Raw genomic sequence first — 114081 nt, 5'->3', positions numbered from 1 at the left:
CACCAAGCTCAACCACTCCCACGCGGTCACCGGCGCCGAGGCGCTGATCCTCCCCACGATGGGCCGGACCGAAATCGACCGGCAGGAAACCGGCCCGCAGTTCGTCTCGGTGGAGGACACGGTCTGCGCAGTGCACGCCTCCCACGGCACCGTGGAACCGGTGGCCCAGGGCCTGCTGTCCGAGGTGGCTATCATCTGCCGTCTGGCCGCCGCCGTGGTGCAGGACCGCAGCTCCGCGGACTGGGCAGGGTTCGAGAAAAACTACGACCTCATCCGCGACCACATCTCCCGTGTGGTCAACGGCTGCGAGGACTACAACCGCAAGATCCGGCAGGACGGCGGCTTCATCCTGCCCAACGGCCCGCGCGATTCCCGGACCTTCAACACCCCCACCGGCAAGGCCATGCTCACGGTCAACGAGCTCGAACACGTGGACCGGCCCGAGGGCACGCTGATCCTGCAGAGCATGCGCTCGCACGACCAGTTCAACACCACCATCTACGGCAACAACGACCGCTACCGGGGCATCAAGAAGGGCCGCGAAGTGGTGTTCGTGAACCCGGTGGACCTTGCCGAGCTGGGCTTCGGGGACGGCCAGCGGGTGGACATCCACGGTGTGTACACGGACAACGTGGAGCGGGTACTCCGGAACTACCGGATTGTCTCCTACCCCTCCGCCAGGGGCTGCGCAGCCGCCTACTACCCGGAGGCCAACGTCCCTGGTGCCGCTGGACAGCGTGGCAGAGGGCAGCCAGACGCCGGCATCAAAGGCCGTCATCGTGCGCCTTGAGCCCGTGGCGGTGCTGGAAGAGGAACCCACCGCCGGGGGCTGACGTGCCGGGCGCAACAGGCCCCGGCCCGCACTGCCGGCCCTGACCCGCACAAGCGGTGCGTGCCAACACCTGTTGTGCGGGCCGGTCCCGGTTCTGCGGCTACTGGGCTGTGTCGGCCCAGCCCTTGCTGGCCGGGCCGCCGTCGTGACCGTCCTCGCACAGCTGGAACGCCACCCTTGCGGCCTTATCAACGGCCGCTGCCGCTGCCTCCTTGTTGCCCGCGCTGCCGGTGCCGGCATGCAGCCCGGCGGCGTAACCCACCATGAATGTGGTGACCGGCGCGGCGGCATGGATCACCGAATCAGCGGATTTCCGGGCCAGGTCCAGGAGCAGCTCCTGGTCAACCTTGAGATCGAGGATCTGCAGTGCCTGTGCCAGCCGGTGGCTCCACTGGTCCAGGACCTGAGCCTCGTCGTCGTTGACTGCCATGGTTCTCCTTGCGTCAGTTATCGATGGTGGACATGTTGGGGTAGCGGGCGCCCGCCGTGGATCCAGCCGGTGCCAGCCGGTCCAGCAGGTCGAGGTCCTCCCGGCTGAGCTCGACGTCGACGGCGCCCAGGTTCTCGCGCAGCCGCTCGCGTTTCTTCGTTCCGGGAATCGGCACGATGTGTTCACCCTGCGCGAGCAGCCAGGCGAGGGCCAGCTGCCCGGGTGTGCACTGTTTGCCCGCGGCGAGTTCCCGGACGCGGTCCACCAGCTCAAGGTTCTTGGTGAAGTTTTCGCCCTGGAACCGCGGGGAGTGCCTGCGGAAATCGTCCGCTGCGAAATCCTCCTCGCTGCGGATCTGCCCCGTGAGGAAGCCGCGGCCCAGCGGGCTGTAGGGAACGAAGCCGATCCCCAGCTCCTCGAGGACGGGGAACACCTTGGTTTCCGGCTCGCGTTCCCACAGGGAGTACTCGGTTTGCAGGGCCGTGATCGGGTGCACGGCGTGGGCCCTGCGGATGGTGTCGGCGGAGGCTTCGGACAGGCCCAGGTGGCGTACCTTGCCGGCCTGCACCAGCTCCGCCATGGCACCCACGGTCTCCTCGATGGGGACCGTCTTGTCCACCCGGTGCTGGTAGTAGAGGTCGATGTGGTCCACGCCCAGCCGCTCCAGGCTGGCATCGCAGGCACGCCGCACGTAGTCCGGGTGGCCGTTGATGCCAACCCAGGAACCGTCCTCGCGGCGTTCGTTGCCGAACTTGGTGGCAATCACCACGGCATCACGCCGGCCGGCGATGGCCCGGCCCACCAGGCGTTCGTTGGTGAAGGGGCCGTACATGTCCGCGGTGTCCAGCAGCGTGCCGCCGGCGTCCAGGAATTCGTGGATGGTAGCAACGGACTCCTGCTCGTCACCTTCCCCATAAAACTCGCTCATGCCCATGCAGCCCAAGCCCAGGGCAGAGACGCTCAATGATCCGATGGTACGGGTCTTCATTCGGTTCTCCTCAGCGGTAGAACGTGCTCCGCACCCACCATGACGGGGGTGCAAAAGCCCTTGGGTGCAGCGTACGCCCCACAGGCAAGTCCCCTGAAGTGTGCTGTCCCAAACATGGGGTCCGCACCCCTAGACCAGTCCAGCGGGCCTGCCTAGACTGGGCGGACCCCCACCCAGGAACCCGCAGCGACCGGCACTTCCGGCAGGCAAAGAACGTCCGGCACGAACGTTTCGGCACGGCCAATACCATCCGGGAGCGCACGATTTCGGTCCGCCGGGTCCCGCCTGCGGGGCGCATCACCTATCCAACCATCAGCCGCCGTACCCGGCAGGCCTGACAACAGGAGAACAGATGACAGGGAACAAAGCCGTTGCCTACAAGGAACCCGGCAAGGTCGAGGTAATCGATGTTGACTATCCCACCTTTGAACTGAAAGACGGCCCGGGCGTCAACCCGGCCAACGTTGGCCGCGCGGTCAACCACGGGGTGATCCTCAAGACCGTGGCCACCAACATCTGCGGCTCGGACCAGCACATGGTGCGCGGCCGCACCACAGCACCGCCGGACCTGGTGCTGGGCCACGAAATCACCGGTGAAGTAGTGGAGGTGGGCCGCGACGTCGAGTTCATCAAGGTAGGCGATATCTGCTCAGTGCCGTTCAACATCGCCTGCGGGCGGTGCCGGAACTGCAAGGAGCGGAAGACCGGCATTTGCCTGAATGTGAACCCGGACCGCCCCGGCAGTGCCTACGGCTACGTGGACATGGGCGGCTGGGTGGGCGGCCAGGCGAACTACGTCCTGGTGCCCTACGCGGACTGGAACCTGCTCAAGTTCCCGGATCGGGACCAGGCCCTGGAGAAGATGCTGGACCTGACCATGCTTTCGGACATCTTTCCCACAGGATTCCACGGGGCCGTGACCGCCGGGGTGGGCGTGGGCTCCACGGTGTACGTGGCGGGCGCAGGGCCTGTTGGCCTCGCAGCGGCAACCAGCGCGCACCTGCTGGGCGCCGCCGTCGTGATTGTGGGCGACATGAACGCTGACCGCCTGGCCCAGGCCAGGAGCTTCGGCTGCGAGACGGTGGACCTGAGCAAGGGCGGCCCGGCCGAGCAGATCGAACAGATCCTGGGTGTCCCGGAGGTGGACTGCGGCGTGGACGCTGTGGGCTTCGAGGCGCGCGGGCACGGCAGCAACGCCTCGGAAGCGCCGGCCACCGTGCTGAATTCGCTGATGGAGATCACCGCTGCCGGCGGCGCCCTGGGCATCCCGGGGCTCTATGTCACCGGAGACCCGGGCGGCATCGACGAGGCCGCCAAGAAGGGCGCACTGAGCCTGAGCCTTGGTACCGGCTGGGCCAAGTCGCTGAGCTTCACCACCGGGCAGTGTCCGGTCATGAAGTACAACCGGCAGCTGATGATGGCCATCCTGCACGACAGGGTGAGCATCGCCAAGAACGTCAACGCCAAGGCCATCCCGCTGGAAGAGGCGCCTAAGGGCTACGCGGAGTTCGACGCCGGCGCGGCCACCAAGTACGTCCTGAACCCGAACGGCTACCTCAGCTAGGAAGGAGTTTCCCGAACGGCGGGAGGCCGGCTCACGGGCCGGCCTCCCGCCGCGTGCGGAAATAAGGCCTGGCTTTTGCGGGTTACGCTTCACAGGTCTTGAACTGCAATGAAGGAGATTTCCCTTGAGCGACATCACCGTCCGCCACAACCCCGAGCGCGAACGCTTCGAAATCCTCGTGGCCGGCCACGTCATCGGCAAGGCCGTGTACAAGGAGTACGACGGCGGGGCCTCGCCGCAGCGGATTTTCTACCACACCGTGATCAACGAGGAATACGGTGGCCAGGGCCTTGCCGGCAGGCTCGCCACGGTGGCGCTGGATGAGACGGCCGACGCAGGGATCGGCATCGTTCCGGTGTGCCCGTTCATCAAGAAGTTCATCGGCAAGCACCCGGAATACGTCGGCAGCGCCGTTGCTGTTAGTCCGGCCCACCTGGAATTCCTGGACAGCGCCCTGTCCGCCCGGACCCGGGGCTGACGGTCCGCCCCCCTGTTTTCGACGCAGAACGCCGTCCTCGACGCGCTGGTTCGTTGACGCACCCCGTATCTGCGGTGCGCCTGCGAACATTCGCCTCGGGGACGGTTTTGCGTCTCGGGAGTGCTGCGAATCGCACGGGCCCCCTCCGTTGAAGCAGACTGTTACCGTGAGCAACAACCCCCGGACCGCCCTGGCCGTGGCAGGCCTAAGCCTGGGCACGGCATTGAACCCGCTGAACTCCTCGATGATCGCCGTGGCGCTGGTGGTGCTGCGGGCCGACTTCGGATTGGACGTCGCCGCCGTCACCTGGGTGGTCACATCCTTCTACCTCGCCTCGGCCGCGGGTCAACCGGTTATGGGCAGGCTGGCCGACCGGTTCGGCCCGCGCCGGATGTTCATGCTGGGCATGGCCCTGGTGGCCGTCACCTGTGCGGTGGCGCCGCTGGCACCCAACTTCGCGCTGCTGTGCGTGGCCCGGGCCGTGATGGCGCTCGGTACCGCCACCGCCTATCCGAGCGCCGTGGTGATGGTGGGGGCCATCGCGCAGCGGGCGAAGGTGGAGTCGGCCCGCCCGCTGGGCCGGCTGCAGATGGCGAACACGTCCGCCGCGGCCGTGGGTCCCGTCATCGGCGGCCTGCTGGTGAGCCTGGTGGGCTGGGAGGCGCTGTTCCTGATCAACGTGCCGCTGGCGTTGGCTGCACTGCTGATCGTGAAACAGGCGGCCCCGCCGGACGAGGCCCGGGAACGTGGCAGCCTGGCCGAACTGCTCCGCGACTCGGACATCCCGGGCATCCTGGCGTTCGTCGGTGCGCTGCTGCTGGTGATGATGGCTGCCCTGAACGTGGCCCCCGGCTACCGCTGGTGGATGCTGGCGGCCGGCACCGGCATTGCTGCCCTGTTCGCGTGGCGGGAACTGCGGTTTGCCCGGCCGTTCCTGGACCTGCGGCTGCTGGGCCGCAACAGGCCGCTGGTCCTGGTCTACCTGGCCTTCGCCGTGTTCAGCAGCGTCTATTACTTCGTCTTCTTTGGTCTGCCCCAGCTGCTGCAGGAATCCGGCGGGTACGATCCCGGCGTGGTGGGCCTGCTGATGCTCCCGCTGGCCGCCATGTCAGTGGTGGCAACCCCGTGGGCCGTGAAGGCCATGGGTCGGTTTGGCGTCCGGCGGGTGCTGCTGGCCGGCGTCCTGCTCCTGACCGTGGCGGCTGCCCTGATGTGGCTGCTGACCGGAACCCTGGCCATCCCGCTGGTGGTGGTGATGACCGCTCTGATGGGCATTCCATACGGCACCGTCAGCATCGCCACCAACCAGGGCATGTTCGTTTCCACCCGGCCGCAGGACCGTGGCGTGGCCGCCGGCATCTACCAGACCTGCAGGTACGTGGGCGCGATTACCGCCACGGTGATGATCGGCGTCTTCGCCTCAGGAGGGGTGCACCAGGACAGCTGGGCCCGGATGGTGGTGGCCATGCTGGTGCTGTGTGCCGCCACCTTCGGCGTGAGCCTGTTCTGGCGGCAGCGGAGCGCATAGCCTGTCCTGATGGGACACATGATGACCATCGGGAACGCCGAAACCTCCGTCCGGGCCTACGTCAGCGAACCGGCCGCCGGCCGATTCCAGGAAAAGCCGAAGGGTGGGCTGCTGCTGATCTCCGAGATCTGGGGCATGGTGGACCACATCAAGGACGTGGCGGACAGGTTCGCCGCGGAGGGCTACCTGGTGCTGGCCCCTGACCTGCTGACGGACATCGGCATGACGCCGGACGTGGCCGCGGAAGTCCTCACCGGCCTCGCCGATCCGGATCCGGAGCAACGCAGCAAGGTCCAGCCGAGGCTCCGCGAGATCACCTCCCCGCTGCACTCGCCAGAGTTCGCGGACAAGGCGGTGGCTGCCCTCCGGGCCTGCTTCGACCACCTCGAGGGGGTGCCGGCACTGGCCGGACGGGTGGCGGTGGCGGGCTTCTGTTTCGGCGGAACCTACAGCTTCACTCTCGCCACCAAGGAGCCGCGCCTGCGTGCCGCCGTGCCCTTCTACGGCACGTGTGACTTCAGCGAGGAGGAACTCGGCCGGATCAATTGCCCCGTCCTGGCCTTCTACGGCGAGGAAGACAAGGCACTGGTGGACAAGCTGCCGCTGGTCAAGGCCAGGATGTTCGGTGCCGGGGTGGACTTCGAAGCGGTGGTGTACCCGGGCACAGGCCATGCTTTCTTCAACGACAGCACCCCTATCCGGTACGACGCCGATGCCGCCACCGACTCCTGGAAGCGCACCCTGGCGTTCCTGGAGCAGAGCCTTAACCAGTAGGGGTTCCCCGGCCGTTTGAGCTGCGCCGTTTCAGTTGCGGCGCCCTTAGTCGCGGCGGAGCCACACCGCGTTGTCCGGCTGCAGCCAGCCGGCCTCCGCCAGCGGAAAGGCGCTGAAGAGTACGACGCCGGCGGGCAGCTTCACCGGGCTGCTCCCCATGGCGACGGCCACAAGGAAGCCGGGGCTGCGTTCGCAGAACAGGAGGTTCCCGTCCTGCACGTGCCAGGTGCCGCCGTCGTCCGCCGTGAAGGTGCCGTCCTCCCATAGCTGGCGGCGCACAGCGATCGCCCGCGTGGCCAGCGCGAGCATCGAGTCCGGGTCCCGCTGCTGCAGCTCGATGGCGTGGCGTCCCCAGTCCTCCGGAACGGGAAGCCAGGGGCCGGCGGGACGCTGCGGATCCCGGGACGGCAGCGAAAAGCCGTGGGCCCGCGCCGGGTCCGTGGTCCAGGGGAGGGGGACTCGCGTGCCGTCCCGGGTGATGCCGCCGCGCGCCCACATCGGGTCAACGCGGGCTTCAGCGGGGACGTCCACCTCGGGGAGCCCGAGTTCCTGGCCCTGGTACAGGTAGGCCGAACCCGGCAGGCCGAGCAGCGCCACCAGCGCCGCGCGTGCCCGGCGTCCGCCAGCCTCAGCGCCGCCGAAGCGGGTGGCGGAACGGACGATGTCGTGGTTTTCAAGGGCCCAGGTGGGGGCCGCACCGTGCAGCTTCCGGGCGTCCTCCAGTTCGTTGCCCGCGGCCGCCCACGCCGCCGGGTCCCAGCCCAGCTTCACGAACGCGAAAGCGAAGGCCTGGTGCATTTCGTCGCTGCGCGTGTACCGGGCTGCGCGGGCAGGCTCAAGGTTCACCTCGCCCACCAGCAGGCGGTGCGGCTGGTACTTTTCCGCCAACCGCCGCCACCGCCGGTACACCTCGTGCACGTCCTCCTGGTCCGAGACCAGCGGGTTGGCGCGCAGCCCGTCCACGACTGCATGCGCGGAGGGGGCGTCCGGCAGGCCATCGGCTTTGAAGAGTCCGTGCGCGACGTCGATCCGGAGGCCGTCCACGCCCTTGTCGAACCAGAAACGCAGGACGTTTTCGAAGTAGTCGCCCACCGCCGGGTTCCGCCAGTTCCAGTCCGGCTGGCCGGCCGAGAACAGGTGCAGGTACCACTCGGTGTCGGTTCCGGAGCCCGGGTTGGCCCGGGTCCATGCCCGGCCGCCGAAGACGCTCTGCCAGTTGTTGGGCGGCAGGTCGCTGGGCGAATCCGGGGACGAGCTGCGGCCCTCGACGAAGTGGAACATCTCCCGCTCCTGGCTTCCCGGCCCGGCGGCGAGGGCCTGCTGGAACAGCGGGTGCTCGGAGGAGCAGTGGTTGGGGACCACGTCGAGCAGCACTCTCAGGCCCAGGGCGTGGGCCTGATCGAGCAGTGCATCGAAGTCCGCCATCGTGCCGAACAGCGGGTCCACGCCGCAGTAGTCGCTGACGTCGTAGCCCTGGTCCACCTGCGGGGACGGCTGGAAGGGGGTCAGCCAGATCCCGTCCACGCCCAGCGCGGCAATGTAGGGCAGCTTGCCGAGCAGCCCGGGGAGGTCACCGACGCCGTCGCCGTTCCCGTCCGCGAAGGAGCGCGGGTACACCTGGTAGATGACGGCGGACTGCCACCACTGCGCTGACGGGCTTTCGGGGTGGGCAAGGCTCACAGCCGGGCCGCCTTCCATGATCGGATGTTGGGGGACGAGGGGAGGTGCCGCTACAGCCAGGCCGTGACGAACCCGCCCCGCGACTGGTCGCCGGGCTGCGCGGACGACGACGGCTCCGCACCGGCGTCGCGCGCGGTGCCTGATGCGGGCCGGGCCGAGGTGCTTTCGGCCAGCGAGATGACCCGGCCGTACGCCGTGCACAGGTCCTGCACCGAGTGCTGGGCGCAGCGCCAGCCGGCGGCTTCCAGGACGGACACCGGGTCCGGGGGATCCGCGCGGGCCAGTAGCTCGCTCATGGGCAGGCCTGTCCTAAGGCTGAACTCCTGCAGCTGGGCATCGAGGTCGTCGGTTTTCGGCAGCGGCACGGCGCGCTCGATAACGGCCCGTGAACCCGGGGCCGAAAGCGCTGCCACCTCGCCCAGGACAGCCTGTTGCCCCGCGGCGTCGAGGTACGGCAGGAGGCCTTCCAGGACCCAAGTGGTGGACCGTCCGGGGTCGAATCCGGCGGACACGAGGTGGCGGCGCCACGGCTGCGAAAGGTCGGCGTCGAGGATGGTGCGGTCCGCTCCCGGTGTGGCGGCGAGCCCGGCAAGGACGCTGTCCTTGAAGTCCAGGACGTTGGCGCTGTCGATCTCGAAAATCCGGGCATCCGCCGGCCACTCCAGGCGGAATGCCCTGGTGTCGAGTCCGGCTCCCAGGATCACTGTCTGCGCCGTGGCGCCGTCCAGGAGGAAGTCGTCGATGAACCGCGTCCGCATGCCGATGTAGATGGATGCCAGCAGCAGCGGCTGCCGCAGGGGAGTGGCATCGGCGGGGCGGGCGGGCCACTGTACTGGCATGTCCACATGCGATCGGGCCGCCAGTACCAGGTCCGCCGCAAACGGATCCCACACCAGCCGGTCAGGCCGGGACGACTCAACGGCCCTGCCTGCCGCCACAGCGAGGGGCCGTCAACGGGAGGCCGCGGTCCTGGAATCCCGAGCCCTCTGCATCCGCCACGGTGTGCCCTTTCGTCGGTGGTGGCACCATCGTTGCACGCAGGCACCGCGGCGGATGTGCCGGGGCGCCCCTGTCATCTCACAGCGGAAAACCCCGACCCGTACGAGCCGGCGAACGGGCACCCACGCCGCGCGCCGCCGTCGTACGCACGAGCCGCTGGTTACGTGTACATGAGCGAGCCCGGCGTGGTGAGCTTCTCGCCGGTCTCCAGCCAGGTCTTCAGGCCGGAGAGGATCATCGGCCAGCCGCCGTAGAGCTGGTCGTTGGCGCCTTCGCGGAGGTCGCTGTGCGTGACGGTGAGGTGGCAGGAATCGCCCACCGGCTCGATCTCCCAGGTGACCTTGGAGGTCCCCTCGGCCTTGACGTCGTCGCCCCACAGCGCGCGCATGGTCTGCACCAGCCGGCGGGGCGGATCCACCTCCAGGTTTTCGCCTTCGCCCAGGATCTGGCCGGCCTTGGGATTGCCCATCTCGAAGCGGCCGCCGGGGGTCCAGTCAGACTCCAGGGTGTTGCCGAACTGGTACTTGCTGCGGATGTCGCTGTCGGTAATGGCTTCCCAGAGCTTCTCCGGGGTGGTCTTGATGTAAATCTCAAAGATCTTTTCCATGGGACTTTCCAATCTGGATTTGAGGTCGCTGAGGGCAGCGGCCCATGGTTCTGCGTACTTGCTGACCCATCGGTCGTGGACCAGGCGGATCGGAACGGGGTTCAGGAAATGCAGCTTTTCCCGCCCGCGACGACGGGTGGCCACCAGGCCTGCGTCCTCAAGGATGCGGAGGTGCTTGGCGATCCCGAACCGGGTCATGCTGAACCTCGCCTCAAGCGCACTGAGGCTCTGGCCGTCCTCGCGGAACAGCTCATCGAGCAGGTCCCTGCGGGTGGGGTCGGAGAGTGCTTTGAACACGTCGTCCATACACACAATGATAGGTGACCATATAGTCACCTATCAAGGGATTTATGAGATCCACGTCGAACCGGGCGCAGCCTCAGCACGCGTCAGGGGCCCAGCGGCAGGAAGAGCAGCGCCAGCACCGCCGGGACCGTGGCGGCCAGGGTGCCGGGGACGCTGTCCCAGCGTTGCGGGTAGTGGCCCTGCAGGTCGGCCAGCAGCATCGCGGGTGCAGTGAGTGCCATGTTGAGGCAGCAGTACACCACCAGGGTGTAGCCCACCACGGGTTCGCCGATGTTCACGGCCACCAGCCCGGCTGCCACGCCCAGGGCGATTACCAGGTTCCTGTACCCGGTGGGGATGGCCCACATCATCACGGCGGCCACGTTCTCCGGCGGTGTGCTCAGGAACTTCTGCGCCCATCTGCTCCGCCGTAGCAGGAAGCTCTCCACCGGAAAGACTCCCACGTAGATGACCACCGCCAGCACCGCGAAAACCTGGGACATGATGTTCATGCCGGAAGGGTAGGCCCGCCCGGAAGCCGCAGGCCATCCCCGGAACAGGGGATACCCTGCTGCACCGGCGGGCCCGATACTGGACGTATGTGGGAGGAGCGCGCAGAGCGTGCCAGGCGGGACATTGCCACCCTGGCCACGGACGGACTGGACCTGGCCGCCCTCTACACCGCCGCCCTGGTGCTGGTGCGCAAAGCGGTGCCGTTCGACCAAGCCTGCTGGGCCGGCGTCGACCCCGAAACGATGGTGATGAACGCGGTCACCAACTGGCGGCCGTGGCCAGTCACCGATGAGTACGCAGCCAGGTTCGCCCAGTCCGAATACCAGGGGACCGAACCGAACACCTTCGCGCAGCTCATGCTCCGGCCGCACCCCGTGGCACGGATCTCGGATGCACCGCGCAGCGAGGTGGCAGCCAGCATCCGGATCAACGAGCTGCTCCGTCCGCTGGGGCTGGTCCATGAACTGCGCGGGGCGTTCCGCGTGGACCAGTCGTGCTGGGGTGTGGGCAGCCTGTTCCGGGAAGGTGCCGGGGATTTCAGCGACAGGGAGGTGGAGTTCCTTGCGGCGGTGACGGCTGCGCTGGCGGCCGCCACCCGCATTGCTGCCCGCTCGCAGCACCGTCTGTGGCACCAGCCTGACGGGCCGGTGATCGTCCTGGCCGGCGAACGCGGTGAGCTGCGCGCCGCCACCCCGGCCGCGGCAGCCTGGCTTCAGGCATTGGAGGAAGCCGCCCCGGGCCAGTTCAGCATGGTGCTGTATGCGCTGGTGGCGCAGGCGAGGGCCGCACCGGGCGGGACGGCCAGGACCAGGATGCGCGACGTCGATTCCGGTTGGGTGATCCTGCAGGCCAGCCGGCTCATCACGGGCGACGATCCCCAACAGATGGTGGTCACCGTGGAACCGGCCACCACCCGCCAGCTGCTGGCCCTGCTCCTGTCCGCGTACGGGCTCACCCCGCGGGAACAGGAAGTCTGCCTGGAACTCATGGCGGGCAGCGCCGACGCCGACATTGCCAGGCATCTGTTCATCTCACCGCACACGGGTCCACGACCACCTGAAGTCCATCTTCGACAAAGTGGGTGTGAACAGCCGCGGGGAACTTGTCGCCAGGTTGACGGCCACTGGGTAGCCTTGGCCCATGCAGAAGATATCGGTGGAAGCCCTGGCCCGCCAGCAGCTCGAAGCGGCACTCGCATCTTCCAACGGCCGCGCCGCGGACACCGTCTACGGCGGGCACGAAAAGACCCTTCGCCAGTCCGTGATGGCGCTGAAGGCCGGAACGCGGCTCAGCGAACACCAGAACCCCGGCGACACCACGGTGTTCGTGATCCGCGGCTGCGTCCGGCTGGTGGCCGGAGGGGATTCCTGGCAGGGCAAGGCGGGGGACCTGCTGATCGTCCCGCCGGGCCTGCACAGCCTGGAGGCGGAGGAGGACTCGGCGTTCCTGTTCACGGTGGCCAAGTACCGCGGCTGAGGGGTTAGGCAGGATCCTCCACCTTGTCGGGCGCTGGCTCCACGGTAGTGTTCCGGGAGTCGCCGGCCGGGGACGGGTGGATCTGGCGGACCGGGCGCGGCTCCAGCCAGGTGCGTTCCCGGGGTCCCGGCGGATAGGCGTGCTTCTTGCCCGCGATGGTGATCACCAGTGCGGCCAGCACAGGCAGCGCGGCAGCCACGGGCACCAGCATGGGGCCGCCAGCCACCAGCGCGCCGGAACCGTACAGGGCGCCAACGGTGATGCCCAGCTGAATGGTCAGCACAGTGAGGCCATTGGCCGCTTCGCTGTACTCGCCGCCGGCGCGGAGGATGGCGGACTGGTTGTAGATGCCGATGGCCCCCAGGCCGGCTCCCCAGACGGTCATCAGGACCAGGGCCAACGGAAGGTTGCCCACCGCCAGAGGCAGCAGTGCCATCGAGACGGCGATCGCCGCCGTCGTGATCATCAGTGATCGCCGCGGCCGCGAGTCCACGGTGAGTCCCGCAACCCAGATACCCAGCAGGCCTGAGGCGCCGAGAACGGTGAGCGCCAGGCTGGTGGCGTACTCCGGCAGGGCGGCTTCACGGATGAACGGGGCAATGTAGGTGAACAGCGCGAAGTGGGCCAGGACCAGCAGCGGCCAGGCCGTGGCCACCGCCTTGACGCCGGGTTCGGCGATGGCGCGCCGGATGGACGGCCGGGCGGTATCGGAAATCCGCTGCACCCGCGGCAGCATGAAGAACGCCAGGGCGGTCAGGAGCAGGCCGAATCCTGCAAGGACCAGGAACGCCGCCCGCCAGCCGAGCAGTCCGCCCAGGGCCGTACCCACCGGCGCGCCAATGGCCAGGCCCAGGCTGTTGCCGCTGAAGACGATGGCCAGCGCCTTGCCCACCTGGTTCGCCGGAACCACCCGGGTCACGAACGGCGCCATGGTGGTCCACAGCAGCCCGTGCGCCAGCCCGCCCACCATCCGGGCGATCATCGCTGTGGTGAAATCCGGGGAAAGCCCCACCCAGGCGTTGCTGGCCGCGAACGTCAGGACCAGCCCCACCAGCAGGGTGTGCCGGGGAATCCGCGCCAGCAGCCGGGCGACCGGAACCACGGTCACCACGATGACGGCGGCATAGGCTGCGGCGAGGTACCCGGCAACGGGTTCGGTCACGTTCAGGCCGGCGCTGATCTGCGGCAGCAGGCCCGAGGGGAGGAGTTCTGTGGTGATGGCGGTGAAGGCAATGGTTGCCAGGACCAGGAGGGCGGCGTAGGGAAAACGGGCAGGGGCGGGCGCGGAAGTCGCGGAGGACATGGGGGAGCGGATCCATTCAAGGGGGAGGGTTGGAACGCGGCTCGCTGGCCGGACAATTCCTGCCTTAAATTTACAGGATCCGGGGTCCTGAAATCGACATGGTGACGGCTGCGGCGGGGCGTCCGAAGGGTGGTCACGGCAGCTGCCCAAGGGTGGCCAGACAGTACGTTGGTAGGACTGCAGGTCAGCGGCGCGACGTGGACCGCAGACCGTGATTCGAGGGAAGGCAACATGAGCATTTGTGGAACGGTTCGCCAGGCTCTGCGCGTAGAACTGGCGGACGTGGCATGAGCTCCCGGTTGCGGGTGAGCCTGCCCAGCCGGGAACTGATGGAGGCACTTGAACAGGCCAACGGCGTCGAGATTGTCCTTTGGGACCTCACCGGCCCCGCTCCCGAAGGCCGGCTGGACCTGCTGGTGCCGCCCTACATGGGCAGCGCCGGTGCGCTGGCAGCGCTGGAGGGCGCGGACGTGGGCCTGGTGCAGAGCCAGTCCATCGGGTACGACGGCGTCGCGGACGTGCTGCCCGCCGGCGTCGCCTTCGCCAATGCCGCGGGAGTCCACGAGACGTCGACGGCGGAGCTCGCCTTGGGGATGATGATCGCCGCGCAGCGCGGGATCCCGGAGTTCGCCCGCCACCAGGCCACGGGCTACTGGGACCGGGGCCAGCGTCCCAGCCTGGCCGACCGGCGGGTGCTGCTGGTGGGCTACGGCGGCGTAGGCAAAGCCATCGAGGCACGGCTGCTGCCGTTCGAAACCGCGGTGACACGCCTGGCCAGCCGTGCCCGCCGGGATGCCGCGGGAACCATCCACGGCATCGATGCCCTGTTCGGCCAGCTGCCGCTCCACGACATTGTTGTGGTGAGCGTGCCGCTGAGTGAGGACACCCGCCAGCTGGTGGACGCGAAGTTCCTGGCTGCGATGCCGGATGGTGCCCTGCTGGTGAATGTGGCCCGCGGACAGGTTGCGGATACCGAAGCGCTCCTGGCCGAGACTGCCTCAGGCAGGCTCCGCGCCGCGCTGGATGTCACGGACCCGGAACCGCTGCCGGCAGGTCATCCGCTGTGGACCACCCCCGGCGTGCTCATCACCCCGCACGTGGGCGGTGCAAGCTCGGCGATGTTCCCTCGAATGGTCAAGCTGGTGCGCCAGCAGATCGGCCTCCTCCTCGAGGGCAAGGACCCGGTCAACGTGGTGCTGGGTGGACCGGCCAGCGGCTAGGTGGCGGTGATGCCACTGCGGCTACCCGCAGTGGCATCGTGGCGGCCTGTTCAGGGCTGCTTCCGGACTCCTATGCTGGGTCCATGTCTACGTATGAGGTCCGCCGCAGCTCGGTCATCCCTGCCGCCCCGGAAGATATCTTCCCCCTGGTCAACAGCTTTCGTGAGTGGGGAGCGTGGTCCCCGTGGGAGAAAGTGGACCCCGGCATGAGCCGCCGCTTCTACGGCCCGGCATCGGGTACGGGAGCGGGGTATGAGTGGAGCGGCAACCGGAAGGCCGGCAGCGGCACCATGGAGATCGTCGAGTCGGTGCCCTCCAGCACCATCGGCATCCGCCTCCAGTTCACCAAGCCGTTCAAGGCCCTGAACCCCACCACCTTCACGTTCACGCCCGTCCCCGGCGGCACCGAGGTCACGTGGAAGATGACCGGCGAAAACAAGGGCGCCGCGAAGATCTTCGCCCTCTTCATCAACATGGACAAGATGGTGGGCTCGGACTTTGAACGCGGCCTCACCTCGCTGGCGTCGGCAGTGGCGGCAAAAAAGAACAGCTGAGGCACCCGTGGGAAGCGTTGTCGACGCGCTCGCGGAACTGCCCGAGCCCGGCCGGAGCTGCCTTCAGCACATCGTGGCGGTGGCCCGTTCCGTGGCGCCGGAGGCCACCGAGGGCGTGAGCTACGGCATGCCCGCGCTCAAGCTCGACGGCAAACCGCTGGTGGGGGTGGTGGCCGCCGCCAGGCATCTGTCCATCTTCCCGTTTTCGGCGGCGGTGGTGGAGGCTGTGGCCGGCCGCCTGGACGGTTACTCGCTGTCCAAGGGCACCATCCGCTTCACCGCCGAGCAGCCACTTCCGGACAAGGTAGTTGAAGAGATCGTCCGACGCCGGATGGCTGAGATCCGTCCCTGAACCCGCTCAACTGGTCCTCAGTTGTTCATCCGGCCCTGAACCCGCTCAACTGGTCCTCAGTTGTTCATCCGGCCCTGAGCCGCGTAACCGGTGCCGGGCGGGACCGGTCATGCCGGTGAGGGCCGGTGCATCCCCTGAAAGCCCTTACCGTGGCGCTGCCGGGCGCCTACGCTGGCCCCATGGCTGATACTTTTGCGTCCCTCGTGGACACGTTCAAGAATGTGGGAGTCGCCAAGGCCTACGGCACGCCGGTGAGTGTGGGAGGCCAGGAGATCGTGCCGGTGGCGCTGGTTTCCTTCGGTTTCGGCGGCGGCAGCGAGCCCGGCGATGGCGCGTCCGGCGGTGGCGGCGGAGGAATGGTGATGCCGGTGGGCGTCTACACCACCGTCGATGGCCGGACGGTCTTCCGGCCCAACACCCTCGCCCTGCTCGCATGCCTGGTGCCGCTGGTCGCCGTGGCAGGGACCGCGCTGCGACGCGCCATTGCCGCTGCACGGAAGTAGTGCCGCAGCCCGCCGTCGTACCCTTCCGCGGCCCGCCTGGCCGCGTGCCGGCGCCGCGCGTTCCATGGCATCCGCGCACGGAATATTCCCCTATATCGCTCCGGCCAAAGCAGTTCCATAATGGCCTCATAGGCTTCGGGGACCCTCCCCGCCAATGCGACCTGTGATGGCCGGGGCGCAGGAGAGTCCCAGGTGGCAGCCCCGGTGTCGGCGCAGCGGGCGGTCACGCGGCCCGCCAGATCTCCGGCAAGGAGCTCGCGGACCGTTACAGGGGGAGAGCACCGCCATCGCAAGATTGCACCAAGGAGATTTGTCATGCTCAAGGATTCGCAGGTCATGGCAGTACTGCCCGCCAAGGACATCGACCGGGCAAAGGAGTTCTACCGCGACAAGCTGGGACTCGAGCCCAGCCAGACCATCGAAGGGGATAACCTCATCTACCAGTGCGGCAACGGCACAGCGTTCCTGCTCTACCAGACTGACAATGCCGGCACGGCGAAGAATACCCAGATGGGATGGGGAGTGGCGGACGTCGAAAAGGAAGTGGAGGAACTGCGCGGCCGCGGCGTGGTCTTCGAGGACTACGACATGCCCGGGCTCAAGACCGAGAACGGCATCGCCACCATGGAAGGTATGGGCCAGGGGGCCTGGTTCCTCGACAGCGAGGGCAACATCCTCAACATCTCGTCAATGCCGATGTAGCCACCGGTTCGCCGCACAGCAACCGACGACGCCGGCCGCCGCCTCCCGCGGCATCCCCACCCGGGGTGCCGGGCGGGCGGAAGGCCGGCGCCGCCGTCGTGCGACTTCTTCCGGCCGATCTTTTCCTGCGGGTCAGCCGTTGAGGATCTGTTCGCGCAGGATGTCCGCGTGGCCGCAGTGCTGCGCGATCTCCCGGATCATGTGCAGGTACACCCAGCGAAGGGGCAACGGGCCGCGGCGGTTGCCCCGGACCTCGTCGTCGAGGTCAAGCCCGGATGCCGCCTGCCGGGATGCCTCGCACGCCTGGCGGTAGGCATTCCGGATGCTGGCGATGGTGTCCTGCCCGCCGAGGATGAAGGATTCGTCCGGGGTGGCCGGAATGCCGATCTCGGCCCGGGACCGCCCCGTGATGGCTTCGTCGAACCAGACCTTTTCGACGAATGCTGCGTGTTTGACCAGCCCCAGCAGGGTGGTCCTGGACCGCACCAGGGACCGGCGGGCCTGCTCCTCCGTCAGGCCATTCAGGCAGGCTTCCAACATGGCGCGGTGCTGGTCCAGGAACGCCTCGAACTGCGCACGGGCGGGCTGGTTGATGACGTCGTCGGGCGTCAGGGAGGAGACTGCAGGCATGGCTGCAGTATGCCACGCCCCATGCGGGCCCGGTACGTTCGGAAAGGAAAGCCGATGGCTGGGAAACCGGGGGACGGTGCCGGCGGTGGAGATCTCCGTGGACATCGTGCGCAAGGCGTGACCGGGTGGTCAGACTGCGGCTTCGCGCTTGCCGCTGAAAGCGATGCGGACCGCCCGGCGGAGGCTGAGCTTGCTCCGGCGGCTGACCACAATCACGGCGGCCAGCCCGGTCAGCAGGACCACCAGGCCGCCCACCGCCACGGACCAGCGGGCGCCGAATTCGCTGCCCACCCAGCCGATCAGCGGCGAGCCCACGGCCGTGCCGCCCTGCAGGATGGCCAGGTAGAGGGCCAGCACCCGGCCGCGGAACTGCGGCTCCACGGAGAGCTGGATGCTGGTGTTGCAGCTGTTCAGGAACGTGATCGACGCCAGGCCCACCGGAATCAGCACGGCAGTGTAGAGCCAGAACGACGGCGCCACGCTGGCTACCAGCGTGAAGATCCCCAGGCCCAGGGCGCCGCCCAGCAGGAACCGCAGCCGCGGCCGCGCGCGCCGGGCGGCCAGCAGTGCGCCGGCCAGGGTGCCTACGGCCATGATGGAGCCCAACAGGCCGAACTCGCCCGGCCCCGCGTGGAATTCGGTGGTGGCCATGAGGGCGTTCGTGATGGGGAAATTCATGCCGAAAGCCCCGAGGATCCCCACCAGGACCATGATCAGGACGAGGTCCGGCCGCCGCTTCACGTACCGCATGCCCTCAGTAACCTGGTGTTTGCCGCGCTCTGCCCGCACGGTGGGCACAAGCTCAGAGGTGCGGATGAAGAACAGGGACCAGATCACCGCCGCGTAGCTGGCGGCGTTGAGCAGGAACACCGGCCCGGTGCCCACCCAGGCGATCAGGACGCCGGCGACGGCCGGACCCGTGAGGCGGGCGGTGTTGAAGGATGCCGAGTTCAGGGCCACTGCATTGGAGATGTTGTCCTGGCCCACCAGTTCCGAGACAAAGGACTGCCGCGCCGGGGCATCGATGGCGCTGGCAATGCCCAGGCACAAGGCGGCGAGGTAGGCATGCCACAGCTGGGCCGTGCCGGTGACTACCAGCAAACCGATGGCCAGGCCGGTGATGCCCATGGCCAGCTGGGTCCACAGCAGGATGACGCGTTTGCGGTAGCGGTCTGCCAGGACTCCGCCGTAGGGGCCAAGCAGCAGCATTGGCAGGAACTGCAGGCCGGTGGTGATGCCGACGGCAGCGCCGTCGTGGTTGGTCAGGACTGTGAGCACCAGCCAGTCCTGGGCGATGCGCTGCATCCAGGTGCCCACGTTGGAGACCAGGGCACCGCCGGCCCAGATCCGGTAGTTGCGGTTTTCGAGGGCGCGGAACATCTGGCTCACTTGCCGCTCATTTCCTGCATGATGCGTGCGGCGCGGCTGAGGATGTCACGGTCTTCCGCGCTCAGGCCTGCCACGCGCTGTGCCAGCCAGGCGGTGCGCTGTTCCCTTGCCTCCGCGAGGACGGCCCTGCCGGCCTCGGTGATGTCGATCCGGACCTGCCGGCCGTCGTCGGGATGCTGGTTCCTGGTGACGAAGCCCTGGTCGGCGAGGGCGTTGACGATGCGGGTCATGGACGGGGCCTGCACATGCTCGCGGTCGGCGAGTTCGCGGAGGGTCCGGGCGCCGTCACCGTTCAGGACGGCGAGGACGGTGTACTGGCCGGGGGTGATGACCTCGCCGGTGGCCTCGACGCGGAGCCGGCGCGAGGTGCGCATCACGGCCGTGCGGAGGTCGATGGCGAGGGTGTCCGGGGTGATCTGCGGAGTTTCTTTGGTCTTGGTCTCGGTGGGGGCCATATGGGCGGGTGCGCCTCCTGGAACAATCGGCTCATCATTTGCTTAGCACTGCTAATTAGTTCTGCTAACTATCATCCTCCTTCTTGTTGCTGGCGGCAACCTTTTTTGGTGTGGTTCCGCTAACGTCCAGCCCGCGGCGCGGTCCTTGGCACAATGGACGGCGTGACTGGGCGCAGAACTGATAAGAACCGCAACTCCGGGCTGACCTGGAAGGGGAAGCTGAACCTGGCGGTGACTGTGCTGGTTCTCCTGCTGGGACCGGTCATGATCGGCCTGGGCAGCTTCATGATCGGCGCTGACGAGGACCTGGCGCGGAGCGGCGTCCAGGCAACAGGCACCATCGTGCATTTCGACGACGTCACCAAGGCCTCGGAGCGCAGGATGAAAGTGGAGTTCACATCCGGCGACGGCGCCAGCCACGCGACGTGGGCCACCGTGGACCACGACCAGTACCCGATCGTGGGTGACGCCACCCCTGTCATTTACGCGGAGCACGATCCGGGCAGGGCCATCGTTCCGGGCTACGAGAGCGACGGCGTCTGGGTCCGTGGCGTGGGCATGGTCCTGACCTTCATCTTCGCAAGCCTGGGACTCGTCGTCGTCCTGCTGATGCTGGGCGCCTACCTCAAGGGGCGCTCGCAGAGGGGCAAGGATGCCCTGTCTTCTGAGTAGAGGTGGTTGGCCCGGTCCGCAGCCGGGTCTGGCAGGACTTGCAGGACCGGCGTAGGCTCTGCTCCACCATGACCGAGCAGCAGCCATATGAATCAGTCCGCCGCTATCCGCACTTCGAGCTGCGCCGCTACCCGGACTACGTCGTCGCGGAGGTGGCGGTGGCGGCGGACTTTGACCGTGCAGGGAACGTGGCCTTCCGCCGGCTCTTCAACTACATCAGCGGGAACAACAAGGGCGGTGCCAAGCTGGCCATGACGGCGCCCGTTGTCCAGGAAGCCGGGCAGTCCCAAAAACTCGCGATGACCGCGCCGGTCATCCAGGCCGGCCCGCTCACCGGAGGCGGTGGATCTGCGGAATTCGTTGTGGCTTTCGTCCTGCCGGCCGGGCTGACGGCTGACACGGCTCCGGTCCCCACCGACCCCACCGTGAAGATTCGTGCGGTGCCGGGCTCCCTGGCCGCGGTACTGCGGTTTTCCGGCCGCGGCTCCGAGGCAAACTTCGAGCGCCGTAACAACGGGCTCCAGGCCGCGCTCAGCCTCGCTGGACTCACGCCCCTGGGGGCACCCCGCTTCGCCCGCTTCGATCCGCCTTTCAAGCCGTGGTTCCTGCGGCGTAACGAAGTGGTTCAGGGCGTGCGCGAGGCCTAGGAGCGCGCGTCCGGCACTGACTAGGCTGGGGCCATGGATTACGTGCTTCGCCAGGCCGCCCCGGATGACGCCGAGAACGTCGTGCTGATGCATACGGCCGCGCACGAGGAAAGCTACGGGCACCTGCTGTCGCCCGGCTTCTTCGCGGAGCGGCGACGGTCCGTCCCCGAACGCGTGGCCCGCCGTCGGCCGTATCTTGACGTTCCGCACCCGCGGATCCTTGCCGAGGACGCCAACGGGGAGATTGTCGGCTTGGCCGATGCCGGGCCCCCGCGCCATGAGGACGCCCCGTTTCCCCTGGAGCTCTACTCCATATTCGTCCTGGCCAGGGCGCAGGGGACAGGGCTGGGAACAGCGCTGCTGGCCGCCGCCCTCGGCGACGCTCCGGCATATCTGTGGGTGCTTGAGGACAACAAGAAGGCACAGGCTTTCTACCGCCGCCAGGGTTTTGCGTTCGACGGCGGACGCGGCCACCTGCCGCCCGAGTGGGAGGGCGTGCCGGAGCTGCGGATGGTCCGGGACCGGCCGGGGAACGCTTAACCGGCGGGGCCAGTCACCAGCAGGTCTCCCACCTCGCAGTCCAGCGCACTGCAGACTGCGGCGAGGGTGGAAAACCTGATGGCCTTGGCGCGGCCGTTCTTCAGGACCGAGAGGTTCACCAGGCTGACGCCCACCCGCTTGCTGAGCTCGGTGAGCGTCATGCCGCGCTGCTCCAATAGTTCATCAAGCCTGCAGTGGATGCCGGTGGTTTCCTCCGCGGGCATCAGACCAGGCCCTCGGTGTCTTTCTGCAGCCGGCCGCCGAACTGGAAGACGCCGGCGATGAGGACCAGCGCGATGCCGGCCACGATTGGCAGGAGGCTGATGTTGCCTTCGAAGATGACGCTGCCGGGGGTGCGGTCCGCGTTCAGCCCGATGGCATCCGCGAGCCGGGTCCGGGCCAGTTGGTCCAGCACCTGGCCCGCCGTGCCGGCCAGTGCCAGGGCCGCCCCGCAGGCGCCGATGATCCACGCCGACCCCCGGGTGAACAGCGTGTCGCCCCGCAGCCGGAACGCCAGCAGGAACAGCAGGGCCAGCACGGCAAGGACGCCAACCTGGGTCAGTGCGGCTGCCCACGCCAACTGCCCGGCTTCGGCGCCGGGAAGGGTGGGGATGGTGGCGTCGACGGCGGAAAAGCGGGCCTCGGTGCCGAGTTCCAGGCCGGCCACTTTTCGGGTTGGATCAACGGGCAGCGTCAGCGTGACGGGCCCGGAAAAGATGTCCACGATGCCCATGACGGACATGACGCTTGATCCGGCGGCGATCACGGCCGCGCCGACCATGAGCACCAGGGCATCCGTCCTGGACACCACCTGGCGCTTCCTGTTCTCCGACGGACGTCCGGTGTGCTTGGCCAGCTTCATTCTTCCCCCAAGAGTTATCGAATATCGTTAATAACGATATTCGATAACTTAGTGGGATGCTCAGCCCTCGGTCAAACCTCCGCGGCCGTGGGTGCCTATGCTGTGTGCGCGTCCCTGACGGCGGGCGGAGTCGCACCCTGGAGCACCCAGCGGTTGCCGTCCGGATCGGCAAAGTGGGCAAACAGCACGCCGCCCATGTCCTGGACCTCGCTGATGTCTGCGCCCCGGCCCACCAGTTCGGCGCGAAGGGCGGGGAGGTCCGGCGCCACCAGTTGCAGTCCTTCCAGGCTGCCGGGCTCCATGGCGGTCATCCCCGTGCCGATGACTACTGACGTGGGTGAGCCCGGGGGAGTCAGCTGCACCACCCGCATCCCCGGGAAGTGCTCCACATCGTGGTCCAGCACGAAGCCCAGCTTTTCGGTGTAAAACTCTTTGGCCCGGTCGACGTCGGACACGGGAACCTGGACAACTTCAAGGCGCATTTCCATGCGCGCCACTCTACCTTCGCGACAGTGCTTTTGCGGGGGAATTTCATGAAGGCTACGCCCGGAAATTTGCAAATGTTAAGGCTGCCCATTCAGGTGCGACGGACTTTCCTCAAGATCGAATCAAGGCTGGCGCAATATTGCCCGAGCATTGGCTGGCAAGCCGGAATTCGTTCCGCCCCCGGAATAGGCTCAGCGACGACGAGTTTGTCGGGCTTAGCAGCAGGCCCGGCAGGTGCGGGGCCGCAATTTATTTGGGCCCTCACAAATGGGGGAAAATGTCCGAGTATCCGACCCTTCTGGGGTCATTTCCGTCTGCGCCGGCACCGAAGCCGCCGCAGAAACCGCGCGCATCAACATTCATCGTTGGCGCCATTACCGCATTGTTTATGCTGCTTGGCGCTTTGAGCGGCGGCGTGGGCGGTGCGCTGATTTTCCTGGCCATTTCCGTGGCGCTCACGGGCCTTTACGTACTGGTCACCGGTCGGCGCTCCTGGGCCTGGCTGCCTGCACGACGCAGGGCCGGCGCCGTCGCGCTCGGCACAGCATTCGCCCTCCTGGTGGCCGGCGGTCTCGCCCTGCCGCGTTCCACCCCGGCGGACCTTGAGGCGGCCGCCGCGGCGGGCACGGCGAAGGAAACGCCCCCGACGGCGGCCGCCGCACCTTCGGCGGCAGCGTCGCCGTCGTCCGTTCCCACTCCGTCGGCTACGGCGCAGGCCAGCGGCGAACCCCTCGACCCGGACACCGCTTACACCCTGGCATCCGGCGTCACGGCTGCGGCGCCGAATGCCCAGCCGGCCTACGCCACCAAGGCCCTGGACCTACTGGCCACGCTCCCCATCAAGGGCCGGGCGCCAAAAACGGGATACGACCGCGCGCTGTTCGGGCAGGCATGGGCGGATGTGGACCGCAACGGCTGCGATACCCGGAACGACATCCTCAAGCGCGACCTGACCGGCGTCGCGTACGTCAACGCCGTCCCGTGCAAGGTGAAGTCCGGGACACTGGCCGATCCCTACACGGGCTCGAACATCAACTTTGTCCGCGGCTCCACTACCAGCACTGCCGTGCAGATCGACCACGTGGTGGCGCTCAGCGATGCCTGGCAGAAAGGTGCCCAGCAGTTGAGCACCGAACAGCGCACGGCGTTCGCCAACGATCCACTGAACCTGCAGGCGACGGACGGTCCCACGAATATCAGGAAGGGCGACGGCGACGCCGCCACCTGGCTCCCGCCGAACAAGGGTTTCCGGTGCGAATACGTTGCCCGCCAGATTTCGGTGAAGGCTACCTACTCGCTGTGGGTGACCCAGGCCGAGCATGACGCAATGGCCCGGATCCTGGCGGACTGCACCGGGCAGCTGGCACCTACCGACCAGAAGGCACCTGTTGTGGCCGAACCTGCGCCGGCTGCGCCCGCACCTGCTGCCGTGCAGCCTGCGCCCGTCGCACCCGCTCCTGCTGCACCTGCCGCTCCCGTAGCCCCGGCCCCGGTAGCCCCGGCTCCCGTCGCGCCCGCTCCCGTCGCGCCCGCTCCAGTTGCACCCGCGCCCGTTGCACCTGCCCCGGCTGCTGCCTACTACCCGAACTGTGCTGCCGCGCGGGCCGCCGGAGCTGCGCCGCTGTACGCCGGGCAGGCCGGATACCGCTCAGCCCTGGACCGTGACTCTGATGGCATCGCCTGCGAATAGTCCCTTTTCGCTTCCCGGTTTTTGACTTTCATCCGCATCACCAACACATCGCATTCCTAGGGGGGAATCATGAACAACCTGTACGCTGCTGCCCGCCCGAACGCGGGGCAGCTGAAGAAATCGCTGGCCATGGCCGTGCTGGCAGGGCTCCTGCTGACAGGCTGCGGCGGCAAGCAGGCGGCAGTGGAGCCGGCCTCGGCTGCCACTCCTGCCGCGAGCGCAACGGCCGAAGCCGCCGTGGCCGTTCCGGGCGTGGTGGGGATGACCCTGGACAAGGCAAAGAAGCAGCTCGAGGACCTCGGTTTCAAGGTCGAGGCCGTGGACAGCGTTGACGGCAAGAAGATCCTGGTGGATAAGAACTGGCAGGTCCTGACCCAGGACCCTGCCGGCGGCGCCACAGCGGCAAAGGGTTCCACGGTCCGTCTCGGGGTGAAGTCCCTCGAGAAGATTGCGGAGGAAAAGGCTGCGACCGAGAAGGCAGCCGCAGATAAAGCTGCTGCCGAAGCTGCCGCGGCCGCGAAGGCTGCTGCTGACAAAGCCGCCGCCGAGCAGGCAGCCCAGGCAGCTGCTGCGCAGGCCGCAGCTGATCAGGCCGCGCGTGACAAGGCGGCCGCCGACCAGGCCGCCCGGGATGCGGCAGCGCAGCAGGCGCAGAAAGCACCGGCGCCTGTCGCACCAGCGCCCGCTGCCCCCGCACCGGCAGCCGCCTACTACGCCAACTGCACAGCAGCGCGTGCCGCAGGAGCAGCGCCGGTGTACGCAGGTACGCCGGGCTACGGAAAGCATCTCGACCGTGACGGCGACGGCATCGGCTGCGACAAGTAGCCCTATATAGCAGCCGCCGTGGCTGGTTGCACGGCCCACATGCGGGCGGTGCAACCGGCAACGTGCGGCGCACCGCCCCGCCAGTCACATTCGGTTCCGTGCCGCGAACCGGTGGCGGACGCTGCCGGGCGCGCTAGTCTAGCTTCACCGCGCGGCATCGCGTGACCTGGGAGCAGCGGGCAGGGTTGTAATGAGCTGACCGACCCGCCCGCGAGCCGAGGAAGCTGATGCACCAGGACCAGGACACCGCCCGCCCCGAAACGCTGCAATGGTAGCGCCCGTGGCCCCGCCGCAGCCGAGGCGGAAGAAAGTTCGCCACCCCCGCCTCTCAGTGGGGGAGCGGGTCCACTTTGCCGAAGGGACCACCACCGGCACGGGTACCGTGGACGCCGTCACCTCCGACTACGCGATCGTCTGGGTGTGGACGGACGAGGGGCAGGGGCGCCGGATGTTCCTGCAGGGCTACGGCAGCATCGTTTCCCCCGAGCCGAAAGACACGGACGCGTACGACGACGGCGCCTGAGCAGGTGCCCCGCGGCACCGGCGCCTCAGCGCTCCGGTGTGTCCTCCTCCGGAAAGAAGCGCTGGACTCCGGCCGCTGCGTCTTGCAACGCCCCGCCGTCGAGCATCACGGATGTTTCCGCCACGTCGAACTGGGTCCACTGCGCCACCAGCCGGAGGTCGCCCACCGGGGGCAGCGGCCACAGCCACAGCGTGCCTGAACCGGAGAGTTCGTCGTCACCACCGCTGCCTCCGCCGCCGTGGAGGGCGAGGACAGGAGGGTTCGGTTCCACGGCGGGTTCCATGAACCCCGGAACCGGCTGGTGAGCCGTGCTCGCCTTCGAACCGTCCGGGAATTCCACTCCGAACATGAGGTTGTTCTGTTGGGTCCCGCCGTGGCGGTGGCCCATTCCGGGCTGGAAGAAGGCGTGGTGCAGGTCGGACCAGGCGTTCGCGTCCTGGTCGCCGCGGCGGAAGAGCCAGCCAATGGTGAACAGGCATCCGGTGGAATACACGTCAGCGCTTTTGAGGGTCAGCGCCACGGTTGGCGTCAAGTGCAGGAACCGGCCCAGGTTCACCGCCACCGGCAATTCGTGGGCCGGTGCGCCCGCCCAGGGAGGCGGAATGTAGCGCGTTGCCCTGGGCTGGGGCGACTGTGGTGGAACGGGAAAGTCCTGAAAGAAAGTCACTGTGCTCCTGGGGTTCCGCTGGCTGCGACTGACCAGCGGAACAGCGGCACGCCACTGTGGATCCCCCAATCCGTCCTGATCCGGTCAGTCTAGCTCCGCGAACCCTCCTTGATGTGCGGCGCGTCACGCGGAATGATGGCGCGCATGGCTACCTTCACCGGATCCGATGACCTGCGCGGTGCCGAATTTTCCGACGTCAGCCTCAGAGGGGCGCGGTTCGTCCGGAGCAGCCTGTCCGGCGTCGTGATGCGCGGCGTGGAGATTGACGGCGCGGACATCGATTCGCCCTGGCTGCTGGAAGATGACGGGTCCCTGTACGTGAACGGCGTGAACGTGGCTCCGCTGATCGATGCCGAGCTCAACCGGCGCTTCCCCGGCCGGGAGCTCCGGCACGCCGCGGATCCTGCCGGCCTCCTTGACGCCTGGGACCGGCTGCAGGAGGCATGGGCTGCCACCATGCAGCGGGTGGCCCGGATGCCACCCGGTACCGAGGACATATCGGTCGACGGCGAGTGGACCTTCGCGCAGACGCTGCGGCATCTGGTGATGGCCACGGATAAATGGCTGCGCGGGGCGGTCCTGGGCATCGACAAGCCGTACCACCCGGCCGGCGAACCGAACGCCGAGTACGGGACGGACGGACTGGACCTGTCCGTCTTCCAGAAAACCATGCCCTCCTACGACGAGGTGCTCGAGGTCCGGGCCGGTCGGGTGGCCATGGTGCGGGACTTCATCGCCGGTACCACCGCCGAGCAGCTTCAGGCGACCCACCCGGCCCCGGACGAACCGCGCTTCACCGTCACCACGCTCGACTGCCTGCACGTCATCCTGCACGAGGAGTGGGAACACCACAGGTTCGCGGTCCGCGACCTGGACACGATCGAAGCGAAGGCACTGCACGCAGTTGAACAACACGGTTGACCCGGGTTACGCATGGTGCTCTCCCTTGGCTGCGGGCTGGCGCCGGGAGACGAGCACCGGACCCTTGGCATGGTGGAGGATGGCATGGGCAGTGGAACCGATGCTGCCCTTGATGACTCCGTGCCCTTTGGTTCCGACGACGGTCAGGCGGGCTCCCTCGGCAGCGTGCAGGACGGCGCGGGGTACCGACGTGTCGGTGAGCAGGTGCTTTTCCACAGTGAGTCCCGGGGCAAGTTCCCGGGCCCTCGCGACGGCGGCGTCGAGGAGTGCATCCGCCGCGGCGCCGGGATCCACGGGGTCGCGGACCAGCCGGTAGCCTGCGGGCACCGTCCGGACGTGGGTGACGAGGAGCCGGGTTCCCGCTGCAGTGGCTGCAGTGCAGGCATCCTCGAGTGCCGCCTGCGAACCCGAGTCGTCAACGGCCACCAGCACGGGGCCGTCAGGGTCGCCACCTTGCCGGATCACGGCAACGGGACACGACGCCGTAGCTGCCAGTTCCAGGCTCACGGAACCGACCAGCAGCCCCATGAACCCTCCCAGCCCGCGGCTTCCCACCACCAGGAGTTCCTGGTCCGCCGCGATTTTGGGAAGATGCACGGCAGGGCTGCCGGACACCAGGCTGGTACGGACGTCGACGCCGGGGGAGGCCTGCTTCGCGTGCCCAACACCCTCTTCGAGCGTGACTTCCGCAGCCCGCTGCAAACCGCTGTCCGCAATGCCGGGGACCGGGCCAAGGTTCTTCGTCAGCAAGGGCCACAGCGTGCAGTGCACCAGATGCAGCTGGACGTTGCGCAGTGTCGCCTGTTGCGCCGCCCACCGCACCGCCCGTGCGGCCGGTTCCGAACCGTCATAGCCCACCACGATGGCTTTGGATTCCACAATGCCCCCATTCCCAGGTGCCGGCCGCCACGTCGTCGTGGAGCCGGGGTCGTTTGCCTTATGCCGATCCTAGGGCAGGCCAGGCTGGGGCACAGTGCCAATGTCCCCTAAAGCGGACCGCACCTCCGGAGACAGGATCTACAGGGACCGGACCAGCTCCCGTCCTGCGGTCAGGCCAGTGAAGAGGCAGCCGCCCAGGAACGTCCCCTCCAGTGCGTTGTAGCCGTGGGCGCCTCCGCCGCCGAACCCGGCCGCTTCCCCTGCGGCGTAGAGGCCCGGGACAGGGGAGCCGTCCTGCCCGAGAGCCTGGCCGGCGAGGTTGGTCTGGATTCCGCCGAGGCTCTTGCGGGTCACCACGTGCAGGCGCACCGCGATGAGCGGCCCCGCGGCAGGATCGAGGATCCGGTGCGGCTTGACGGTGCGGAAGAGCCGGTCGCCCAGGAAGCGGCGGCTGTTGCGGATGCCCGCCACCTGCGCGTCCTTGGAGTAGGGGTTCCGCACTTCGGCGTCGCGTTCTTCGATCTGCCGCCGAAGGTGCCCGTGGTCCAGCAACGCCTCGGCAGTGAGCCCGTTCATGCCACGGACCAGGTCCGCCAGGTTGTCAGCGACCACGAAATCGGCGCCGTGGTCCTTGAAGGCCTCGATGGGACCCGGTGCACCCTTGCCCAGGCGGCTGCGGAGCAGGAGCCTGACGTCACGGCCGGTGAGGTCAGGGTTCTGTTCCGACCCGGAGAGGGCGAACTCCTTCTCGATGATCCGCTGGTTGAGGATGAACCAGGAATGGCTGTGCTGCTGGAGGTCCGGGGTGGTCCGCAACAAACGGAGGGTCCCAAGCGTGTCGTACCCGGGGAGCCCGGGCGCGGGCAGTCGGCGGCCCAAAGCATCGAACCAGAGCGACGACGGCCCTGGCAGGATCCGGATGGCGTGGTCCGGCCAGATGGGGTTCCAGTTCTGGATGCCCTCGGTGTAGTGCCACATGCGGTCGCGGTTGACCAGCTGTACCCCGGACCCCTCCGCGATGTCCAGCATGCGCCCGTCCACGTGTTCCGGCACACCGGTCACCATTTTCTCCGGCGGCCTTCCCAGCCGTTCCGGCCACCAGCGCCGCACCAGGCTGTGGTTGCCGCCAATGCCGCCGCTGGCGATCACCACCGCCTGGGCCCGCAGCTCGAATTCGCCCACAACGTCCCGGTTGGAGGAAACGCCGCGCAGTGAGGAGTCGGGTGCCAGGACCGAGCCGCGCACCCCGGTGACCGCGCCGCCGTCGTACGTTAGACCGTCCACCCGGTGCCGGAAATGGAACCGGACGCTCCCCGCTGACGCCGCCGCCCGCGCCTTGTCCGCGAAAGGTTCGGAGACGCCGGTACCGGTGCCCCACGGGACGTGGAAGCGGGGCACCGAGTTGCCGTGCCCGCCCGCACGGCCGTCGCCGCGCTCGGCCCAGCCCACCAGCGGCGTGAACCGGATGCCCTGCTGATGCAGCCAGGAACGCTTCTCGCCCGCGGCAAACTCGACGTAGGCCCGGCCCCACTGCTGCGCCCACCGGTCCTCGGCGAGCGGTCCGGCCAGGCGGTCCCACTGCGCCGAGCCCTGCCAGTCCTGCCAGGCCAGTTCGAAGGAGTCCCGGACGCCCAGGCGGCGCTGCATGGGGGTGTCCACCAGGAACAGGCCGCCGAGGGACCAGAAAGCCTGGCCGCCCAGGTTCGCCGCGTTCTCCTGGTCCACGATGGCCACCCGCTTGCCGGCCCGCACCAGCTCGTTGGCCGCCACCAGCCCTGCAAGCCCGCCGCCGATGATGATGACGTCAGCGTCCATCCGAATATCCGCCCTGGTTGAGAGATAAGTGAGAGTCCAGCATCAACCTACAGCAGCGGCGGGATAGGGTCGTGGACATGTTTGAACTGGCCTCCCCGGATGTTTCCTTCTACCGTTCCTTCCTCGAGTCGCACCGCGAATGGGCCGGCGCCCACCAGGACGGTGCCGGCCTGTTCGCGGGGGATGACGTCAGCAGCCCGGCCGGGTTCGAAGCCTGGGTGAACAAGCTGGCGAATGCCGAACAGGCGGACGGGACAGGCGGGATTGTCCCGTGCACCTACTGGTGGATCACCGAGGGCTCCCGGTATGTGGGGTCCATCGCTTTCCGCCACTACCTCACGCCGGCGCTGCTGAACTCGGGCGGGCACATCGGCTACGGCGTCCGCCCGGCCCGCCGCGGCGAGGGTGCTGCAACCTGGGCGCTGCGCGAACTGTGCACCCGCCTGGCTGAACGCGGCGAGCCGGACCGGGTCCTGCTGACCTGCGACGACGGCAATGCTGCCTCGGCACGGACCATCGAGCGGTGCGGGGGCAAGTTGGAGGACGTCCGGCCGGATGACGACGGCGGGCACTTCATGCGGTACTGGATCGACCTGGCCCGCGGCACCCGGGAAGGCGGCGCGGGCACCCCCGGTGCCCGTTAGCCCAAAGGCGGGGGAGCGCCGCTCACCGTGAATCTCCCACCACTCACCGCAGGAATCATACGTTTACTGATCATTTGGCGCAGGATGGCCGGAGGCGTATCGAGGCGCCAAAAGGTCCGAGGGTAGGGCCGTGAGCCTCTGGACTGCCGGACACTGACGTCTACTTGAGCAGGGGAAATCATCCATGGGCTTCCTGGACCGTGAAAGAACCATCGCGCCGGCGGGTTTCAACCGCTGGCTGGTGCCGCCGGCGGCGCTCGCCGTCCACCTCTGCATCGGCCAGGCGTACGCCACCAGCGTGTACAAGACGGCGCTGGTCAAGCATTTCGGCGCCAGCCTCACCGAGATCGGCCTGGTCTTCTCCATCGCCATCGTGATGCTGGGCCTGTCCGCCGCGATCATGGGTACATGGGTGGACCGGAACGGCCCGCGGAAGGCGATGTTCACGTCGTCCATGTTCTGGGTGGGCGGCTTCCTCATCGGCTCGCTGGGCATCTTCACGCACCACCTGTGGCTCGTCTACCTGGGCTACGGCGTGGTGGGCGGCATTGGCCTGGGCATCGGGTACATCTCGCCGGTGTCCACGCTGATCAAGTGGTTCCCGGACCGGCCCGGCCTGGCCACCGGCATGGCCATCATGGGCTTCGGCGGCGGCGCGCTCATCGCCAGCCCGGTATCCACAGCGCTGCTCAAGGCGTACGATCCCAACTCCGGCACGCAGGGCTGGGTGGCCAGCGGCGATGCCGTGGGCAAGCTCTTCCTGACCCTCGCCGTCGTCTACCTCGTGTACATGCTGTTCGGCGCCTTCACCATCAAGGTCCCCGCGGACGGCTGGCGGCCCGCCGGCTTCGACCCCGCCAAGGTCAAGGCCGCCAAGCTGGTGACCACCGAGAACGTCTCCGCCAAGAACGCCGTGAAAACCCCGCAGTTCTGGCTGGTGTGGGTGGCACTGTTCTGCAACGTCACGGCCGGCATCGGCATCCTGGAACAGGCGGCCCCCATGATCCAGGACTTCTTCAGGGGGCCAGACGGCGCGTCCCTGGTCAGTGCCGCCGTCGCCGCGGGCTTCGTGGGGCTGCTGTCCATCGGCAACATGGCGGGCCGGTTCGCCTGGAGTGCCACCTCGGACATCACCGGCCGCAAGCGCATCTACATGCTGTACCTGGGCGTCGGGGCACTGCTGTACACGGTGCTGGCGCTGGCCGGATCCAGCACCACCATCCTGTACGTGGCGCTGGCGTTCCTCATCATCTCGTTCTACGGCGGCGGTTTCGCCACCGTGCCCGCCTACCTGCGCGACCTCTTCGGCACCTTCCAGGTGGGCGCCATCCACGGGCGGCTGCTGACTGCCTGGTCCGCCGCCGGTGTCGCGGGCCCGCTGATCGTCAACGCCTTCCTCGATGCCCAGGGCAAGCCCGGCCAGCTGACCGCGGCGTCCTACCAGCCCGCGTTGCTGACCATGGTGGCGCTGCTGGTGGTCGGGTTTGTGGCGAACCTGCTGGTCAAACCCGTCAGTGCACGATTCCACGAACCCCGCCTGGACAGGGACCGCCCGCACGAACCCGCCATGGAGGCCTGAGATGAGCAACGTGCCCAACAACAATCCCTCGGCACCGGACAACACAGTGGCCGTCAACACCGCCACCGGCAAGCTCGCCTTGGGCTGGGCCCTGGTGGGGGTGCCGCTGGCTTACGGCGTCTACGAAACCCTCACGCGGGTGGCCGCCCTGTTCGGCTGAGTCGTCCGCGTACGCGATGCCGGCCGGCGCCTTCGTCCCGCAGCGTGAGCCGGATCAGCCACTTACGACGCCGGTCCCGCAACAGGTGCCGGCGCTGCCGCATCCCGGCGGGTCAGGGAGGACCGGCCCACCAGCGCCACGAACAGCGTGAGCAGCGCGGTCATCAGCACACCGAGGCCCATGTGGACCTGCAGGAGCCCGGTGCCCAGTGCTGCGCCGGCCATGATGAGCCCCACGGCGGCGAGCCGGCGGCCCCAAAACGGGTGGGTGCCGGCGCCGAGCCGTGAATCGGCGGCCAATCCGGTGATGGTGGAGGTGACCACCACTGTGGACACGTCCTTGACGTTGAGGTGCCGTGCGGTGGCGGCCTGAACCCCCATGGACACTGCCAGGACGCCGGTGATCGCGACCGTCAGCGGCTCGTTGTTCCGCGGGGTCACACCGCTGAGCAGGGCTACGGCCACGGCGGCCATCACCGTTCCGACGCCCACCAGCAGCGCGCTGGTGCGGTGCGACCAGCCGGATGTGGTGAGGCGAAGGGTGCGGCCGGAAACCAACGCACCCGCCATGAAGCCGGCCAGCGCCACCACCGGCCCAAGCACGGGTAGATTGTCGCCGCCCATCAGCGCCATGCCCAGGATCACCACGTTGCCGGTCATGTTCGCGGTGAAGACGCGGTCCAGGCCCAGATAGCCCACCGCATCGATCACCCCCGTGGAAAACGTCAGCATCAGCATGAGCACCAGGTGCAGCCGGGACGGTTCGGCGGGGAAGAAGCGTGCGGGCATGCGGTCGCCTTTCGCTGGTCCGGGGACACGGGAGGTTTCCAGTATGCGCCGGTGTCACGCAGAGCATGCTTTGAGATGACGCACGACGGCGGAGCCTTGGTATTTCCTGGTTCCGCCGTCTGCGGGAGGCCAAAAGTATGCCGTGCGTGACGCCGGCCCCGGACGAAGGTGCGTCGAAGCGAAGGTGCGTCAGGGCACCCGGGCCGCCAGCCGCCGTCGTAGGATCACCGAGGTCAGCCACGTGACCAGACTGCAGGCCGCGGCGCCCCAGAGGATGTCCGTCACGGCCACCAGTGCTGTGAAGTCCTTGAGGACGGCGAGCCCGGTGAGCGCCCAGGTGGCGTAGGTGAAGAACCCGAACAGCGCCGCCCCGGTGACCCGCTGCCGGATGGTCGCGTCGGGGCTGTTGGGCCGGACCCCATAGTGGACCATCCCGGCCACGAAGATGACGTAGAACAGGACGGCAGCCACGAAGTTGGTCTTGTCCGCGAGGATTCCGCCGATGGCCGACTGGTACAGCGGATTCGCCACCCCCAGGATCCACACCACGTCCAGCACCGCGAAGATGAGGGCTGCGACGATGTAGGCGGTCAGCCAGTTTTTGGTGCGGTGGTTCATGCTGGACTCCTTGTGTCGGTGTAAAGGTTTTCCACGAAGTGGCGGGCGCGTTCGGTGAAGACGGATCGTTTGAGTTTCATGGTGGGGGTGACCATGCCGTGGTTCTCGTTCAGGTCAGCGAGCAGCAGCACGAACCTGCGCACCTGTTCTGACCGAGCGAGCCGGGCGTTTGCGGCGCTGACCACTTTCTCCACCGCGGTGAGCAGCCGGGCGTCGTCAATTTCGACGGCGCCGCCGTCGTCGGGAATGCGCAGCCCGGCGATGTCGGATATGCCCTCCCGTTCGGCCCAGGCCGCCACGGTTTCGGGGTCCAGGAGAACCAGCCCGCCGAGGTATGGCTTACCCTCTCCCACCATCACGGCATGGGCCACCAGGGGATCGCCCTCGACGTAGCCCTCCCAAATGGAAGGCGTCACGGTCTTGCCGCCGGCGGTGACAATCACATCCTTGATCCTGCCCCTGAGTGTGAGCCGGCCCTGGGTGTCCAGCTCGCCCAAGTCACCGGTCCGGAAGAATCCGTCAACGAAGGCGTCGGCACTGTCGGCTGACCGTCGGTACCCGGAGAAGACACCTATGCCGCGGGCCAGCACTTCGCCCTCGTCCGAGATCCGCACGGTGGTACCGGGCATCGGCACACCCACGGACCCGGAGCGGATTGCGCCGGGCAGGTTGCCGGTCAGCGGGGCGGTGGTCTCCGTCAGCCCGTAGCCTTCGATGACCGGCAGGCCCAGGCCGCGGAAGAAGAGGGACAGGTCCGCGTCCAGTGCGCCGGCGCCGGAGAGCAGGCAGTCCAGCCGTCCGCCCACCAGCGCGCGAAGGCGGGCGTAGAAAAGCCGGTCGAACAGACCCCGCCGCGCACGCAGCCCAAGCGGGGCACGGAGGGAAGCGTCGGCGTCGTGTGCTTCCATGAACCTGCCCCACTCCACTGCGGTGCCCTGTGCCATGGCCCACACCCCGCCCAGGTGCTTCTGCGCCGCGGCCGCAGCAGCGGAAGCCTGGATTTTCTGCAGGACGCGGGGGACCACCACCAGGAACGTGGGCTTAAGCGCACCGAGAGCGGGGACCACATCGCGGGGGTCGGAGAGATGTGCGATGCGCATGCCGTTGGCCAGGCAGATCAGTTGCAGGCCGCGGGCCAGGACGTGCGCCATGGGCAGGAAGATGATGGTGTTGCCGCCCTCGCGGACCACGCTGGTGTAGGCGGCACCGACGTTGAGGATCTGGCCCACGAAGTTGCGGTGCGTGATCAGGGCGCCTTTGGGGGCCGCGGTGGTGCCGGAGGTGTAGACGATGGTGGCCACGGAGTCGAGGTCATGCAGCAGCCGTCGTTCCTCCACGTCGCTGTCCGGCACGTCCGAGCCGCGCTGGACAAGGGCTGCCAGATCGGCGCCCGGACGGGCGTCCATGGTCCAAACACCCAAGTGTGCAGAGCCGCTTTCGGCGAAGCCGTGGTCCAGCAGGGCGGCGTGTGCGGCGGTGCCGGCGATGGCCAGACGGACGGCGGCGTCCTCCAAGACGGCGGTCACTTGAGGCTGGGCGGACGTTTCGTAGATGGGGACCACGACGGCGGCGGCGAACCAGGCTGCCATGTCCGCCACCGCCCACTCATAGCGGGTGGGGGACATGATGGCCATCGCGTCGCCGGGCCGCAGTCCGGCGGCGATCAGCCCCTTGGCCAGCGCCCGGACTTCCTTGACGAACTGCCCGGTGGTCACCTGCTGCCAGGAATCGCTCACAGGAGCGCCGCTGGCGCGGACCTCGAAGGCGACGTGGTCCGGGGAGGTACGGAAGCGGTGCATCAGCAGGTCAGTGGCGTTCCGATGTTCGGACAGGTCGGCCAGCGGCGGCGAGGTGAACTCTTTCATGGGGTTTCTTTCTCGGAAAGGTAGTGCAGATGGTCCTGCATGAGGTGCATCGCGACACTGAGGAAGTCGCTGACGGCGTCCTGTCGCATGCGGGGCAGGGCCTCGATGTGCTGGTTGGTGGACGCCATCAGAGGCCGCATGAGGTCCATGACGTCCTTGGTGGCGGCGGGGGTGGCGCTGACATGCACGTGGCGACGGTCCTCGTCCGACCGGAGCCGTTCGGCGTAGCCGTGCGCTTCCAGCCGGCTGACGATTGCAGTGGTGGTGGCAGCCGTGGCCCCCAGGGTTTCGGCAAGCTTGCCCACGGTGACCGGCCCGGAATGGCTGAGCGCTGAGAGGGCGCGGTAATCGGTGAGGTTCAGTTCCAGCCGTCGAGCCACCTCCCGCTCGGTCTGGGTAGCGAGGTCGAACAGCGCCTGCAGCGCTACGGCGGCGGGGTGATACGGCAGGTTCACGGTTCCTCCTCCGCTGCGCTGATAGTATTTATGGTTATCTAGTGATCAAATTAATTTGAATACATGAAAGACTAGCAGGAGTGGTTGGGACCGGCCGCGCAGAAGCGCGCGGTGGACCAGGGGAAAGGAATCTGTCCGTGAACGAAAAGAGCCGCAAGGCCCTCATCAGCACAATTATTGCCGTGGTGGTGGCGGCGCTCATCGCCCTTGCCGGCAGCCAAGGCGGGTCCACGATCGGCGGGTTCCCGGTGTTCGGCCTGGGGGTTGCCATTGCCTTCGTGATCCAGTGGCTGGTGTTCATCCCGTCCTACAAGGCGCAGACGGAGAAGTTCTACGATCTCACCGGGGCCTTGACATACATCTCCATCACGGTGTTCCTGGTGCTGGCGTCCCCCGGCGTGGACGCCCGCGGCATGCTGCTGGCGGCCATGGTGGTGCTGTGGGCCGGGCGGCTTGGCAGCTTCCTCTTCCTGCGGATCAGCAAGCACGGCAAGGATGACCGCTTCGACGAGCTCAAGCCCGACTTCTTCCGTTTCCTGAACACGTGGACCATCCAAGGCCTGTGGGTGGTACTTACCGCGGCGCTCGCGTGGGTGGCCATCACGTCTGACAAAAAGGTAGGCCTGGACTGGTTCTTCTGGGTGGGCCTGCTGGTGTGGCTCGCGGGCATGTCCATCGAGACCGCCGCAGACGTCCAAAAGAACCGGTTCAAGGATGACCCCGCCAACAAGGGCCGCTTTATCAGCACCGGGCTGTGGTCCAAGTCCCGCCACCCGAACTACTTCGGCGAGATCACGCTGTGGGTGGGCGTGGCGATCATCGCCCTGCCCGTGCTCCAGGGCTGGCAGTGGGCGGCGCTGATCTCCCCGGTGTTTGTTGCCCTGCTACTGACCAAGGGCAGCGGCGTGCCGCCCCTGGAGAAGAAAGCGGACAAGAAATGGGGCGGGCAAGCCGACTACGAGGAATACAAGAAGAACACCCCCGTCCTGGTGCCGAAGCTGAAGTAGGCTTTCCCTCCGGTTACCCCGGTCGACGGCGGCACTTGAAAAGTACTCCCCTCGATGAGTTAGAATTCACTCATCAAGGGGAGTACTCCCGTCTGTGATAGGCCCGTCAATACGGATGCATTGAAGCATTCCGGGCCATCGGCTCCGGTTCAACCGGGCGGAGGAGACCTTGGCGTATCTGTCAGCGCCAACCCCTTGGAGTACCCAATTGCAGGTAACACCACTGATCTGGATCATCACCCTTGCTGTGACCGTCCTGTTCTTCGTTTACGAATTCTTCGCGCATGTGCGCAAACCCCATGAACCGTCCATCGGTGAATCGGCGCGCTGGTCCGCGTTCTACATCGGACTGGCGCTGCTGTTCGGCGTGGGTATCGGCATGGTCTCCGGCTGGAACTTCGGCGGTGAATACTTCGCCGGCTATCTCACCGAGAAGGCCCTCTCGATCGACAACCTGTTCGTCTTCCTCATCGTGATGAGCGGGTTCGCTGTCCCCAAGAAGTACCAGCAGAAGGTGCTGATGATCGGCATCGTCATCGCGCTGATCCTGCGCGGTGGTTTCATCGCCATCGGCGCAGGCCTCATCGAGAACTTCTCCTGGATCTTCTACATCTTCGGCGCGCTGCTGCTGTTCCTGGCCTACAAGCAGGCGTTTGGCAGCCACGAGTCCAACCCGGCCGACGGCAAGTTCATGCAACTGGTGCGCCGCGTCCTGCCCGTCACGGACGAGTACCACGGGGACAAGCTCACCGTGAAGAAGGGCGGCACCCGCTTCTTCACGCCCATGATGCTGACCATCATTGCCATCGGTTTCGTCGACCTGATCTTCGCCGTTGACTCCATTCCCGCCATTTACGGGCTGACCAACGAGGCGTACATCGTCTTCACCGCCAACGCGTTCGCCCTGATGGGCCTGCGCCAGCTGTTCTTCCTGATCGGCGGGCTGCTGGAACGCCTGGTGTACCTGGCCCAGGGCCTGGCAGTCATCCTCGCCTTCATCGGCGTGAAGCTGGTCTTCCACGCACTGCACGTCAACGAGCTGTCCTTCATCAACGGCGGCCAGCCGCTCCTGTGGGTCCCTGAGATTCCCATCTGGTTCTCGCTGGTGTTCATCGGCGCCACCATTGCTGTAGCCACTGTTGCCAGCCTCATGAAGACCCGCGGCGATGGCGACAGGAACGACCGGCACACGGTGGAGGGCGGCACGGTGGCCGCTGCCTCCAAGGACCAGCGGGAAGCGGATCAGCAGTCCGACGACGACCTGAGCTCTACCGCCCGGGGACCCAAGTAGCTGGTGTGACCCACTGCATAGCGGGCAGTTCCGGCCGATAAAGAGGTTGGAGAGTGCCAATGGCCCCTGGAATCCCTGCAATTGCACGGGTTCCGGGGGCCGCAGGCCTTCCTGGGGGTGGATTTGCGGTGGGCTTGGTGGGCCTGTATTGTTTTCTAAGTCGCCGCGAGGGAGACAGCGAAGAGCTGGTAACCGCGGGCGGCCAAACTCCCAAAAACCAAGACCAAGATTTAGTTGCTCTTCAGGGCGCTGAAAACTGGTGGGAGCGGTCATCTTCCGCTTCAAGTCCTGAAACATGGATTTGCATCGGGCCGGGTGGTCGGGTAAGTTTGGAAAGTTGCTCCGGAGCGATCCTGAACGGAATGTTTGGGTGGTGCCGGGTGTGTCTGTTGTTTGAGAACTCAATAGTGTGCCAAGTTTGTTGATACCAATTTATTGTATTGAATTGGTTGAATTTGCTGTGCCGCCACCCCGTGGTTGGCATGGTGTTTTTGGCTGGTTTCAAATTTTGTGCATCCATTTTGTCCCGTTATTTCCGGGGTTGGTGGGTGTGTCTGTTTTACTTCAACGGAGAGTTTGATCCTGGCTCAGGATGAACGCTGGCGGCGTGCTTAACACATGCAAGTCGAACGATGAACCTCACTTGTGGGGGGATTAGTGGCGAACGGGTGAGTAACACGTGAGTAACCTGCCCTTGACTCTGGGATAAGCCTGGGAAACTGGGTCTAATACCGGATATGACTGATCATCGCATGGTGGTTGGTGGAAAGCTTTTGCGGTTTTGGATGGACTCGCGGCCTATCAGCTTGTTGGTGGGGTAATGGCCTACCAAGGCGACGACGGGTAGCCGGCCTGAGAGGGTGACCGGCCACACTGGGACTGAGACACGGCCCAGACTCCTACGGGAGGCAGCAGTGGGGAATATTGCACAATGGGCGCAAGCCTGATGCAGCGACGCCGCGTGAGGGATGACGGCCTTCGGGTTGTAAACCTCTTTCAGTAGGGAAGAAGCGTAAGTGACGGTACCTGCAGAAGAAGCGCCGGCTAACTACGTGCCAGCAGCCGCGGTAATACGTAGGGCGCAAGCGTTATCCGGAATTATTGGGCGTAAAGAGCTCGTAGGCGGTTTGTCGCGTCTGCCGTGAAAGTCCGGGGCTCAACTCCGGATCTGCGGTGGGTACGGGCAGACTAGAGTGATGTAGGGGAGACTGGAATTCCTGGTGTAGCGGTGAAATGCGCAGATATCAGGAGGAACACCGATGGCGAAGGCAGGTCTCTGGGCATTAACTGACGCTGAGGAGCGAAAGCATGGGGAGCGAACAGGATTAGATACCCTGGTAGTCCATGCCGTAAACGTTGGGCACTAGGTGTGGGGGACATTCCACGTTTTCCGCGCCGTAGCTAACGCATTAAGTGCCCCGCCTGGGGAGTACGGCCGCAAGGCTAAAACTCAAAGGAATTGACGGGGGCCCGCACAAGCGGCGGAGCATGCGGATTAATTCGATGCAACGCGAAGAACCTTACCAAGGCTTGACATGAACCGGAAACGCCTGGAAACAGGTGCCCCACTTGTGGTCGGTTTACAGGTGGTGCATGGTTGTCGTCAGCTCGTGTCGTGAGATGTTGGGTTAAGTCCCGCAACGAGCGCAACCCTCGTTCTATGTTGCCAGCACGTGATGGTGGGGACTCATAGGAGACTGCCGGGGTCAACTCGGAGGAAGGTGGGGACGACGTCAAATCATCATGCCCCTTATGTCTTGGGCTTCACGCATGCTACAATGGCCGGTACAAAGGGTTGCGATACTGTGAGGTGGAGCTAATCCCAAAAAGCCGGTCTCAGTTCGGATTGGGGTCTGCAACTCGACCCCATGAAGTCGGAGTCGCTAGTAATCGCAGATCAGCAACGCTGCGGTGAATACGTTCCCGGGCCTTGTACACACCGCCCGTCAAGTCACGAAAGTTGGTAACACCCGAAGCCGGTGGCCTAACCCCTTGTGGGGGGGAGCCGTCGAAGGTGGGACTGGCGATTGGGACTAAGTCGTAACAAGGTAGCCGTACCGGAAGGTGCGGCTGGATCACCTCCTTTCTAAGGAGCACCTACAGCTTTCTGTCCTGGATGTATGTCCGGTGGTGGGGGTTGTCAGGAGAATGCCCGTTGCACGGACGAATGTTTCGTGGCGGGTGCTCAAGGGTGGAATATCAACAAATAGGTGCCTGGTGGCACGGACCGTTTGCTAGTACGGACTGATCTCTTCGGAGTTGGTCCTGGAACGTTCGGTGGTCTGGTCTGCTGGGTAGTGTTTGGCACACTGTTGGGTCCTGAGGCAACAGGACCGGGGAGGGCCCTTGGGGTTCTTGTCGGTACTTTGTTTCTGGTTTCCCTGCTGCACCGATCATGCATGGTGATCCCTTTTGGGGGGTTGTGTGTGGGGTGTGTGGTGTGGGGTTGTTGTTTGAGAACTACATAGTGGACGCGAGCATCTTGTATAAGAAGCAATTTCCAAGAATATGAACCTGGATCTGGTTCGTGCGCCTTTGGGTGTGCGGGTCGGTTTCTGTGGTTCTCTCGAAAATGTTTTGATCTTTGTGGTCAAGTTTTTAAGAGCACACGGTGGATGCCTTGGCATTAGGAGCCGAAGAAGGACGTAGGAATCTGCGATAAGCCTGGGGGAGTCGATAACCGGACTGTGATCCCAGGGTGTCCGAATGGGGAAACCCCGCCAGGAGCGCGAGTTACCTGGTGACCCGCATCTGAACACATAGGGTGCGTGGAGGGAACGCGGGGAAGTGAAACATCTCAGTACCCGCAGGAAGAGAAAACAATAGTGATTCCGTTAGTAGTGGCGAGCGAACGCGGATCAGGCTAAACCGTTCCATGTGTGATAGCCGGCGGGCGTTGCATGGTCGGGGTTGTGGGACATTACGTGTCAGTTCTGCCGGGCTGACGGGGTGTGGGTGTGCGTATAGGTGAACGGTCTTGAAAGGCCGGCCAGAGAGGGTGTTAGTCCCGTAACTGTAATGCGTTGCACCGCCTTGTTGATGTATCCCAAGTAGTACGGGGCCCGAGAAATCCCGTGCGAATCTGTCAGGACCACCTGATAAGCCTAAATACTCCCTAATGACCGATAGCGGACCAGTACCGTGAGGGAAAGGTGAAAAGTACCCCGGGAGGGGAGTGAAACAGTACCTGAAACCGTGTGCTTACAATCCGTCGGAGCAACCTTGTAGTTGTGACGGCGTGCCTTTTGAAGAATGAGCCTGCGAGTTAGTGTTACGTCGCGAGGTTAACCCGTGTGGGGCAGCCGTAGCGAAAGCGAGTCTGAATAGGGCGTTTGAGTGGCGTGATCTAGACCCGAAGCGAAGTGATCTACCCATGGCCAGGTTGAAGCGACGGTAAGACGTCGTGGAGGACCGAACCCACTTCAGTTGAAAATGGAGGGGATGAGCTGTGGGTAGGGGTGAAAGGCCAATCAAACTTCGTGATAGCTGGTTCTCCCCGAAATGCATTTAGGTGCAGCGTTGCGTGTTTCTTATCGGAGGTAGAGCTACTGGATGGCTAATGGGCCCTACAAGGTTACTGACGTCAGCCAAACTCCGAATGCCGGTAAGTGAGAGCGTAGCAGTGAGACTGTGGGGGATAAGCTTCATAGTCGAGAGGGAAACAGCCCAGACCACCAACTAAGGCCCCTAAGCGTGTGCTAAGTGGGAAAGGATGTGGAGTTGCGAAGACAACCAGGAGGTTGGCTTAGAAGCAGCCATCCTTAAAAGAGTGCGTAATAGCTCACTGGTCAAGTGATTCCGCGCCGACAATGTAGCGGGGCTCAAGTACACCGCCGAAGTTGTGGCATTCAAATATTAGCTAAGCCCTTGTGGTTCAGGCGTTTGGATGGGTAGGGGAGCGTCGTGTGGGCAGTGAAGTCGCGGTGGAAACCAGCGGTGGAGCCTACACGAGTGAGAATGCAGGCATGAGTAGCGAAAGACGGGTGAGAAACCCGTCCGCCGAATGATCAAGGGTTCCAGGGTCAAGCTAATCTGCCCTGGGTAAGTCGGGACCTAAGGCGAGGCCGACAGGCGTAGTCGATGGACAACGGGTTGATATTCCCGTACCGGCGAAAAACCGCCCATGTTGAACAGGGGATACTAACTGCCCGAGACCTGCCCGATCACCCTTGTGGTGTGAGGGTTTTGGTGGAGCGCAGGACCTGATCCTGGGAGGCAAGCGTATTAACAGGTGTGACGCAGGAAGGTAGCCGAGCCGGGCGATGGTTGTCCCGGTCTAAGGATGTAGGGCGAGTGGTAGGCAAATCCGCCACTCATGATGCCTGAGATCTGATGGGACCCCCGTTTGGGGGGATTTGGTGATCCTATGCTGCCGAGAAAAGCATCGACGCGAGGTTTTAGCCGCCCGTACCCCAAACCGACACAGGTGATCAGGTAGAGAATACTAAGGCGATCGAGAGAATTATGGTTAAGGAACTCGGCAAAATGCCCCCGTAACTTCGGGAGAAGGGGGGCCCCAACCTTGATGGACACTTGCTGTCCGGAGGGGATCGGGGCCGCAGAGACCAGGGGGAAGCGACTGTTTACTAAAAACACAGGTCCGTGCGAAGTCGCAAGACGATGTATACGGACTGACTCCTGCCCGGTGCTGGAAGGTTAAGAGGACCGGTTAGCCTGTAAGGGCGAAGCTGAGAATTTAAGCCCCAGTAAACGGCGGTGGTAACTATAACCATCCTAAGGTAGCGAAATTCCTTGTCGGGTAAGTTCCGACCTGCACGAATGGAGTAACGACTTCCCCGCTGTCTCAACCATAAACTCGGCGAAATTGCAGTACGAGTAAAGATGCTCGTTACGCGCAGCAGGACGGAAAGACCCCGAGACCTTTACTATAGTTTGGTATTGGTGTTCGGAGTGGCTTGTGTAGGATAGGTGGGAGACGTTGAAGCCCGGACGCCAGTTCGGGTGGAGTCATCGTTGAAATACCACTCTGGTCACTTTGGACATCTAACTTCGGCCCGTAATCCGGGTCAGGGACAGTGCCTGATGGGTAGTTTAACTGGGGCGGTTGCCTCCTAAAAAGTAACGGAGGCGCCCAAAGGTTCCCTCAGCCTGGTTGGCAATCAGGTGTCGAGTGTAAGTGCACAAGGGAGCTTGACTGTGAGAGAGACATCTCGAGCAGGGACGAAAGTCGGGACTAGTGATCCGGCGGTACATTGTGGAATGGCCGTCGCTCAACGGATAAAAGGTACCTCGGGGATAACAGGCTGATCTTGCCCAAGAGTCCATATCGACGGCATGGTTTGGCACCTCGATGTCGGCTCGTCGCATCCTGGGGCTGGAGTAGGTCCCAAGGGTTGGGCTGTTCGCCCATTAAAGCGGTACGCGAGCTGGGTTTAGAACGTCGTGAGACAGTTCGGTCCCTATCCGCTGCGCGCGCAGGAAATTTGAGAAGGGCTGTCCTTAGTACGAGAGGACCGGGACGGACGAACCTCTGGTGTGTCAGTTGTACTGCCAAGTGCACCGCTGATTAGCTACGTTCGGATGGGATAACCGCTGAAAGCATCTAAGCGGGAAGCTCGCTTCGAGATGAGATTTCCATACACTTTATTGTGTGAGAGGCCCCCAGCCAGACCACTGGGTTGATAGGCCGGATGTGGAAGCGAGGACTAACGACTCGTGAAGCTGACCGGTACTAATAGGCCAACAACTTACACCACACAGAAAATACATAACTCTGCTTGCGTCCACTATGTGGTTCCCAACCAACAACCCAACACGTTGCTGGCCGGAACCAAAACAACTGAATACAACACCACATGTTGTAACCACAGATTTCCCACACCACCCCCTAAAAGGGGTTGGTGACGGGTAGAAGGGTTACGGCGGTCATAGCGTGGGGGAAACGCCCGGTCCCATTCCGAACCCGGAAGCTAAGACCCACAGCGCCGATGGTACTGCACCCGGGAGGGTGTGGGAGAGTAGGACACCGCCGGACAAACATTGAGTAGGGCCCTGACACAACGTCAGGGCCTTACCACTTTAACCACCACCCCCCACACATACGGGAACAGCCAACTAGGCTGGAGCCACATGTGCACCACGACGGAAGGGCTGGTCACGCTATGACTGAGGATCCGGCGCCTGCCGTGGCTTTTGACCGCGTGGTCCTCATCTTCAATCCCGGGAAGCCCGGCATGGGCGCCAGGATTGAAACCCTTCAAAGCAGTCTCAAGCGGGATTTTCCGTCGCTTCCCATCAGTGCGCTGCCCACCGCTCATGCCGGGCACGCCCGCGAGCTCGCTCGGGCCGAAGCAGGGTGGGGCACGCCGCTGATGGTGTCCGTCAGCGGTGACGGCGGGTACAACGAGGTGGTAAACGGCGTCATGGACGTCGCCGGCAGCAAAGCGGTGTGTGCCGTGCAGCCGGCGGGTAACGCCAACGATCATCACCGAAGCCTGCCGGATCAGTCGCTTACGCAGGCGATCCGGGAGTCGAGCGTCCGCCGCATCGACCTGCTCCGGATCACGTTCCGGGACGGAGACCGCGAGGAGGTCCGGTACGCCCACTCCTACGTGGGGTTCGGGCTCACGCCGCTGATGGCGGTGGGGATCGAAAAGGGCGGAAAGGGGAAGTTCCTGGAACTCGTCTCCGTGGCGCGGACGTTGTCCAAGCTCATGCCTTTTGAACTGGTCCGCGCGGACGGGGCCACCGCCCGGTTCGACAGCCTGATCCTGGCCAACATTTCCCGGATGGCGAAGTACGGAACGGTCAGTGAGTCCGATCAGCCGGATGACGGGCGTTTCGAAGTGGTGACGCTGCCACACGCCGGGCGGTGGAAGATGGCGCTGATGACACTCCGCGCGGTCACGCTGGGACTGGGGCGGCAGCCGAGCGTCAGCACGTATGCGTTCACCATGCGGGACGCTGCGCCGTGCCAGATTGACGGTGAAGTGGTGCACGTCCAGGCAGGAACGCATGTCCTGGTGGAGAGCGCCCATGGAGCCCTCGCCACCATTTGACCGCCCAACTCCGTTGTTGGGCCAAGTGCACCAGGTGTCCGGGCAGCCGACGCCGAGGCGCCGGCTGCCTTTCACAACGTCAGGGCTGCACCGAGTCGAAGAACGTGTAACCGGTGTCCGGCTTCCCGTCGCTGTTTTCGTGTGCCTTCATACGGATGAATTCCACGTCTTCCTCGCTGAGGCTGGTTTCCCCGTGGACGTCCCAGGTGAGTGGTTGATCCAGGGCCGCGCTGATCTCCGCGGACAGAGTCCGTGGAATGATCACGCAGCCTGGGTTGTCGAACAGCCAGTCGGTCACTGTCGAGGGAAGCCGGTGCCACTGGTCTCGGAGGGGCGAATCTGTCATGGAGTGCCTTTCGGGTTGGATGCCTGGGGAGAAAATTCAGTCGAAGTGGATTTCGGCGGCAGCCTGGCGGAGGAACTCGAGGCGCTGTTCCTCGACCATGCCCAGGGCATCCAACTCCTCGGTCCGGTCCTGGCGTTCCTTGGAGGCTTGGGCGGACACACCGGCCAGGATGTTTCCCACCAAATGAGCCAGGCCCGATTTGAGCTCCGCAAGGTTGGTGTTGCCGATCAGGAGCCGGCGGTCGGAGACGGAGAGGTCAATGTGGCTGTAGCCCGCGTCCGCGAGCTCCTGCCGCACACCGCTTCCGCGCAGGAGGTCGATTTCCCGTGGCTGAGGCCGCCGGGAGAACACTGCCGGGACCGTGTAGCGGGTTGGGCCCTGTGCCGTGTGCAGGTCGTGCGGGAGTGCGGATGCGAGAACCCCGCTGAGCGTGAGTGCTGCATCAGCGCGCACGGGAGAGGTGTGGATGGTGGTGGTCATGGCGCTTGGCCTTCGTTCCTGGAATGCACCGTCGGACCCGTGGGTACGTGGAACGGCTGTGACTGGAGGGCAGGGCCCGGAACCGGGCCGCTGCGGGGAGGGAAACAGGCCCGGTGATTGAACGTGGCCGTCCTCGTTGTCCCAATTCGCCGCCGTGCCGGTGTCCGGATGATGCCGGGCCGGGTTGGTGAGCAGCGATGAGCTGCAGGAGAGTTGGGCTCATTGATCGGAGAATCGGATGTCCAGTCACGACGTCCCGACGTATTTGCAGTCTACGCTCAATTGCGCGCAGCAGTTTCGGCACGGCCGCGGCAGCGCGGCAACCTCTGCCATTGCCACCCTTGACCGGGCTGCGGACAGCAACATATGCTCGATCTCAGAAAGCGTTTTCTCAGGCACCGGCGCAGTGCCCATTTTGCGAAGGTCTCACCGAATACCTCTACTCACTTCGGGGCTCATTGTCGTGCCCCGGAAAGGATGACATGCAGGTTGCCAGAACCTCACGGAAGCGTAATCACCGCCTTGCAGGCGCCGCCGCCACAGTCCTGATCGGTCTCACATCCCTGACCGCCGTCGCCGCCCCGGCATCGGCGGCACCGCCGGGAAGCCAGGATTCCCCGGCGTGCTCCAGCTCCAGCACCCGTCTCGAGGCGGGCACCGCCCAGGCACCCCAGAACCTCTGCGTCCCGGCCGCCGCCACGGATGACACCAGCACCCTGCTGGTCTGGAACAAGCCGGACGTGTACGGCGACGTGGTGGATTACCGGGTCTACCAGAACGGCGCACCGATCGGCACGGCGGAGGAGAATGCCCGGCAGTTCTCGCCGGCGCAGGAATATGTGGATGCTTTCCGGGCCAGGGATACGGACGGCTTCCACGCCAAAACCGTGGCCCACAACTTCACAGTCACAGGCCTGTCCCCGCGGACCAAGCACACCTTCAGCGTGACCGGGATCCGGGCGGACGGCAGCGAAACCCCGGCGAGCGGCACCATAACAGTGACCACCACTCCCAAGCGGCACACCAACGTGGTCACCGCACCCGCCTACAAAGCCAAAGGCGACGGCACCACCCTGGACACGGCTGCCATCCAAAAAGCGATCGATACCTGCCGCACCCCCGGCTGCACCGTCGTCGTACCCCAGGGCACCTTCCGGACGGGCGCGCTGTTCCTGCACTCCAACATGACGCTGGAACTGCAGGAGGGCGCCCGGCTGCTGGGCTCGGACCGGCCGGAGGACTACCCGCTGGAGAAGGGCTACTACCTCTATCCCGTGCCGGAGCCGCTGCCCACGGAGGCCGAATACCGGAACTACCTGCGGCCGCCGTCGCTCCTTAACGTCCTCCCCGGGGACAACGGCCGGTCCAAGGAAGGGCGTGAACCCGGCGCGGTGGCCAGCAACGTCCGGATCACCGGCAAAGGCGTGGTGGACGGCAACGGCTGGAAGCGCACCAGCACCGGAACAGTAACAGATGAGGCGGGCAACGAGCTGCCACAGTACGTGGCCAGCAGCGCCGGCAAGGTGCTGGAGGACGGGCTGCTCGCGGCCAACCAGTTCCGCAACGCCAAGGCCAACCCGGACGCCCTGACCGGCATCGTCAACAGGCCGGACACATTCGAGGATTCCGTGCTGTACGGCCAGTACCGTTCCAGCCTGATGACATTCATGGGCGTCGACAACCTTTACCTGGAGGGCGTCACGGCGGACAATCCCGCGTTCCACGGCGTGATGATCCTGGACAGCGAGAACACCACTGTCAACGGCATGCGGCACACCACCTACAACACCAACAACGGCGACGGGCTGGAGTTCGGCGGAACCAGCAACGGAATCGTGCTCAACAACTTCTTCGACACCGGGGACGATCAGGTCAACTTCGCCGCCGGCCAGGGCAAGTACGGCGCACAGGGCAGGCCGAGCGAGGACGTCTGGATCTTCAACAACTACATGCGGATGGGCCACGGCGGCATCGCGGTGGGCTCCAACACGGCGGCCTGGGTGCAGCGCGTGCTGGCCGAGGACAACGTGATGTACAAGGTGGAGACCGGCGGGCTGCGGATGAAGAGCACCTCGGACATGGCCGGCGGCGGGCGGAACTTCCTCTTCCGGGACACCGCCATGGCCTGCATGGGCAGCAGCGCGTTCATCATGACGCTCAGCTACAACCAGTCACCCAGCGGGTACGTCGCCGCGGATTCGGCCACCTTCAAGGACGTGGCGGTCCGCAACGTGTCAGTGGACGGCAACAACTCGCCCGGCTGCGGCATGGCCGTCTCCGACAGCAAACCGGTCATCGACATCCAGGCCGGACCGGCCCTCGGCGAAGGAACTGCCACGCTCAGCAACTTCACGTTCCAGGACGTGGTGTTCCGGAACGTCAACCCCGCCAACATCAAGGGCCTCACCAATTCGGTGTTCGACGGCGTGACGTTCCAGAGCGTTTGGAACAACGCCAACCCCTGGCGGTTCGACCAGTACTCCACCGGCAACTCGTTCGCGGACGTATCGCCCGCGCCCGCGGCGCTTCCGGCCGGATAGACGTCCTCCAGCAGAGCGTACGACGGCGGCACCCGGCCTGGGTGCCGCCGTCCGCGTTGGGGGAGGCCCTAGACTCTGAGCATGTCAGCTTCTGGGGGGATGCCGGCCCGGCGAACGGGATCACTATTTCTAGCAGCCTTTGCGGCGGTGGTGCTCGCCGGCTGCGAGTACACGGGCCCGGAGGAGCCGGCGCCCGCTGCGGCCTCGCCGGTGGCGACCCGGCTTGAGACCCCACCACCCGCATCCTTCGAGCAGAACGTGGAAGAAGTCGCCAGGAAGCTCAAGGCTGCCCCCACCGACGCCGGGATGCCATCGGACGCTGAGCCCGCCGGGAAGCTGGTCCTCGCCCTGGGCCCGGGGGACTACACCATCACCGGAGCCTGTGCCGGCGTGTACGGGGCGAAGCTCACCGTCATCCGGGAGGATGGCGTGCCGGAGGCGGCGTACTTCGAATGCAAGGACACGCTGGACAAATTCTTCAGGCACGACGGCGGACCCCTCACCATCAGTGCGGTTCCACCGGAAGGCAAACCGGCAGCGACGGGCGTCTCTGTCCAGCGCAACCAGGATCCCAGGGCGTCGGCACTCGAAGACTTTTCGGATTGGTCTGGGGAGCAGTTGCAGCCGCAGGTGCCCGGGGAGCTGCGCGGGGCCAGCAGCGGAAACGCGCGCACCGGAACGACGTTGATGGCAGACCCGGGCCAGTACCACCTGGACTTCCTCTGCGCCGGACCGTCCTTTGCCGAGCTGTCCGTGTCCACAGCGGCCGGGGCGGAAGTGCTCGCACCGGTCCGCGTCCCCTGCGACGGGCAGGCCGTCAGGATGCCCCTGCAGCTGTCCACCCCGGGGGCGGACATCTACATGAGCCCGCTCGAGGGCATTGACGGCAGGTACGCCTACCGCCTGGTGCCCGCCGGGCAGCCCTGACCGGCGGAGCCCGACGCTTCCCGCGAGACCGGCCCGGGCTCAGACCAGCTGCAGCCCGTCAGCCACCACTCCGCCGCGGTGGATCACGGTGCGGCCGGGAAGCTTGTCCATCACTGCTGCCGCCACGGTGTCGCCCTCCACGAGGACCAATTCGGCGGGGTCGCCCACCGCCAGCCCGGGCCGGTCCGCCAGCGACGAAAGCCGCTGCGCCGCGGGATCAATCACGCTGGCGCCGCCCACGGTGGCCACGGCCACGCAATGCTCGATCAGTTCGTCCGCCCGGAACCTGTTGGTGAACGCCAGCTGCCAGGTGCGGTCCAGCATGTCAGTTTTGCCGTAGGGGGACCAGTAGTCGCGCTGGCCGTCCTCGCCCAGGCCCACGCGGATGCCGGCGGCGGTCAGCCGTTGCAGCGGCAGCGGCGACGCCGGGGCAACAGTGGCCACGGAGACGTCCAGTTCAGCCATCTCCGCCAGCAGCCCGTCCAGCTGGCCGTCGGGCAGATCGGCGAGGGCGAACGCGTGCGAGATGGTCACCAGCCCCTGCATGCCGAGGGCCTTGGCGCGCTCCAGGATGAGTTCAATGCTGAACAGCCCCAGCTGGCCGGGTTCGTGCAGGTGGATGTCCACCGGCACGCTGTACGTTTCGGCGAGGCCGAACACGATATCCAGGTGCTTCACAGGGTCACAGTCCAGGGCGCAGGGGTCGATCCCGCCCACCACATCGGCACCCAGCTTGAGCGCTTCTTCCAGCATTTCCGCGCTGCCCGATTCGCGCAGGAGGCCGGCCTGCGGAAACGCGATCACCGCAACGTCCGCCCGGCTGCGGTGCGTCTCACGCGCGGCGAGGACGGCCTCGAAACGCTCCAGTCCGGCGTCGGCGTCCACCTGCGCGTAGCTGCGCACCCGCGTGGTGCCGCGTTCGATCATCGCGGCCAGCGTGTGGGTGGCCCGCTCGGTGATGGAGGCTTCCGCGTCCGGCCAGTTGTTCCGGTCGTTGAGCATCATGTTCCAGACGCCTAGGGAGCCGGTGTGCGGGCGGAACGGCAGTCCCAACCGGGTGGAGTCCAGGTGGACATGGATGTCGGAGAAGGACGGCAACAGGATCCGGCCGCGCCCGTCCACGACGCCGGCACCCGGCTCGGTGCCGGCGCCCGCCGAAGCAGCCACGTCCTGGGCGGCGGGTACGACGGCGGTGACCGCGCCGCCGTCGAGCGTCACGTCGGAAGGGTCCCCGCCCCAAGGGCGGACGTTGCGGAGCGTCAAGGGCATGGGTGAAGTCCTGTGGTTGCTGGGCGGTGGGTCCGGCACGGCGGTCCGGACCGGCGGCTAATGGGGCGGTGGGGAGCTTACGGCAGTGCCGGGTAGCCGAACGACGGGCGCTGGCCGGAGCGGTAGGCAGAGTCGATCAAGGGTTCGAGCTCGTCAAGGACCGTCTGGTTTCCGGGAAGGACCACATGCGCCAGGAATTCCGATTCAAGGGACGCGATGCCCGCGGACGCCGCTCCGAGCTTGGCGTCGATCGCCGAAGCCAGGGCATGCCAGGATTTCCGGTTGAGCCGTTCCAGGACTTTTGCGTTCGCTTCGTGGAGCCGGCTGTCCGCGATGTCCCCGCGGACCGCCATGGGCCCTTCGGACTGCAGCAGGGGCATGACGATCCGGAACTGCCGGCCGTCACCCTTGAAAGCGAGCGCGCCCATGGTTCCCCGCTGTCCGAAGGTGATGTCCGTTGCACCGTACTTTTCCAGCGCCAACCTGATTTGTTTCCGGGAAGCCTCGCTGCTGTAAGAGTCACCGCGGGTATATGGGCCTGTCATCCTCTAACTATGCGCCCATTTTGACGCGGCAGGGTAAGCCTTCCGCAACGGGTGGGCCTGGTGGGGCTGCGAAGGCGTCGTGTGCCGGGTTCGTTCCGGCGAGAGTCCGGCTAGGCCGGTTGGACGGCAGCGCGGGGCTTTCCCGCCGTTGCCTGCGCCCGCCGGTGGATGAAGTATTCCGCCACCGCCAGGCTGAGCAGCCAGGACGCGCCGATCAGGAGGGCACGCGAGAGCTCGGTTACCGGCCCCACCAGGGCAATCCAGGGGAGGGTGACCACAACGATGGTGCCCTGGGCGATGCCGATGGCGTACGCCCGGGACATCCACTCCGAGTGCCGGACGTAGTTCCGGCGCCGCACTGCAATGAACCCCAGGACAATGAACGCCACCATCGCGGATCCGAACACCAGCCGGAGGGCCAGCAGCAGGGGCCCGTCCAGGGGCGGCAGGTCATAGAAGACGGCCATCCACAAGCCGGACAACGCTGCCAGCAAGCCGGTGGGGGCGAGGATGCGGCCGGCGATCTTGTGCCAGCTGGCCCTGCCGTGTCTGCCCCGCCGGAGCGGCGCAACGAACTGGAACGCGCCGAGCACCAGGTACACGGTGACGGCGGGGATGTGGATCAGGACGGGGACCGCGAATCGAAGAACCGGGCGTTGCCCGGGGTGACCTGGCCGGCCGAGAGTTCGGCCAGGCGGAGTGACCCGGCCAGGACGGGGACCAGGCTGAGCAGGATCAGGGCGGCGGGGACCAGCCACCTGCTCCGGGGGTGGGGGCGGCGGGTGCGGGTAATGGTGGCGAGGTTCATGGGGCGGCTTCCCTGTGGCTGGGCTGTGCCTTTGCTTGTTCGCCGTTGCTGCGGGCGGACTTCAGGCGGTGGGTTACCGGAAGAGCGGCGCCCAGCAGCACCCGGTTCGCACGGTATACGCCCAACGTACTGCAGCCGGTCCCGGTTAGCGATAGGCAGGAAGCGGACACGGAAGACGCCCTTGACCCCTTTGCAGGGCCCGGGCACCGGGTCCACTATTAAGGCGCGGGTCGGCTGGGGCCTTCTGAAAGTGCTCACCGCCTGAGGATCAAGGATTCGTCATGACCAGTGGTTCTGTTTTTCCCACCCGCCGCACGCTCCTGAGGACAGCCGGGGTTGGCGTTGCCGGGATGCCGCTCCTGGCCGCCGGCCGTCCGCCGCGGCAGCCGGCCGTGGCGGTGCCGTCCGCCCTGCTGCCCGCGCCGCCCGCTTTCGTCCCGCCGCTGCTGGACCGGGCCAAGGTGGACCGTGCCCTGGCCCGGCTGGACGGATTTGCCGGGGACGCGCTGGACCGGACGGGGCTTCCGGGGCTGGCTGTCGCCGTCGTCTATCAGGACGAGGTGCTGTACTCGAAGGGCTTCGGCGTGCGGGAGGTGGGCAAGCCGGGGGACGTAACCCCGGACACGGTGTTCCAGGTGGCGTCGGTATCCAAACCCCTGGCCTCCACCGTGATTGCCGGGGTGGTGGGGCAGCAGGTCATCGCCTGGACGGACCCCGTGGTCAGGTACAACAGGGACTTTGCGCTCAACGACGGCTATGTCACCCGCAATGCCACCTTCGCCGACCTGCTCTCGCACCGCAGTGGACTCCAAACCGGCGCGGGTGACCTGCTGGAGGACCTCGGTTTCGACCGGGACTACATCCTGTCCCATCTCCACCAGCAGCCCCTGGATGCGTTCCGGTCCAGCTACCACTACAGCAATTTCGGCTACACCGAGGGCGGGCAGGCGGCGGCCGATGCCATGGGCAGCTCCTGGGAAGACCTGGCTGACGGGATACTGTTCCGCAAACTGGGCATGGCCTCGTCCAGCTACCGCCTGGCTGATTACGAGAAGGCCGCGGACCGCGCGGTGCTGCATGTGCCGGCGGGGGACAGGCAGTGGGCGGCGAAGTACCGCCGCGATCCCGACGCCGAAGCACCGGCCGGCGGCGCCAGTTCCTCTGTGCGGGACCTGGCCCAGTGGCTCCGGCTGCAGCTGGGAAACGGCACCTACGGCGGCGAACCGGTGATCGACGCCGCGGCTCTCCAGAGCACCCATGTTCCGCACTCGGTCTCCGGGCCGGCGTCGGCGCCCGCGGCCCGGTCACGGTTTTACGGGCTGGGCTGGAATGTCTCCTACGACGATGAGGGCAGGGTGCAGCTGGGACATTCGGGGGCCTTCAACCTGGGTGCGGCCACCGCCGTGTCCATGCTGCCGGGTGAACAGCTGGCCATCGTGTGCCTGACCAACGGCCGCCCGCAGGGGATCCCGGAGGCCATCAACGCGGACTTCATGGACACAGCCCAGCACGGCGGACCCACCGTGGACTGGCTGGACTTCATAGCCGCGATCTTCCGGCAGCAGGACGAGGCGGACAAACCTGAGGTCGATTACACCAAAGTCCCGGCCAGCCCCGCCCCGGCCGGACCCACCCGCCGGTACACCGGCACGTATGACAATCCGTATTACGGCCCTTTGGTGGTCTTCGAAGAGGGCGGCGGGCTCGCCATGAGGATGGGGCCGGAGGACAGGCCGACCACGTTTGCCCTCACCCATTTCGACGGCGACACCTTCAGTTTCGAGAGCATCGGCGAGAACGGCAACGGCCTGGCCGGCGCACTCTTTGCGGAGGCGCGCCGGGGCTCGTCGCCGCAGGTCACCCTGGACTTCTACGACAGGACCGGGCTGGGAACCTTCACCAGGCGGGGGCGGTAATTTCCGACGGCGGCACGCTGCCACCGCTACGTCAAAGAGCGCCAGATGAAACACAACGAAGGAAGGAAAGAACCATGCCGAAGTATCTGTTTGAAGCAACGTATATGGGCCAAGGCATCAAGGGGCTCATGCAGGAGGGCGGAACCGCGCGTCGCGATGCGCTGACGGAGGCCCTGAAGTCCGTGGGCGGAACACTGGAAAGCTTTTACTACGCGTTTGGCTACTACGACGTCCTGGGCGTTTTCGAAGTACCGGACGATGCCAGTGCCGCAGCGTTGTCGCTGCTCATCAATTCGTCAGGAAGCGTCAACGTCCGCCTTAAGCCGCTGCTCACAGTGGAGGACCTCGACGAGGCCGCCAAGAAGACGCCGTCCTACCGGGCGCCCGGGCAGTAGGCGGGGTACCCACCAAGGCCGCCGGCCGCCGTCGTGCTGGACGACGGCGGCCCGCCGCTGGGTGCCTGGATGCTTGGCGTGAGTCTCCACACTTTATTTTGAGCAGCTCAAAATAAGCCCGTAGACTTGGGTATAGGCCACCGAAGCCCTCGAGTACCGCACCGGTGAACATTCCCGGGCCGGCAGGGCAAGCGCCATAATCCGCAACGCGTCCTCCCGCTTGAGCAGTACTTGGAACCGGAATGGCCCCCATCCTGATACTCCAAGGAGAACCCATGACTTTGCTGGCTGAACGCCCCGCAACCACCGAACCCACCCGCACCACCGCTGATCGCGTCGCTGACACCGCACCCCGCGGCGGCAGCTACGTCACCCTTCCCGCCGGCAGCGCCGTGGCCCCCGTGGCGGGCACCTACGTCACCGCCGTCGGCAGCCGATTCCTGCGTCCCGTCACCCGTGGCAGCTATGTCACGGTGGGCGGCACTCCCACGGTTCCCGCCGGAACCATCGAGGGTAGCTACGTCACGCTTCCTGCGGCGGCCTAGGGTTCCAGCGCCTTTGGTGCAGGGCGCCAGGCGGCGCGAGAAGGAGGCCGACGACGATACTGGGTATCGCCGTCGGCCTCCTTCTTGCATCCCCGGCAAGTGCGCACAGCCTGGCCCTGCACCAAGGGTTCGGGCGCGGTGTGTTGCGCCGGCCAGATGACGAGAATTTTTCGTGGTTGCCACACCACGCCCCGCGGCGGGATGATCGGGGGAGTTGGGCTGCTGGGGGACGGATGAGCCGGACGAACGCCCGGCGCGTGCCCAGCTGGCGAGCGATGCGGCGGTGAGCGGGCGATGGCAGAGCACAACGGGCAGCAGCGGCGGTTGAAGGTTTCCGACGTCAACGTGGTGAACCAGCGCACGCTCAGGAAAGCGCTGGGCGGCACCATCGTGGGCAACACCATGGAGTGGTACGACGTGGGCGTGTTCGGCTACCTCATCACCACCATGGGCCCGGTGTTCCTGCCCGAGGCGGACCGGGCGGTGCAGAACCTGTTCCTGCTGGGAACCTTTGGCGCCACGTTCATCGCCCGGCCTGTGGGCGGGATCTTCTTCGGCTGGCTGGGTGACAAGATCGGCCGGCAAAAGGTGCTGGCCATGACACTGATGCTCATGGCCGCCGCCACGTTCGCCGTCGGCCTGCTGCCCGGCTATACGGTGCTGGGCATCTGGGCTGCGGTGCTGCTGGTGGTGCTCAAACTGGTGCAGGGCTTCTCCACCGGCGGCGAGTACTCGGGGGCCACCACGTTCGTGTGCGAGCACGCACCGGACCGGCGGCGCGGCTTCTACGTCAGCTTCCTGGACATGGGCAGCTACCTAGGGTTCGCGGTGGGCGGTCTGGTGGTGTCCGTTCTGCAGCTGGTGCTGGGCCAGGAACAGATGGAGGCGTGGGGCTGGCGGCTGCCGTTCCTGGTGGCTGGCCCGCTGGGCGCTGTGGCCGTGTATTTCCGGATGAAGATCGAGGAATCGGCCGCGTTCAAGGCCACCATGGAGGCCGAAGCCGTGGCCGCCACGCACCCGGAGACGGGGGAGGAGCTCCGCGCGGTAGGTCCGCTCGGGATCCTGAAGGCGCACTGGCGGCCCATCCTGCTGGCCATGATCCTGGCGGCGGCCGCGAACACGGTGGCCTACGCGCTCACGTCCTACATGCCCACCTACCTGACCAGCAACAAGGGGTACGACGAGGTCCAGGGCACGCTGCTGACCATCCCCGTGCTGGTGGCGATGGCGCTGTGCATCCCGTTCACCGGGAGGCTTTCGGACAGGATCGGCCGCCGTCCGGTGCTGTGGATCGGGGCCGGCAGCACCGTGGTGTTCGCGGTTCCCGCGTTCCTGGCCATCGCGGCGGGCAGCATCCCCATGACGCTGCTGGGCCTGGCGCTGATTGCCTTCCCGGTGGCGTTCTCGGTGCCCAACCTCGCGTCCGCGCTGCCAGCGCTGTTCCCCACGGAGCACCGATACTCCGCCATGGGCATCGCCTACAACCTGGCGGTGGCCATTTTCGGCGGCACGGCCCCGTTCATCATTGCGTCCCTCATTGAGCTCACAGCCGACGACATGGCGATCGCCTACTACCTCATGGGCGTGGCCATGATCGCCGCCGTGGCCATCTGGTTCCTGCCCGAATCGGCCGGCCGGCACCTGCCCGGATCCATGCCCAGCGTGGACTCGCAGGAGGAGGCGCGGAAGCTGGTGGAGACCCAGGACAGCAACCCGCTGCTGGACCTGGACTCGCTGCCGTTCGAGGAAAGCTTCGCGGCCGCGCGGGCGTCGCACAACCGGAAGCCCACGGTGATGTAGGGAAGGACGCACGACGGCGGCGCTTGGCTTGGGTGCCGGCGGTACCGTTTTGCGATCCGGCGGCGGAGCTTCCATGCAGTGAAGGCTCCGTCCCCTCGGGAACGGAGCCTTCGTCAATCAGTTGGCCGGATCAGGCGTCCTGGTCCACGGCGACGATGATCTTGCCGCGGGTGTGCCCTTCCATGTTGGAACGGAAGGCGTCGGCGGCCTTGTCCAGCGGGAAGACCTCGGCCACCTCCACGCGGAACTTCCGGCTGTCCACGAGGTCGGCGAGTTCCTGCAGGTCGGCGCCCACCGGGTTGACCCACATCCAGTCCCCGCCGTGCTGCTCCACGTCGCTGTCCGCGATGGAGGCGTGCCTGCCGCCGTCGGCGAGCACCGCCAGGGTGGCCTCGAGGTTTCCGCCCACGAAGTCGGCTACGACGTCCACGCCGTCGGGCCGCAGCGCGCGCACGCGGTCTTCAAGGCCGTCCCCGTAGGCAACCGGTTCAGCGCCCAGGGAGCGGAGGAAGTCGTGGTTCTTTTCAGAGGCGGTGGCGATCACGTTGGCGCCCAGGGCCACGGCGATCTGGATGCCGAGCGATCCGACGCCGCCGGAGCCGCCGTGGATCAGGACCGTTTCGCCGGCCTTCAGGCCCAGCCGGCGGAGCACCTGGAAGGCGGTGAGGCCAGCCAGCGGCAGGCCGGCCGATTCGTTCCAGCCGAGCGAAGCGGGCTTGCGGGCCAGGAGCCGCTCCGGCAGGGCGATGTACTCGGCGAAGCTGCCGCCGTGGACGTAGTCCTTCCGTCCGTAGGAAACTACTTCGTCGCCGGGCGTGAACTGCCGGGCATCGATGCCCACCGATTCCACAACGCCGGCCACGTCCCAGCCGGGGATGGCGGGGAACTGCAGGTCCATGACGGCGTCCAGGCCGCCGGCCATGATCTTCCAGTCCACAGGGTTCACGGCCGTCGCCTTGACCTTCACCAGGACCATGCCCGGCCCGACCTTGGGCATCGGCTGGTCGCCGTATTCGAGGACGTCCGGGTTTCCGTATGAGTTGTACGTGATTGCCTTCATGCTTGGGCCAACCGCGCGGCCCTGCGTCTCTATTCCTGAAAGGTGCGCAAAAATGCGGTTATGTCCTCTGCGACGCGTTCCGGGCATTCCCACAGCACCAGGTGCGCCGCGTCGCGGTAGATCCTGAGCACCGCGCCCGGGATCCTGGCGGCCAATGTCCGTTGGTCCGCAGCCGGAAGCAGGTTGTCCTGGCCGCCCCAAAGGATGAGCGTGGGCGAGTGGATGGTTCCGGTTTCTGTGGGTGGCGTGGCGTCGCAGAGTCCGTTGAGGATGCCCTTCCAAACGTGCACGGGCATCTTGAGTCCGTCGCGGACCCGGTCCTCGATGTACCAGTCAGGGACGTCGTGGACCAAAGGAAACCAGGTCAGCGAGTCCCGCACCCACGCCTCGTCGAGCGGAACGGAAAGGGCGTCCACCTCGTCGGCGAAGGCGGGCCGTCCCTGGAGGCTCAGGGGAGACCCGACCAGCACGAGCGCGGCCACCTTTTCTGGGTGAGTGACAGCAAGTTGCTGGGCCAAGTACCCGCCGCTCGAGGAGCCGACGACGGCTGCGCTGGGCACGCCGAGCGCGTCCAGGATCGCAGCGGCGTCCTCTGCCTGCTCCGCGAGGGAGTAGTCGCCCGCGGGTTTGTCCGCGTCGCCCTGGCCTCGAAGGTCCGGCGCATAGATTCTGCAGCCGGTCAGCAGGGGGATCAGCCGGTCGAAGCTCTTTCGGGATTCGCCCCAGGCATGGAGCAACAGCAGGGGAGTACCGGTCCTGCCGGTATCTTGAACGAGGCACGGCACCGTGATGTCGGTGCGGAGGCGGAGTTGCCGTATGTCGGCGTCCATGGGTTCAGGCTATGCCGCAGGACGGATGACGTCACGAGGCGGTGGGCATCAATCTGCTCGTACAGGTGTCGGTAAGGGATGTTCCCAGGAACATCACCCTGTGCAGAGTGACTAAGTGCTCCCGGGATATCCTCACTGCTTCCTTAACGTTCCAATCGTGGAGGGCACGGTGCATCAGTTGGTCTGTTGGAGTGATAGCGATTTGCATGGGAAAGTACAACATGGGCCGGAGGTTTGGAGAAGATTGACTATTGGTGTTTAGATTCCATAGCGCTATTGATTCATTTTTGGGGACTTGAATTGGCGTAGGTTTTGAGGCCCCGTATCAATCTGGAAGTTAGGGCCTAATGGGAATTAGTCACATCGACATTGCTGCGGTTGTACCGGTCACAATCAAGAAAGACCCCAGCACAACGGCTGGCTGGAAACGTGGCAGACTGCCCAGCAGATACGACGAAGGCGACCCGACATCACCGGTTGAGTGGAAGTCACTCGACAAGCGCCTGAGCTACTGGCTTTCGCCCACCACCGAAAACCGTCGATGGTATAGGCGTCCTGGCGACGATTCTTTCAAATCTGACGATCCTGGTGACGCGGACCCTGCATTGCGGACCCTGCTGGACACCCGTTTCGGCACCGAGTTGGACGCCGACCGTGGGGATGAGATTTCCCTTGGTGCGAACACGACTGTAGGGCTCGACGGGATCGACCTTATCCGTATACACGACGGAGCGGAGGACAATGGGATTGCAGTAATTCGGTTCCTACTTTATCTCCCCACACACATGCCCGATGTGAATATGGAGGAGCTAATTTTACTGCGCTCTGTCCTCCGGGACTTCGCGTTGTGCCCGGTTGAAAGCGACGCTTCGACGTTGAGGTCCCTGGTCGGGCTTGGGGGCGCGGGCAGCAGCAGGTCAGAAGTCTATGAACTTTACGAGGCCTTGCTGGAACCTGTAGCGCACATAGCGCCGGATGACGGCACATTGCCCTCCTGCAAACTCATGATCCAGGTCATCCTTGGAGATGACTTCACTGACGATGAAGAGCTGGAGCAGACTGAAGCTATGGGGACCGAGGCAAGGGTCGCTCAATTGATGCGGCTGATTGCTCTCGATGAAAGGTTGGCTTCGCCGGAACGCCCGGTGACCCGCGGAGTAGGAGATTTTGTTGATCTTCCGGGAGATGGGGCACACATCGGTGTGGGAACGGCGGGCTTGGTCGTCGTGCATGGGGGCGACGGAGACTTCATTCGCTACCGGGATGTATTTCTGCTCAGTGAGATGCAAGGATCTTTGATCACAGCAGTCGACAACGGACTCTTTACAGCGGGCTTCGGCGAGGACGCACGACGTTCAGCAAAGCTAGGGAAGTTTCTTGTCTCCGATCCGGTCACTACCGCGTTCAAGCAGATGCACTGGAACGGCATAGTGTCAACAGACGGCCCCCTCCAAACGGTTTATGACGAAGCGCTACGCACTAACAGAATAGAGCGGCGCCTCGCCAGCACCAGATCAGAACTCACCGAGGCTAACGACGTAGTTGCTCGCGGCGCCGAATCAACAATGAATTCTCTGCTGATGACTCTGGCCATCTTCGCCTTTGCAGTACCGATCGGCCTAAGCATCGCCCAGTTCCAAGAGCCGTGGCCTGTCGTTTGGATGTTGCCGATCGGGCTAGGGATCGGCGCGCTGCTAGCGTTCGCATTCTGGTTTGTATTCAATAGAAAGCTGCAAAGGAGATAGCGGCCAACTGAGAAGGCCATAGAAGTGCAGATAAAAACACTCCTCCAGCAAGGCGCCCTTCCGTCTTTCAACTCTAGGCGGCTATGGCGAGGTGACTACGATGAGATCCTGTTTGCTGCGATTACCTATGCAGCCGCCACTGCCGCCTTCGGGGCCCGGGAAGCCGCCATCCACTCAGTCAGCCACGGGGCGCGGACGCTGGACGTGATCCGGCAGTCCGCCACGAAGGTTCCCTTGGCGCCGGCATCGATCCAGTCCTGCAGCGCGGACAGATCAGACAATGACCGGATGACGGCGGACTCGGCCCCAAGCGCGCGGGCGACCCCGCTGAAGTCCACCTCGGGGATCAGCATCGGCTTCTCGGTCAGGCCCTGCGAACCGTACTGGTGGATCTCGGCCCCGTACGCGGCGTCGTTGTAGATCACCACGATCGCGCTGCGGGCCGCACCGATCAGCGATTCAAGATCGGCCAGGCCCATTAGGAAACCGCCGTCGCCCGAGGCCAGCACCAGGGTGCGGCCGTCCTCCACCGCGCGGGCTGCCCCGACGGCGCTCGCGAGTCCCAGCCCGATCGACTGGAACGCGGTGCCCACCATCACCAGGTCCTGCGGCCGCGGAATGTTCCAATACATGGGCGCCCACCCGATGAAGTGCCCGCCGTCCTGCACCACCGTGCGGCGCTCCGGCAGCATGGCGTCAAGGGCGGTGGCGAGGGCGCGGGGGTCCAGCCGGCCGTCGATGGTTTTCTCGGATCCCACGTCATGCCCCGGTCCCGCATACAGCCGCTTGGAAGCTTCCGCGCGCCAAGCAGCCACAGCAGCCTCACCATGCAGCAACGACAGGAGGCGCGAAGCGGCAGCCTTCACGTCCGCCTGAACAAACACATCCACCCGCGGATTCGTCGGCTCCACCGCGGTGTCGATCTGGATGACCGTGGCATCCGGGCCGATCAGGTGCCCGAACCGCATGGTGAAGGGGCTCAGGCTGGCCCCGGACACCAGGACCACGTCGGCCTCGCCCATGAGCCCAGCCGCGGTGTCGGTGCCGAAACCGCCGGCCACGCCCAGGTACCCCTCGCCATTGAGGAGGTTGAGCGCCAGGGCGGTTCCGGCAGTCAGTGCGCCGAGCCGGTCGGCGAGGTCGCGGAGCTCCGGGCCGGCGCCGGCGAGGTGCGCGCCGCGGCCAGCGAGGATCAGCGGGCGCCTGGCACCGGCGAGGAGGCGGGCCACCTGCGCAAGGTCCGTGCCGCCGTCGTCCGTCACCTTCAAAGTGGCCGGCTCCGGAAGGCCTTCGTCCTCAGCTTCGAGTGCGGCGAGGTCGTAGGGGATGGCGAGCACGACGGCGGTGCGCCGGGTGAGTGCGTACTCCACCGCCTGCCGGGTTATGGCGCCCGCGGCGTCGCGGGTGACGGTGAAGGTGGCCGCGCCGAGGCCCGTAGCGATGGCAGCCTGGTCCACGTCCCAGGGCCGTGTACCGGTGGTGGGGGCGTCCCCGGTGACCAGCACGACCGGGATCTGCGCCTGGACGGCCTCGGCCAGGGCGGTGAGCGCGTTGGTGTAGCCGGGGCCGTAGGTGGTGGTCCCCGCCGCGAGCCGTCCCGAGGCCCGGTAGTAGGCGTCGGCCGCGGCGATGGCGGCGCCCTCGTGCCGGACGGGCGTGAAGCGCAGGCCCTGCTGCTCCGCAGCGTCCAGGAAGTAGACGTTGCCGTTGCCCATGACGCCGAAGACGTCGCTGGCATAGCTGCTGAGAACCTGTGCCACGCGGCCGGAGACGGTGAGAGTAGTCATGCAGGCATCGTGTGTCCTGCATCTCACCTTTGCAATACCGCTCGATGCAGCTGGGACTTTTGGCAGCAAAAGAAGCGGGTAGTGACAATTTGCCCACCTCTGGCGCCCGTTACCTGTGGCTACTCCGACGGGCGCGCTTCCTGCTCCGACAGCCGGCTGATGAGGCCGTCGTAGCGGGGCGGCATGAGTTCCAGGATGGAGATGGCCGTGCTGGTCCGCTGGATCCCGTCGATCTCCAGGATCTCGTTGGTGATGCGGTACAGGTCGGCGGTGGACCGGGCCACCACCTTGGCCATGAGGTCTGCGTCGCCGGTGGTGGCGTGCACTTCGATGACCTCGGGGATGGCCTCGAGACCGTGTTCCACCGAGCCGGTCCGGGTCTGGCTGATGGAGAGGGACAGGAAGGCCATCAGTTCGTAGCCCAGGGCGGCGGGGTCCAGCCTGCGGCTGAAGGAGCGGAGGGCGCCGCTGCGCTCCAGCCGTGCCAGCCGGGCGTGGACGGTGTTGCGGGCGACGCCGAGCGTCCGGGAGAGTGCCAGGGCGCTGGCTTCGGGGTCCTTGTCCAGGGCGAGGATGATCCGGCCGTCGAGGGAATCGAGGGTGCGAGCATTTGCGATGGTCATATTTTCACCAGAGGTACTAGAAGTTGAGCAGAAGTCCCAAGCACCGGAGCCTACCTTGCATTGTGGTCCGGGTCACTTCCATGATCGGACCTCATGACCAGTGATCAGCTTGTGGCCGTACCCGAAACTGCCTTGCCCACCCTGCGCGGCGCGGTGACCGGCCTTCCGTCTTACGTTCCCGGCCGGCGCAGCCTCGGCGCGGACATCGCCGCCCTCGCCAGCAACGAAAGCCACTACGAGCCACTGCCCTCAGCGGTAACTGCGGTGGCCGAAGCGGCCGGCCGGATGAACCGCTACCCGGACATGGCCGCCGTCGAACTCCGCGAACGGCTCGCGCGGCACCTGGACGTCACCACCGAAGAAGTTGCGGTGGGGCCCGGCAGCGTGGGCGTCCTGCAGCAGATCATCACCGGACTGTGCGACGCCGGGGATGAGGTGGTGTTCGCGTGGCGCTCCTTCGAGGCCTACCCCATCCTGGTGGAGCTTGCAGGCGCGAGGCCGGTCCGCGTTCCGCTGGACGACGCCGAAGGCCACGACCTCGACGCCATGGCCGCCGCCGTCACCGACCGCACCAAGGTGATCCTGCTCTGCACCCCCAACAACCCCACCGGCGTGCCGATCGGCCACGACCGCCTCGAGGCCTTCCTGCAGTCCGTGCCGTCCGACGTCCTGGTAGTGATCGACGAAGCGTACGTGGAATACGCCGACGCCGGCAGCGGCCCCGATTCCCTGGCGCTCTACCGCCGGTACCCGAATGTCTGCATCCTGCGCACCTTCTCCAAGGCTTACGGGCTCGCGGGCCTCCGCGTCGGGTATGCGATTACGACGGCGGCAATCGCCGAAGGTCTGCGCCGCACCGCCCTGCCGTTCGCCGTGAGCGCGCTGGCGCAGAAGGCGGCCATCGCGTCGCTGGACGCGGGGGAGGAGATGGAAGCGCGGGTTTCCTTGGTGAAGCAGGAGCGAGCCCGGATGGCTGTGGAACTGGCAGCCCAGGGCTGGAAGCTCCAGCCGAGCCAGGGCAACTTCCTGTGGATCCGCGCCGATGCCGAGCTTCTGGCAACGCTGGTCGACGCCTTCAACGCCGCGGGCATCATGGTCCGCGCGTACCAGGGCGACGGCGTGCGGATCACCGTGGCCGACCCCGCCTCCAACAACCGCGTGCTCCGGCTACTCGCAGCCAACGCATCCTGAAGTTTTATCCCCAACAGTTCCACCTACAACCAAGAGGAATCCCCATGGAACAACAGACAAAGACGTCTGCCCGCCCACTCGGCGCGGCCCTCAAACCCCGGCAGCTCACGATGATGGGCTTGGGCAGCGCCATCGGCGCGGGCCTGTTCATCGGCTCGGGCGCGGGCATCCAGGCCGCTGGCCCGGCGGTGCTGATCTCCTACCTCGTGGCCGGCACCCTCATCATCCTGGTGATGTGGGCGCTCGGCGAGATGGCCGCCGCCAACCCGGACAGCGGCGCCTTCTCCGTCTACACCGCCAAGGCCTACGGGCCGGTGGCCGGTGCCACCGTGGGCTGGCTGTGGTGGATCCAGCTCGTGGTGGTCATCGCGGCTGAGGCCCTCGGCGCGGCGGGCCTGCTGGCCACGATCTTCCCGGCGCTGCCGGTGTGGCTGATGGCCTTGGTGTTCATCGTGGTGCTGACTGCGGTGAACCTGACCAGCGTGAAGAACTTCGGCGAGTTCGAGTTCTGGTTCGCCCTCCTCAAGGTCGCGGCGATCGTCGGGTTCCTGCTGGTGGGCTTTGCGCTGCTGTTTGGCTTGATTCCGGGCGTGCAGTCGCCAGGCTTGTCCAACTTCATGGGGGAGGGCTTCGCGGTCAACGGGTTCAGCGGGATTGCGACGGCGCTGTTTGTGGTGGCGTTCGCTTTCGGCGGCACCGAGATCGTGTCCGTGGCCGCAGCCGAGACCTCGGAGCCGGCCCGCAGTGTGAAGAAGGCAGTGCGCACGGTGCTGTGGCGCATCCTGGTGTTCTACATCGGTGCCATCTTCGTGATCGCTGCCGTTGTTCCCGTGGGGTCTGAGGGGCTGAAGAGCCCGTTCGCCGCCGTGCTGGATGCCGCCGGCATGCCCGGCGCGGCAACTGCCATCACCTTGGTAGCCGTGGCCGCATTGCTGTCTGCGCTGAACGCCAACCTGTACGGTGCCTCCCGGATGGCGTACTCCCTGGCCGAGCGGGGCGAGGCTCCGCGTCTGCTTGCCTCGGTGTCCAAGGCCCGAGTCCCGGTTGTCGCGGTCCTGGCCAGCGTTGCCTTCGGCGTTGTCACGGTTGTGCTGGAGCTGGCTTTCCCCGAGAAGGTCCTCGGCGTCCTGCTGAACGTTGTGGGCTCCACCTGCCTGCTGGTATGGACGTCCGCGCTCCTGGCCCAGCTCGCGCTGCGCCTCCGCGCCGACCGCGAGGGAACGGCGCTTCCCCTGCGGATGCCCGGCTTCCCGTGGCTCACCGGCTTTGGCCTGCTCATCCTCGCGGCGATCTTCACGGTCGGCTTTATCGGCGAGGATTCCCGTCCCCAGCTGCTGAGCACCTTCGGACTCGTTGCGCTGCTGGCTCTGGGGTGCTGGGTGAACCAGCGTTCCGGCAGGGTTCCGGGCCGGGTTGAAGCCTCAGACGAGGCCAAGCCGAGGGTGCTCGTCGACTAACTCGGAGCTTGGGTCTCGAATTCAGGACAGTGAGGGCGCGTCCGGTCTGGTCGGGCGCGCTCTACCTGGCTCTTAGACATTTGCTATTTCTCATTCGGCTTTGCGCGCAAGTTTTCCAGGTGGCTGCGAAGGGTGGCGAGTGTAATCGCCCGCTCCCGATCTACTATCCAAAACTTCCGACCATTGGTGGCCCGTCCTGTCAGTCGCTTCGCCGCGCCTGAGGGGGGTTGTCGAAACGCGAAACGCATCAGCGCCGAGGAAACTACCGCGATTAGAATATTGGCATGCCCGAGACACCGTCTGTTCAGCCATCAATGCCCCTCCACGCTTGGCAGGTTCCTACCCCCGGCGGAATCGCTAACATGACATCCAGCCCGGGGCGGACGACTGTCGTGCTCGGCGCGAACGGTGCTGGTAAGTCGGGCCTAGCTACCTGGATGATGCGGGAATTTCCTTCCGATAAGAATATCGAACGACTGGCCGCCCACCGTCAAATTTGGTTAAGTACGTCCGCGTCAAGCCTGACCCCGGCGACTCGTTTGTCAAACGGCTCTTACTGGGAGCGTCAGGAAAGGCAGGATGAGTCGCGATGGAAGGACGTCCTGGGTGATAACCGAAACTCCATCCTTCTCCTGGATCTTTCGTCAGCCGAAAATTATCACAATGCAAAAATAGCGAAGGCGGTAGAGTCGGAGGCGGACTGGAAAGACCTTGGTGAACGGCCTTTTGTAAAGCTTAATCGCATACTAAGGCGAGCTGGTCTTGACGTTTCCGTTAGCATCAGCGAAGTCGGAGAACTGTCGACCAAAAATTCTAGCGATGTTGAGTATCAAATCGCAATGATGTCCGATGGTGAAAAAAGTGGCCTCATTTTAGCAGGCGAGGTTTTGACGGCGCCTAAGGATGCAGTCATTCTGCTTGACGAGCCAGAGCGCCATTTGCACAGGTCGGTTAGTGCCCCGCTTGTTACTTCTGCATTGCGGGAGCGCCCGGATTGTTCATTTGTTGTATTTACGCACGACATAGAATTAGCGACTGAACTGAAAACAGGTGGTGCCGCAGTTTTCGTACTCAAAGGAAGCGTTTGGAACGAGGGGCGGATTGTGGAATGGGACTTGCAGGAAGTGCCATCAGATGTTGAGATACCCGATGGTGTCATGCAGGCCATTCTTGGTGCACGACGCCGTATCTTGTTTTGCGAGGGAATCCATGGAGGCCTTGATGATCAGCTATATACGGCTCTTTATCCTGATTGGCACGTTGTACCCGTTGGGTCATGTGGCGAGGTCATCAGGTCGACAAAGAATCTAAAAAACATTCACGGCTTTGCATGGGTCGAATCCAAGGGAATTATCGATGCAGACCGACGTACTGACGCTGAAGTTGAGACCTTTGCAAAGGATGGAATTTGGGTTAACGCGAGCCATGAGGTCGAAAACCTCCTTTTCTTGCCTATATGTCAGGCTGCCATCGCTGGGAAACAAGCGGCCGCTCGTGATGTGGATGTTACTCAGTTGCTTGGTAAGGGCCATATTGAATCCGTGGAGGAACTCAAGCGTGAAGATGTCAAAGAGCGAATAATTACGCAGGCTGTCCTTGCTGATGCAAGGAGCGCACTTTCTGCACAGGTTAACTCGCTGACCCAGAAGTCTCTTACTACTAACCCAATAATTCTCACTCACGCCCTTGATCGCGATGCTTTTTCAGCTCAATACGAATCGCTAGTAGTGCAATCTGATTTAGAAGCCTTTATGCTCCAGTTCCCCATTAGGGAATCCGGTTACCGCAACAGGGTTGCTAAGGCCCTCTTTTGCACCTCCGTCGATGACTACATCGCTATGGTCATGGTGCAGATACGGCAGGACGCTGCTCTTCAGCAGGAGCTACGAAACCGCATAGAACGAGTGACCCAAGCAACTCAAGACGTGGTGCAAACTGCCACGTAAGGGTTCGGACAAAAGGATCTACGACATTTTTCTTTAGATCACTTTGTAGCTGTTGTTCATTCTGACTGCCTCCTGCGGTGACCCAGCTGGTGCACCCCAGCGGCGTGTTCGAGGACCCGGCGTCCGCGGCCAGCGCCATCGCCCTGCAGATCGGCGGGGAGCTGTTCGGTGCCGTGTTCCTGGCCGGCCGGGTGGTGTCACAGTTCTCCTCCGGCCTCGCCGCGCAGGCCAGCGCCTCCCGCCTGATGTACGCGATGGGCCGCGACTCCGTCCTGCCCAAGGCGGTCTTCGGCAAGCTCCACGAGAAGTTCCACACCCCCGTGGCCAACCTGGTGATCACGGGCATCATCGGCCTGATCGCGCTCTTCCTGGACGTGGCCACGTCAACGTCTTTCATCAACTTTGGTGCCTTCACCTCCTTCACGCCGGTGAACGCCTCGGTGGTGTTCCACTACGTGCGCCAGCGCTTGCCCGGGCAGCAACTGAACGCGGTGTCGTACGTGGTGGTCCCGGTGATCGGCGCCGTCATCTGCGCCTACCCGCTCTCCCAGCTGGACAGCAACGCCATTACGCGGGGGGTGTCCTGGCTGGCGCTGGGCATCGTGGTCCTGGCCCTGATCGCCTGGGGCTTCCGTCGAAGACGATGGCCACGGAGAAGGCGACGGTCGAGGCAGCCGCCTGAGCCTGTCTTGTTTGGAGCGTGGCTTTTGGGCCGAGGGAAGGAACTCTTGTGAGGATAGCGCTGGGCAGCTGGAGTCGGGCGGCGACATCCAGGCCAACCTCGCCGCGATCGACCGGTTCGCCGCGCAGGCAGCACGCGACGGCGCCGCCCTGGTGGCCTTCCCCGAGTACGCCACCTACGAGAAGAAGGAGGTGGACGCCACGTTCCCCCAGGTGGCCGAGCCGCTGGACGGCCCGGTCTGCCGGGAGCTTGCCGCGATTGCCCGCCGCCACCGCATCGCGCCGGTGACGGGCGTGGTGGAAGCCTCGGAGGAGCCGGGCAAGGCGTACAACACGCTGGCGGCGTTCGGGTCCGACGGCGGCCCGCTGGCGTCCTACCGTGAAGATCCACCTTTTCGACGCGCAGGGGTTTGGGGAGTCCGAGTTCATCAAGCCGGGCGGGTCCCTTGAGCCGGTGGTGTTCGAGCACGGGGGAGCGCGGTTCGGGCTGATGACCTGCTAGGACCTGCGGTTCCCCGAGCTGGCCAGATCACTGGCCGACGGCGGTGCGCAGGTCCTGCTGGTCTGCTCGTCCTGGGTGCCGGGGGAATACAAGACGGAGCAGTGGCTGGCGCTGAACGCCGCGCGGGCGATCGAGAACAGTGTGTACGTGGCAGGGGTGTGCCAGGCACCGCCGGTGTCGGTGGGGCGGAGCGTGCTGGTGGATCCGATGGGCGTGGTTGAGGCGGATCTTGGGTTGGAGCCGCGGGTTCGTCTGGTGGCGGTTTCGCTGGAGACTGTTGACCGGGTGCGGGACTCGTTCCCGATGTTCAGGCAGCGGCGGCTATAAGTCTCGGCGAGGTCACGCCGCCAGCCCGGACAACGGCGCCTTCTCCGTCTACATGCAAGATAGACGATAAGCCATCGGCGTGCGATCGCGGTGCGTTTCGTGAACGAGGGGCTCGAGCACCTCAGCAGTTGTGGCACATACGCTTATGCCTATGGAACTTTCGGCCGAGCAACAACTGTTTGCGGTATTGACCGCCTCGGAGGCGGGCAACAGCCTACGATACCTGGCCCTCGAGCGGCTGGTCGCTGAACTCTTGGGCGGACAGCAGTACGACCTGCGGGGTGCGGCGCGCGGCCCCGACATCTTGATCCCTCGTCCGGACGACAACCCGGTGGCCGTCGAACTCAAGGTGCTAAGCGGCACATCCTTCGGAAAGAACGTCTCCAACAGGGTGGCTGAGCTGCTGGCCACCGCAGTTGAAACGCGGCGCTCGTTCCGAGGCGAAGTCACGTTAAGCGCGATTCTTTTGTTCACCGAGCACAGACTTGATCGACCTGGCTTCTACGAGTTAGTAACGTCGATGGTGCACCGACTCCTTCGTTCTGAGGACGGTGTTGGGTACGACTCAGTTCTCCTGGGATGGGCAGACAGGCAACTGCAGTGGCGCTATTTTGATGCAGCATCCGCGTTGGACGGCAACGAAGAAGACCTCATCCACTCCCACTCCACGAGAGATGCGTTAGAACTCCTGCAGACGCAGAGTCCGGTCGCGCCACCCCCGCCACCCACCAAGCGGGAGTCCGGGAAGCAACGCATCCTGCTCGTCGCGGATGAGTGGGGATCGGGACGCGGGGGGATCTCTACAGTCAACAGGGAGCTGGCTATTGCCCTTGCCGCGGCTGGTGTTGAGGCGGCAGTACTGGTGCCTTATGCGTCGGACGAGGATGTGAAATCGGCTTCAGAGGTAGCCGTTGCACTGGTGACTCCAGCCCGGATCCCAGGGCTGAGCGAGCGTGAGGCGCTGCTTCTTCGACCAGTGTTCGCCGATAATGGATGGGAGCCCGACGTCATCATTGGCCACGGTCGGATACTCGGTCCTTATGCGGCTGCCCAGCAACAGTTCTTTCCGCAAGCTCGGCGTGTGCACTTCGTACACACCGATGCCGAACAACTCGAGGCCGCGAAAGAAACGCCCGGCGGCCGCTCGAACATGACGAGCGCGGATATTCGTCGAAGCCTCGAACGCGAGCTCGCCCGGTCTGCAGATCTTGTCGTCGGGGTGGGCCCGCTACTGACTGAGACGATTCGTGACGAGCTTATCGGTCCAGGACCGCAGCCGCGGGTTATCTGCCTCGTCCCAGGGCTTCGAGCGACGTTCGACGTCACCGTTGCGCACCCGCCGATCAAGAACCGAGTGGTAATTGTTGGGCGAGCCGACGACTTCCATTCGAAGGGTATTGATATCGCAGCTGAGGCACTGTTGAGGATTGTTGACGGTTGGCCATCGTCCAAGCCCTACGTCCCGGTACTGGTAATTCGAGGTGTTCCGGACGAAACGGCGTCTGCGGTCAAGGCCCAACTGGATGAGATTCTCGAGGAACGGGTCACGTATCACCTGCGTCCGTACTCGGACTCCGAAGCTGAAGTCACACAGGACCTGGCTCAGGCGCGGGTAGTCCTGATGCCGTCCCGGCACGAAGGCTTCGGACTAGCAGCATACGAGGCGATTGCTAGTGGTGTTCCTGTGCTGATCAGCTCCGAGTCAGGTCTCGCCCAGTTCCTTCGGGATTCAGGAATCGACACGCTCCCTTCGTCAATCCTTACAACGCGTAACTCCTCGACGCGCCTTGCCACAGATGGATGGGCAGACGCAATTCAGCAAGTCATTGACGAGGCTGTTCTTGCCCGGGCTCAAGCGAGTGAGTTGCGGCGCTCCATCGCCAGCGTAGTCAGCTGGGAGCAGTCGGCGGCAACCCTTCTTGCCGAAATCAGCGCGAGCTCGTGAGCGGTTCGAACAGGCGCCGTCAAGATCCACGTGTAAATTTAACGGGGGTATCTTCGACGGAGTATGGATCAGCTCCCTCCGAGCTGCGAGGTACCGCATCGCGATATGTCTCAGGAATGGGCCTCCGGGAGCCGGGATAGCCCAGCATCCGCGCCCGGGGCAGTACCTGTTCCCTCAGCGGTAGTGCTGGATGCAGCCGGACCGCTCTCCGCCTGCATCCGCCGCATGCTTTAGTCGAAATATCGCCCGATAGTTCCAGATCATTTACAGCTCGCCCATAGCCATCAGCTCTTGGCCAGTAGGCAGACCTGTGCTCGTGCTTGTCCCACGCTGGCAGGAGCCCGGTTTCGCCACGGGAAAAATCACGCGCACTGCAAGAGCAGGTTTTGAGCGTCTGTCACCTGGGTAGAGCCTGAGCCGCCCCTTGCAAGCTTGGAGGCAGTGCAACGACCCGATGGTAAAGAACAAGCCAGTGAGGACTTGCTGCCCGCCCGGCCCGAAAACTTGCGTAAGAATTAGGTCATACAAGGCATCCTTTGTCAGCCACACGGTGTATGTTCTGTGTGTCGGGAGTCACAGATCACTCCTTTGTCCGTGTGACAGTATTAAGAGCTTCTAGTGAGACCAGAGCGAGGCGAAAAATGTCAGTCCTTAAGTTGAACGCCAAGGATCACGCACACGAGGTACTTCAAGCGCTAGCATCCGCCGAGCATGGGGAGGTAGAGCCCACGGACTACATCCTTAAAATGCAGGCGCGGGAAGTCACGGCGGAGGAAGCGGTATCGGTGCTTCAGGAGATGATCGCTGACGGAGAACTGGTGCTCACTAATAGCTATCTAGTTCGTGTGCGCTGACGATCGCTTTGCCCGGCGGTCGGGTCGGCAAGCGACTGACTCCTCAAACCGAACTGGTACGCACCGAGACCGAGACCGTGTTCTTTACTCCGAGGCTTTCCGTCGCCTAGGAGGGGTTACCCAGGTTGCTCTGGGCACCCCGATGATGGCTTTGCACAATCGTCTGACGCACTCTCTGAAGGTCGAGCAGGTAGGCGTGTCTATCTGTACGCACCTGCAATCGTTGGGCGGGGATTCCTCTCAACTAGATCAGTACGCAATAGCAGCCGCCTGCCTAGCCCACGACATAGGGCATCCACCGTTTGGCCATGCTGGCGAACAAGAACTGGATTCGTTGGTAGTGTGTGCAAATCATCAGAAGGAGCCGAAGCGAGCTAGTCAAGTTCGCCTAGACGACCCATGTAATGGCTGCAAGCTCGAGGATGGCTTTGAAGGGAACGCCCAGTCCCTTCGTATTATTGCCCTCCTAGCGGTTCACCGAGACTCGGCCAAGGACGCGTACGGGCTAGACATGACGCGTGAAGCAGTTGCCGCGACTATCAAATACCCGTGGCTTAGAGGACATTCTGATAAAAAACCCACAAAATGGGGGGCTTACGATTGCGACAAGGACATTCTTGAGTGGGCAGTTGGATCAGCCACTGAGCCCTCTCTTAATGCCCAGATCATGGACTGGGCGGATGACATCTCGTATGCAGTACATGACATCGAAGATTTCTTTAGAGCTGGTTTGATCCCCCTAGACGATTACAAGCAAGGCACAAAGACAGCCAAGGACTTTCTGAAATATGTTGAAAGTCCGGAGGCCCTCGGGCCACTCACTGAAGAGACGAAGAAGGCGTTGGGCCGACTGTATGTACAGTTCCCGAGCGCGCGTTTTTCAGGGGATACGGAAGGGCTGGCAGCCCTTGACAGGTTGCGCGGTATTCTTCTGGGGCAATTCATAAGTTCTGCCACCGTTGTTGACGGTCGGCTGAAACCGGATAGTGCACAAGAGCAGATTAATGCGGTCCTCAAGCAGTTGATTTGGTACCACATAATTCACGAGCCGAAGCTAGCGGCGATCCAGGTGGGGCAACGCCGAGTGCTCCGTGAAATATTTGAAAACCTCGAACCCTTGGCCATGGACGCTTACAAGATCGGCAGGGAGTCGGACCAGCCAGATCCTCACAACTTGCGTCGACTCCCTAACGGGCTACGGCAGGCTCTGCACGTCTCTCTGGCGCAAGAGTCGAGCTACAAGCGACCTCAAAGGATATATCGAGGAATCCTCGATTACATTGCCAGTCTGAGTGATGCAGAGGCTTATCATGTTCATGCTGTGCTGAAGGGCCGAGAATACGCGGGTCACCTGTAGGGCGGCGCCGGTAAGGGGCGGTCGGCCCGCTATGCAATCTCCAATTCATCAAGATGTCCACCTATTGTTATAAGCCCGGGAAGATCGGCATCCAGAAGGCGCTAACGGTCGCTCACGGGACGGAGCAAAAAAGGTTCGAACCGGAGCAAACGACCTGAATCGCGAAGACACCTTCACCGTCCGAGGTGCAGCCCTGACGCCGGCGCTGCCAATGCGGTAATTCATGATTCATCAGCAAACACGCTCCATGGCCGGGCAGGGCAAAGAGTACTCATTGATGAGGGCCCACATCAACAAAATTGCTTTCATCGAGGAGGGGAGTCCGACGAGGTACCACGGGCGCCAACGCTCAAACTCGAGGGCGAGTTGCAGCCAGCCACTGCCATCACACATTAGCGCCGATCGCATCGTCCGGACCGCTCTCCCTATAGACCACTCCTGCGACGGCCTTGACGCCGCAAGGTGGGCAACCGGGGGCAGTACATTCGCCAAAAGCGCCACGGGAACTACGGGCTTGTTGCTACTGCAGTTCTATCGAGCGCTGGCGCAGATGTCGTACGAGGACCTTCTCGAACTTTTGAAAGCCCTTGCTCGTCAACTTAGCCGTGATGGGCGTTACGACGTGCTGGTTGGGTGCTTAGCTCCAGGTCAGGAGGCCGCGTCCCATCCATGGAGGACAGGTCTGCCCGGTTGAGGTCATCTGTGGGCTGGTTGAGAATCATGCGGGTTGGCGCAGAAAGAACGCCCTGTCGAGAAGAAATACTACGGCTAATAACTGTCGCGCCCGATGATTCCGCTATCGGCCATTCGACCCAGTAGTCGCAGGAGAACGGCTGCTTGACGGTCAGACGGGACCTTACCCTGCCGGACGCCGAACATCTGCACGAGGTCCTTTTCGGTAGGGGATATGGGGACTTGCGCGCGGTAGACCATTTCCCACACCTGCGGTGTGACTGCAAGGATACGCTTGACCACCTCGAAGCCAGTGTCCAGTGCGCGTTGCTTGCGGTCGTCGGCGGCTTGTCCCCCTGCCTCCTCCGCGGTGACGAGGTCGTTCTTTATGCCACTTTCGAGTCGGACGCCGACCTTCGTGAATCCGTCCCAGCACGCCTGCTGTTTCGCCCACTGGGTAACGTTTGCCTGGGGACGATTTTGTTCGGTTAGGTGCTGCTGCGCTGCGTTCGCGATCTCGATGAGCGCCGCAAGTGTCGAGCCACTAATCGCCTGGCATTGCCACACTCGACCGAAGTCGAAGGTGGCACCGCCGAAACGGGCCTCAATTTCAAGGGCGAAACGAGAGATTGCATACGCCACTATATTCGCAAGGTAGCCTGGAGCCGCCTTGTACCAATCCTGCTTGAGTACATGGGAGCGTAACGTCTCGTACACGATGGCCTTGCCGATGCCGCTACGGAAGTAGCCGTCTCCGTAAGCGTCGGCACCCTTGCCAGCGTCCTTGGTCCACTGCGTATCCACCTTCGTCGCAAAGTCGGCGAATACGGACTGGGCACCCTTGCTGACAAGATCAGGATGCTGACTCCAGCAGTAATCGTACTTAGCCCAGTCAGTCTTAGTGATGCGTTGTGACTTCGGATACTCCAATTCGAATTTCGCCTGCTCAGCGGCGGATCCACGCGCAGTACGATCGTTCTCCCATTGCCCCCTCGCGCGCTCATAGAACCACCCAGTCTGGTACTGGTGACCCTCTTTCGCCGGTGCTTTGAGACGTCGGCTGATTTGTTCCATGCGAATGTGAAACTCGTGCGTGGAGAAAAGGTCCGCTCCGCTTATCCTGTTTTGGCTGTTCGCGTACTTGGCGACCGCCTGAACCACCGTTGCCGAGTCGGACTCGCTAACCGTTACGAGTTTCATCTGGATGGAAACATCGTCGATGACGTCGTCGCCCTTGCTGTTGCGCAGGAAGTGTGCAATGGAAGCCGTTGTTTGGCCGCCGTTCACGATCTGCCAGCGGTCGAGGCTACGAATCGTAGTCCCTTCGGGCGAGCGACCGAGTTCAACCTCAGTCGCTGTGGTTGTCAGCCCGTTGTTGTAGGCCAGGAACCGTGCCGGCTCCTGAGCCAGGGTGCTCTGGATGCCGCGATTCACCTGGCCCCTTGCGCTCAAGAAAGTCCGGACGTTCGATTCGAGGAGTAGGCTGCCGTATTCGTCAAATACGTCCGCGAGGATCTTGGCTGGGATGACGGCTAGGTAGGTCCGTGTAGTCTCGTCGTTACTGGGGGCGACCAGACAAGGAAGACCATCGGACAGCCACTTCGTGAAGTCGACGCGGATGTCCTCGCTGCCGCGCTCGGGAAGAGTAGCGTCGACGATTCGCCGCCGATCCCAGATCTCGTAGGTAGCCTTCAGACCAGCAACAGTGCCACTCTCGACCGTGCGAATGCGGCCGCTCATCAGGCCATCGGTGATGAGGATGACCCGGATCCTGGCGATCTTGCCGCCTCTGATCTGCTTCGAGAAGTAATCGGCGTACTCCCATTCGCGCGACGACATCTCCAAGTGCGTTGTCAGCCAGCCGTCGACAGCCGCCTCGATGTACCCGGTGGCGCGTCCGATGGCGTCCTTGGCATCGGACATAGTGAGCGTCGCGTCCCTGCCGAAGTACCGTCCGGCAAGAATAACCAGTGACTGCTCGAGCGGACTCTCTCCGTACCCAAGCAGCTCGAGACGCTTCCTTCGCGGTCCGTTACAGCGAAGTGGCTCGACATTGAGATCCGCTACGGCTTCCGCATCTTCAAGCCTTCGGGCGAACACCGCGGCGAACGCCTCAATCTCGAAGGCACCGTCCCCAGCCACGGCCTCGACCTTGATCTCGTTGCGTAGGTCATCGACTTCGATACTCACGTCAATTCCATCTCGCTGAGCAGTTCGCTGAACGGTGCCGCGAAGGGGGTCAGCCTCAGTAGTTCGAGGGAGTAGTGGAGGTCGATGATTCCGGCGGGAAGGGAAGGGATGTCGAGGTGCGGAAATCCCTGCTGCACTGCAAACCGCCGCCATTCGCCTGGCAGAAAACGGTACTTGTCGTACCACTCGTCGGAGAGGTCTAGAGCGAGAGCTTCCAATGCTGCATCCCATTTGTCTGCGGCACCCGGGCCGGCAGCCGCGACGATTTCGCCGGTTTCGTGCACATACGCACGGAACGGGATCGCCACGGTGGAGCCTTCCGGGGCGTCTTCGACTGGCAGCACAAGGAGATCGAGCGGTTGCTCTGAGGGTACGAGTTGCCTCGGGGACGACACTCGTATTGTTCCGGGCGGCTGGTGAGTCGACTTCACCTCGATTCCGCGTCCATTAGCGAACGTAAAGTCGTGCACACCTAGTCCCGCCTTCGCCCAAGGTCCCCGCCAGGCCGTGACGGCATCCTCGACGCTCATGCCGGCGGCGATGATCGTGCGCATAAACAGGAGTTCTGCAAAGGTGCCGCGTACTAGGGCTTCAGAGAGGCGACCGCGGCGTTGACCGACGAAGCGCCGATATTCCTCGATCGAGCGGATCAGAAGCTCGGTGCCCTCGTCGATCGACGTCGACACGGCGACTCGTCCTAGGACGTACTCGACCAGTTTCAAGAACAGGGGTGGTAGGCCCCGGTCATTGGCAGTGATTTGGACATAGTCGTTGTTCCCGCTCCGCGTCGTCTTCACCGAGAATCCCTGCCCGTCGCTGACGACCTGGGCTGGGGTGAGTGAGACACGGGCGAATAGGGCTGCACGGCCATTGTCATTTACGGCGGCGAACATGAAGGGTGCCTGGAGGATGACTATCATCCGCCCACTCTCGGCGGCGAGCACCTGCTCGAACAGCGGCTCCACGAGCGAAGCGTTCATCAGGTCTCGTCCTCGTCGACTTCGTCGTCACCCTCATCTTCGACGAAACCATTGTAGGCGCGCCAGTAGACCTGATTGACTTGGTAGGTCTTCGATTCGCGAGTTGCGTCCTCGATTTGCTCCTGAGTCATCTTCGGGAATGCAATCGCCACCGCGATGCGCGTTAAACCTGTTTCGACCTGTGTGAGATCCGAGGTGTCCTTATGAGGAGCCGGATCAGCCGCGGTGACGGCATAGATCATCAGGATCGGGTGATCGATCGAAAAGAGTGTGCGTGCCTGCGATGACATTAGCCTGCCGTCCGCAGTGAAACGCGGCTCTGCTTCCATCGCCTCGCGCTCCGACGTGAGGAGCGACCCGATTAGGTCGCCCGCGGAGGAAACTCGCCGGCGGTCGAGACGAATGTGTCCGTCAAGGCGGCTACGTCCCATCTTATTTCGGACGCTCATGAAAACTTTGAAATCCTCGCCGAACCAGTGAGGCTGCCCTTTGCCACTGCTCACCAATACGACACTCCAGCGGTCACTTCCCGGTGCAATTTTGAATGCATCCGTGATTGGCAGAGTCCCATCGGCGCCTCGACCGAAAGTCTGGCTGCGGCGGTCGCCCTGGAAGGTTCGGAAAAAGTCCTGCACAGCGTCGAGGGGAACGTTCTGCCATGAGTCGAACTCGTCGCTCGTCTTCACCGATGTGGCAGGGCCGAGCCGTGCGATCAGCGTCTCTACGGCTGCCTGATTTGCCTCCTCCACTTCAGCTTCGCCCGTCAGATCGTAAGATTCCGCAAGTTTGTTCTGCCAGACGGTTGGTCCGATCTCGATGACCTGGGTGTCACGCCCCTTGTTCGCTGCGACGATATCGACGCTGTCGGGATGTACGAGGACCCGCAAACCGAATTGCCTCGGAGTGAGCCCGCGGGCTTTCATGTCGAGGAGCGTTTCCCGCAGTTCGTCGGTGACTTGTGCCGAATGCGTGAAGTCCGCGCGCGTCGTTTCCGGCATCCAGATGCGCACGAGGTCATCGAAGTGGGGGCGGTAACCGAACCAGCGCCCCATTTGCATGAGTGTGTCCATCGTGCGGGGTTCCCGGACGAAGTAACTCACTTGGAGGCCGTCAAGGGTGAGGCCACGCGAAAGGATGTCGCCGCCGACCACGATCTTCGGTACAAGATCGTCAATTTCCCGCTCGGCAACGGTCATCAGTTTCCGTCGCTTCGCGCGTTCCTTCGCGGTGTCACCGTTGATGAGGTCGACCCGGAATTCCGGAGCGATCTCGACAAGTTTTTCTGCGACGTCATTCCAAACAACGTCGGTCACATTGGCGAATCCCACATCCCACACGTCCTGAATCCTCTTGGCTGCAGCGCTTCTGGCCGCGTTCTGTCGAGCGAACTCGCCGAGGATCATCGCTGCCGTCGCCTCGAGAAACAGTACTGACAGGTCCGCTACTTGGCGTTCCACGCTTTTGAATCGAGATACGTTGATGAGCATCGACGCAGCCCTGACCTTCTGATCGCGGATACGGCGGATGGCGGTCCCGAGAAGGAACTCAATTATCGCGGTCTCCATCGACTCGGGGAGTGCGGAGACGGGGTGATGATTTTTATGCTTGATCGGAATGATTGCGAGACAGTCCTCAACCTCGGTGTTGATCGCTGGATGGCCGTCCTCCGGGAAGTACGTACCGATGCCGCGGTAGGTGCTCGGCGGGAACATAGTCCTGATGTAATCGCTCGGGAACAGGTCGTTGAGTACAGTCCCAGGGCCGTCGGCTACCGGCTCGCCACGCCTCGGCTTCTCGACGAACTCGAATGCTGCCTGGTCGTTGATGAAGATGTTGGCAAATGGCGTGGCCGTAATGGCCAAGTAGGAGCTACGCGTCGAAACATCGAGGAGCGCGCGGATCGCCTTGTTGACGCTCGTCGGGTCTTCCTTATCGCGTGTGTTCGGGCTTCCCCAGTCTGATTCGTCGTCCACGACGATGAGGGGAATGTCCAGCCGCCCACCTGGCGCTTGGCTCTTGATGTACGTCCGGATGTTATTCAGGAGTGAAGGGGTCTTTTTGGTGATAAATACCGTCGGGAGTCCGCCCTCCACCCAGGTAATACTTGAACCGCGCTTCGACTTTGAGAAGTCGTGTCGGACGGTCGTCATCAAGTGGGCGCGGAGCCCGTGAATATCACCGACGCCCACGTTCCGGATGGCGGCATTGCTGATGCCGTCTTCCCATGTTTCCGAATCAATCCCCAACAGGTCGGTATCGAATCTCGTCTGTGTCTGCTGCCGCAAGTCCTCCGTGTGGCCGCCAATGACGACGATCACTTGGTAGCCGTAGTCGAGCGCCTTGTTAAGGACGCCGAGGTAGGTCGCTGTCTTTCCGGACTGCACCTCGCCCATAAGCAGGCCACGTCGGGGCCATGTACCGTCGACCTGCATCGGATCGCCCAGCAACTCGACTACATCGTCGGTCTGCGAGTCGAGCGTATTGATGACATTCGCTTCCCAGTCCCGGTTGACGAGCAACTTTTTGTAGGCGTCCCAACGCAGTGTCTCGACCTCTTCCCGACGCTGCGCTATCCAAGGCCGGAAGGTCGTTGGGTCGACGATTGAGCCGCCCAGGGCCATCTCGACAGCGTTCTCCTGGGTCAACTCCTGAAGGACCTCTGCGATCTCGGTCGCGGTGAGGTCCTCAAACAGCAACGAAGCAAGCCCTCCCGCCTTCGTCTCCAACTCGTCGAATGTCAGCGGACGGACTCTGTTGAACAACTGATCCTTGAGGTACCTCTTGAAATCGGTCTGACGGTCATTCAGCGGCATCGGCGTCCTTCCAGACGAGATCGACAAACGTGTTTAAATCTTCAAGGGTGTTGAACGGCTCCACACCGGCCAGTTGAGTCACAGCAATTTCAGGGTCGGTACTGAGCAGCCCTGACCGTCGAATGTTTCGGAGGCTCGCGATAAGTGCCTCCTGCTCAGGTTTCGGGGTGATCGACGGGACGTTGGCGGCGACCTCGACGTAGGCGTCCATGAGCGGGAAGGTGCTCGCGATGGTCTGCAACAGGCCGACCACTCGTTCGGCGTCATCGGTGTCTAGGCGGGACAGGACTGACTCGACGAGCGGACTTTCGAGGTTCACCTCGTACCCGAAGCCGTCACGGGTCTTCAGCTTCGTCCAGACGTGCGCGACTTCGGTGTTCTCTCGCCTCCCTCGAAAGGCGTGGACTCTGCGCCCCCGGTTGAGGATAGGGTCAATGAGTTGTCGGAGTCGCAACTTGAAAGACTGAGGTGGCTCTGCCCGAGACTTCTTGATGTCGAGTTGCCAGAGCGCGTCCAGTGTACTCGGCACATCGACTTGGACGCGGGTCTGCTTCGACAATTCGTTCATGCGTGCCAGTCCGTACCAGTGACCGTGCGATATAAGCCTGCGGTTCCTGTACACGTAGAACCCCTGCGCCTCCCGCATGCTCTCACCGAGGTCGGACCGTTGCCGTTCTAGGGGCGTGAGACCTGAGGGGTGAGGGAGCGTGAAACCTTCTACACGCACCTCGTCGCCACCAATTTGGAGAGTTTCCGGTGCAGTGCGCTGGGTCTTCGGGTTGTCGGACAGGAACGGGTCAACCGGCCGCAGGGGGATGCCATTAATTGTGATGCTGATCCGATTGCGGCGATCAGCGAGAAACCGATGAAAGACCAGAGCGAGACTGGAACGAACTCCGCCGAGCCGTTCGGCGAGGTAGGGACCTGGCGAGGTTGTATCACCGAGTAGGAGATCCAGTTCGTTCCAAAGTACGAGCGTCCCACTGAGCTGGGCATCCAACTCGGCCCACAAGGGCAGGTCCCAGAGGTCGGTCTCGTCAAGGGGGATGACGAGCCACTGACCCGATGCGCGCACGAAATCGATGTCCCAACGCAACGCGGTGACCATGCCGGCACGCTTAGTGATCAAGGTCAGGCATCGCGCCTGTGACAGCGACGCTGTTTTAAGGCCAAGGCCAAAACGCCCGAGGTCAGAATCCTTGCGGTCTCCGACGGTGCCTGCCAGTCGCAAGGCTTCGCGAGCCTCCCCCCAGGTCATGCCACATCCATCGTCCAGGATCGCGAAGTATGTTCCATCGACAACATCTGCGTCAATTACGATGTGGTGCGCTTTCGCCGTGATGCTGTTGTCGATGAGGTCGGCAACAGAGGCCTCGAGTGAGTAGCCGACAGAACGCATGGATTCGAGCAAGTTGACGCCCGGCTGTAGTATCTCCGGATCCATTCCACTCCTTGGTTCATCGCCACTCGTAGTAGTCACTTCTGTTTTGATTCAAGAACCTTGGTGACTTCGATGTTCGGATCGATCGATGGGTAGGGGATCCCCGCGAATGACTTGAATAGTGCAGTGAAGATCGCCTCGGCGCCTTTGACCGGAACGGCCATCCCAATCTGCTTTCGTACACTGTCTTTGAGGCCTTCGAATACAAAATCGTCTGGGAATGACTGGAGCCGCGCCTTCTCGCGATTGGTCAAAGCCCTGTTGAACATCCAATGATAAATGTGTGATCCACCACCTCCCGCGCCCGTCACCGTGTATGAAGGCTTGTCGGGTTCCAACCGCTTATAGGTGGTGCTGATCGTCGTGCGAGTGTTGATGTGGAGCCGTTTGGGCATGACCTTAAGCGCTCGAGGTGAGAACGCGTGCTCGCCGGGCATTAAATAACTAAGCCTTTCCACTACCTGTTCGGACTGACGTGCGAACTCATGGTTTGGGGTGTTTAGCCCAAGGGGTGGGACGGTGAGGGCCGACTTTGCGGTTACATCAATGGCGTTGTAGATTTCGGGCGAGGGGACTTTGAAGTCCACATCGATGTCATCGCGAATACCAACTATGACGATGCGTTGGCGTCTTTGCGGAACGCCGTATTCGTCGAAGGAATAAAGATGAGGGACGAGGCGGTAGCGCGGACCGTCGTCGGGCGACTGCAGATGTTCGAGTATTTGCTTGAATGCTCTTCCCTCGTTAGCGCCCCGAAGTCCGGACACATTCTCCGCCACGAACCACTTGGGTTGCTTCGAAGCCAGAACACGTACTCCATATGTATAGAGCGGACCGTATTCACCGCGAAGGCCTTTCCACTCGCCAACGAGGCTATAGTCGTTGCACGGGAATCCGAATGCGAAACCATCAATCTCCCCCAGTGCGTCGATATCAAGATTGTGGACGTTTTGGTGGACTACGCCTCCGCCGCCCTTAGGGAGATCTGCCGACGATTGCACGACTTTTGCATCTAGGCCATACTCCGGTACAAGAATGTTCCGTCGGTAGGTCTTGCAGGTGTCGAAATCGTAGTCGTTTGCCCAAGCGTGCTGGAGCTCGACTCCTTCGACGGCCTCAGTAGCGAGCCGTGCACCGAGCGCCATGCCACCAGGGCCACTGAACAGCTCGCCCATGCGGAAGGTCTGGCCAGTCATAGTGTGGTTCCTTGGAATTTGTCAGTCATTTGGATCAGAAGTAGCCTATCAATCGCCGCCAGTCCCGGTGGTTGAACGCGCCACAGTCGCAGCGAGCAAACCCCCAGCGCTCGTCCGGCCATCGCAGTTCGGTCCACTCAATCTAGTGGAGTGGACCGACATTTCAGCAAATCCACAAGTGCGTTGCTCCAAGGAGATCGGAAACGGTCCTGCTGCCGAGATTGCTGGAAGGGTTCGGCGGAAGCCTGTCGTCATTGGCGCGTCAGAGCGACGGAAAGGTGGCGTCAAGCGCTACTTTGAGTTGCTTAGCCATTTCCCGATCGAGTTGCAATGTTTGGCTGACCTTGGGTGCGCTGGCTCTGCTATCCGAACCGAAAGTTGATATTTGAAGGAGCGGACCGGCCGCAGTGATGATGACAGACCATTCCGCATCCACCTCGGTAGGATGGAGCCGGGACGTCATTATTGACCGGGTAAAGGAACGGATTCGAGCCATAAGAAGATAATACATAAATGGCGCCTTGTTCGATGGGTTCGAAGACAAGGCACGAACTACTATTCTCTGGTTTTTACTGGTGCCCGAATTGGTGATGGGTCCGACTTTCTCACCTGTCGTTTATGAGGACTTGAGCATTGACGAAGCGCGGTCTAGATGTCGGAGACGTTGTCACGCGCATGCCGACAGACACTTGGCGCCCAAAATATGGCATTCGCCCCGAAACCACGCCCGTTTTCCAAGCGCGTGTATAGAGGACAATGGAAGGCCGCGATCCTGGCCTACTTCGACACCCGCGGGCGCCTCCAACGGCTCCACAGAAGCAATCAACGGCGTCATCGAAACCACCCGCAGAATCGCCCGCGGCTTCCGCAACTTCACCAACTACAGACTCAGATGCCTACTCGCCGCCGGCGGCCACCGACCCTACTGAATCAAACAGACGAACATGCCTAAATGCGAAGAGTCCGTTTCCAGCGGGTGCCCGGGCTTTCGCAGCAATACCCTTTGTTTTTCCGCTCCAAACGAAACGAACACGACGACTAGAAGAACTTGAAGTCTGGATCTCCCCAGTCTTTATCTCTAATTGAAAGAGCTCTAGTCATGAATTCATCTTCAAAGTTCTTATGACCATCTGCATCGAATAGAGTCACGGTCTTGAGAAAGGCTTCACCCAAGTTTGGATAATGTCTTCTCAATCTGCTATGCACTTCCTTTGCGAGAAAGTAGGCAGAGGTTTCTAAAGCGTGAAGGCGCGCAGTTTGCTCCGGGTATTCGGCAGTACGCTCCTGTACGTCGATGAGCCTCTTGAAGGCCATGTCCCTTCTACTGGTTGTCTTGAGGTGGGAAAATTCCCCCAAGGCTCTTCCAAACTCGTTTAGTCGATTGAGGCTTGCCGCTTCGAGCCATCGATTGGGACTGTTTCTGTTAGCCTCCAACTTTTCCGCCTTAGCTGGTTTGAGGCGGTGGACCCGCGCTCTCGCCGTCTGCTCTAGGAGCCCTCGGACACAGCCTAGAGAAGTATGGCTGTCGTCCAGCCATAGGTTCCATGCTGACTCCAGAGCGGCTGCAGCGGTTCGCATAGCCTGCGCTTCCGGCTTCGGGGACACGCCGGCGACCAGAATCGCCCCCTGTGCGATCGCCCCAAATCTGTATAGGCGGGTCAGGAGATAACCTCGACCTGACTCGGGATCGTAGATCGCTCCTTCGCTGGTGAGAGCCTTAACGGCGAGTTCTACGGATCTTCCGCGACGTTCAAGTAAAGCGGATAGGACATCGCTAAAAGATATTGAAAACTCCTCGTCATCTGCAGCAAAGGAAGCAATATTTGCGCGATATTCTTGACCAATTTTTACTATATCGTTCGCGATTTTTGAAAATACAAAAAGAGGGTCTAGGGGAGCAAATTGCGCTTTGAAAATAGGGCTGGAAGTTGAAGCGTTCAGCACTTCGGCTGGCGGTAACGTGTAGGTCACTCGCATCGGAGAGTGGACATTTTGAACTTTGTTTTCGAGTAGCATAGTGTCGATATTCGCAAAGACTTGCAGAAGTACTGCATGGGCAATTTCCGAAACGCGTTTCGCAAACTTCTTCGTCTCAGCGTCCGAAAAGCTCTTCCCTGTGACAAATAGATCCGCGCGCAGAACGTCCTGGTAGCGGTCTCTACCGTGCAGGCACTCCGACAGCCAGGCCCATTCGTGTCCCATGTTGAGTTTGATCGTAGTTCCAAAAACCTTCCAGACGCGGGTAATATATGCGCTCTCCATTTCACTTTCGTGGGCAGGAATTGAGTGACTCGAAGCAATATTTATTGTCCACCGCTCTAAAAATAGTCGGGTGGTCATCAACGCGCCATATGTCATGCCCGCGGCAATTAGGCGCTGGATCTCCGCAAATTGATCCAAGCCCCACCGGACGTGTGTCGACCACCGATCCGTGTTGGGGCTGTTCTTCATTTCCGGCCAGTCCCCTCCACAGACAGAAAGGGCAAGATCGGCGGCCGGAAAAAGCGCCAGACCCTGCCAGCTAGCTGTGGTAAGGAGGCTGGGTCCCTGATTGATCGCCTTACGTCTTTGAGAAGTCAGAATTGATAGTCGGACGGCAAGGAGTTGGGGATCTCTTGTCATGGCTCGCTCTAGTGCGAACAGGCTGCTAAAGCCTTGAGCCAAGCGACGGCTCTGGTCGAAGCGCTCTTTGTCGTGAAGGTTGCTCGACTTTGTCTTTTTAGGATTTTTGCGCACTCCACTTTTTGGCATTTGCTCTCCAGTTCGATAGGCCTCTGGACAATGCCGGACCGACAATCTAAGTTTACGGACGAGATAATACTAGGTCCGATCCTGAACGCACGTTTCCTGCGCCCTTGAAGTCTGGTTTCAACGGAAACCTCGAGGGCCTGGGTACATGTTGAGGTGGCTGCGGGTTGCGGCTAACCATGCCACTTTTTTCTAGTTGTCGGCTTCGTTTTGTTGGGCGGCTTGTCAACCGTTGCGTCTAGTCTGTTTCTGGATCAGGCCCAAGAACCACAACTCTTACGGAGGATCCTGTATTTTCGGGGACCGCGGCGCCCACCAAAACCCTTCCGGTCTCCCCGGGCTGAAGAATCGGTAGGCTACCAGGGCCAAGTACCACTTCAGGATCCGGCACCAGTTCACCTGCTAAGCCTTTATCGCGATAGCTGACAGTCGGCTTAGACATATGGCCAGCATCAAAGGGTGAGGGACTGTTGTTGCTCACCATGATTCCGAATATGACAGCTCTACCGGGAGTAGTTGCTGGAGAAGCCGGTGTCGACTCTCCACTGCGGGTTTTGTCTCCGAGGACACAAATACGTTGAGATGCCGCAGTGCTTCACAACTTCAGAGTGAACACCCACAGCAGCACGTCCTCCCCCGGCACGTACCAGTCACGCTCAGGCGCGCGGCGGAAGCCCAGCGACTCATACAGGCGGTGCGCTTGTTCCATGAAGGTGGCGCTGGTGATGCTAATGGCCTCGACGCCAGGCAGATGCCGGGCGTGCTTCACGATCTCCCGAACCACGGCCCGGCCGATGCCGCCGCCTTGGTATGCCGGGTCCACGGCAAGCATCCGGAACTCCAGCTCCCCGTCGGCGGCGATCTCGCTGTACAGCAGGCCGGCGAACGTCAGCGTTACCGCCGCCACCACCTTGCCAGCCGCCTCCGCCACCCACACCTGCGCATGCTCAGCCCGGTGCTCCACATCCTCCAGCACACTCATGTACGGATGGTCTGGGGAGAAGTGTCCGGCCCGCAGGTAGGCGTCACGGGTGATGCGCCGGATCTCAGGAAAGTCGGCCGGCACCGCCCGTCTGAAAGCGACATTCACCATGTGCCCACAGGCGCAGTGGTCCGCTCCACGTAGTGGCCCAGCTGTGCCAAATCCGGCTGCGACGACGGATCGCCCACGGCGTCAGCCCCCACGGCATTCGCTACTACCAGCGCCCGCGTGTAGTCCAGCCCGCTGCGCAGCGCCAGGACCAGGGCCGCGCAGAACGCGTCACCGGCCCCGACGGTGTTCGCCACCGTTACCGCGGCCGACGGAGCCTCGGCCACCTTCCGGCCCTGCTCGAACATCGCCGAGCCGTCCCCGCCGTACGTCACCGCCACCAGCTTCGCCTGGGCGAGGGCCGGGATCAGGGCGTACTCGCTCTCATTAACGATCACGAGGTCGCAGCGCTCCAGCAGCTCCGCCGGCAGGTCCATGGCCGGCGCCGCGTTCAGCACGAAATACCCGCTGTGACGCCGGGCAGCCTCCAGCACCACGGGCAGCCCGACCTCCAGCTGGCACAGCACCGTCTCCTCCGGGCCGAACTCCACACCGTCCAGGGACAGGTTCGAGTTGGCGCCCGGGCACACCACGATCTGGTTCTCGCCGTCGGTGTCCACCACGATGAGCGCCGTCCCGGTCGGCTCCGGCAGCACGGCCACATCGGAAGTATCAACGCCGGCGTCCGCCAGCGCCTCCCGCATCCGCTGCCCCTGAGCGTCGCTGCCGACGGCGCCGACCATCCGGGCACTGCCGCCCAGCCGCGCGGCTGCCGCGGCCTGGTTCGCGCCCTTGCCGCCGGGCTGCTCCGACAGCATCGCGCCGCCGATGGTTTCGCCCGCTGTGGGCAGCCGTTCGGCGGTCGCGATCAGGTCCAGGTTGATGCTGCCGACAACGGTGACGGCAGGAAGTCGAGTGCTCATGCGAAGTCCTAACGGGGAGGGGCCGGAAGCGGCCGGATTGAGAAATAGTGTAGACCATGGTTGTACTTGTGCGTCATACATGGTTGTATAACAACTCACATCCCAAGCGCAGGACCCGCCTGCCGAACAAAGGAGTTTGATGTGAACACCCCAACCCCGGCGGCCGCCGCGCCGTCCGCGGAAGCCGCCTCCGCCGTCGTACTTCCCAAAGACCAAGCCACATTCGCCGGCCGCCGAGCCGCCCTGCTCATCTCCACCCTGCTGCTCGGCGTGCTGTCCTTCCAGCTCAACGCCAGCATGGTCACCCCCGCACTGCCGCAGATCGCCGCCGAGTTCGGCCAGGGTGCCGACAGCACCGCCCCCGTCCAGTCCATGTTCTTCCTGGCCGGCGCCATCGCAGGGCCCGTGATCGGCCGGTGGAGCGACTTCATCGGCCGCCGCGCCGCGCCGCCCTGCTCCTGGTCCTCGGCATCATGGGCGCCGGCACCATCCTCTGCATCACCGCCCCCACCCTGCCGCTGCTGGTCACCGGCCGGTTCCTGCAGGGCGTCTCCAGCGCCGTCTTCGCCCTCGCCTACATCGTGCTCAGCGAAAACCTGCACGCCAAGGTCTTCGGCACCTCCGTGGGCATCATCGCCGCCATCAACGGGGGAGTGGGCGGCGTGGACGGCTACGTGGGCGGGCTGATGGCCGAGACCCTCGGCTTCCGGTCCATCTTCGCCGTGGTCCTGGTCCTCACCGCCATCGCCGCCGCCTGCATCATCAAAATCGTCCCGGCCGCGCGGCCGCACGGCGTGCGCGGCGCCATGGACTGGTGGGGCGCCGGCTCCCTCTCGCTGTTCCTGGTGTTCACCACCTACTTCGTCTCCGGCGGCTCGGCCGCCGGCTGGACCGCACCGTCCACGCTGGCCCTGCTGGCCGGCGCCGCCGCGTCCTTCGCCGCCTTCTGGATCATCGAAAAACGCCGCAGCCACCCGCTGATCGCCGTCCACCACCTGCGCTCCCGCCAGGTGTGGCCGGTCATCGCCACCACCGTCCTCACCCTGGCCGGCATCTTCGCCATCATCAACTTCACCGTGGTGCTGCTCAGCCAGGACCCCGACGGCGGCTTCGGGCTCACCGCCTCCATCTCGGCACTGCTGTTCCTCACCCCCGCAGCTTTGATCGGCGTGTTTGCCGCGCCTTTGGCGGGATGGCTGGCCGACCGGCGCGGCTGGATCAAGACCCTCCGGTTCGGCACGGGGCTCAGCCTGGCCTGCGCCATCGCCGCCGCCACCTTCTCCGACAACCAGACGGCGGTGCTGATCGCCGTCGCCGCCCTGGGCATCTTCTACAACGGCTTCTTCCTCACCGCCATCAACGGGCTCTCGGTGCTCCTCTCACCCAAGGAAGCCCCGGCTGCCCTGCCCGGCATCAACGGCGCCTCCTTCGGCATCGGGGCGAGCCTTGGCGTCGTCCTCGTGGCGCCGTTCGCCGCCCAGGCCACCGCCGCCGGGTACGCCACCGCCATCTGGATCTCGGTGGCCATCACCGCCGCCGCGTTCATCGTCAGCCTCTTCGTCGCCGCCCCCAAGGGCGAGACCGTCTAACCCCTTTTTACTGTAGGAGAACCACCATGACCACACCCTCCCCGTTCTACCTGGACTGCGACACCGGCATCGACGACGCCCTCGCCCTGGCCTACCTGCTGGCCTCCCCTTTTGCCTGCGTGAAGGGCATCGGGACGGTCAGCGGCAACGTCAGCGCCGCCGCCGGCGCCCGCAACACCCTGGACCTGTTGGCGCTTGCCGGCTCTTCGCACGTTCCCGTTGCCCTTGGTGCGCACGAGCCCCTTGCCGGTTCCTTCGGCGGCGGGGCGCCGTGGGTGCATGGGGAGAACGGGATCGGCGGGGTAACGCTTACGACGGCGGCTGCTTCCGTTGCGTCCGAGTCCGCGGCCGAGATGCTGGTCCGGTTGGCACGTTTGTACCCGGGCACGTTGAAGGTGCTGGCGATCGGGCCGCTGACCAACATTGCCGAGGCGCTCCGGTTGGAGCCTGCCCTGCCATCGATGGTGGAGTCGGTGACGGTGATGGGCGGGGCCGCCCTGGCCCCGGGGAACATCACCCCGGTGGCCGAGGCCAACATCTTCAACGACCCCGAGGCCGCCGCCCTGGTGCTGGCCGCCGACTGGGACGTAACCCTGGTGCCGCTGGACGTGACCATGGCGTCTGTCCTGGAGGAGACGCACCGGCAGTCGCTGCTGGCATCATCTTCGCCAGTGGCGCAGGCGCTGGGGGAGATGCTCGGCTACTACTTCCGGTTTTACGAGGACATTTACGGCCGGCCCTGCTCCGCCATGCACGATCCTTTGGCGGCGGCGCTCGCGGTGTGTGCTGTTAAGGCGGCTGTTGCGCCCGTGGTGCGCGCCGCCGTCGACACCTCCGACGGGCCCGGCCGCGGGCAGACCATCTGCGACCTGCGGGGGCTGTATGCGGGCTACCCTCCGGTCGCGGGCGCGCGGTGCCGCGTGGTCCTCTCGCTCGAGGAGGACTTCGTCCCACACTTGGTGGAGACGCTGCTTGGCTTCGAGGAGCGTACGATTGCGGCGGTCGAGCCCGGCGAAACCGTGCCTGCGCTCGCCGGCTGAACCTGGGCTCACGGTTCAGGCCCCGAGCAGGTCCGCCAATTCTGTGATGCTTGACGCCTCCAGGTCCCAGTCACCTTCAGGATGCAGGTCCGCCACCTGGCCGGGGCCGTGCTCGGTGGGGCGGGCCACGAACGCCGTGGCCAGCCCGGCCGCCCGGGCCGCCAGCAGGTCGCTGTTGTGGGCAGCCGCGAGCATCACCTCACCGGGCTCCAGGTCCAGGAACTCCGCCGTCCGGAGGTACGCCTCGGGCAGGGGTTTGTAGGTGCCCGTCATGTCAGAACCGATGATCACATCCCACGGCAGGACCGCATTCCTGGCCATGTCCAGCAACAGTGACGTGTTGCCATTGGACAGCGGCCCCACGATGTAGTGGCGCCGAATGGCTGCCAGGCCCTCCACGCTGTCCGGCCACGCCGGCAGCCGGTGCCACGATTTGTTCAACTCCGCCAGGGTCTCGCTGGGTACGTGTTCCGGGTTGATGCCGTGCTGCCGGAGGGCCTCATCGAGGTTTTCGCGGTGCAGGGTGTCCAGCTTGGTGAAGCTGCGTTGTCCGGAGCGGATGGCTTGCATGGCCGGCTGGTAGAGGGACCGCCAGTGGTCGGCGAAGGCTTGCGCGTCAAGGGCAACGTCCTGTGCGGCGGCGAACACCGCCACCTCTCGTGCAACGCCGGTGCGCCAGTCCACCACGGTCCCGAAGGTGTCGAACAGGACGGCGCGCACGGGGAGCCCGGTGGATGGTGAACGGTACGGCTGGAAAATCATGCTCTGTCCTTTCCTGGCTGCTGCGCCGGTTAGTCTGGCAGCATGCGAACTGATTTCAGTCCCACGGCGACGTCCGGCCATGATTTCTACCGACTGCTGACAGCGGTGGTGGTGCCCCGGCCCATCGCGTGGGTTTCGAGCGTTTCTCCGGAGGGCGTTGACAACGTGGCCCCGCACTCCTTTTTCACGGTAGCTTCCACCAACCCGCCCATTGTGCAGTTCACGTCGGTGGGTGAGAAGGATTCGCTCCGCAACATCACGGCTTCCGGGGAATTTGTGGTCAACCTGGCCCCGGCCGCGCTCCTTGAAGAGGTGAATGCCACCGGCACCAACTTCCCGCCGGACACCAGCGAGTTCGACGCCGCCGGCCTCACCCGGGAGCCGAGCCTCACCGTGGCCGCGCCCCGGGTCAAGGAATCACCGGTGGCGCTGGAATGCCGCCTCCATTCCGTGCTGCCGATAGGGGACTCGACTCTGGTGTTCGGCGAAGTAACGCATGCCGCCGTGAGCGATGCCGTGCTGGAGGGGAGCCACCCGCGGATCGACTTGCTGGAGCCGCTGGCCCGGCTGGGGCTGGATGAGTGGGGCACGCTCGGCGACGTCCAGGACCTGACGCGGATCCGGCTGAAGGACTGGCCGGGCCATTTCCGGCCCAAGGCGTAGGGGCGGGCCGCCCTCGGAGTCGGTAGGGGTGCTTGCCGGTAAGGGTAAAGGGAAAGGGACGTCCGGCGGGGACGTCCCTTTTCCTTTTCAACCCTAAACTCTTAGCCGATCCCCAGGTGGACGAACAGGAACCAGACGAGGAGCGGCACAATGCCGATCATCGCGATGGCCCACAGCAGCAGTGCACGGAAGAACATCCGCTCGTCCTTGGGCTGGGCGCTGGCCATCAGCAGGGCGCCGCTGGTGGACATCGGGCTGACATCAACCACGGAGGAGCTGATGGCGATCGCCGTCACCACGCCCACCGGGGTGAGCAGCGGGTCCATGGCGATGGGCTCGATCACGGGGCTGATGACGCCCAGGGTTCCGGTGGTGGAGGCGAACGCTGAAACGATGGCCACCACGTAGCTGGCGATCAGCGCCGCGAGGGAACTGTTGCCCAGGCCTGCGATGCCTTCCTGGAGCTCCTTTAGCGCACCCATCTTTTCCAGCATGCCCACGTAGGTGACGATGCCGGTGACCAGGATGATGGCGGACCACGGCATGCTTTCAACCGCGGGCTTCTGCACGCTGGAGTCCAGGCAGATCAGCACCGCGGCGATGACCAGCGAGGCAACTCCCACGTCGAGTCCCAGGACGGTGGTGAGCACCAGCAGGGAGGCGATGCCCGCCAGCGTGAGGATCCGCATGGGGGTTGCGGCCACCTTCTCTGGACGGGTCCGGGTGCCGGTCGTTACCGAGGCCGGTGCGGTGAGCACGGCCGTTCCGGCCCCGCCGGAACCTGCAACGCCGGGTCCTTCGGTGGCGTCAGCGCCGCCGTCGTTCTTCAGGGCACTGTCACCGCCGTCAGCGTGACGCGCGCCCGCCTTGGCTGCCCGCCGCTTCATGATGGCCTGCACCAGGGTGTAGGCGATCACGGCCAGGATGGCGTTGAAGATGAAGCAGTACGCGTAGAGCCTGAACGAACCGTCCGAGGCGCCGGCGCCGTCCAGCATCTTGTTGCCCAGGACGCCGAACGGGTTGACGGGGGAGAATGCGCCCGCATTGGCACCCTGGACGATGACCAGGCCCATGGCCAGGGTGCTGATACCAAACCGTGCGCCCAGCGCCAGGCCCACCGGGGCAACAATGGCAATGGCAGCCGGCGTGAACGCGCCGGCGGAGGCCAGCGCTGCAGTCAGCAGGAACATCAGGATGGGAACCAGGATCTTCCGATCGCCGGCGAGCCGTTCAGCCCAATAGGCCAGCAGGTCTATGGTGCCGTTGATCCGGACGATGGCGAACAGCAGGGTAGCGCCCACCAGGATGAAGAAGAGCCCTGCGGGGAACTGTGCGATGACGTCCTTGATGGACATGCCGGCCAGGAGGGTGCCGACGCCGAACGCGGCGACGGTGGCGAGCAGCCCGGCGTTGATCTTGGTGAAGGACCCGACGGCGAAGGCCGCCACCAGCACCAGGAACGCGATGAGTGAGAGGGACATGGTGCCAACCGCCTACGCGTTCGACGGCGTGAGGACGCCGGCGCCGGACAGCAGGCTGCCCGCGCCGGTGATGGCGGGCGTGTGGCCGAGCGCCTTGAGGATCTCGTAGGTGGTGGCTGTGGCCGCCGTGATGACGGGGAGTCCCAGCTCGTCTTCCACGGTCTGGACGGCGGCGAGGGAGGGCATCTGGACGCAGGCGGACAGCACGACGGCGTCTGCGCCTTCGCGCTTCAGGCTGCGGGCCAGTGCGGGAAGGTTCTGCGGGTCAAGGCAGCCGACCTCGAGGTTGTCCGCCACTTCGAGGCTGATGGCGTCCAGCACCGTGATGCCCGAGCCCTCGATGTAGTCCACCACCATCTTGGTCAGCGGCTTCATGTAGGGGGTGATCATGGCGACCTTGTGCGCGCCGATGTCGTGCAGGGTGCGGACCAGGGCGCCGGCGCTGCTGGTGACCGGGGCGGGGTGGCCGTTGTCTGTAGCGGCGTCCGCGATGACCTTCTCGGAGCCCTCGTGGGCTTCGGGGCCCTGGGCCATGACGGCCACCAGGCAGGCGTAGGCGATGACGTCCACATCGGCGTCGGACACTGCTTCGGCGCACTGGGCTGCCTTGCCCACCATGGCCAGCAGTTCTTCCGTGGTGACCTTCTTCATGCCGGCGCGGGCGGAGTGGAAGGTGTACTTGTGGCCCGTGGCTTCGGCCTGGCGCCGGAACAGCTCCGGCAGTTCGGTCTCCATGGTGGTGTTGGAGCTGGGGACGATCAGTCCCACGCGGCTCATCCCGGGGCGCTTGGGCTCGGGGGCGGTTTCACAGGTGATTGCGGGGGTGCTCATGGATTCTCCACGTCGTTGTGATGGGGATACATTGGGGGAAACCCATAAAGTGGGTTCTGATCCCATGATGTGGGTCACTCCGGTGGGATGTCAAGTGGATCACGTCCTGAGCCTGCTTCCGGCTCACTATGCTGGAGGCTGCCGGCGGAACATGATTGAAGGGGTTGAGCGGTGGTTAAGGAACCCGGGGCCGGGGCTTCGCCCCTTTTGGTCCTGCATAAGGTGGCGGAGATCCTGGACTGTTTTTCAGTGGCAGAGCCCGAGCCGACGCTGCAGCAGATCATCCGCAAGACGGGGCTGCCGTCCAGCACCTGCCAGCGCCTGGTGCAGAACATGCTCCGTGAAGGATTCCTGGACCGCGACGGCGACAGGTACCGGATCGGCATCGGGCTGGTCCGCTGGGCCACGCCGGGAACGTTCGGGCTGGACGTGGTCCGGCTGGTGAAGCCGGTCCTGCAGCAGCTGCGGGATGACACCGGGGAAACGGCGTGCCTGTATGTCCGGGACGGGGCGTTCCGCACGATCGTTGCGGTGGCCGAGACGCGGCACGTGGTGATGCGGCCGTTCATGGTGGGCATGGTCATGCCGCTGCACGCAGGCGCTCCCGGCAAGGTCTTCCTGGCGTTCGACCCCGGGGCCTGGGATGCCCTGGATGAGCAGGGTCTTCAGGGCTTTACGCCTGACACACCGGTGTCTGTTGAGACGCTCAGGGAACAGGCGGCGGTTGCCCGCCGGCAGGGATATTTCGCAGCTTTCGGGGAACGCCACGAGGATGTGGGTTCCATCAGTGCGCCGGTGTTCGACCACACCGGGCGGCTGGCGTGCGCCGTGGGACTGGGTTTCCCCACCCAGCGGATTGGGCCCGCCGACGTTGAGCGGCTGGGGCCGGTAGTAGCCCAGGCGGGGCTCGAAGCCAGCCGTGCGCTGGGGTACGACAGCAGCCAGGCCGCCGGGATGGACGCCGCAGTGTAGGCATGGCCGTGCGGAGTGGTCGCCGCGGACTTTCTCCGGGCAACGGGGCTAATGTCCGCCAGGGCACTTCAAGCAAGTGCCGGCGTCGTTCTTTCTCTCGAAAGATACGACGCCGGCACTCGCCTTGGCAGCTCAGCTTCAGTTCGCGTGTTCCTCGGCCGTCCGCGTGGCGGCGATAGCGTGCGGGACCGCCACCAGGGCAAGCACCGCGAGGGCGCCGGCTGCTGCGAAGGCGTAGACGCCCCACGGGTAGGCGATGCCTGCTGCCACCAGGCCGCCGGTCACCGCGGGTCCCGCGATGGCGCCGACGCGGCCCACGCCGGCGGCGAAACCGAGGGCGGTTGCGCGCAGCCGGGCCGGGAAGAGCTGGCTGACCCAGGCGTACACGAGCACCTGGGCGCTGAACACGAAGACGCCGGTGACGAAGACGAGGGCGTTGAGCAGGATGGCGTTGTCAACCTTGATGCTTAGCAGGGCAAGGCAGGCCGCGGAGAGTCCGAACCAGAGCAGCACGATGGGTTTGGTGCCGTGCTTGTCCGCCAGGATGCCGGCAATAATGAGGCCCGCGACGGCTCCGAGGTTCAGCACCAGGAGCAGGGACAGGCCCGCGCTGACCGGATACCCGGCGGAGGCCATGAGCTGGGGGAGCCAGGTGTTCAGGCCGTAAACCAGCAGCAGGCCCATGAAGGAGGCGGCGGCGATTGCCGCGGCGACCAATGGGTAGGGCTTTTTCGCCAGGTCCCGGAAGCCGGTCTGCTCCGCCTTTTGGGTGGTCGGTGCGTTCTGGGTGATCTGTGCGGCCGGCAGGGTCTCCGGCAGCTTGAACCACAGGAACGGCGCCAGGGCCAGGCCCGCAACGCCGCCGACGACGAACATGATCCGCCAGTCCGGGATGACCATGATGGCCAGGAACGCAGTTGCCACCGCACCTACGTGGTAGCCGGTCATGGTGCGGGTGGTGGACTTGCCGGCTGTTCCTGCCGGCGCGTAATCGTTCATGTAGGCGAGGGCAACCGGAAGGCAGGCGCCCAATCCGATCCCGGCCAGGAAGCGGAAGACGCCGAACATGGCCACGTTGGGGGCCCACGCCACCGCGAGGGTGAAAAGCGAGAACCAGAGCACGCAGGCGACCATCAGTTTTCTTCTCCCGAAGCGGTCTGACAGCGGAGCGATGAACAGTGCCCCGGCGCCGACGCCTACCAGGGAGATGGTGGCAACCAGGGTTGCCCCAACAGCGTCAAAGCCAAGTTCGCCTGACTTGATAAGTGTGGGAATGACGGTACCGAGCACCACCAGGTCAAAACCGTCCAGGACCATGGCCAGCCAGCAGAGCCAAATGGGCCACCGTGATGCGCGGGAGGAAGGGGAAGTTGTCATGTAATCCTCATCGATTAGAAAGAAGCCGGACCACTGCCGCCGAGAACTGCATCACGTAGATGAGTGACGCACGGCATTTGTTCCGGAGACGAGGATACTCGTTCGGTTCTTATAACGCACTTCCGTTCGAGATGCGAACATGGACCTAGCCGGGAGTGCATCAGTACGGGCCCGGTCGCTCGGGCCCTACCCGTGCAGAAGCGGAATTATGACTGGAACTGCTGCATCACCGAGAGATGCCCCGCCCGCGCCGATACCAGGCACTTGGCCAGGTAGAAAGGCCGGTTGCCGTGCCGGACGTACTGCGTCAGGACCAATACCGGGTCCGACGGTCGAAGGTCCAGCAGCTTAGCGCGGCTGGGGCCTACCTGGCTGAGGCTAATCTGGCACTCGCCGGGACCGGCGAGCCGGCCCAGCTGGTTGTTGAGCGTGGCAAGCAGGGTGGCGCCGCCGTCGTCCTCTATCTCAAGGGGCGCGGCAGCGGTTCTGTCGAAGCTGACCGGCTGGGCCGTGACGTTTTCCTGCAGGTGGGCGATGGCCTCGCCGTCACGGATAAGGACGGATTCCCAGAGCCAGCATTCGGTTCCGGGCTCGACGCCGATGCCGGGGGCCACGAATTCGGAGGCGGCCTGGCGAAGGGCCTGCGTGCGCTTGACCTCGAGCGCCTGCCCGGGCGCGGCGAGGACGTCCTCAAAGGGCCGGATGCGTTCGACGCCGATGCGGGGCAGGGTGTCCGAGACGAAGCGTCCAACGCCGCGGCGGGCCCGGATCAGGCCGTCCTCCTCGAGGAGCATCAGCGCTTCGCGGACCACGGTGCGGCTGACCTTCATGTCCGCGCCGAGCTCGGTCTCGGTGGGGATCATGGAGCCGGGGGTGAGGAGCCCGTTGCGGATGGCCTCGGCGATGCGCGAATACACTGCCACGCGCAGCGGGGAACCGGGCTGGGCGGCCACTGGGTGGGACAGGAACCGGGCGGCGTCCTGGTGCACGTTGGGCCTCGCTCTTGTTGTGGTTGATCCGGGATTCCAGCCTACCGGTGTGACGGGTTTGTTGGACAAGGGGAGTTGCTGACGGGGCGGCCAGACCTGACCCTTCCTTCGTGCTGGAGCGCCGTTGTAGTGTCATGGCGTGATCGTCCCCGATATTTCCCAGAACGCCGTGGCGGTAGCGGATCACTACGACGAACTCGATCCCATCTACCGCAAAGTGTGGGGCGAGCATGTCCATCACGGGCTCTGGGAGACGGGCCGCGAGACACCCGGCGAGGCCGTCGAGGCGCTGGTGGACACGGTCGGGGAGAGGCTGGGCCTTGGAGCCGGCCAGACGTGTGTCGACATTGGCTGCGGCTACGGCTCCACCGCACGGCGCCTCGCCGTCACGCGCGGAGTCCGCGTCACCGGCTTCACGCTTTCGGCTGAGCAGGCCCACTACGCTGCCGGCCATCCCGTGCCGGGCGTGGACATCCAGGTCCGGAATTGGCTCGACAACAGGCTGGCCGGCGCCTCGGCCGACGCCGCCTGGGCGATCGAGTCCAGCGAGCACATGGTGGACAAGCCCAGGTTCTTCGCCGAGGCGCACCGCGTGCTGGCGCCCGGCGGACGCTTTGTCATCTGCGCGTGGCTCGCCGAGACCGGTGCCAGCGGCTGGAAGGTCCGCCACCTGCTCGAGCCGATCTGCCGCGAAGGTCGCCTGCCGTCCCTGGGCACGCGCGAGGAATATGAGGCGATGGCGACGGCGGCTGGCTTCACGGTGACCGGCTACGAGGACGTCAGCCACCGCGTCGCCCGCACGTGGCCAATCTGCGCCGGACGGCTCGTGAAGGCCTTACTCGTCGATCGTGAGATCCGCCGCCTGGCCTTCGGCGCACGCAATCTTTTTGCGCTGAGTATTCCTCGCATGATCCTGGCATACCGCACCGGTGCGATGCGCTACGGGATATTCACGCTGTCGAAGGCGGGGGAGGGTGAGCGGTAGCAAGGAAAACACAGCGGCAGCGGCAGCGACCTAGGGGTGAACGGGTGTGGCCGCGTCATTTCCCAGCACCGTTGTCCACGGGCTGGCAGTCCACGACGTCACGACGCCATAGGTGACATAGGGGTCGGCGGCTGCAAATGCCCTGGCAGCCCCAAGTGGGCCACCTCAACCTGAACCCCTGCGTCCCAAAACTTCTGCACCTGCCCGGGCGGCGCCGTCGTCCGTCCCGCCCGCCTCCTTCAGTCCTCCGGAAGGAGGTTGGCCGCCAGCGTCCGGGCCATGAAGCGCCCGAAGCGCTCCCCGCTCCAGCCTCGCTTGAGGACCAGGGTCTCGTAGAGCGCGGCCGAGGTGCTCATGAAGAAGACATCGGCCACCTCCTCCGCCGTCAGGCCCGGCCGCAGGAATCCCCGTCCGAGCACCTGGCGCGCGTTGTGCAGCATGCGCTGGTACCGCTCGCCGTCCACGTCTCGCAGGAGCGCGGCCATGTCCTGGTCCCCGCTCGCCGCGGCGTCCCGGATGAGGAGGTAGACGGGGGAGCCCAGCGGACTGACCTCTGCGATGAACAGGCCGAACTGCTCCATGAGTTTGCGGGGATCCGTGACCGTGGTCTGCGCGTGGTCCGACCGCTCTTCCGCCGGCGGGCCGTCGGCTCCCAGCAGGCTTTGCTCGTAGATGGCCCGCACCAGCCCGGGCTTTCCACCGAACCCCTTGTACACGGATTCCTTGGAGACGCCGGCCGCGTGGGCGATGGCGGCGATGGTGGTCCGGCCGTAACCGTGGGCCAGAAACAGCTCGCGCGATTGGGCCAGTACCCGCATCCGGGACTCCTCGGCCGCTTCCTGCCGGCGCCGGGCGTTGTAGCTGCGGGGGCGGGGTGGCGCACCGTTGACCGCGGATCCCATCGGGCCTACACTCCTAGTGTCAGTTAAATACAGCTGGCTGTATCAAAAGCGTACCAGCCTCTCCGCCTCACGCGACGGAACCTAAGGAGCAGAATATGGACGCTTCAGGAATCGAGCGCGTCCCAGAAGGCCCGGTGCGGCGCATGCTGACCGCAGCCAACCGCCATGACCTTGAGGGCATGATGTCCGAGTTCGCGGAGGATTACCGGAACACCACCCCCGTCCACCCGGCCCGCAGTTTCACGGGCTCGGCCCAGGTCCGGAAGAACTGGACGGCGCTCTTCGCCGGCCTGCCGGACCTCACCCTCACCGTCCATGACGCGGCCACCGGCCCGGACGGCAAACTCTGGATGGAATGGAGCAACCGGGGCACCCGGCCGGACGGGTCCGTGCAGTGCGCCGCGGGGGTGGCCATCTTCACCCTCCGCAACGAGAGGATCGCCGCGGCCCAGTTCTACCTTGAACCCGTGGATCATGACTCCGGCGACGTGAACCAAGCCGTTAGTGAGGCAGTCCAGGGGGCAGTTGGAGGTGACCGGCCATGATCCTGGTGGTGGGCGGCACAGGCCGCCTGGGCCGCGCGGTGGTTCCCCTGCTCCTCGCCGCCGGGCACCAAGTCCGCATCATGGCCCGGGGCGAGTCCCAGCCTTTCCTGCAAAAGATGGGCGACGGCGTCGAACTCCTCCGCGGCGACCTCGGCTCCGACGCGGACTGCCGGCAAGCGGTGGCCGGCTGCAGTGGGGTGGTGTTCACGGCTTCGGGGTTTGGGATCAAGGACTCCAATCCGCGCGCTGTTGACCGCGACGGCGCCATCCGGCTGGTCCGCGCCGCAGCCGCCGCCGGAGTGCGGCACGTGGTGATGATGTCCATGCCCGGTGCGGCCGCTGACGGGCCCATTGATTTTCTCCGCTGCAAGGCGGCTGCGGAGGACGCGGTCCGCTCATCCGGCATGGACTGGTCGATTGTCCGGATCGGCTCGCTCCTGGAACAGCGACTAGAGATCATGAGGACGCCGCTTGAGTCGAAGGGCAAGCTGCCCGTGTTTGGCTCGGGGTCCGCCCTCGTGACCTATACCTCGGTCCGGGACGCGGCCGCCGTCGTGGTCCGTGCCCTCCGTGACCCTGCGCTTCGGAACCGCGTCATCGAATGGGGCTCGCAGACACTCACGGCGAATGAAGTGGCGGAGGCGGTGCTTGCCCGCGCCGGGCACGGATCCGTTCAACGGATTCCAGTCGCCGCCATTCGGTTGTTGTCCGTGGCCGCGCGCCCGGTTTCGCCGTTTCTTGCCAGGATTGCAGGGGCGGCCGTCTGGGAAGAATCCGGGGCAGCCGGGTTCCGATTCGGGCCGGGGCGCGCAGAGTTTCCCGACATCCCCGTCACCGGGCTGCAGCAGGTCCTCGAGGCGCCCGGCACTCAGGGATCGGACAACACCTGGCCCAACATAGGGAATGACCAGGTTGAGAACAAACTCAACCCCGGCTTGTACGGCGGGCGGAACGGAGCAGGACGCACACGCCAAGTGCGGCTACCCAAAGTCCCCATCCGGTACTGCCGAGGAGGCCCGCCAGGTCCCAGACCGGGAATCCGGGAATTGCGGTTGCGAGGATGTCGCCTTGGTTCAGTAAGTAAAGGAAGCTGACGACGATCCCCACCGCGCCGAGCCAGCGGGGGAGCACCCTGGTGCGCAGGATCAGCACGCTGACGGCAACGGACCAGCCAATGACCAGCAGTTGGCCCAGATGTTCTCCCAGCAGCGCTCCGCCGAACTGGTGCTGGGCCGTCCATGCGGCATCCACGGCAGCTTTTGTGGTGGAATCCCCGGTGACGTAGGAGGTGGCAAGTGGCGGGACCACGAAGACCCAGCGCAGGAACCCGATCAGGGACAGGACCACCGAGGCGGCGCCGGCGTAAGTGGCCACCTGCATGGCAGGCCGATCGCGGAAGCCCAGCGCCGCAGGCAACAGCAGGATCGGGATGGCCAGGAGTCCGTAGGTCCAGGCCGTGGCGAACCACGTCCAGACCAGACCGGCGCCGCCGGCGTCGAAGGCGGGCAGCACAACGCTGGCCGGTTCCCGCAGGATGTCCGGCCAGTCGAAGGTGACCGACAGGGTAGTTGCTGCCGCAGCGAACGCGAGGGCGCTTACGACGAACAATGTGCCCGCCGCCCGGGGGACCTTCTTCTGAGAATCAGTGGTAGCCATGGCTTCGTCTTCCGGGAATCTTGTACTTCCGATGTTTTCGGTCTCGCGGGTGCGGGGGCGGCGCTGCCGTTCCAGACAGGATTACGAGCAATTGGAGTCCTCAAAAGAAAACGCCCCCAAGTGACGGGACAGGTCCCTAACGGCAAGGACTTGGAGCTTATGTGGGCCCGTACTCGCCATCACGAGTAATTGATACTCACATCTGGAAGTTGGGGGTTACGCGCGTACCAATCCCAATCGGTAGCCCGCTCTCCCAAAAACAAAAGAGTTCTCGCAGCCGCCTCAGCTTGCTCCGACCTCGCCCAGCCGCGCGAATCCCGAAGAGGGGGGAGACCACAGCCCATAAGCTATTCGTGGAAAGGCCAAAGAATGACAAATTGGGGGGAACCATGTCGGTCAGCAGGCACCAGGAACACGATGATGCGGTGCATGCCGAGCACCAAGCGGCACTTGCCCGAGGTGAGAAACGGGTCCTGTATTTGACCAAGGACGGGATGCTTCACAGCTACACCAAAACGGAATTGGGAGGCCCGCCGAACGGAAGCACACGGTGGTGGCAGAACCTGCCCGGACTGGTGTTTCTGGTGCCGATGTTCGGCCTTTGCATGTACGTCGCCATCACCAATCCAGTGGGGACGGCCAAGGCGCAATGGGCTACCCTGTTCGGTGCCTTGCTGATGGCCCTCGGCGCGGCGTACCTTATCTGGGAATCGGTGGTTGTTTACCGCGCTCGAAAAGAGCGCCTCCGCCGGGGATCACCTGATCCGCTCAAAATCATGAGTGCCAAAACCAAGCTTCCTGAGTCCTACACGCAGTCACAGCCCATCAAGAAGAGCCGATGGTGAACAGGCCCTGATCGCCGTGATGCCGCGCCGGGTAGAACCTGCGGGCCCCACAGCTGTTAGACCGCGGCCACCTCAACCTGTACCCCCGCGTCCCGGAACTTCTGCACCTGGGCGGGGTCGGCGCCGTCGTCCGTCACCAGGGCCCAGGGCAACGCCAAACGGGCCCAAGCATGGAACGGCCTGAGCCCGAGCTTTGACGAGTCCGCCAAAACATAAACCGAACGCCCGCGCCGGGCCATGAGCTCCTTGAGGCGGGTCTGGGCGTGGTCAGCTTCGCAGATGCCGTCCTCGGCGGTGACGGCGTCCGCGCCCAGGAACACCCGGTCGAAACTCATCCGCTCCAGCGCAGCCTCGGCCAAGGGGCCAACGAAACTCTGCGAAACGCTCCGCAGCCGGCCGCCTAGGCAGTCCACCTCGATGCCCTCGCAATCGGAGAGTTCCTGCAGCGTGTTGATGCCCGGCGTCGTCACCGACAGGGGACCGGACCCGCGCAGCTCGTGGGCCAGGGCACCCGCGGTGGAACCGGCGTCGAGCAGGATGTTCTCCCCGGGCTGGATCACGGACGCCGCCCAGCGGGCGATCGCATGTTTCTGCTCGAACGCCTCACCCGTGCGCTGCCGCAGCGACGCCTCCGGATGCGCACCCAGCGCCATCGCGCCGCCATAGGTGCGGGCCAGCCGGCCCTGCCCGTTCAGCAGCGCCAGGTCCCGCCGGATGGTGGACGCGGTCACCTCGAAACGGGCCGAGAGTTCCTCCACGGACGCCAGGCCGGTGGTCACGGCAAGGTGGTAGATCTCCTCGCGCCGCGCGTTTGCGCTGAGCATTCCCGGTCTCCTTCCCGTGGGCATGGCGGTGGCAGTGATACCCATGCTAGTTCCGGCTCCCGCCCAGTCCCCGCAGCAACGCCTACACGGCCACGGCCGGCCGGGTGGCCATCTCCGCTGCCTGGTGCAGCGCCTCCACCATGGACCGGGAATCGGCGATCGCCTTGCCGGCAATATCGAACGCGGTGCCGTGGTCCACGGACGTGCGGATCACCGGCAGGCCCACCGTGATGTTCACGCCGGCTTCGATGCCCAGCACCTTCACCGGCCCGTGCCCCTGATCGTGGTACATGGCCACCACCAGGTCGTAATCGCCCCGCCCGGCCAGGAAGAACAGCGTGTCCGCCGGCAGCGGGCCCACCGCGTTGATGCCTGCTGCCTGCGCCGCCTTCACACCCGGCTCGATCTTCTCCGCTTCCTCGCCCTGGCCGAACAGGCCGTTCTCGCCCGCGTGCGGGTTGATGGCGCACACGCCGATCTTGGGGTTCGGAATGCCCGCGCGGACCAGCGCCTCGTGGCCGCGCCGGATGGTGCGCTCCACCAGGTCCGGGTTGATCTTGCGGACGGCATCCATCAGCCCGATGTGCGTGGTCACGTGGATCACCCGGATCTTGGGCGTGGACAGCATCATGGACACTTCCTCCGTGCCCGTCAGGTGCGCCAGCAGCTCGGTGTGCCCGGGGAAGATGTGCCCGGCGGCGTGCAGCGCCTCCTTGTTCAGCGGCGCGGTGCAGATGGCCTGCACCTTCCCGGCCATGGCCAGCTCGCTGGCCACCCGGATGTACTCGTACGCGGCGTGCCCGGCCACGGGGGAGAGCTTGCCCCACGGCAGGTCCTCCGGCAGCAGCGCCAGGTCGATCACGTTCACCCGGCCCGGCGTGAACACCGCGTCCTCCACGTCCGTGATCACCTGGATGTCCGCCTTGATGCCCAGCACGTCGGCGGCCTGGCGCAGCCTCAGCGCGTCACCGATCACCACGGGACGGCATTCGGCGTTGCTCTGCGGATCCAGCGCGGCGGCCACCACCACCTCGGGGCCCACTCCGGCGCCATCGCCCATGGTCACGGCCACGTAGGGAAGCTGGTTCTTGGTTGCTGCGTCAGTCATTGTTGCTCCAGATTGTTCGGAAGTCTTGCGGGGAAGGGTGTTGGCGGGAGCACCTGCGGACTGGCCGCGGCGCTCCCGGATTTCGTCATACAGCTGCAGGAGGGCCAGGTCATCGCCGAAGCTGCCGGGCTTGGTGCCCACCAGCGTCCCGTCGTCGGCGCGGCTCAGCACGGCCCCGTGCTGCACCGCCGCGAGCGGCACCAGGCTGGAGCGGCCGACGGCGTCCAGGACTTCCCTGGCCGTCTCACCGCCGGTGAGGATCAGGTCCGCGGGGGTTGCCTTCGCAGCCTGGGCCGCGAACGCGGACAGCGCCTGCACGATGCTCGCCGCGCGCGCCGGGTCCACCCTGCCGGCCGCCAGCGTGACGGCCACGTTGCTGCCGTTCCGAAGCGCCTGCTTGGCCTCCTCGAGCTGCGGCCCGTACGCGCCGGTGGCGCCGGCGTACTGCGGGTGCAGCCGGATCACGGTGAAGCCTTTGGTTTCGAGCTGGGCCAGCTGGGCCTGTGCCGTCTTCGAGGCGGAGCCGACGACGGCTAGGACCGGACGGTCCACGTCCTGCGGGTCCGCAGCGGGTGCGTCCGCCCTTGCCACAGTGTGCGCATTCCGCGCAGTGTTGGTGCCGAGCCGCCGTGCGAGGACATCGGCCGCTCCGCCGGTTCCCACCAGCACGATGCGGCGCCCGCCGGTCTGGAAGCCCAGCTCCAGCAGGGCGTCCACCACGTGCTCCAGGTCCTGCACGGTTTCACCGTCAGCCACCACCAGCGCGGGCCGGCCGTCCAGCAGCCCGGCCAGGCGGGACGGCACGCTGCTTGACCGCACCGCCTCCAAATCCAGGGACTGCACCGATGCCGGTTCTTCCGGGCGGAGGAGTGACGGAATGTCCACCGGCGGGGCCGAAGCCTCCGCCTGCCACAGGTCCGTCTCCGCCAGGGGAGAACCGGCAACCAACGGGCGGCCGGCGCGCACTGTGCGCTGCAGCTGGGGGAGTGCCCCCGCAACCACAACGTGATGGCCGAGGCCCGCCAGCGCGGCGGTCTCGGCGCTGATGTTGCCGCGCCACAGGGAGTCCATCTTCTTGAACATCACCTGCGCGCCGGACGCGGCGGGTGCGGAGAATGCGTCTTTCACCAGTGCTTCGGCGTCGCTGCCGGACAACCCGCGGGAGTGCGTATCGATGACCACCACGTCGGTGACCGGCGCACCCGCGGAAGCGACGCCGTCGTACGTTCCGGAAACCATGCCCGTGCCCAGGGAAACCTGCGCGGACAGGCCGTGCTCCACAAAGCAGCAGCCAACCTCGGCGGCTCCGGAGAAGTCGTCAGCCTGCACAAATACGGAAGCCACGGCGCTCCTCTCGAAAACGGTAGTGGGCTGGAACCCGCTGACTGCGGGAAGCTTTCCATCATCATGACACGGTTGCGCGAAACACGCTAGAGGGGTTGCGCAAACTGCGCAGGAGTGGCAAAGTGATGGACACAACATTCGGCGCCGCCACCCCGGCGCCCGCCGAACCCCCCAACCTACCGAGAGGTCAACGATGACCGTTCTTCCTCAAGGAAGTGAGATCTCCCGCCGCCGCCTGCTGCAGTTCGGCGCGGCTGCAGGGTTTCTGCTGGGTACTGGCAGCCTGGCCGGCTGCGCAGGCCCCACCGGCCTCCCGGGTCCCAGCACCCTGACCCTGGCACTCAACCGCTCCCTGGTCAGCCTGGACAACAAGCTCAACCAGTTCGACGCCGCCGTCACCGTGCAGCGCGCGGTCCGCCAGGGCCTCACCGCCATCGGCCCCGAAACCAAGCCCATCCTGGTCCTGGCCGAACGGTTCGAGATGACCGGCCCCACCGAATGGACCGTTACCCTCCGCGAAGGCATCCGCTACTCGGACAACAGCCCGGTCACCGTGGAGGACGTCGCCACCGCCCTGAAGATGTACAAGCAGGTACAGGGCTCCTTCGTGGCCGGCTTCTTCCCCGAATTCCCCGAGGTTGTCCCCGTGGACGATCGCACCTTCAAGATGGTGTCCAAGAAGCCCGTCCCCATCCTGGACTCGCTCATGAGCATGATCCTGATAACCCCCGCCGCGCAGAACAAGCCTGAAGAACTGCAGGAAGGCCTGGGCACCGGCCCCTACGTGGTCACCAAGTTCAACCGCGGCGCCGGCACCTACAGCCTGGAACGCAACCAGAACTACTGGGGACCCGCCCCGCAGGTGGACAACGTGGAAGTCCGTTTCCTCCCCGAGGAATCCAGCCGCGTCATCGCCCTCCGCAGCGGTGAGGTGGACGTGATCGACTCCATCACCCCCGACTCCCGCGAACAGCTGGGCGGCCTGCCCGGCGTCACGCTGCAGGAATCCTCCAGCCTCCGCCTGAACCAGATCTTCTTCAACTTCCGCAAGCCCGCCGGCCACCCCCTGGCCGATCCCCGCGTGCGGCAGGCCCTCAGCATGGCCATTGACGGCCAGTCCCTGGTGAAGGACGTCCTGGTGGACTCCGTCACCCAGGCCGAAGGCGTCACCCCCTCCAGCCTCACCGGCTACTACAAGACCGGCGAATACGTCTACGACCCCGAGCAGGCCAAGGCCCGGCTCGCCGGACTCGGCGTCAAGGACCTCACCCTGAAGATCATCTGGGAAACCGGCGAGTTCGCCTCCGACACCTCCGTGATGGAAGCCCTGGTGGAAATGTTCGGCAAGATCGGCGTCAAGGCCGAGCTGCAGCAGTTCGAACCCGGCGGCAACATCCTCGCCTGGCGCCAGGGCAAGCAGGGCGACTGGGACCTCCTGGGCAACGGCTACCCCAGCCCCACCGGCCTTGCCATCACCATGCTCCAGGGCATGTACACCGGCACCCCCGAAAAGGAAGCCACCCGCGACACCTACCAGGGCTACGTGATCCCCGAGGTCACCGCCAAGATCCAGGCAGCCTCCGCCGAAGCGGACCCGGCCCGCAGGACCGAACTGCTCAACGAAGCCCAGCAGGCGGTCTGGGACACCTGGCCCTGCGCCTGGGCCTTCGTCCCCAAGTCAGTCCTCGCCCACCGGGAACGGGTGTCCGGGATCAACCTGGCCCCCACCAACTCCTACCCCCTCGTTGATGTCCGGCTGGAGGCCTAAGCCATGACGAACTACATCCTCAAACGCCTGGGACAGGGCCTGCTCACCGTGTTCCTCACGGTGTCCACCGTGTTCATCCTCATCCGCATGGCCCCCGGCGACCCCGCCGTTTCCTACGCCGGCCCCCTGGCCACGAGCGACCAGCTCGCCGCCGTCCGCGAACAGTTCGGCCTGGACAAGCCGCTGCTGGAGCAGTACTGGATCTTCATCCAGCAGCTGGTCACCGGCAACCTGGGCCAGTCCTACTCGTTCCAGGCACCCGCCATGCAGGTGGTCTTCGAACGCATGCCCTACACCCTCACCCTGGCCACGTCCGCGATCCTGCTGACCGCCGTCGTCGCCATCCCGCTGGGCGTGTGGATGTCCCGCCGCCCGGACACCGGCCGCGAGTTCGGCGTCAACGTGCTCACCATCGCCGGGCAGTCCATGCCGGACTTCTGGACCGGCATCATGCTCCTCACCGGTTTCGCCGTGCTGGTCCCCATCTTCCCGGCCTCCGGCTTCGCCACCTGGGGCGGGCTGGTGCTCCCCACCATCACCATCGCCATCCTGCAGATCGCCCTGATCTCCCGCATGGTCCGCCGCGAAATGACCGCCAACTTCGCCGCCCCGTACCTCACGGTGGCCCGCTCCCGCGGCGTCCGCAGCTCCCTGCTCACCTGGCGCTATGCCATGGGCAACTCCGCCATCCCCGTCTTCACCGCCCTGGGCACCCGGTTCGCCGCAATGCTCAACGGCGTGGTGGTGGTTGAAGTCGTCTTCGCCTGGCCCGGCGTCGGCTCCCTGATTGTCCGGGCCCTCGAAACCCGCGACTACCCCCTCATCCAGGCCACGGTCCTCATCACCGCACTCCTGGCGGTGGGCGTGCAGCTGCTCATCGACCTCGCCTACCCGCTCCTTGATCCCCGCGTTCGTCTTGGAAAGGCGGCCACAGCATGAGCATCGATACGGCAACTCCCACGCCGGGTGCGCCGGGCGCACCGGCCAAGCAGCCCAGCCCCAGCGCCGTCACCAAGGCGGACATCGCCAAGGCAGGCGCCACCCGGCGTCGTAAATCCGCCCAGTGGAAACTGGTGGTGGGCACCATCTGCACCCTGCTGGTGATCATCCCCATCATCCTGGCCAACGTGCTCCCGCTGCCGGACGCCAACTTCCAGGACCTCGCCGCCCGGCGCCTGCCGCCGCTGACGGACGGGCACCTGTTCGGCACCGACCAGCTGGGCCGCGACCTGCTCTCCCGCGTCCTCCACGGCGGCCAGGTCTCGCTGACCATCGGCGTGCTGGCGGTGCTGGTTTCCGGCGCCATCGGCGTGATACTTGGTTCCGCCGCAGGCTACTTCGGCGGCTGGGTGGACACCATCATCTCCCGCATCCTCGAAGCCCAGATGTCCCTGCCGCTGCTCATGATGCTGCTCCTGGTGGTGGCCCTCTTCGGCCCGTCCATCCCCGTGATCACGTTCGTGATCGCCATCGCCCAATGGCCCGAAGTTGCCCGCCTCACCCGCTCCATGGTGCTGGTGGAACGCGAAAAGCCGTACGTCTCCGCCGCGAGGATCCTGGGCCTGCACCGCATCCAGATCCTCATCCAACACATCATCCCCAACGTCATCAAGCAGGCAACCCTGGTGGTGCTGCTCCTGCTGGCCCAGGCCGTGCTGCTCGAATCCGCGCTGTCCTTCCTGGGCGCCGGCCCGCAGCGGCCCTTCGCCACCTGGGGCCGCATCATCTCCGACGGCCAGGACTACATCACCACCTCCTGGTGGATGGTCACCCTGCCTGGCCTGGTGATCGTGCTCATGGTGGTGGGCGTCAACCTGCTGGGCGACGGCCTCCGCGACCGCCCCCGCCGCAAGAAGAAGGGTGCCTGACATGACCGCCTCATCCGAGACCCCGGCCGCAAAGGCCACCGCACAGGCGGAGGCTACCGAACAGCCGACGTTCACCGAACAGCCGCTGCTGGAGGTCCGCGACTTCCAGGTGGAACTGATCACGGACACCGCCATCATCCGCGCCGTGGACGCCGTCAGCTTCAGCATCCACCGCGGCGAAACGGTCACCATCATCGGCGAGTCCGGTTCCGGAAAGTCGACGACGGCGATGGGCATCCTCCGCCTGCTGCCCGAGGACCTGGCGGTGCTGTCCGGCACCGTGGTGATTGACGGCGTCGACATCTCCGCTGATCCCAAGGCCATCAACAAGGTGCGCGGCAAGACCCTGGCGCTGATCCCGCAGGACCCCATGACTGCGCTGAGCCCGGTCCACTCGATCGGCAGCCAGCTGTTCGAAGCCATCAGCATCGCCGGCGCCGCATCAGCCAAGGACAAGGCCGCCCTGCAGGCCCGGGCCGTGCGGCTCCTGGAACAGGTACACATTCCCACCCCGGAAAAGCAGTTGAAGAAATACCCGCACCAGCTCTCCGGCGGCATGCTGCAGCGTGTGCTGATCGCCATCGCGCTGGCTTCCGAGCCACAGCTGCTGGTGGCGGACGAGCCCACCTCGGCCCTGGACGTCACCGTGCAGGCCGGCATCCTGGACCTGCTCCTGGAACTGCAGGAACAGCGCGGCATCGGGATCCTGATGATCACCCACGATCTCGGCGTGGCCCGGCTCATCTCGGACCGCATCCACGTGATGAAGGACGGCGCCTTCGTCGAATCCGGCGAGGTGCAGCAGATCGTGGACCACCCCGCCACCGAATACACCCAGACCCTGCTGGCCGCCGTCCCCGTGCTGGGGGAGTGGGACGAAACGCCCGCCGCCACCGGCCGCCGCTCAGCTGCCACCACCAGCCCAGCCCTCACCCAGACCGGAGCACGCAATGACTAAGCCGTTCCTCGCCGTCGACAACCTGGTGGTGGACTACCACGTCCCCGGCGGCACGTTCCGGGCCGTGGATGACGTCTCGTTCGCCGTGGACAAAGGCAAGACGATCGCCGTCGTGGGTGAATCCGGCTGCGGCAAATCCACCATCGCCAAGGCGCTCATGCGGTTGGTGACCCCCACCAGCGGCAGCATTAACCTGGACGGCACGGACATCGCTTCCATGAGCGAAGCGAAGCTGCGGCCCATGCGCTCCAAGTTCCAGATGGTGTTCCAGGACCCGTACGGATCGCTGGACCCGCACATGACCGCCCAGGAAATCGTGGCCGAGCCGCTGAAGCTGCAGGGCATCCGCTCCAAGGCCGAACGGCACAAGGCCGCTGCCAAGCTGATCGACCAGGTGGGCCTGCCCGTCCGGTCCCTGGACAAGCACCCCGGCGAGTTCTCCGGCGGCCAGCGCCAGCGCATCGGCATCGCCCGGGCGCTCGCGTCCAAGCCCGAACTGCTGGTGTGCGACGAAGCCACCAGCGCCCTGGACGTCTCCGTGCAGGCGCAGGTGCTGCGGCTTCTCAAATCCATCCAGGACGAAACCGGCATCACCTACGTGTTCATCTCGCACAACCTTGGCGTGGTGCAGGAGATCAGCGATAGCGTCATGGTGATGCAGCGCGGCAAGCTCGTGGAACACGGCAGCACCGCGTCCGTCCTGACCGCCCCCAAGGAGGACTACACCCGTAAGCTTCGCCGCGCGGCCCTGGATCCCTCCACCATGACGGGCCTGAAGCCCAGGCACATTGTCCGCTCCCTGGCCCTGTCCAACCAGTAACTCTCCTAACTCTTCCCGCATCCGCAACCACGAGGAATCAACGCATGAGCACGCAGCCCGAAGGCGCCCAGGTGGACGGCCTGAAACTCCCCATCTCCCGGCTGGTCCTGGGAACCATGACGTTCGGCGACACCGTTGACGAGGCCACCGCCGGCCGGATGGTCTCCGAAGCGCTCGACGCCGGCATCACCACCATCGACACCGCCAACGCGTACGTCGGCGGGGTCACGGAGGAGATGCTCGCCCGCCTCCTGAAGGGAAAGCGCGACGGCGTCATCCTGGCTTCCAAGGCCGGCATGCCGCACGCGGACCACGGCTCCAACTCGCCGCTGTCGCCGGCCGGGCTGCGCGCCAGCGTGGAGAACAGCCTGCGCCGCCTGAACGTGGACAGCATCGACCTGTTCTACCTGCACCAACCGGACCGGGCTACGCCTTTAACCTCGACCCTTTCGACTGTTGCTGAGCTGGTTGCCGAAGGGAAGATCGGCGCGCTGGGCGTGTCCAACTTCGCCGCCTGGCAGATCGCCGACGTGATCCACACGGCGCGGGAAGTGGGAGCGCCGCAGCCCGTCGTCGCGCAGCAGCTCTACAACCTGGTGGCCCGCCGGATGGAGGAGGAGTACCTCGAGTTCGCCGCCACCCACAACGTGCACACCATGGTCTACAACCCGCTGGGCGGCGGCCTGCTCACCGGCAAGCACAGCTTCGACGCCAAGCCCACCGAGGGCCGCTACGGTGACTCCAAGCTTGCCGCCATGTACACGCAGCGGTACTGGGACAAGCAGCTGTTCGACGCGATCGGCGAGCTGTCCCGGGTCGCCGCCGACGCTGACATGACCCTCGCGGAACTGTCGCTCCGCTGGCTCGCCTACCGTGACGGCGTCGGGTCCCTGCTGCTGGGTGGATCCAAGGTGGAGCAGCTGCGCGCCAACATCGCCGCCGTGGCCAACGGCCCGCTGCCGGCCGACGTCGTGGAAGCCTGCGACGCCGTGGGCACCTCGCTGCGCGGCCCGATGCCCGCCTACAACCGCTGACCCGCTCTTCCCGAACCGAACCTTTGCTGAACCGAACATTTGCTGAACCGAACCGACTGAAGGACACTGATGACCTCCGAACTGGCCCTCGAATTCGCCCGCAAGATCCGCGCCCGTGAGCAGGCGGTGGGCTACTGGGCGGTGCTGGACGCACCCGTGGCCACCGAACGCATCGGCCGCCTCGGCTACGACTACGTCGCCCTGGACGCCCAGCACGGACTGCTCGGCTACTCCGGCGTGCTCAACGGGCTGATGGCCATCGACGCCGGGCACACCGCCGTCGGCATGGTCCGCGTGGAGGCCAACGACTTCACCGCCATCGGCAAGGCACTGGACGCCGGCGCCGTGGGGGTCATCGTTCCGCTCATCAACAACGCCGAAGACGCCGCCGCGGCCGTGGCGGCAGCAAAGTACCCGCCGCTGGGCGGCCGCTCCTACGGCCCCATGCGCTCGGCCCTGCGGATCGGTCCCGTCCCGGCTGAAGCCAACGCCACCACCATGGTCTTCGCCATGATCGAAACCCCCGAGGGCCTGGCCAACGTCAAGGAAATCTGCGCCACCCCCGGCCTGGACGGCATCTACGTGGGCCCGTCCGACCTCGCGATCGCGGTGGGCGGGGCCTTCCCCGGGGATCCCGCCGTCGAGACCGAATTCAACGCCGCGCTGGAGACCATCGCCGAGGCCGCGGCGTCCGCAGGCATCGCCGCCGGCATCCACACGCCCGCCGGCACCGTTGCGGCGCAGCGGCTGCAGCAGGGCTACACGTTCACCACCATCGCCTCGGACCTGACGCACCTGGAACAGATCGCCAAGTCCCACCTCGACGCCGCCCGCTCCGCCGTCGGAACCCAGGAAGGCAAGTAACCATGACGAACACCACCACCGACGCGTACAGCACCATCACCCCGGACGGCGTTGTCAAAACGGCCGACGGCGCCAACTTCGCCTACCTGCCCGCCCCCACCGTGCAGAGCCACGCCGCCAACCTGCTCACCCTCCCGGACGGCCGGCTGGGCTGCGTCTGGTTCGGCGGCACCCAGGAAGGCGTGCCGGACATTTCCATCTGGTTCTCCAGCCTGGAACCGGGCAGCAGCCAGTGGTCCGCGCCCGAGCAGCTCTCCGACGACTCTGCGCGGTCCGAGCAGAATCCCATCCTGTTCACCAACACCGACGGTGCCCTCTGGCTGCTGTACACCGCGCAGAAGGCAGGCAACCAGGACACCGCCGAGGTCCGGCGTCGTATTTCCCTGGACAGCGGCCGCACGTGGGGGCCGGTGGAGACGCTCTTTGCTACGAACGAAACAGGCGGCGTGTTCGTCCGCCAGCTGCCCGTGGTGCTGCCCTCCGGCCGCCTGATCATCCCGATCTTCCGCTGCATCACTACCCCGGGCGAGAAGTGGGTGGGCAACAGCGACGACAGCGCCGTGATGATTTCCGACGACGCCGGCGCCACCTGGACCGAGACCGTGCTGCCCGGCAGCCTGGGCTGCGTCCACATGAACATCCAGCCCGTGGCCGATGGTTCCCTGCTGGCGCTGTTCCGCAGCCGCTGGGCCGACTCGATCTACGAATCCCGTTCCACCGACGATGGGTCCACGTGGAGCGAGCCGGTCCCCACCGAGCTGCCGAACAACAACTCGTCCATCCAGTTTGTTGCGTTGGCGGACGGCCGGCTGGCCCTGGTCTACAACCACGCACGGTCGGGGGAGGGCACCGAGCGGCGGCTGTCCCTCTACGACGAGATCGACGACGACGGCCTGGCGGAGGAACAGGGGCAGGTGGCCGAGCCGGACGCCTCCGTTTTTGCCGAGGACGACGGCGTGAAGCGCGCCTTCTGGGGGACGCCGCGCTCGCCGATGACGCTGGCGATCTCCGAGGACTCCGGCCGCACGTGGCCCATCCGCCGGAACCTGGACGTGGGGGACGGGTACTGCCTGTCCAACAACTCCCGCGACGGGCTCAACCGCGAGTACTCCTACCCGTCCATCCACCAGGGCCCGGATGGTGCGCTGAACATCGCGTACACGTACTTCCGGCAGGCCATCAAGTTTGTCCGGGTGGACCCGCAGTGGGCGTACGACGGCAGCACCACGCCGGGCGGCCTGGAGGACGGCTCCATCAATGACTGAGCAGCATGCGGTGGTGACCGGGTGCAGTTCGGGCATCGGTCAGGCCATCACCAGGCGGCTGCTGGCCGACGGCTGGTCGGTCACCGGGCTGAGCCGCACCGAGACGTCCCTGGACGGGAAGTTCGAGTGGCTGCAGGCGGACCTCTCCGATCCTGAGTCCCTGGCTGACGCGGTGGCCGGGCTCCGGCCGGCCCACGCCTTGGTGCACGCCGCCGGGTTCCAGCGGACGGCGCATCTGGGCTCCCTTGACCGGGCCGCGCTGGCGGGGATGTTCACCGTTCATGTGGCGGCGGCGTCGGTGCTGGCCAACGCGCTGGTGCCGGCCATGCCCGACGGCGGCCGGATCGTTTTGCTGGGCAGCCGCACCTCCACGGGGATGCCGGGCAAGAGTCACTACGCCGCCACGAAGGCTGCCCTGATGGGGCTGGGCCGGACGTGGGCGCAGGAGCTGGCGCCGCGGGGGATCACGGTGAACGTCCTCTCCCCGGGACCCACCGACACCCCGAT

The 114081-nt window shown here is 64.9% G+C and carries 102 protein-coding genes, 3 rRNA genes and 4 pseudogenes (2 of these 109 only partly in view); 60 read left to right on the top strand and 49 right to left on the bottom strand.

What is annotated here, in order from left to right:
* Window positions 1-833 (top strand): annotated as a pseudogene (locus tag QE394_RS04095) (FdhF/YdeP family oxidoreductase) (it extends 1496 nt beyond the left edge of the window).
* A gap of 99 nt (window positions 834-932) precedes the next feature.
* Here the strand turns inward: QE394_RS04095 and QE394_RS04090 are convergent.
* Together QE394_RS04090 and QE394_RS04085 are read right to left on the bottom strand one after the other, a co-directional pair.
* Window positions 933-1262: a DUF6457 domain-containing protein gene (locus tag QE394_RS04090; protein ID WP_056084085.1), complete on the bottom strand. Its 330-nt coding sequence runs from the start codon at window positions 1260-1262 to the stop codon at window positions 933-935.
* Window positions 1263-1275: 13 nt separating this feature from the next.
* On the bottom strand, window positions 1276-2250 hold the full coding sequence (locus QE394_RS04085; RefSeq protein WP_056084088.1) for an aldo/keto reductase: 975 nt from the start codon (window positions 2248-2250) through the stop codon (window positions 1276-1278).
* 352 nt (window positions 2251-2602) lie between these two features.
* On the opposite strand from QE394_RS04085, the gene fdhA reads away from it, so the two are divergent.
* The 4 genes from fdhA to QE394_RS04065 all read left to right on the top strand — a co-directional run bounded on the left by fdhA (window position 2603) and on the right by QE394_RS04065 (window position 6594).
* A complete protein-coding gene (fdhA, locus tag QE394_RS04080; protein WP_056084091.1) occupies window positions 2603-3814 on the top strand; it encodes a formaldehyde dehydrogenase, glutathione-independent in 1212 nt (403 codons plus the stop codon).
* Window positions 3815-3938: 124 nt separating this feature from the next.
* Window positions 3939-4292 (top strand): GNAT family N-acetyltransferase, encoded by a 354-nt coding sequence (locus QE394_RS04075; RefSeq protein WP_056084094.1) that lies wholly within the window; start codon window positions 3939-3941, stop codon window positions 4290-4292.
* 166 nt (window positions 4293-4458) lie between these two features.
* On the top strand, window positions 4459-5820 hold the full coding sequence (locus QE394_RS04070; RefSeq protein WP_261619344.1) for an MFS transporter: 1362 nt from the start codon (window positions 4459-4461) through the stop codon (window positions 5818-5820).
* A 9-nt stretch (window positions 5821-5829) separates the two neighbouring features.
* On the top strand, window positions 5830-6594 hold the full coding sequence (locus tag QE394_RS04065; RefSeq protein ID WP_349033804.1) for a dienelactone hydrolase family protein: 765 nt from the start codon (window positions 5830-5832) through the stop codon (window positions 6592-6594).
* Window positions 6595-6639: 45 nt separating this feature from the next.
* Here the strand turns inward: QE394_RS04065 and QE394_RS04060 are convergent, their stop codons facing one another.
* From QE394_RS04060 to QE394_RS04035, 6 genes are all read right to left on the bottom strand, one after another.
* Entirely contained in the window at window positions 6640-8292 is a 1653-nt protein-coding gene (locus QE394_RS04060) for an alpha-amylase family glycosyl hydrolase (RefSeq protein ID WP_349033803.1), read from the bottom strand.
* 32 nt (window positions 8293-8324) lie between these two features.
* Window positions 8325-9167, bottom strand: coding sequence for an SAM-dependent methyltransferase (locus QE394_RS04055; RefSeq protein WP_349035369.1), 843 nt, complete (start codon window positions 9165-9167; stop codon window positions 8325-8327).
* A 266-nt stretch (window positions 9168-9433) separates the two neighbouring features.
* Complete coding sequence (locus QE394_RS04050; RefSeq protein WP_056084106.1) at window positions 9434-10186, bottom strand: metalloregulator ArsR/SmtB family transcription factor; 753 nt, start codon at window positions 10184-10186, stop codon at window positions 9434-9436.
* A gap of 83 nt (window positions 10187-10269) precedes the next feature.
* Window positions 10270-10677: a DUF1304 family protein gene (locus QE394_RS04045; RefSeq protein ID WP_091718634.1), complete on the bottom strand. Its 408-nt coding sequence runs from the start codon at window positions 10675-10677 to the stop codon at window positions 10270-10272.
* A gap of 164 nt (window positions 10678-10841) precedes the next feature.
* A complete protein-coding gene (locus tag QE394_RS04040) occupies window positions 10842-11273 on the bottom strand; it encodes a hypothetical protein (RefSeq protein WP_349033802.1) in 432 nt (143 codons plus the stop codon).
* 117 nt (window positions 11274-11390) lie between these two features.
* On the bottom strand, window positions 11391-11666 hold the full coding sequence (locus tag QE394_RS04035; RefSeq protein WP_349033801.1) for a hypothetical protein: 276 nt from the start codon (window positions 11664-11666) through the stop codon (window positions 11391-11393).
* 152 nt (window positions 11667-11818) lie between these two features.
* On the opposite strand from QE394_RS04035, the gene QE394_RS04030 reads away from it, so the two are divergent.
* Complete coding sequence (locus QE394_RS04030; protein ID WP_349033800.1) at window positions 11819-12154, top strand: cupin domain-containing protein; 336 nt, start codon at window positions 11819-11821, stop codon at window positions 12152-12154.
* A 4-nt stretch (window positions 12155-12158) separates the two neighbouring features.
* Here the strand turns inward: QE394_RS04030 and QE394_RS04025 are convergent, their stop codons facing one another.
* Window positions 12159-13457, bottom strand: coding sequence for an MFS transporter (locus tag QE394_RS04025; protein ID WP_349033799.1), 1299 nt, complete (start codon window positions 13455-13457; stop codon window positions 12159-12161).
* Between the two features lie 287 nt (window positions 13458-13744).
* Between QE394_RS04025 and QE394_RS04020 the strand changes: the two genes are divergently transcribed.
* The 5 genes from QE394_RS04020 (at window position 13745) to QE394_RS04000 (ending at window position 16788) form a co-directional block, all read left to right on the top strand.
* The gene (locus QE394_RS04020) at window positions 13745-14677 is read left to right on the top strand and encodes a 2-hydroxyacid dehydrogenase (protein WP_349033798.1); all 933 of its coding nucleotides are present in this window, start codon (window positions 13745-13747) and stop codon (window positions 14675-14677) included.
* A gap of 83 nt (window positions 14678-14760) precedes the next feature.
* Complete coding sequence (locus QE394_RS04015) at window positions 14761-15231, top strand: SRPBCC family protein (RefSeq protein ID WP_349033797.1); 471 nt, start codon at window positions 14761-14763, stop codon at window positions 15229-15231.
* Window positions 15232-15238: 7 nt separating this feature from the next.
* A complete protein-coding gene (locus QE394_RS04010) occupies window positions 15239-15583 on the top strand; it encodes a DUF1801 domain-containing protein (protein WP_349033796.1) in 345 nt (114 codons plus the stop codon).
* Window positions 15584-15762: 179 nt separating this feature from the next.
* Complete coding sequence (locus QE394_RS04005; protein WP_056084127.1) at window positions 15763-16086, top strand: hypothetical protein; 324 nt, start codon at window positions 15763-15765, stop codon at window positions 16084-16086.
* 315 nt (window positions 16087-16401) lie between these two features.
* The gene (locus QE394_RS04000; protein ID WP_056084130.1) at window positions 16402-16788 is read left to right on the top strand and encodes a VOC family protein; all 387 of its coding nucleotides are present in this window, start codon (window positions 16402-16404) and stop codon (window positions 16786-16788) included.
* A 132-nt stretch (window positions 16789-16920) separates the two neighbouring features.
* Here QE394_RS04000 and QE394_RS03995 read toward each other — a convergent pair whose 3' ends face one another.
* The 3 genes from QE394_RS03995 to QE394_RS03985 form a co-directional block, all read right to left on the bottom strand.
* The gene (locus QE394_RS03995; RefSeq protein ID WP_349033795.1) at window positions 16921-17418 is read right to left on the bottom strand and encodes a DinB family protein; all 498 of its coding nucleotides are present in this window, start codon (window positions 17416-17418) and stop codon (window positions 16921-16923) included.
* A gap of 129 nt (window positions 17419-17547) precedes the next feature.
* A complete protein-coding gene (locus QE394_RS03990; protein WP_091718658.1) occupies window positions 17548-18807 on the bottom strand; it encodes an MFS transporter in 1260 nt (419 codons plus the stop codon).
* Window positions 18804-19262, bottom strand: a complete 459-nt coding sequence (locus QE394_RS03985) for a MarR family transcriptional regulator (RefSeq protein ID WP_268158934.1) — start codon at window positions 19260-19262, stop codon at window positions 18804-18806. The genes QE394_RS03990 and QE394_RS03985 overlap by 4 nt, the downstream gene beginning before the upstream one ends.
* A gap of 162 nt (window positions 19263-19424) precedes the next feature.
* Between QE394_RS03985 and QE394_RS03980 the strand changes: the two genes are divergently transcribed.
* The 3 genes from QE394_RS03980 (at window position 19425) to QE394_RS03970 (ending at window position 21121) form a co-directional block, all read left to right on the top strand.
* The gene (locus QE394_RS03980; protein ID WP_349033794.1) at window positions 19425-19934 is read left to right on the top strand and encodes a DUF3592 domain-containing protein; all 510 of its coding nucleotides are present in this window, start codon (window positions 19425-19427) and stop codon (window positions 19932-19934) included.
* A 68-nt stretch (window positions 19935-20002) separates the two neighbouring features.
* Window positions 20003-20581 (top strand): heme-binding protein, encoded by a 579-nt coding sequence (locus QE394_RS03975; RefSeq protein ID WP_056084236.1) that lies wholly within the window; start codon window positions 20003-20005, stop codon window positions 20579-20581.
* Between the two features lie 33 nt (window positions 20582-20614).
* On the top strand, window positions 20615-21121 hold the full coding sequence (locus tag QE394_RS03970) for a GNAT family N-acetyltransferase (protein WP_056084145.1): 507 nt from the start codon (window positions 20615-20617) through the stop codon (window positions 21119-21121).
* On the opposite strand, the gene QE394_RS03965 is transcribed toward QE394_RS03970, so the two are convergent.
* From QE394_RS03965 to QE394_RS03955, 3 genes are all read right to left on the bottom strand, one after another.
* A complete protein-coding gene (locus QE394_RS03965; RefSeq protein ID WP_268158927.1) occupies window positions 21118-21345 on the bottom strand; it encodes a helix-turn-helix transcriptional regulator in 228 nt (75 codons plus the stop codon). The genes QE394_RS03970 and QE394_RS03965 overlap by 4 nt on opposite strands.
* Window positions 21345-21983 carry a hypothetical protein gene (locus tag QE394_RS03960; protein WP_349033793.1) on the bottom strand — a complete coding sequence of 213 codons (639 nt, stop codon included), beginning with the start codon at window positions 21981-21983 and terminating at the stop codon, window positions 21345-21347. Before QE394_RS03960 ends, QE394_RS03965 begins: the two co-directional genes overlap by 1 nt.
* Before the next feature lie 95 nt (window positions 21984-22078).
* On the bottom strand, window positions 22079-22471 hold the full coding sequence (locus QE394_RS03955) for a VOC family protein (RefSeq protein WP_056084242.1): 393 nt from the start codon (window positions 22469-22471) through the stop codon (window positions 22079-22081).
* 386 nt (window positions 22472-22857) lie between these two features.
* Here QE394_RS03955 and QE394_RS03950 point away from each other — a divergent pair, with 386 nt between their 5' ends.
* From QE394_RS03950 to QE394_RS03940, 3 genes are all read left to right on the top strand, one after another.
* Window positions 22858-24159 (top strand): DUF1524 domain-containing protein, encoded by a 1302-nt coding sequence (locus QE394_RS03950; protein WP_349033792.1) that lies wholly within the window; start codon window positions 22858-22860, stop codon window positions 24157-24159.
* A 69-nt stretch (window positions 24160-24228) separates the two neighbouring features.
* Window positions 24229-24984 (top strand): excalibur calcium-binding domain-containing protein, encoded by a 756-nt coding sequence (locus QE394_RS03945; protein WP_349033791.1) that lies wholly within the window; start codon window positions 24229-24231, stop codon window positions 24982-24984.
* A gap of 280 nt (window positions 24985-25264) precedes the next feature.
* The gene (locus QE394_RS03940; RefSeq protein WP_349033790.1) at window positions 25265-25507 is read left to right on the top strand and encodes a hypothetical protein; all 243 of its coding nucleotides are present in this window, start codon (window positions 25265-25267) and stop codon (window positions 25505-25507) included.
* 25 nt (window positions 25508-25532) lie between these two features.
* On the opposite strand, the gene QE394_RS03935 is transcribed toward QE394_RS03940, so the two are convergent.
* Window positions 25533-26174: a hypothetical protein gene (locus QE394_RS03935; protein ID WP_349033789.1), complete on the bottom strand. Its 642-nt coding sequence runs from the start codon at window positions 26172-26174 to the stop codon at window positions 25533-25535.
* 144 nt (window positions 26175-26318) lie between these two features.
* Here QE394_RS03935 and QE394_RS03930 point away from each other — a divergent pair, with 144 nt between their 5' ends.
* A complete protein-coding gene (locus QE394_RS03930; RefSeq protein WP_349033788.1) occupies window positions 26319-27095 on the top strand; it encodes a DinB family protein in 777 nt (258 codons plus the stop codon).
* A gap of 6 nt (window positions 27096-27101) precedes the next feature.
* On the opposite strand, the gene QE394_RS03925 is transcribed toward QE394_RS03930, so the two are convergent.
* Window positions 27102-27974, bottom strand: a complete 873-nt coding sequence (locus QE394_RS03925) for a universal stress protein (RefSeq protein WP_349033787.1) — start codon at window positions 27972-27974, stop codon at window positions 27102-27104.
* A 138-nt stretch (window positions 27975-28112) separates the two neighbouring features.
* Window positions 28113-29789 (bottom strand): FAD-binding dehydrogenase, encoded by a 1677-nt coding sequence (locus QE394_RS03920; RefSeq protein ID WP_314216152.1) that lies wholly within the window; start codon window positions 29787-29789, stop codon window positions 28113-28115.
* Between the two features lie 77 nt (window positions 29790-29866).
* On the opposite strand from QE394_RS03920, the gene QE394_RS03915 reads away from it, so the two are divergent.
* From QE394_RS03915 to QE394_RS03905, 3 genes are all read left to right on the top strand, one after another.
* Complete coding sequence (locus tag QE394_RS03915; protein WP_349033786.1) at window positions 29867-30433, top strand: GNAT family N-acetyltransferase; 567 nt, start codon at window positions 29867-29869, stop codon at window positions 30431-30433.
* Window positions 30434-30617: 184 nt separating this feature from the next.
* On the top strand, window positions 30618-32012 hold the full coding sequence (locus QE394_RS03910; protein WP_349033785.1) for an OFA family MFS transporter: 1395 nt from the start codon (window positions 30618-30620) through the stop codon (window positions 32010-32012).
* A 1-nt stretch (window position 32013) separates the two neighbouring features.
* A complete protein-coding gene (locus tag QE394_RS03905) occupies window positions 32014-32172 on the top strand; it encodes a hypothetical protein (protein WP_200937920.1) in 159 nt (52 codons plus the stop codon).
* Window positions 32173-32234: 62 nt separating this feature from the next.
* On the opposite strand, the gene QE394_RS03900 is transcribed toward QE394_RS03905, so the two are convergent.
* The 4 genes from QE394_RS03900 to QE394_RS03885 form a co-directional block, all read right to left on the bottom strand.
* Window positions 32235-32960 (bottom strand): YoaK family protein, encoded by a 726-nt coding sequence (locus QE394_RS03900; RefSeq protein WP_056084169.1) that lies wholly within the window; start codon window positions 32958-32960, stop codon window positions 32235-32237.
* A 189-nt stretch (window positions 32961-33149) separates the two neighbouring features.
* On the bottom strand, window positions 33150-33578 hold the full coding sequence (locus tag QE394_RS03895; RefSeq protein WP_349033784.1) for a DUF2177 family protein: 429 nt from the start codon (window positions 33576-33578) through the stop codon (window positions 33150-33152).
* Complete coding sequence (locus QE394_RS03890; protein WP_268158902.1) at window positions 33575-35443, bottom strand: AMP-dependent synthetase/ligase; 1869 nt, start codon at window positions 35441-35443, stop codon at window positions 33575-33577. The genes QE394_RS03895 and QE394_RS03890 overlap by 4 nt, the downstream gene beginning before the upstream one ends.
* A complete protein-coding gene (locus QE394_RS03885; protein ID WP_349033783.1) occupies window positions 35440-35898 on the bottom strand; it encodes a MarR family transcriptional regulator in 459 nt (152 codons plus the stop codon). The genes QE394_RS03890 and QE394_RS03885 overlap by 4 nt, the downstream gene beginning before the upstream one ends.
* Window positions 35899-36035: 137 nt before the next feature.
* On the opposite strand from QE394_RS03885, the gene QE394_RS03880 reads away from it, so the two are divergent.
* The 6 genes from QE394_RS03880 to QE394_RS03855 all read left to right on the top strand — a co-directional run bounded on the left by QE394_RS03880 (window position 36036) and on the right by QE394_RS03855 (window position 45215).
* Window positions 36036-36905, top strand: a complete 870-nt coding sequence (locus QE394_RS03880) for a DUF1295 domain-containing protein (RefSeq protein WP_268158898.1) — start codon at window positions 36036-36038, stop codon at window positions 36903-36905.
* A gap of 208 nt (window positions 36906-37113) precedes the next feature.
* Window positions 37114-38196 (top strand): TerC family protein, encoded by a 1083-nt coding sequence (locus QE394_RS03875; protein ID WP_349033782.1) that lies wholly within the window; start codon window positions 37114-37116, stop codon window positions 38194-38196.
* A gap of 564 nt (window positions 38197-38760) precedes the next feature.
* Window positions 38761-40282, top strand: a 16S ribosomal RNA gene (locus QE394_RS03870).
* A 502-nt stretch (window positions 40283-40784) separates the two neighbouring features.
* Window positions 40785-43913, top strand: a 23S ribosomal RNA gene (locus QE394_RS03865).
* 161 nt (window positions 43914-44074) lie between these two features.
* A 5S ribosomal RNA gene (rrf, locus tag QE394_RS03860) occupies window positions 44075-44191 on the top strand.
* Together the 16S, 23S and 5S rRNA genes form the textbook arrangement of a ribosomal RNA operon.
* A gap of 127 nt (window positions 44192-44318) precedes the next feature.
* Window positions 44319-45215 carry a diacylglycerol kinase family protein gene (locus tag QE394_RS03855; protein ID WP_349033781.1) on the top strand — a complete coding sequence of 299 codons (897 nt, stop codon included), beginning with the start codon at window positions 44319-44321 and terminating at the stop codon, window positions 45213-45215.
* A gap of 79 nt (window positions 45216-45294) precedes the next feature.
* Here the strand turns inward: QE394_RS03855 and QE394_RS03850 are convergent, their stop codons facing one another.
* Together QE394_RS03850 and QE394_RS03845 are read right to left on the bottom strand one after the other, a co-directional pair.
* Window positions 45295-45561: a hypothetical protein gene (locus QE394_RS03850; protein ID WP_261621168.1), complete on the bottom strand. Its 267-nt coding sequence runs from the start codon at window positions 45559-45561 to the stop codon at window positions 45295-45297.
* Between the two features lie 36 nt (window positions 45562-45597).
* Window positions 45598-46041, bottom strand: a complete 444-nt coding sequence (locus QE394_RS03845; RefSeq protein ID WP_056078505.1) for a hypothetical protein — start codon at window positions 46039-46041, stop codon at window positions 45598-45600.
* A gap of 482 nt (window positions 46042-46523) precedes the next feature.
* On the opposite strand from QE394_RS03845, the gene QE394_RS03840 reads away from it, so the two are divergent.
* Complete coding sequence (locus tag QE394_RS03840) at window positions 46524-48581, top strand: glycoside hydrolase family 28 protein (protein ID WP_349033780.1); 2058 nt, start codon at window positions 46524-46526, stop codon at window positions 48579-48581.
* A gap of 81 nt (window positions 48582-48662) precedes the next feature.
* The gene (locus QE394_RS03835) at window positions 48663-49508 is read left to right on the top strand and encodes a hypothetical protein (RefSeq protein WP_349033779.1); all 846 of its coding nucleotides are present in this window, start codon (window positions 48663-48665) and stop codon (window positions 49506-49508) included.
* A gap of 39 nt (window positions 49509-49547) precedes the next feature.
* On the opposite strand, the gene QE394_RS03830 is transcribed toward QE394_RS03835, so the two are convergent.
* The 4 genes from QE394_RS03830 to QE394_RS03815 all read right to left on the bottom strand — a co-directional run bounded on the left by QE394_RS03830 (window position 49548) and on the right by QE394_RS03815 (window position 52130).
* Window positions 49548-50777: an amidohydrolase family protein gene (locus QE394_RS03830; RefSeq protein WP_349033778.1), complete on the bottom strand. Its 1230-nt coding sequence runs from the start codon at window positions 50775-50777 to the stop codon at window positions 49548-49550.
* A gap of 77 nt (window positions 50778-50854) precedes the next feature.
* Window positions 50855-51322, bottom strand: coding sequence for a hypothetical protein (locus QE394_RS03825; RefSeq protein WP_056078493.1), 468 nt, complete (start codon window positions 51320-51322; stop codon window positions 50855-50857).
* 110 nt (window positions 51323-51432) lie between these two features.
* Window positions 51433-51915 (bottom strand): DUF2306 domain-containing protein, encoded by a 483-nt coding sequence (locus QE394_RS03820; RefSeq protein ID WP_349033777.1) that lies wholly within the window; start codon window positions 51913-51915, stop codon window positions 51433-51435.
* 29 nt (window positions 51916-51944) lie between these two features.
* The gene (locus tag QE394_RS03815) at window positions 51945-52130 is read right to left on the bottom strand and encodes a hypothetical protein (RefSeq protein WP_349033776.1); all 186 of its coding nucleotides are present in this window, start codon (window positions 52128-52130) and stop codon (window positions 51945-51947) included.
* 281 nt (window positions 52131-52411) lie between these two features.
* Between QE394_RS03815 and QE394_RS03810 the strand changes: the two genes are divergently transcribed.
* The 4 genes from QE394_RS03810 (at window position 52412) to QE394_RS03795 (ending at window position 56786) form a co-directional block, all read left to right on the top strand.
* Window positions 52412-54046: a serine hydrolase gene (locus tag QE394_RS03810; protein WP_349033775.1), complete on the top strand. Its 1635-nt coding sequence runs from the start codon at window positions 52412-52414 to the stop codon at window positions 54044-54046.
* Window positions 54047-54120: 74 nt separating this feature from the next.
* On the top strand, window positions 54121-54441 hold the full coding sequence (locus QE394_RS03805) for a GYD domain-containing protein (RefSeq protein WP_349033774.1): 321 nt from the start codon (window positions 54121-54123) through the stop codon (window positions 54439-54441).
* Window positions 54442-54716: 275 nt separating this feature from the next.
* Window positions 54717-54986 carry a hypothetical protein gene (locus tag QE394_RS03800; RefSeq protein WP_349033773.1) on the top strand — a complete coding sequence of 90 codons (270 nt, stop codon included), beginning with the start codon at window positions 54717-54719 and terminating at the stop codon, window positions 54984-54986.
* Between the two features lie 294 nt (window positions 54987-55280).
* Window positions 55281-56786: an MFS transporter gene (locus tag QE394_RS03795; RefSeq protein WP_349033772.1), complete on the top strand. Its 1506-nt coding sequence runs from the start codon at window positions 55281-55283 to the stop codon at window positions 56784-56786.
* Window positions 56787-56916: 130 nt separating this feature from the next.
* On the opposite strand, the gene QE394_RS03790 is transcribed toward QE394_RS03795, so the two are convergent.
* On the bottom strand, window positions 56917-57846 hold the full coding sequence (locus QE394_RS03790) for an NADP-dependent oxidoreductase (RefSeq protein ID WP_349033771.1): 930 nt from the start codon (window positions 57844-57846) through the stop codon (window positions 56917-56919).
* A 29-nt stretch (window positions 57847-57875) separates the two neighbouring features.
* On the bottom strand, window positions 57876-58676 hold the full coding sequence (locus QE394_RS03785) for an alpha/beta hydrolase (protein ID WP_349033770.1): 801 nt from the start codon (window positions 58674-58676) through the stop codon (window positions 57876-57878).
* Between the two features lie 347 nt (window positions 58677-59023).
* Between QE394_RS03785 and QE394_RS03780 the strand changes: the two genes are divergently transcribed.
* Window positions 59024-60421: a hypothetical protein gene (locus QE394_RS03780; protein WP_349033769.1), complete on the top strand. Its 1398-nt coding sequence runs from the start codon at window positions 59024-59026 to the stop codon at window positions 60419-60421.
* Window positions 60422-60546: 125 nt separating this feature from the next.
* Here QE394_RS03780 and QE394_RS03775 read toward each other — a convergent pair whose 3' ends face one another.
* Together QE394_RS03775 and QE394_RS03770 are read right to left on the bottom strand one after the other, a co-directional pair.
* Window positions 60547-62208: a thiamine pyrophosphate-binding protein gene (locus QE394_RS03775; protein WP_349033768.1), complete on the bottom strand. Its 1662-nt coding sequence runs from the start codon at window positions 62206-62208 to the stop codon at window positions 60547-60549.
* A gap of 119 nt (window positions 62209-62327) precedes the next feature.
* Window positions 62328-62831, bottom strand: a complete 504-nt coding sequence (locus tag QE394_RS03770; protein ID WP_349033767.1) for an Lrp/AsnC family transcriptional regulator — start codon at window positions 62829-62831, stop codon at window positions 62328-62330.
* A 93-nt stretch (window positions 62832-62924) separates the two neighbouring features.
* Between QE394_RS03770 and hisC the strand changes: the two genes are divergently transcribed.
* The 8 genes from hisC to dgt all read left to right on the top strand — a co-directional run bounded on the left by hisC (window position 62925) and on the right by dgt (window position 73091).
* Window positions 62925-64022, top strand: a complete 1098-nt coding sequence (gene hisC, locus QE394_RS03765) for a histidinol-phosphate transaminase (RefSeq protein WP_349033766.1) — start codon at window positions 62925-62927, stop codon at window positions 64020-64022.
* Between the two features lie 44 nt (window positions 64023-64066).
* On the top strand, window positions 64067-65479 hold the full coding sequence (locus QE394_RS03760) for an amino acid permease (protein ID WP_349033765.1): 1413 nt from the start codon (window positions 64067-64069) through the stop codon (window positions 65477-65479).
* A gap of 284 nt (window positions 65480-65763) precedes the next feature.
* Entirely contained in the window at window positions 65764-67425 is a 1662-nt protein-coding gene (locus tag QE394_RS03755; protein ID WP_349033764.1) for an ATP-binding cassette domain-containing protein, read from the top strand.
* 77 nt (window positions 67426-67502) lie between these two features.
* Window positions 67503-68159 carry an amino acid permease gene (locus QE394_RS03750; RefSeq protein WP_349033763.1) on the top strand — a complete coding sequence of 219 codons (657 nt, stop codon included), beginning with the start codon at window positions 67503-67505 and terminating at the stop codon, window positions 68157-68159.
* Window positions 68119-68556, top strand: a complete 438-nt coding sequence (locus QE394_RS03745; RefSeq protein WP_349033762.1) for a nitrilase-related carbon-nitrogen hydrolase — start codon at window positions 68119-68121, stop codon at window positions 68554-68556. Before QE394_RS03750 ends, QE394_RS03745 begins: the two co-directional genes overlap by 41 nt.
* A gap of 55 nt (window positions 68557-68611) precedes the next feature.
* Entirely contained in the window at window positions 68612-68935 is a 324-nt protein-coding gene (locus tag QE394_RS03740; protein WP_349035368.1) for a nitrilase-related carbon-nitrogen hydrolase, read from the top strand.
* 151 nt (window positions 68936-69086) lie between these two features.
* A complete protein-coding gene (locus QE394_RS03735; protein ID WP_349033761.1) occupies window positions 69087-70880 on the top strand; it encodes a glycosyltransferase family 4 protein in 1794 nt (597 codons plus the stop codon).
* Between the two features lie 843 nt (window positions 70881-71723).
* A complete protein-coding gene (gene dgt / locus QE394_RS03730) occupies window positions 71724-73091 on the top strand; it encodes a dGTP triphosphohydrolase (RefSeq protein WP_349033760.1) in 1368 nt (455 codons plus the stop codon).
* 768 nt (window positions 73092-73859) lie between these two features.
* Here the strand turns inward: dgt and QE394_RS03725 are convergent.
* From QE394_RS03725 to dcm, 5 genes are read right to left on the bottom strand one after another with little or no spacing between them, the layout of a single operon-like run.
* On the bottom strand, window positions 73860-75953 hold the full coding sequence (locus QE394_RS03725) for an AIPR family protein (RefSeq protein WP_349033759.1): 2094 nt from the start codon (window positions 75951-75953) through the stop codon (window positions 73860-73862).
* Window positions 75950-76933 carry a PD-(D/E)XK motif protein gene (locus QE394_RS03720; RefSeq protein ID WP_349033758.1) on the bottom strand — a complete coding sequence of 328 codons (984 nt, stop codon included), beginning with the start codon at window positions 76931-76933 and terminating at the stop codon, window positions 75950-75952. Before QE394_RS03720 ends, QE394_RS03725 begins: the two co-directional genes overlap by 4 nt.
* Window positions 76933-79746, bottom strand: a complete 2814-nt coding sequence (locus QE394_RS03715) for a Z1 domain-containing protein (protein ID WP_349033757.1) — start codon at window positions 79744-79746, stop codon at window positions 76933-76935. The genes QE394_RS03720 and QE394_RS03715 overlap by 1 nt, the downstream gene beginning before the upstream one ends.
* Window positions 79733-81190: an ATP-binding protein gene (locus QE394_RS03710; RefSeq protein ID WP_349033756.1), complete on the bottom strand. Its 1458-nt coding sequence runs from the start codon at window positions 81188-81190 to the stop codon at window positions 79733-79735. Before QE394_RS03710 ends, QE394_RS03715 begins: the two co-directional genes overlap by 14 nt.
* A 32-nt stretch (window positions 81191-81222) precedes the next feature.
* A complete protein-coding gene (gene dcm / locus QE394_RS03705) occupies window positions 81223-82383 on the bottom strand; it encodes a DNA (cytosine-5-)-methyltransferase (protein ID WP_349033755.1) in 1161 nt (386 codons plus the stop codon).
* 769 nt (window positions 82384-83152) lie between these two features.
* Between dcm and QE394_RS03700 the strand changes: the two are divergent.
* A pseudogene (locus tag QE394_RS03700) lies at window positions 83153-83312 on the top strand (transposase); the annotation flags it as partial.
* A gap of 109 nt (window positions 83313-83421) precedes the next feature.
* Here QE394_RS03700 and QE394_RS03695 read toward each other — a convergent pair.
* The 3 genes from QE394_RS03695 to QE394_RS03685 form a co-directional block, all read right to left on the bottom strand.
* A complete protein-coding gene (locus tag QE394_RS03695) occupies window positions 83422-85134 on the bottom strand; it encodes a hypothetical protein (protein ID WP_349033754.1) in 1713 nt (570 codons plus the stop codon).
* A 592-nt stretch (window positions 85135-85726) separates the two neighbouring features.
* The gene (locus QE394_RS03690; RefSeq protein WP_349033753.1) at window positions 85727-86224 is read right to left on the bottom strand and encodes a GNAT family N-acetyltransferase; all 498 of its coding nucleotides are present in this window, start codon (window positions 86222-86224) and stop codon (window positions 85727-85729) included.
* Window positions 86218-87084, bottom strand: coding sequence for a ribokinase (locus QE394_RS03685; protein WP_349033752.1), 867 nt, complete (start codon window positions 87082-87084; stop codon window positions 86218-86220). Before QE394_RS03685 ends, QE394_RS03690 begins: the two co-directional genes overlap by 7 nt.
* A gap of 141 nt (window positions 87085-87225) precedes the next feature.
* On the opposite strand from QE394_RS03685, the pseudogene QE394_RS03680 reads away from it, so the two are divergent.
* Window positions 87226-88673: pseudogene (locus tag QE394_RS03680) on the top strand (MFS transporter).
* Between the two features lie 26 nt (window positions 88674-88699).
* Complete coding sequence (locus QE394_RS03675; protein WP_349033751.1) at window positions 88700-89713, top strand: nucleoside hydrolase; 1014 nt, start codon at window positions 88700-88702, stop codon at window positions 89711-89713.
* Between the two features lie 15 nt (window positions 89714-89728).
* Here the strand turns inward: QE394_RS03675 and QE394_RS03670 are convergent, their stop codons facing one another.
* Window positions 89729-90475, bottom strand: coding sequence for a haloacid dehalogenase type II (locus QE394_RS03670; RefSeq protein ID WP_349033750.1), 747 nt, complete (start codon window positions 90473-90475; stop codon window positions 89729-89731).
* Between the two features lie 42 nt (window positions 90476-90517).
* Between QE394_RS03670 and QE394_RS03665 the strand changes: the two genes are divergently transcribed.
* On the top strand, window positions 90518-91138 hold the full coding sequence (locus QE394_RS03665; protein ID WP_349033749.1) for a flavin reductase family protein: 621 nt from the start codon (window positions 90518-90520) through the stop codon (window positions 91136-91138).
* 101 nt (window positions 91139-91239) lie between these two features.
* Here QE394_RS03665 and QE394_RS03660 read toward each other — a convergent pair whose 3' ends face one another.
* A complete protein-coding gene (locus QE394_RS03660) occupies window positions 91240-92619 on the bottom strand; it encodes an SLC13 family permease (protein WP_349033748.1) in 1380 nt (459 codons plus the stop codon).
* Window positions 92620-92631: 12 nt separating this feature from the next.
* Window positions 92632-93450: an Asp/Glu racemase gene (locus QE394_RS03655; RefSeq protein WP_349033747.1), complete on the bottom strand. Its 819-nt coding sequence runs from the start codon at window positions 93448-93450 to the stop codon at window positions 92632-92634.
* 171 nt (window positions 93451-93621) lie between these two features.
* On the opposite strand from QE394_RS03655, the gene QE394_RS03650 reads away from it, so the two are divergent.
* Window positions 93622-94422, top strand: a complete 801-nt coding sequence (locus QE394_RS03650) for an IclR family transcriptional regulator (protein ID WP_349033746.1) — start codon at window positions 93622-93624, stop codon at window positions 94420-94422.
* Window positions 94423-94560: 138 nt separating this feature from the next.
* Here the strand turns inward: QE394_RS03650 and QE394_RS03645 are convergent, their stop codons facing one another.
* Together QE394_RS03645 and QE394_RS03640 are read right to left on the bottom strand one after the other, a co-directional pair.
* Complete coding sequence (locus QE394_RS03645; RefSeq protein WP_349033745.1) at window positions 94561-95799, bottom strand: aromatic acid/H+ symport family MFS transporter; 1239 nt, start codon at window positions 95797-95799, stop codon at window positions 94561-94563.
* Window positions 95800-96005: 206 nt separating this feature from the next.
* Window positions 96006-96788: a GntR family transcriptional regulator gene (locus tag QE394_RS03640; RefSeq protein WP_349033744.1), complete on the bottom strand. Its 783-nt coding sequence runs from the start codon at window positions 96786-96788 to the stop codon at window positions 96006-96008.
* A gap of 139 nt (window positions 96789-96927) precedes the next feature.
* On the opposite strand from QE394_RS03640, the gene QE394_RS03635 reads away from it, so the two are divergent.
* Entirely contained in the window at window positions 96928-97773 is an 846-nt protein-coding gene (locus QE394_RS03635; protein WP_349033743.1) for a class I SAM-dependent methyltransferase, read from the top strand.
* Window positions 97774-98012: 239 nt separating this feature from the next.
* Here the strand turns inward: QE394_RS03635 and QE394_RS03630 are convergent, their stop codons facing one another.
* Window positions 98013-98675 carry a TetR/AcrR family transcriptional regulator gene (locus QE394_RS03630; RefSeq protein WP_349033742.1) on the bottom strand — a complete coding sequence of 221 codons (663 nt, stop codon included), beginning with the start codon at window positions 98673-98675 and terminating at the stop codon, window positions 98013-98015.
* A gap of 95 nt (window positions 98676-98770) precedes the next feature.
* Here QE394_RS03630 and QE394_RS03625 point away from each other — a divergent pair, with 95 nt between their 5' ends.
* Both QE394_RS03625 and QE394_RS03620 read left to right on the top strand, forming a co-directional pair.
* Entirely contained in the window at window positions 98771-99220 is a 450-nt protein-coding gene (locus tag QE394_RS03625) for a nuclear transport factor 2 family protein (RefSeq protein ID WP_349033741.1), read from the top strand.
* Window positions 99217-99870: pseudogene (locus QE394_RS03620) on the top strand (NAD(P)H-binding protein); the annotation flags it as partial. The gene QE394_RS03625 and the pseudogene QE394_RS03620, both read left to right, overlap by 4 nt.
* A gap of 274 nt (window positions 99871-100144) precedes the next feature.
* Here QE394_RS03620 and QE394_RS03615 read toward each other — a convergent pair.
* Window positions 100145-100876 carry a DUF4386 domain-containing protein gene (locus QE394_RS03615; protein WP_349033740.1) on the bottom strand — a complete coding sequence of 244 codons (732 nt, stop codon included), beginning with the start codon at window positions 100874-100876 and terminating at the stop codon, window positions 100145-100147.
* Window positions 100877-101253: 377 nt separating this feature from the next.
* Here QE394_RS03615 and QE394_RS03610 point away from each other — a divergent pair, with 377 nt between their 5' ends.
* A complete protein-coding gene (locus QE394_RS03610; RefSeq protein ID WP_349033739.1) occupies window positions 101254-101721 on the top strand; it encodes a hypothetical protein in 468 nt (155 codons plus the stop codon).
* Between the two features lie 56 nt (window positions 101722-101777).
* Here the strand turns inward: QE394_RS03610 and QE394_RS03605 are convergent, their stop codons facing one another.
* A complete protein-coding gene (locus QE394_RS03605; RefSeq protein ID WP_349033738.1) occupies window positions 101778-102545 on the bottom strand; it encodes a DeoR/GlpR family DNA-binding transcription regulator in 768 nt (255 codons plus the stop codon).
* Window positions 102546-102627: 82 nt separating this feature from the next.
* Window positions 102628-104997, bottom strand: a complete 2370-nt coding sequence (gene pdxA / locus QE394_RS03600; protein WP_349033737.1) for a 4-hydroxythreonine-4-phosphate dehydrogenase PdxA — start codon at window positions 104995-104997, stop codon at window positions 102628-102630.
* Between the two features lie 193 nt (window positions 104998-105190).
* Between pdxA and QE394_RS03595 the strand changes: the two genes are divergently transcribed.
* The 9 genes from QE394_RS03595 to QE394_RS03555 all read left to right on the top strand — a co-directional run.
* Window positions 105191-106765 carry an ABC transporter substrate-binding protein gene (locus QE394_RS03595; RefSeq protein WP_349033736.1) on the top strand — a complete coding sequence of 525 codons (1575 nt, stop codon included), beginning with the start codon at window positions 105191-105193 and terminating at the stop codon, window positions 106763-106765.
* A 3-nt stretch (window positions 106766-106768) separates the two neighbouring features.
* Window positions 106769-107704, top strand: coding sequence for an ABC transporter permease (locus tag QE394_RS03590; RefSeq protein ID WP_056082251.1), 936 nt, complete (start codon window positions 106769-106771; stop codon window positions 107702-107704).
* Window positions 107701-108633 (top strand): ABC transporter permease, encoded by a 933-nt coding sequence (locus QE394_RS03585; protein WP_091718765.1) that lies wholly within the window; start codon window positions 107701-107703, stop codon window positions 108631-108633. Before QE394_RS03590 ends, QE394_RS03585 begins: the two co-directional genes overlap by 4 nt.
* A 1-nt stretch (window position 108634) precedes the next feature.
* A complete protein-coding gene (locus QE394_RS03580) occupies window positions 108635-109591 on the top strand; it encodes an ABC transporter ATP-binding protein (RefSeq protein WP_349033735.1) in 957 nt (318 codons plus the stop codon).
* Window positions 109584-110411 (top strand): ATP-binding cassette domain-containing protein, encoded by an 828-nt coding sequence (locus QE394_RS03575; protein ID WP_349033734.1) that lies wholly within the window; start codon window positions 109584-109586, stop codon window positions 110409-110411. Before QE394_RS03580 ends, QE394_RS03575 begins: the two co-directional genes overlap by 8 nt.
* A gap of 44 nt (window positions 110412-110455) precedes the next feature.
* A complete protein-coding gene (locus QE394_RS03570) occupies window positions 110456-111445 on the top strand; it encodes an aldo/keto reductase (RefSeq protein ID WP_349033733.1) in 990 nt (329 codons plus the stop codon).
* Between the two features lie 69 nt (window positions 111446-111514).
* The gene (locus QE394_RS03565) at window positions 111515-112309 is read left to right on the top strand and encodes an aldolase/citrate lyase family protein (RefSeq protein WP_349033732.1); all 795 of its coding nucleotides are present in this window, start codon (window positions 111515-111517) and stop codon (window positions 112307-112309) included.
* Between the two features lie 2 nt (window positions 112310-112311).
* Entirely contained in the window at window positions 112312-113574 is a 1263-nt protein-coding gene (locus tag QE394_RS03560) for an exo-alpha-sialidase (RefSeq protein WP_349033731.1), read from the top strand.
* A protein-coding gene (locus tag QE394_RS03555) for an SDR family oxidoreductase (protein ID WP_349033730.1) crosses the window boundary here: on the top strand, window positions 113567-114081 show its 5' portion. 163 nt of this gene lie beyond the right edge of the window; the window shows 515 of its 678 coding nt (coding positions 1-515); the start codon lies at window positions 113567-113569; its stop codon lies off the right edge, out of view. The genes QE394_RS03560 and QE394_RS03555 overlap by 8 nt, the downstream gene beginning before the upstream one ends.

Origin of the sequence: Pseudarthrobacter sp. SORGH_AS 212 (genome assembly GCF_030818145.1) — a bacterium.
In the GTDB taxonomy this organism is placed as follows: Bacteria; Actinomycetota; Actinomycetes; order Actinomycetales; family Micrococcaceae; genus Arthrobacter.
The sequence above is the reverse complement of the archived record's forward strand: the minus strand, read 5'-3'. Positions and strand labels throughout refer to the sequence as shown.

Bases quoted from the DNA above. Each gene is read 5' to 3' on its own strand.
- QE394_RS03770 (WP_349033767.1), bottom strand. From the start codon at position 62,831: ATGACCATCGCAAATGCTCGCACCCTCGATTCCCTCGACGGCCGGATC.
- QE394_RS03715 (WP_349033757.1), bottom strand. From the start codon at position 79,746: ATGCCGCTGAATGACCGTCAGACCGATTTCAAGAGGTACCTCAAGGAT.
- QE394_RS03790 (WP_349033771.1), bottom strand. From the start codon at position 57,846: ATGAAGGCAATCACGTACAACTCATACGGAAACCCGGACGTCCTCGAA.
- QE394_RS03910 (WP_349033785.1), top strand. From the start codon at position 30,618: ATGGGCTTCCTGGACCGTGAAAGAACCATCGCGCCGGCGGGTTTCAAC.
- QE394_RS03775 (WP_349033768.1), bottom strand. From the start codon at position 62,208: ATGACTACTCTCACCGTCTCCGGCCGCGTGGCACAGGTTCTCAGCAGC.
- QE394_RS03835 (WP_349033779.1), top strand. From the start codon at position 48,663: ATGTCAGCTTCTGGGGGGATGCCGGCCCGGCGAACGGGATCACTATTT.
- QE394_RS03690 (WP_349033753.1), bottom strand. From the start codon at position 86,224: ATGGTGAATGTCGCTTTCAGACGGGCGGTGCCGGCCGACTTTCCTGAG.
- QE394_RS03965 (WP_268158927.1), bottom strand. From the start codon at position 21,345: ATGCCCGCGGAGGAAACCACCGGCATCCACTGCAGGCTTGATGAACTA.
- QE394_RS04060 (WP_349033803.1), bottom strand. From the start codon at position 8,292: ATGGAAGGCGGCCCGGCTGTGAGCCTTGCCCACCCCGAAAGCCCGTCA.
- QE394_RS03660 (WP_349033748.1), bottom strand. From the start codon at position 92,619: ATGTCCCTCTCACTCATCGCGTTCCTGGTGCTGGTGGCGGCCTTCGCC.
- QE394_RS03615 (WP_349033740.1), bottom strand. From the start codon at position 100,876: ATGGCTACCACTGATTCTCAGAAGAAGGTCCCCCGGGCGGCGGGCACA.
- QE394_RS03845 (WP_056078505.1), bottom strand. From the start codon at position 46,041: ATGACCACCACCATCCACACCTCTCCCGTGCGCGCTGATGCAGCACTC.
- QE394_RS03900 (WP_056084169.1), bottom strand. From the start codon at position 32,960: ATGCCCGCACGCTTCTTCCCCGCCGAACCGTCCCGGCTGCACCTGGTG.
- QE394_RS03665 (WP_349033749.1), top strand. From the start codon at position 90,518: ATGCGAACTGATTTCAGTCCCACGGCGACGTCCGGCCATGATTTCTAC.
- QE394_RS03810 (WP_349033775.1), top strand. From the start codon at position 52,412: ATGACCAGTGGTTCTGTTTTTCCCACCCGCCGCACGCTCCTGAGGACA.
- QE394_RS03795 (WP_349033772.1), top strand. From the start codon at position 55,281: ATGGCAGAGCACAACGGGCAGCAGCGGCGGTTGAAGGTTTCCGACGTC.
- QE394_RS03825 (WP_056078493.1), bottom strand. From the start codon at position 51,322: ATGACAGGCCCATATACCCGCGGTGACTCTTACAGCAGCGAGGCTTCC.
- QE394_RS03815 (WP_349033776.1), bottom strand. From the start codon at position 52,130: ATGAACCTCGCCACCATTACCCGCACCCGCCGCCCCCACCCCCGGAGC.
- QE394_RS03785 (WP_349033770.1), bottom strand. From the start codon at position 58,676: ATGGACGCCGACATACGGCAACTCCGCCTCCGCACCGACATCACGGTG.
- QE394_RS04015 (WP_349033797.1), top strand. From the start codon at position 14,761: ATGTCTACGTATGAGGTCCGCCGCAGCTCGGTCATCCCTGCCGCCCCG.
- QE394_RS03960 (WP_349033793.1), bottom strand. From the start codon at position 21,983: ATGAAGCTGGCCAAGCACACCGGACGTCCGTCGGAGAACAGGAAGCGC.
- QE394_RS04035 (WP_349033801.1), bottom strand. From the start codon at position 11,666: ATGAGTTCCAGGCAGACTTCCTGTTCCCGCGGGGTGAGCCCGTACGCG.
- QE394_RS04030 (WP_349033800.1), top strand. From the start codon at position 11,819: ATGCAGAAGATATCGGTGGAAGCCCTGGCCCGCCAGCAGCTCGAAGCG.
- QE394_RS03950 (WP_349033792.1), top strand. From the start codon at position 22,858: ATGCTGCTTGGCGCTTTGAGCGGCGGCGTGGGCGGTGCGCTGATTTTC.
- QE394_RS03670 (WP_349033750.1), bottom strand. From the start codon at position 90,475: ATGATTTTCCAGCCGTACCGTTCACCATCCACCGGGCTCCCCGTGCGC.
- QE394_RS04020 (WP_349033798.1), top strand. From the start codon at position 13,745: ATGAGCTCCCGGTTGCGGGTGAGCCTGCCCAGCCGGGAACTGATGGAG.
- QE394_RS03695 (WP_349033754.1), bottom strand. From the start codon at position 85,134: ATGCCAAAAAGTGGAGTGCGCAAAAATCCTAAAAAGACAAAGTCGAGC.
- QE394_RS04090 (WP_056084085.1), bottom strand. From the start codon at position 1,262: ATGGCAGTCAACGACGACGAGGCTCAGGTCCTGGACCAGTGGAGCCAC.
- QE394_RS03755 (WP_349033764.1), top strand. From the start codon at position 65,764: ATGCCCGAGACACCGTCTGTTCAGCCATCAATGCCCCTCCACGCTTGG.
- QE394_RS03930 (WP_349033788.1), top strand. From the start codon at position 26,319: ATGGCTACCTTCACCGGATCCGATGACCTGCGCGGTGCCGAATTTTCC.
- QE394_RS03590 (WP_056082251.1), top strand. From the start codon at position 106,769: ATGACGAACTACATCCTCAAACGCCTGGGACAGGGCCTGCTCACCGTG.
- fdhA (WP_056084091.1), top strand. From the start codon at position 2,603: ATGACAGGGAACAAAGCCGTTGCCTACAAGGAACCCGGCAAGGTCGAG.
- QE394_RS03655 (WP_349033747.1), bottom strand. From the start codon at position 93,450: ATGAGCACCCCCGCAATCACCTGTGAAACCGCCCCCGAGCCCAAGCGC.
- QE394_RS03645 (WP_349033745.1), bottom strand. From the start codon at position 95,799: ATGACAACTTCCCCTTCCTCCCGCGCATCACGGTGGCCCATTTGGCTC.
- QE394_RS03985 (WP_268158934.1), bottom strand. From the start codon at position 19,262: ATGGCCCCCACCGAGACCAAGACCAAAGAAACTCCGCAGATCACCCCG.
- QE394_RS03575 (WP_349033734.1), top strand. From the start codon at position 109,584: ATGACTAAGCCGTTCCTCGCCGTCGACAACCTGGTGGTGGACTACCAC.
- QE394_RS03945 (WP_349033791.1), top strand. From the start codon at position 24,229: ATGAACAACCTGTACGCTGCTGCCCGCCCGAACGCGGGGCAGCTGAAG.
- QE394_RS03805 (WP_349033774.1), top strand. From the start codon at position 54,121: ATGCCGAAGTATCTGTTTGAAGCAACGTATATGGGCCAAGGCATCAAG.
- QE394_RS03710 (WP_349033756.1), bottom strand. From the start codon at position 81,190: ATGGATCCGGAGATACTACAGCCGGGCGTCAACTTGCTCGAATCCATG.
- QE394_RS03970 (WP_056084145.1), top strand. From the start codon at position 20,615: ATGGATTACGTGCTTCGCCAGGCCGCCCCGGATGACGCCGAGAACGTC.
- QE394_RS04065 (WP_349033804.1), top strand. From the start codon at position 5,830: ATGGGACACATGATGACCATCGGGAACGCCGAAACCTCCGTCCGGGCC.
- QE394_RS03780 (WP_349033769.1), top strand. From the start codon at position 59,024: ATGGGAATTAGTCACATCGACATTGCTGCGGTTGTACCGGTCACAATC.
- QE394_RS03895 (WP_349033784.1), bottom strand. From the start codon at position 33,578: ATGAACCACCGCACCAAAAACTGGCTGACCGCCTACATCGTCGCAGCC.
- QE394_RS03585 (WP_091718765.1), top strand. From the start codon at position 107,701: ATGAGCATCGATACGGCAACTCCCACGCCGGGTGCGCCGGGCGCACCG.
- QE394_RS03830 (WP_349033778.1), bottom strand. From the start codon at position 50,777: ATGCCCTTGACGCTCCGCAACGTCCGCCCTTGGGGCGGGGACCCTTCC.
- QE394_RS03580 (WP_349033735.1), top strand. From the start codon at position 108,635: ATGACCGCCTCATCCGAGACCCCGGCCGCAAAGGCCACCGCACAGGCG.
- QE394_RS03920 (WP_314216152.1), bottom strand. From the start codon at position 29,789: ATGGACGCTGACGTCATCATCATCGGCGGCGGGCTTGCAGGGCTGGTG.
- QE394_RS03605 (WP_349033738.1), bottom strand. From the start codon at position 102,545: ATGCTCAGCGCAAACGCGCGGCGCGAGGAGATCTACCACCTTGCCGTG.
- QE394_RS03890 (WP_268158902.1), bottom strand. From the start codon at position 35,443: ATGAAAGAGTTCACCTCGCCGCCGCTGGCCGACCTGTCCGAACATCGG.
- dcm (WP_349033755.1), bottom strand. From the start codon at position 82,383: ATGACTGGCCAGACCTTCCGCATGGGCGAGCTGTTCAGTGGCCCTGGT.
- QE394_RS03800 (WP_349033773.1), top strand. From the start codon at position 54,717: ATGACTTTGCTGGCTGAACGCCCCGCAACCACCGAACCCACCCGCACC.
- QE394_RS04050 (WP_056084106.1), bottom strand. From the start codon at position 10,186: ATGGACGACGTGTTCAAAGCACTCTCCGACCCCACCCGCAGGGACCTG.
- QE394_RS03685 (WP_349033752.1), bottom strand. From the start codon at position 87,084: ATGAGCACTCGACTTCCTGCCGTCACCGTTGTCGGCAGCATCAACCTG.
- QE394_RS03850 (WP_261621168.1), bottom strand. From the start codon at position 45,561: ATGACAGATTCGCCCCTCCGAGACCAGTGGCACCGGCTTCCCTCGACA.
- QE394_RS03955 (WP_056084242.1), bottom strand. From the start codon at position 22,471: ATGGAAATGCGCCTTGAAGTTGTCCAGGTTCCCGTGTCCGACGTCGAC.
- QE394_RS03565 (WP_349033732.1), top strand. From the start codon at position 111,515: ATGACCTCCGAACTGGCCCTCGAATTCGCCCGCAAGATCCGCGCCCGT.
- QE394_RS03720 (WP_349033758.1), bottom strand. From the start codon at position 76,933: ATGAACGCTTCGCTCGTGGAGCCGCTGTTCGAGCAGGTGCTCGCCGCC.
- QE394_RS03570 (WP_349033733.1), top strand. From the start codon at position 110,456: ATGAGCACGCAGCCCGAAGGCGCCCAGGTGGACGGCCTGAAACTCCCC.
- QE394_RS03630 (WP_349033742.1), bottom strand. From the start codon at position 98,675: ATGGGATCCGCGGTCAACGGTGCGCCACCCCGCCCCCGCAGCTACAAC.
- QE394_RS03915 (WP_349033786.1), top strand. From the start codon at position 29,867: ATGTTTGAACTGGCCTCCCCGGATGTTTCCTTCTACCGTTCCTTCCTC.
- QE394_RS03760 (WP_349033765.1), top strand. From the start codon at position 64,067: ATGGAACAACAGACAAAGACGTCTGCCCGCCCACTCGGCGCGGCCCTC.
- QE394_RS03625 (WP_349033741.1), top strand. From the start codon at position 98,771: ATGGACGCTTCAGGAATCGAGCGCGTCCCAGAAGGCCCGGTGCGGCGC.
- QE394_RS03905 (WP_200937920.1), top strand. From the start codon at position 32,014: ATGAGCAACGTGCCCAACAACAATCCCTCGGCACCGGACAACACAGTG.
- QE394_RS03995 (WP_349033795.1), bottom strand. From the start codon at position 17,418: ATGCCTGCAGTCTCCTCCCTGACGCCCGACGACGTCATCAACCAGCCC.
- QE394_RS04025 (WP_349033799.1), bottom strand. From the start codon at position 13,457: ATGTCCTCCGCGACTTCCGCGCCCGCCCCTGCCCGTTTTCCCTACGCC.
- QE394_RS03735 (WP_349033761.1), top strand. From the start codon at position 69,087: ATGGAACTTTCGGCCGAGCAACAACTGTTTGCGGTATTGACCGCCTCG.
- QE394_RS04000 (WP_056084130.1), top strand. From the start codon at position 16,402: ATGCTCAAGGATTCGCAGGTCATGGCAGTACTGCCCGCCAAGGACATC.
- QE394_RS03560 (WP_349033731.1), top strand. From the start codon at position 112,312: ATGACGAACACCACCACCGACGCGTACAGCACCATCACCCCGGACGGC.
- QE394_RS03975 (WP_056084236.1), top strand. From the start codon at position 20,003: ATGACCGAGCAGCAGCCATATGAATCAGTCCGCCGCTATCCGCACTTC.
- QE394_RS03675 (WP_349033751.1), top strand. From the start codon at position 88,700: ATGACCACACCCTCCCCGTTCTACCTGGACTGCGACACCGGCATCGAC.
- QE394_RS04085 (WP_056084088.1), bottom strand. From the start codon at position 2,250: ATGAAGACCCGTACCATCGGATCATTGAGCGTCTCTGCCCTGGGCTTG.
- QE394_RS04005 (WP_056084127.1), top strand. From the start codon at position 15,763: ATGGCTGATACTTTTGCGTCCCTCGTGGACACGTTCAAGAATGTGGGA.
- hisC (WP_349033766.1), top strand. From the start codon at position 62,925: ATGACCAGTGATCAGCTTGTGGCCGTACCCGAAACTGCCTTGCCCACC.
- QE394_RS03595 (WP_349033736.1), top strand. From the start codon at position 105,191: ATGACCGTTCTTCCTCAAGGAAGTGAGATCTCCCGCCGCCGCCTGCTG.
- QE394_RS03855 (WP_349033781.1), top strand. From the start codon at position 44,319: ATGACTGAGGATCCGGCGCCTGCCGTGGCTTTTGACCGCGTGGTCCTC.
- QE394_RS04045 (WP_091718634.1), bottom strand. From the start codon at position 10,677: ATGAACATCATGTCCCAGGTTTTCGCGGTGCTGGCGGTGGTCATCTAC.
- QE394_RS03840 (WP_349033780.1), top strand. From the start codon at position 46,524: ATGCAGGTTGCCAGAACCTCACGGAAGCGTAATCACCGCCTTGCAGGC.